108 protein-coding genes and 1 pseudogene (1 of these 109 running past the window's edge) are annotated in these 115343 nt (G+C 66.6%); 33 read left to right on the forward strand and 76 right to left on the reverse strand.

The annotated features are described in order from the left end of the window. Together ACYQ1Z_RS18085 and ACYQ1Z_RS18090 are read left to right on the forward strand one after the other, a co-directional pair. Window positions 1–1132, forward strand: a 1132-nt coding sequence (locus ACYQ1Z_RS18085; RefSeq protein WP_459793932.1) for an amidohydrolase family protein, incomplete at its 5' end; no start/stop codon positions are given. Window positions 1133–1231: 99 nt separating this feature from the next. Further along, window positions 1232–1969, forward strand: coding sequence for a polyprenol monophosphomannose synthase (locus ACYQ1Z_RS18090; protein WP_459793933.1), 738 nt, complete (start codon window positions 1232–1234; stop codon window positions 1967–1969). 75 nt (window positions 1970–2044) lie between these two features. On the opposite strand, the gene ACYQ1Z_RS18095 is transcribed toward ACYQ1Z_RS18090, so the two are convergent. The 5 genes from ACYQ1Z_RS18095 to ACYQ1Z_RS18115 form a co-directional block, all read right to left on the reverse strand. Further along, window positions 2045–2392, reverse strand: coding sequence for an RNA polymerase-binding protein RbpA (locus ACYQ1Z_RS18095; protein WP_459793934.1), 348 nt, complete (start codon window positions 2390–2392; stop codon window positions 2045–2047). A 244-nt stretch (window positions 2393–2636) separates the two neighbouring features. Then, the gene (locus tag ACYQ1Z_RS18100; RefSeq protein ID WP_459793935.1) at window positions 2637–3578 is read right to left on the reverse strand and encodes an SPFH domain-containing protein; all 942 of its coding nucleotides are present in this window, start codon (window positions 3576–3578) and stop codon (window positions 2637–2639) included. A 33-nt stretch (window positions 3579–3611) separates the two neighbouring features. Beyond that, complete coding sequence (locus ACYQ1Z_RS18105) at window positions 3612–4076, reverse strand: NfeD family protein (RefSeq protein ID WP_459794035.1); 465 nt, start codon at window positions 4074–4076, stop codon at window positions 3612–3614. Between the two features lie 124 nt (window positions 4077–4200). After that, the gene (locus ACYQ1Z_RS18110) at window positions 4201–5067 is read right to left on the reverse strand and encodes a putative RNA methyltransferase (RefSeq protein WP_459793936.1); all 867 of its coding nucleotides are present in this window, start codon (window positions 5065–5067) and stop codon (window positions 4201–4203) included. A gap of 59 nt (window positions 5068–5126) precedes the next feature. Next, entirely contained in the window at window positions 5127–5807 is a 681-nt protein-coding gene (locus tag ACYQ1Z_RS18115; protein WP_459793937.1) for a peptide deformylase, read from the reverse strand. 56 nt (window positions 5808–5863) lie between these two features. Here ACYQ1Z_RS18115 and ACYQ1Z_RS18120 point away from each other — a divergent pair, with 56 nt between their 5' ends. Continuing rightward, window positions 5864–6280 (forward strand): nuclear transport factor 2 family protein, encoded by a 417-nt coding sequence (locus ACYQ1Z_RS18120; protein ID WP_459793938.1) that lies wholly within the window; start codon window positions 5864–5866, stop codon window positions 6278–6280. A 14-nt stretch (window positions 6281–6294) separates the two neighbouring features. Here ACYQ1Z_RS18120 and ACYQ1Z_RS18125 read toward each other — a convergent pair whose 3' ends face one another. The 5 genes from ACYQ1Z_RS18125 to ACYQ1Z_RS18145 form a co-directional block, all read right to left on the reverse strand. Then, entirely contained in the window at window positions 6295–7443 is a 1149-nt protein-coding gene (locus ACYQ1Z_RS18125) for an FAD-dependent oxidoreductase (protein WP_459793939.1), read from the reverse strand. 4 nt (window positions 7444–7447) lie between these two features. Next, complete coding sequence (locus ACYQ1Z_RS18130) at window positions 7448–8194, reverse strand: class I SAM-dependent methyltransferase (protein ID WP_459793940.1); 747 nt, start codon at window positions 8192–8194, stop codon at window positions 7448–7450. Next, window positions 8142–9383, reverse strand: a complete 1242-nt coding sequence (locus ACYQ1Z_RS18135; RefSeq protein ID WP_459793941.1) for a type III polyketide synthase — start codon at window positions 9381–9383, stop codon at window positions 8142–8144. Before ACYQ1Z_RS18135 ends, ACYQ1Z_RS18130 begins: the two co-directional genes overlap by 53 nt. Window positions 9384–9551: 168 nt before the next feature. Beyond that, window positions 9552–10046 carry a hypothetical protein gene (locus ACYQ1Z_RS18140; protein WP_459793942.1) on the reverse strand — a complete coding sequence of 165 codons (495 nt, stop codon included), beginning with the start codon at window positions 10044–10046 and terminating at the stop codon, window positions 9552–9554. Window positions 10047–10507: 461 nt separating this feature from the next. Then, window positions 10508–10981, reverse strand: a complete 474-nt coding sequence (locus tag ACYQ1Z_RS18145) for a VOC family protein (protein WP_459793943.1) — start codon at window positions 10979–10981, stop codon at window positions 10508–10510. A gap of 71 nt (window positions 10982–11052) precedes the next feature. Between ACYQ1Z_RS18145 and ACYQ1Z_RS18150 the strand changes: the two genes are divergently transcribed. Then, entirely contained in the window at window positions 11053–11448 is a 396-nt protein-coding gene (locus ACYQ1Z_RS18150) for a DUF3054 domain-containing protein (protein WP_459793944.1), read from the forward strand. Window positions 11449–11564: 116 nt separating this feature from the next. Continuing rightward, entirely contained in the window at window positions 11565–11846 is a 282-nt protein-coding gene (locus ACYQ1Z_RS18155; RefSeq protein ID WP_459793945.1) for an Lrp/AsnC family transcriptional regulator, read from the forward strand. A 4-nt stretch (window positions 11847–11850) separates the two neighbouring features. On the opposite strand, the gene trpD is transcribed toward ACYQ1Z_RS18155, so the two are convergent. Then, complete coding sequence (trpD, locus tag ACYQ1Z_RS18160; RefSeq protein ID WP_459793946.1) at window positions 11851–12906, reverse strand: anthranilate phosphoribosyltransferase; 1056 nt, start codon at window positions 12904–12906, stop codon at window positions 11851–11853. 148 nt (window positions 12907–13054) lie between these two features. Here trpD and ctaE point away from each other — a divergent pair, with 148 nt between their 5' ends. The 4 genes from ctaE to qcrB all read left to right on the forward strand — a co-directional run bounded on the left by ctaE (window position 13055) and on the right by qcrB (window position 17391). Continuing rightward, entirely contained in the window at window positions 13055–13693 is a 639-nt protein-coding gene (ctaE, locus tag ACYQ1Z_RS18165; protein ID WP_459793947.1) for an aa3-type cytochrome oxidase subunit III, read from the forward strand. A gap of 86 nt (window positions 13694–13779) precedes the next feature. Next, a complete protein-coding gene (qcrC, locus tag ACYQ1Z_RS18170; protein ID WP_459793948.1) occupies window positions 13780–14568 on the forward strand; it encodes a cytochrome bc1 complex diheme cytochrome c subunit in 789 nt (262 codons plus the stop codon). A gap of 101 nt (window positions 14569–14669) precedes the next feature. Beyond that, window positions 14670–15743 carry a cytochrome bc1 complex Rieske iron-sulfur subunit gene (qcrA, locus tag ACYQ1Z_RS18175; RefSeq protein ID WP_459793949.1) on the forward strand — a complete coding sequence of 358 codons (1074 nt, stop codon included), beginning with the start codon at window positions 14670–14672 and terminating at the stop codon, window positions 15741–15743. After that, window positions 15721–17391 (forward strand): cytochrome bc1 complex cytochrome b subunit, encoded by a 1671-nt coding sequence (gene qcrB, locus ACYQ1Z_RS18180; protein ID WP_459793950.1) that lies wholly within the window; start codon window positions 15721–15723, stop codon window positions 17389–17391. The genes qcrA and qcrB overlap by 23 nt, the downstream gene beginning before the upstream one ends. 121 nt (window positions 17392–17512) lie before the next feature. Here qcrB and ACYQ1Z_RS18185 read toward each other — a convergent pair whose 3' ends face one another. Then, a complete protein-coding gene (locus tag ACYQ1Z_RS18185; protein ID WP_459793951.1) occupies window positions 17513–18283 on the reverse strand; it encodes a GntR family transcriptional regulator in 771 nt (256 codons plus the stop codon). A 162-nt stretch (window positions 18284–18445) separates the two neighbouring features. Here ACYQ1Z_RS18185 and ACYQ1Z_RS18190 point away from each other — a divergent pair, with 162 nt between their 5' ends. Then, window positions 18446–18739 (forward strand): HPr family phosphocarrier protein, encoded by a 294-nt coding sequence (locus tag ACYQ1Z_RS18190; RefSeq protein WP_459793952.1) that lies wholly within the window; start codon window positions 18446–18448, stop codon window positions 18737–18739. A gap of 135 nt (window positions 18740–18874) precedes the next feature. On the opposite strand, the gene ACYQ1Z_RS18195 is transcribed toward ACYQ1Z_RS18190, so the two are convergent. The 5 genes from ACYQ1Z_RS18195 to ACYQ1Z_RS18215 form a co-directional block, all read right to left on the reverse strand. After that, a complete protein-coding gene (locus ACYQ1Z_RS18195) occupies window positions 18875–19276 on the reverse strand; it encodes a cytochrome c oxidase subunit 4 (RefSeq protein WP_459793953.1) in 402 nt (133 codons plus the stop codon). Then, complete coding sequence (gene ctaD / locus ACYQ1Z_RS18200; protein ID WP_459793954.1) at window positions 19273–21000, reverse strand: aa3-type cytochrome oxidase subunit I; 1728 nt, start codon at window positions 20998–21000, stop codon at window positions 19273–19275. Before ctaD ends, ACYQ1Z_RS18195 begins: the two co-directional genes overlap by 4 nt. Before the next feature lie 10 nt (window positions 21001–21010). After that, window positions 21011–21883 (reverse strand): aa3-type cytochrome oxidase subunit II, encoded by an 873-nt coding sequence (gene ctaC / locus ACYQ1Z_RS18205; RefSeq protein ID WP_459793955.1) that lies wholly within the window; start codon window positions 21881–21883, stop codon window positions 21011–21013. Between the two features lie 187 nt (window positions 21884–22070). Continuing rightward, a complete protein-coding gene (locus tag ACYQ1Z_RS18210) occupies window positions 22071–22457 on the reverse strand; it encodes a HesB/IscA family protein (RefSeq protein ID WP_459793956.1) in 387 nt (128 codons plus the stop codon). Window positions 22458–22619: 162 nt separating this feature from the next. Beyond that, window positions 22620–24077: a M20/M25/M40 family metallo-hydrolase gene (locus ACYQ1Z_RS18215; protein WP_459793957.1), complete on the reverse strand. Its 1458-nt coding sequence runs from the start codon at window positions 24075–24077 to the stop codon at window positions 22620–22622. A gap of 104 nt (window positions 24078–24181) precedes the next feature. Between ACYQ1Z_RS18215 and ACYQ1Z_RS18220 the strand changes: the two genes are divergently transcribed. Then, window positions 24182–24781, forward strand: a complete 600-nt coding sequence (locus ACYQ1Z_RS18220; protein WP_459793958.1) for a DUF3043 domain-containing protein — start codon at window positions 24182–24184, stop codon at window positions 24779–24781. 90 nt (window positions 24782–24871) lie between these two features. On the opposite strand, the gene ACYQ1Z_RS18225 is transcribed toward ACYQ1Z_RS18220, so the two are convergent. After that, the gene (locus ACYQ1Z_RS18225; RefSeq protein ID WP_459793959.1) at window positions 24872–25945 is read right to left on the reverse strand and encodes a quinone-dependent dihydroorotate dehydrogenase; all 1074 of its coding nucleotides are present in this window, start codon (window positions 25943–25945) and stop codon (window positions 24872–24874) included. Window positions 25946–26020: 75 nt separating this feature from the next. Between ACYQ1Z_RS18225 and ACYQ1Z_RS18230 the strand changes: the two genes are divergently transcribed. Together ACYQ1Z_RS18230 and ACYQ1Z_RS18235 are read left to right on the forward strand one after the other, a co-directional pair. After that, window positions 26021–27016 carry an alpha/beta hydrolase gene (locus ACYQ1Z_RS18230; RefSeq protein ID WP_459793960.1) on the forward strand — a complete coding sequence of 332 codons (996 nt, stop codon included), beginning with the start codon at window positions 26021–26023 and terminating at the stop codon, window positions 27014–27016. Next, window positions 27013–28056: an alpha/beta hydrolase gene (locus tag ACYQ1Z_RS18235; RefSeq protein WP_459793961.1), complete on the forward strand. Its 1044-nt coding sequence runs from the start codon at window positions 27013–27015 to the stop codon at window positions 28054–28056. The genes ACYQ1Z_RS18230 and ACYQ1Z_RS18235 overlap by 4 nt, the downstream gene beginning before the upstream one ends. On the opposite strand, the gene ACYQ1Z_RS18240 is transcribed toward ACYQ1Z_RS18235, so the two are convergent. The 3 genes from ACYQ1Z_RS18240 to leuA form a co-directional block, all read right to left on the reverse strand. Beyond that, window positions 28053–28874: an isoprenyl transferase gene (locus ACYQ1Z_RS18240; protein WP_459793962.1), complete on the reverse strand. Its 822-nt coding sequence runs from the start codon at window positions 28872–28874 to the stop codon at window positions 28053–28055. The two genes, ACYQ1Z_RS18235 and ACYQ1Z_RS18240, sit on opposite strands and share 4 nt — an antisense overlap. A gap of 2 nt (window positions 28875–28876) precedes the next feature. Continuing rightward, window positions 28877–29629 (reverse strand): DNA repair protein RecO, encoded by a 753-nt coding sequence (recO, locus tag ACYQ1Z_RS18245; RefSeq protein WP_459793963.1) that lies wholly within the window; start codon window positions 29627–29629, stop codon window positions 28877–28879. Between the two features lie 86 nt (window positions 29630–29715). Further along, window positions 29716–31455 carry a 2-isopropylmalate synthase gene (gene leuA, locus ACYQ1Z_RS18250; RefSeq protein WP_459793964.1) on the reverse strand — a complete coding sequence of 580 codons (1740 nt, stop codon included), beginning with the start codon at window positions 31453–31455 and terminating at the stop codon, window positions 29716–29718. Window positions 31456–31708: 253 nt separating this feature from the next. On the opposite strand from leuA, the gene ACYQ1Z_RS18255 reads away from it, so the two are divergent. Further along, entirely contained in the window at window positions 31709–33661 is a 1953-nt protein-coding gene (locus ACYQ1Z_RS18255) for a M13 family metallopeptidase (protein ID WP_459793965.1), read from the forward strand. Between the two features lie 77 nt (window positions 33662–33738). Here ACYQ1Z_RS18255 and ACYQ1Z_RS18260 read toward each other — a convergent pair whose 3' ends face one another. The 5 genes from ACYQ1Z_RS18260 to ACYQ1Z_RS18280 all read right to left on the reverse strand — a co-directional run bounded on the left by ACYQ1Z_RS18260 (window position 33739) and on the right by ACYQ1Z_RS18280 (window position 39247). After that, window positions 33739–35304 (reverse strand): LCP family protein, encoded by a 1566-nt coding sequence (locus tag ACYQ1Z_RS18260; protein ID WP_459793966.1) that lies wholly within the window; start codon window positions 35302–35304, stop codon window positions 33739–33741. Between the two features lie 116 nt (window positions 35305–35420). After that, window positions 35421–36380 (reverse strand): GTPase Era, encoded by a 960-nt coding sequence (era, locus tag ACYQ1Z_RS18265; protein ID WP_459793967.1) that lies wholly within the window; start codon window positions 36378–36380, stop codon window positions 35421–35423. Further along, complete coding sequence (locus ACYQ1Z_RS18270; RefSeq protein ID WP_459793968.1) at window positions 36364–37695, reverse strand: hemolysin family protein; 1332 nt, start codon at window positions 37693–37695, stop codon at window positions 36364–36366. Before ACYQ1Z_RS18270 ends, era begins: the two co-directional genes overlap by 17 nt. After that, on the reverse strand, window positions 37692–38165 hold the full coding sequence (ybeY, locus tag ACYQ1Z_RS18275; protein ID WP_459793969.1) for an rRNA maturation RNase YbeY: 474 nt from the start codon (window positions 38163–38165) through the stop codon (window positions 37692–37694). The genes ACYQ1Z_RS18270 and ybeY overlap by 4 nt, the downstream gene beginning before the upstream one ends. Further along, entirely contained in the window at window positions 38162–39247 is a 1086-nt protein-coding gene (locus ACYQ1Z_RS18280; protein ID WP_459793970.1) for a PhoH family protein, read from the reverse strand. Before ACYQ1Z_RS18280 ends, ybeY begins: the two co-directional genes overlap by 4 nt. 304 nt (window positions 39248–39551) lie before the next feature. Between ACYQ1Z_RS18280 and ACYQ1Z_RS18285 the strand changes: the two genes are divergently transcribed. Beyond that, a complete protein-coding gene (locus ACYQ1Z_RS18285) occupies window positions 39552–40505 on the forward strand; it encodes a GerMN domain-containing protein (RefSeq protein WP_459793971.1) in 954 nt (317 codons plus the stop codon). On the opposite strand, the gene ACYQ1Z_RS18290 is transcribed toward ACYQ1Z_RS18285, so the two are convergent. The 3 genes from ACYQ1Z_RS18290 to hrcA form a co-directional block, all read right to left on the reverse strand. Beyond that, on the reverse strand, window positions 40498–41304 hold the full coding sequence (locus ACYQ1Z_RS18290; protein ID WP_459793972.1) for a 16S rRNA (uracil(1498)-N(3))-methyltransferase: 807 nt from the start codon (window positions 41302–41304) through the stop codon (window positions 40498–40500). The genes ACYQ1Z_RS18285 and ACYQ1Z_RS18290 overlap by 8 nt on opposite strands. A gap of 2 nt (window positions 41305–41306) precedes the next feature. After that, entirely contained in the window at window positions 41307–42434 is a 1128-nt protein-coding gene (gene dnaJ / locus ACYQ1Z_RS18295) for a molecular chaperone DnaJ (protein WP_459793973.1), read from the reverse strand. Between the two features lie 84 nt (window positions 42435–42518). Further along, window positions 42519–43532, reverse strand: a complete 1014-nt coding sequence (gene hrcA, locus ACYQ1Z_RS18300) for a heat-inducible transcriptional repressor HrcA (RefSeq protein WP_459793974.1) — start codon at window positions 43530–43532, stop codon at window positions 42519–42521. 186 nt (window positions 43533–43718) lie between these two features. Here hrcA and ACYQ1Z_RS18305 point away from each other — a divergent pair, with 186 nt between their 5' ends. Then, window positions 43719–44567: a DUF3097 domain-containing protein gene (locus tag ACYQ1Z_RS18305; RefSeq protein WP_459793975.1), complete on the forward strand. Its 849-nt coding sequence runs from the start codon at window positions 43719–43721 to the stop codon at window positions 44565–44567. Window positions 44568–44716: 149 nt separating this feature from the next. Beyond that, window positions 44717–45136, forward strand: coding sequence for a DUF4870 domain-containing protein (locus tag ACYQ1Z_RS18310; RefSeq protein ID WP_459793976.1), 420 nt, complete (start codon window positions 44717–44719; stop codon window positions 45134–45136). Between the two features lie 37 nt (window positions 45137–45173). On the opposite strand, the gene hemW is transcribed toward ACYQ1Z_RS18310, so the two are convergent. Together hemW and lepA are read right to left on the reverse strand one after the other, a co-directional pair. Further along, window positions 45174–46403 (reverse strand): radical SAM family heme chaperone HemW, encoded by a 1230-nt coding sequence (hemW, locus tag ACYQ1Z_RS18315; protein ID WP_459793977.1) that lies wholly within the window; start codon window positions 46401–46403, stop codon window positions 45174–45176. Between the two features lie 36 nt (window positions 46404–46439). Beyond that, entirely contained in the window at window positions 46440–48293 is a 1854-nt protein-coding gene (lepA, locus tag ACYQ1Z_RS18320) for a translation elongation factor 4 (RefSeq protein WP_459793978.1), read from the reverse strand. Window positions 48294–48507: 214 nt separating this feature from the next. Here lepA and ACYQ1Z_RS18325 point away from each other — a divergent pair. Beyond that, window positions 48508–48731, forward strand: a pseudogene (locus ACYQ1Z_RS18325) (type II toxin-antitoxin system PemK/MazF family toxin); the annotation flags it as partial. A gap of 170 nt (window positions 48732–48901) precedes the next feature. Beyond that, window positions 48902–49162: a 30S ribosomal protein S20 gene (rpsT, locus tag ACYQ1Z_RS18330; protein ID WP_138133777.1), complete on the forward strand. Its 261-nt coding sequence runs from the start codon at window positions 48902–48904 to the stop codon at window positions 49160–49162. Window positions 49163–49288: 126 nt separating this feature from the next. Here the strand turns inward: rpsT and holA are convergent, their stop codons facing one another. The 5 genes from holA to leuS all read right to left on the reverse strand — a co-directional run bounded on the left by holA (window position 49289) and on the right by leuS (window position 56814). Then, window positions 49289–50305 carry a DNA polymerase III subunit delta gene (gene holA, locus ACYQ1Z_RS18335; RefSeq protein WP_459793979.1) on the reverse strand — a complete coding sequence of 339 codons (1017 nt, stop codon included), beginning with the start codon at window positions 50303–50305 and terminating at the stop codon, window positions 49289–49291. Continuing rightward, window positions 50215–52068 carry a ComEC/Rec2 family competence protein gene (locus ACYQ1Z_RS18340; protein ID WP_459793980.1) on the reverse strand — a complete coding sequence of 618 codons (1854 nt, stop codon included), beginning with the start codon at window positions 52066–52068 and terminating at the stop codon, window positions 50215–50217. The genes holA and ACYQ1Z_RS18340 overlap by 91 nt, the downstream gene beginning before the upstream one ends. A gap of 187 nt (window positions 52069–52255) precedes the next feature. Further along, window positions 52256–53185 (reverse strand): helix-hairpin-helix domain-containing protein, encoded by a 930-nt coding sequence (locus ACYQ1Z_RS18345; RefSeq protein ID WP_459793981.1) that lies wholly within the window; start codon window positions 53183–53185, stop codon window positions 52256–52258. Between the two features lie 63 nt (window positions 53186–53248). Continuing rightward, complete coding sequence (locus tag ACYQ1Z_RS18350; protein WP_459793982.1) at window positions 53249–54229, reverse strand: DegV family protein; 981 nt, start codon at window positions 54227–54229, stop codon at window positions 53249–53251. Between the two features lie 62 nt (window positions 54230–54291). Further along, the gene (gene leuS / locus ACYQ1Z_RS18355) at window positions 54292–56814 is read right to left on the reverse strand and encodes a leucine--tRNA ligase (protein ID WP_459793983.1); all 2523 of its coding nucleotides are present in this window, start codon (window positions 56812–56814) and stop codon (window positions 54292–54294) included. A gap of 291 nt (window positions 56815–57105) precedes the next feature. Between leuS and ACYQ1Z_RS18360 the strand changes: the two genes are divergently transcribed. Further along, window positions 57106–59382 (forward strand): PEP/pyruvate-binding domain-containing protein, encoded by a 2277-nt coding sequence (locus ACYQ1Z_RS18360; RefSeq protein ID WP_459793984.1) that lies wholly within the window; start codon window positions 57106–57108, stop codon window positions 59380–59382. A 46-nt stretch (window positions 59383–59428) separates the two neighbouring features. On the opposite strand, the gene glpK is transcribed toward ACYQ1Z_RS18360, so the two are convergent. After that, entirely contained in the window at window positions 59429–60943 is a 1515-nt protein-coding gene (glpK, locus tag ACYQ1Z_RS18365; protein ID WP_459793985.1) for a glycerol kinase GlpK, read from the reverse strand. Between the two features lie 45 nt (window positions 60944–60988). After that, window positions 60989–62803 (reverse strand): glycerol-3-phosphate dehydrogenase/oxidase, encoded by a 1815-nt coding sequence (locus ACYQ1Z_RS18370; RefSeq protein WP_459793986.1) that lies wholly within the window; start codon window positions 62801–62803, stop codon window positions 60989–60991. A 123-nt stretch (window positions 62804–62926) separates the two neighbouring features. Between ACYQ1Z_RS18370 and ACYQ1Z_RS18375 the strand changes: the two genes are divergently transcribed. After that, on the forward strand, window positions 62927–63898 hold the full coding sequence (locus tag ACYQ1Z_RS18375) for a sugar-binding transcriptional regulator (protein ID WP_459793987.1): 972 nt from the start codon (window positions 62927–62929) through the stop codon (window positions 63896–63898). A 27-nt stretch (window positions 63899–63925) separates the two neighbouring features. On the opposite strand, the gene ACYQ1Z_RS18380 is transcribed toward ACYQ1Z_RS18375, so the two are convergent. After that, on the reverse strand, window positions 63926–64705 hold the full coding sequence (locus tag ACYQ1Z_RS18380) for a DeoR/GlpR family DNA-binding transcription regulator (protein WP_459793988.1): 780 nt from the start codon (window positions 64703–64705) through the stop codon (window positions 63926–63928). Window positions 64706–64770: 65 nt separating this feature from the next. Beyond that, entirely contained in the window at window positions 64771–65913 is a 1143-nt protein-coding gene (locus ACYQ1Z_RS18385) for a Gfo/Idh/MocA family protein (RefSeq protein WP_459793989.1), read from the reverse strand. Window positions 65914–66070: 157 nt separating this feature from the next. On the opposite strand from ACYQ1Z_RS18385, the gene ACYQ1Z_RS18390 reads away from it, so the two are divergent. The 11 genes from ACYQ1Z_RS18390 to ACYQ1Z_RS18440 all read left to right on the forward strand — a co-directional run bounded on the left by ACYQ1Z_RS18390 (window position 66071) and on the right by ACYQ1Z_RS18440 (window position 77537). After that, window positions 66071–66964, forward strand: coding sequence for a PfkB family carbohydrate kinase (locus ACYQ1Z_RS18390; RefSeq protein WP_459793990.1), 894 nt, complete (start codon window positions 66071–66073; stop codon window positions 66962–66964). A gap of 39 nt (window positions 66965–67003) precedes the next feature. Continuing rightward, complete coding sequence (locus ACYQ1Z_RS18395; protein WP_459793991.1) at window positions 67004–67888, forward strand: aldolase; 885 nt, start codon at window positions 67004–67006, stop codon at window positions 67886–67888. Window positions 67889–67973: 85 nt separating this feature from the next. Then, on the forward strand, window positions 67974–69260 hold the full coding sequence (locus ACYQ1Z_RS18400) for an ABC transporter substrate-binding protein (RefSeq protein WP_459793992.1): 1287 nt from the start codon (window positions 67974–67976) through the stop codon (window positions 69258–69260). Beyond that, on the forward strand, window positions 69257–70219 hold the full coding sequence (locus ACYQ1Z_RS18405) for a carbohydrate ABC transporter permease (RefSeq protein ID WP_459793993.1): 963 nt from the start codon (window positions 69257–69259) through the stop codon (window positions 70217–70219). Before ACYQ1Z_RS18400 ends, ACYQ1Z_RS18405 begins: the two co-directional genes overlap by 4 nt. 4 nt (window positions 70220–70223) lie before the next feature. Continuing rightward, on the forward strand, window positions 70224–71039 hold the full coding sequence (locus ACYQ1Z_RS18410; RefSeq protein WP_459793994.1) for a carbohydrate ABC transporter permease: 816 nt from the start codon (window positions 70224–70226) through the stop codon (window positions 71037–71039). 64 nt (window positions 71040–71103) lie between these two features. Continuing rightward, the gene (locus tag ACYQ1Z_RS18415; RefSeq protein WP_459793995.1) at window positions 71104–72543 is read left to right on the forward strand and encodes an NAD-dependent succinate-semialdehyde dehydrogenase; all 1440 of its coding nucleotides are present in this window, start codon (window positions 71104–71106) and stop codon (window positions 72541–72543) included. Next, window positions 72544–73290, forward strand: a complete 747-nt coding sequence (locus ACYQ1Z_RS18420; RefSeq protein WP_459793996.1) for a sulfite exporter TauE/SafE family protein — start codon at window positions 72544–72546, stop codon at window positions 73288–73290. A 37-nt stretch (window positions 73291–73327) separates the two neighbouring features. Next, window positions 73328–74587, forward strand: a complete 1260-nt coding sequence (locus ACYQ1Z_RS18425; protein ID WP_459793997.1) for an AGE family epimerase/isomerase — start codon at window positions 73328–73330, stop codon at window positions 74585–74587. 69 nt (window positions 74588–74656) lie between these two features. Further along, on the forward strand, window positions 74657–75526 hold the full coding sequence (locus ACYQ1Z_RS18430; RefSeq protein ID WP_459793998.1) for an aldo/keto reductase: 870 nt from the start codon (window positions 74657–74659) through the stop codon (window positions 75524–75526). A gap of 11 nt (window positions 75527–75537) precedes the next feature. Further along, entirely contained in the window at window positions 75538–76467 is a 930-nt protein-coding gene (locus tag ACYQ1Z_RS18435) for an alpha/beta fold hydrolase (protein WP_459793999.1), read from the forward strand. After that, on the forward strand, window positions 76464–77537 hold the full coding sequence (locus ACYQ1Z_RS18440; RefSeq protein ID WP_459794000.1) for a glycosyltransferase family 4 protein: 1074 nt from the start codon (window positions 76464–76466) through the stop codon (window positions 77535–77537). The genes ACYQ1Z_RS18435 and ACYQ1Z_RS18440 overlap by 4 nt, the downstream gene beginning before the upstream one ends. Before the next feature lie 12 nt (window positions 77538–77549). On the opposite strand, the gene ACYQ1Z_RS18445 is transcribed toward ACYQ1Z_RS18440, so the two are convergent. The 13 genes from ACYQ1Z_RS18445 to pyrR form a co-directional block, all read right to left on the reverse strand. Further along, window positions 77550–79652, reverse strand: a complete 2103-nt coding sequence (locus ACYQ1Z_RS18445; RefSeq protein WP_459794001.1) for a primosomal protein N' — start codon at window positions 79650–79652, stop codon at window positions 77550–77552. 89 nt (window positions 79653–79741) lie between these two features. After that, entirely contained in the window at window positions 79742–80977 is a 1236-nt protein-coding gene (gene metK / locus ACYQ1Z_RS18450; protein WP_459794002.1) for a methionine adenosyltransferase, read from the reverse strand. 76 nt (window positions 80978–81053) lie between these two features. Continuing rightward, on the reverse strand, window positions 81054–82292 hold the full coding sequence (gene coaBC / locus ACYQ1Z_RS18455) for a bifunctional phosphopantothenoylcysteine decarboxylase/phosphopantothenate--cysteine ligase CoaBC (RefSeq protein ID WP_459794003.1): 1239 nt from the start codon (window positions 82290–82292) through the stop codon (window positions 81054–81056). Window positions 82293–82330: 38 nt separating this feature from the next. Next, window positions 82331–82591: a DNA-directed RNA polymerase subunit omega gene (rpoZ, locus tag ACYQ1Z_RS18460; RefSeq protein ID WP_003800778.1), complete on the reverse strand. Its 261-nt coding sequence runs from the start codon at window positions 82589–82591 to the stop codon at window positions 82331–82333. Window positions 82592–82606: 15 nt separating this feature from the next. After that, window positions 82607–83200 (reverse strand): guanylate kinase, encoded by a 594-nt coding sequence (gmk, locus tag ACYQ1Z_RS18465; protein ID WP_459794004.1) that lies wholly within the window; start codon window positions 83198–83200, stop codon window positions 82607–82609. Window positions 83201–83245: 45 nt separating this feature from the next. Beyond that, on the reverse strand, window positions 83246–83563 hold the full coding sequence (gene mihF, locus ACYQ1Z_RS18470; protein ID WP_459794005.1) for an integration host factor, actinobacterial type: 318 nt from the start codon (window positions 83561–83563) through the stop codon (window positions 83246–83248). A gap of 110 nt (window positions 83564–83673) precedes the next feature. After that, complete coding sequence (pyrF, locus tag ACYQ1Z_RS18475; RefSeq protein WP_459794006.1) at window positions 83674–84534, reverse strand: orotidine-5'-phosphate decarboxylase; 861 nt, start codon at window positions 84532–84534, stop codon at window positions 83674–83676. Then, the gene (gene carB, locus ACYQ1Z_RS18480) at window positions 84527–87841 is read right to left on the reverse strand and encodes a carbamoyl-phosphate synthase large subunit (RefSeq protein WP_459794007.1); all 3315 of its coding nucleotides are present in this window, start codon (window positions 87839–87841) and stop codon (window positions 84527–84529) included. The genes pyrF and carB overlap by 8 nt, the downstream gene beginning before the upstream one ends. Continuing rightward, window positions 87841–89127, reverse strand: a complete 1287-nt coding sequence (carA, locus tag ACYQ1Z_RS18485) for a glutamine-hydrolyzing carbamoyl-phosphate synthase small subunit (protein ID WP_459794008.1) — start codon at window positions 89125–89127, stop codon at window positions 87841–87843. Before carA ends, carB begins: the two co-directional genes overlap by 1 nt. 11 nt (window positions 89128–89138) lie before the next feature. Then, window positions 89139–89645, reverse strand: a complete 507-nt coding sequence (locus ACYQ1Z_RS18490; RefSeq protein WP_459794009.1) for a PH-like domain-containing protein — start codon at window positions 89643–89645, stop codon at window positions 89139–89141. Continuing rightward, complete coding sequence (locus ACYQ1Z_RS18495) at window positions 89645–90982, reverse strand: dihydroorotase (RefSeq protein ID WP_459794010.1); 1338 nt, start codon at window positions 90980–90982, stop codon at window positions 89645–89647. Before ACYQ1Z_RS18495 ends, ACYQ1Z_RS18490 begins: the two co-directional genes overlap by 1 nt. Next, window positions 90982–92010, reverse strand: a complete 1029-nt coding sequence (locus ACYQ1Z_RS18500; RefSeq protein WP_459794011.1) for an aspartate carbamoyltransferase catalytic subunit — start codon at window positions 92008–92010, stop codon at window positions 90982–90984. Before ACYQ1Z_RS18500 ends, ACYQ1Z_RS18495 begins: the two co-directional genes overlap by 1 nt. After that, window positions 92007–92594: a bifunctional pyr operon transcriptional regulator/uracil phosphoribosyltransferase PyrR gene (pyrR, locus tag ACYQ1Z_RS18505; RefSeq protein WP_459794012.1), complete on the reverse strand. Its 588-nt coding sequence runs from the start codon at window positions 92592–92594 to the stop codon at window positions 92007–92009. The genes ACYQ1Z_RS18500 and pyrR overlap by 4 nt, the downstream gene beginning before the upstream one ends. A 171-nt stretch (window positions 92595–92765) precedes the next feature. Between pyrR and ACYQ1Z_RS18510 the strand changes: the two genes are divergently transcribed. Further along, on the forward strand, window positions 92766–94043 hold the full coding sequence (locus tag ACYQ1Z_RS18510) for a PrsW family intramembrane metalloprotease (protein WP_459794013.1): 1278 nt from the start codon (window positions 92766–92768) through the stop codon (window positions 94041–94043). A gap of 58 nt (window positions 94044–94101) precedes the next feature. On the opposite strand, the gene ACYQ1Z_RS18515 is transcribed toward ACYQ1Z_RS18510, so the two are convergent. From ACYQ1Z_RS18515 to ACYQ1Z_RS18625, 23 genes are all read right to left on the reverse strand, one after another. Then, complete coding sequence (locus ACYQ1Z_RS18515) at window positions 94102–94911, reverse strand: triose-phosphate isomerase family protein (RefSeq protein ID WP_459794014.1); 810 nt, start codon at window positions 94909–94911, stop codon at window positions 94102–94104. Window positions 94912–94951: 40 nt separating this feature from the next. Continuing rightward, a complete protein-coding gene (locus ACYQ1Z_RS18520; RefSeq protein ID WP_459794015.1) occupies window positions 94952–96304 on the reverse strand; it encodes an MFS transporter in 1353 nt (450 codons plus the stop codon). A gap of 54 nt (window positions 96305–96358) precedes the next feature. Further along, complete coding sequence (locus ACYQ1Z_RS18525) at window positions 96359–96529, reverse strand: hypothetical protein (RefSeq protein WP_459794016.1); 171 nt, start codon at window positions 96527–96529, stop codon at window positions 96359–96361. Between the two features lie 13 nt (window positions 96530–96542). Next, window positions 96543–97310: an SDR family NAD(P)-dependent oxidoreductase gene (locus ACYQ1Z_RS18530; RefSeq protein WP_459794017.1), complete on the reverse strand. Its 768-nt coding sequence runs from the start codon at window positions 97308–97310 to the stop codon at window positions 96543–96545. Between the two features lie 26 nt (window positions 97311–97336). Then, window positions 97337–98347, reverse strand: a complete 1011-nt coding sequence (locus tag ACYQ1Z_RS18535; RefSeq protein WP_459794018.1) for a 3-hydroxyacyl-CoA dehydrogenase family protein — start codon at window positions 98345–98347, stop codon at window positions 97337–97339. 2 nt (window positions 98348–98349) lie between these two features. Then, window positions 98350–98841, reverse strand: coding sequence for a ribose-5-phosphate isomerase (locus tag ACYQ1Z_RS18540; RefSeq protein ID WP_459794019.1), 492 nt, complete (start codon window positions 98839–98841; stop codon window positions 98350–98352). Then, window positions 98838–100604 carry a dihydroxyacetone kinase subunit DhaL gene (gene dhaL, locus ACYQ1Z_RS18545; protein WP_459794020.1) on the reverse strand — a complete coding sequence of 589 codons (1767 nt, stop codon included), beginning with the start codon at window positions 100602–100604 and terminating at the stop codon, window positions 98838–98840. Before dhaL ends, ACYQ1Z_RS18540 begins: the two co-directional genes overlap by 4 nt. A 57-nt stretch (window positions 100605–100661) precedes the next feature. Further along, on the reverse strand, window positions 100662–101666 hold the full coding sequence (locus tag ACYQ1Z_RS18550) for a sugar phosphate isomerase/epimerase family protein (RefSeq protein WP_459794021.1): 1005 nt from the start codon (window positions 101664–101666) through the stop codon (window positions 100662–100664). A 123-nt stretch (window positions 101667–101789) separates the two neighbouring features. After that, window positions 101790–102518: a GntR family transcriptional regulator gene (locus tag ACYQ1Z_RS18555; RefSeq protein ID WP_459794022.1), complete on the reverse strand. Its 729-nt coding sequence runs from the start codon at window positions 102516–102518 to the stop codon at window positions 101790–101792. 150 nt (window positions 102519–102668) lie between these two features. Beyond that, entirely contained in the window at window positions 102669–103079 is a 411-nt protein-coding gene (nusB, locus tag ACYQ1Z_RS18560; protein WP_459794023.1) for a transcription antitermination factor NusB, read from the reverse strand. After that, complete coding sequence (efp, locus tag ACYQ1Z_RS18565) at window positions 103079–103642, reverse strand: elongation factor P (RefSeq protein WP_043454411.1); 564 nt, start codon at window positions 103640–103642, stop codon at window positions 103079–103081. Before efp ends, nusB begins: the two co-directional genes overlap by 1 nt. A gap of 168 nt (window positions 103643–103810) precedes the next feature. Then, the gene (locus tag ACYQ1Z_RS18570) at window positions 103811–104329 is read right to left on the reverse strand and encodes a tetratricopeptide repeat protein (RefSeq protein WP_459794024.1); all 519 of its coding nucleotides are present in this window, start codon (window positions 104327–104329) and stop codon (window positions 103811–103813) included. After that, window positions 104329–105420, reverse strand: a complete 1092-nt coding sequence (aroB, locus tag ACYQ1Z_RS18575; RefSeq protein WP_459794025.1) for a 3-dehydroquinate synthase — start codon at window positions 105418–105420, stop codon at window positions 104329–104331. The genes ACYQ1Z_RS18570 and aroB overlap by 1 nt, the downstream gene beginning before the upstream one ends. Then, window positions 105417–105986: a shikimate kinase gene (locus ACYQ1Z_RS18580; RefSeq protein WP_459794026.1), complete on the reverse strand. Its 570-nt coding sequence runs from the start codon at window positions 105984–105986 to the stop codon at window positions 105417–105419. The genes aroB and ACYQ1Z_RS18580 overlap by 4 nt, the downstream gene beginning before the upstream one ends. Further along, a complete protein-coding gene (gene aroC, locus ACYQ1Z_RS18585) occupies window positions 105986–107185 on the reverse strand; it encodes a chorismate synthase (protein ID WP_459794027.1) in 1200 nt (399 codons plus the stop codon). Before aroC ends, ACYQ1Z_RS18580 begins: the two co-directional genes overlap by 1 nt. 26 nt (window positions 107186–107211) lie before the next feature. Beyond that, window positions 107212–108072: a shikimate dehydrogenase gene (locus ACYQ1Z_RS18590; RefSeq protein ID WP_459794028.1), complete on the reverse strand. Its 861-nt coding sequence runs from the start codon at window positions 108070–108072 to the stop codon at window positions 107212–107214. Continuing rightward, window positions 108069–109763 (reverse strand): endolytic transglycosylase MltG, encoded by a 1695-nt coding sequence (gene mltG / locus ACYQ1Z_RS18595; protein ID WP_459794029.1) that lies wholly within the window; start codon window positions 109761–109763, stop codon window positions 108069–108071. The genes ACYQ1Z_RS18590 and mltG overlap by 4 nt, the downstream gene beginning before the upstream one ends. Next, a complete protein-coding gene (gene ruvX / locus ACYQ1Z_RS18600) occupies window positions 109760–110359 on the reverse strand; it encodes a Holliday junction resolvase RuvX (protein ID WP_459794030.1) in 600 nt (199 codons plus the stop codon). Before ruvX ends, mltG begins: the two co-directional genes overlap by 4 nt. Before the next feature lie 7 nt (window positions 110360–110366). Further along, window positions 110367–113045 carry an alanine--tRNA ligase gene (gene alaS / locus ACYQ1Z_RS18605; protein ID WP_459794031.1) on the reverse strand — a complete coding sequence of 893 codons (2679 nt, stop codon included), beginning with the start codon at window positions 113043–113045 and terminating at the stop codon, window positions 110367–110369. 119 nt (window positions 113046–113164) lie between these two features. Then, window positions 113165–113395 (reverse strand): DUF6167 family protein, encoded by a 231-nt coding sequence (locus tag ACYQ1Z_RS18610; RefSeq protein ID WP_459794032.1) that lies wholly within the window; start codon window positions 113393–113395, stop codon window positions 113165–113167. Window positions 113396–113414: 19 nt separating this feature from the next. Then, entirely contained in the window at window positions 113415–113789 is a 375-nt protein-coding gene (locus tag ACYQ1Z_RS18615) for a DUF948 domain-containing protein (protein WP_459794033.1), read from the reverse strand. Window positions 113790–113934: 145 nt separating this feature from the next. After that, window positions 113935–114561 carry a 30S ribosomal protein S4 gene (gene rpsD / locus ACYQ1Z_RS18620; protein WP_066276228.1) on the reverse strand — a complete coding sequence of 209 codons (627 nt, stop codon included), beginning with the start codon at window positions 114559–114561 and terminating at the stop codon, window positions 113935–113937. Window positions 114562–114732: 171 nt separating this feature from the next. Beyond that, window positions 114733–115343, reverse strand: partial view of a replication-associated recombination protein A gene (locus ACYQ1Z_RS18625; RefSeq protein ID WP_459794034.1) — the 3' portion only. It continues 817 nt past the right edge of the window; the window shows 611 of its 1428 coding nt (coding positions 818–1428); its start codon lies beyond the right edge, outside the window; it ends in the stop codon at window positions 114733–114735.

Below are 115343 nucleotides of genomic sequence, written 5' to 3' on the forward strand. Positions count from 1 at the left end.
CGTCAGCCGGGCCGCACACACCGCGGCGCGCCGGGCCACGCGCAACATGCCGTCCGATGACCTTCGGCGGCACCAGGCGCGCGCCCTCACGGAGGCTGCGGCCAACGGATACGTGGCAGTGGCGGAAATGGGTGCACCGCACATCGGCGGCGCGGAGGACCTGCGCCTGGCGGCAGCCTGGGACGGCGGAGTTCCACAGGATGCTCCCTATCCCGAGGTCCTTCCGTACTGGGGTGAGCTGGCATCCTCGGAAGAGCACGCACGCGCCCTGGCAGGGCAATTCGGTTCCGGCCTGCGGGGCCTGGCGGGGGACCTGAACATTGACGGCTCGGTGGGATCACGGACCGCTGCCCTGCGGAGCGGCTACAGCGACGCTCCCGGCGAGCGGGGCGCCCTGTACCTCAGCGTCGAGGAGGCCGCGGGGCATCTGGCCGCCTGTTCCCTCGCCGGGATCCAGGGCGGCTTCCACATCATCGGCGACGCCGGCCTCGACGCAGCCTTGTCCGCGTTGGATCTCGCCGCGGCGGAGGTGGGGGAGCAGCGCGTCAAGGCAGCCGGGCACCGGTTCGAGCATGTGGAAATGATCGACGCCGGGGCCGTGGAACGACTCGCCCGGTATTCGGTGACAGTGAGTGCGCAGCCAGCGTTCGACGCCGCCTGGGGCGGCCCGGGTGGCCTGTACGAGCAGCGGCTCGGAGAGCGCAGCACCGCCATGAATCCCTTCGCCACGCTGTACGCAGCGGGTGTCCCTGTCTGCTTTGGCAGCGACAGCCCCGTGACCCCGCTTCGGCCGTGGTCCAGCGTTCGGGCCTGCCTCGAGCACCACAACGCCAATGAGCGGATCTCGGCCCGGGCAGCGTTCCTCGGCCACACCCGGGCGGGGTGGCGGGCAGCGAAGTACTCCAACCCCATGGCCGGGCAGCTTGTGCCCGGCGCGCCGGCCAGCTTCGCCGTGTGGGAGGTGGAGGAGCTGATGGTCCAGGTGGCTGACGGGCGCGTCCAGTCCTGGAGCACGGACCCCCGTGCCCGGACACCCCTGCTGCCGGCACTGGATACCGGGGCCGATCCGGTGTGCCTGCAGACGGTGCGGAACGGCGTCGAATTGTTCGCCAGTCCGGCACTGCGTTCCTGACCCTGCAGCCTGCCGCCCTATAATGGGTAGCTGTGCCTGCCTGCCGGCCGCTTGCCGGCCGCCGGGCCCACCGACCGCTCCTCCCAGGAAAGGCCCTTTGTGCGCGTCCTTACGATCATTCCCACCTACAACGAACTGGAATCGCTGCCCAAGACCCTCCAGCGGCTCAGGGCTGCCGTCCCGGCGTCGGACGTCCTGGTGGTGGATGACAACAGCCCTGACGGCACCGGCAAACTTGCCGACGACACCGCTGCCGCGGACTCCCAGGTCCATGTCCTGCACCGCAAGGGCAAGGAAGGCCTCGGAGCGGCCTACATCGCAGGTTTCAAATGGGGCCTCGAAGCCGGGTACGACGTGCTGGTCGAAATGGACGCGGACGGCTCCCACCAGCCCGAGCAGCTGCCCCAACTCCTTGAAGCAATCGACCAGGGTGCGGACCTGGCCATGGGCTCGCGCTGGGTGCCCGGCGGACGTGTCGTCAACTGGCCGCTCTACCGCCAGGCAATCTCCCGCGTAGGCAGCACCTACGCCCGCCTGATGCTGGGACTGAAGATCAAGGACGTCACCGGCGGTTACCGGGCCTTCCGCCGCACCACCCTGGAGAAGCTCAACCTGGACCAGGTGGACTCCGTGGGTTACGGCTTCCAAGTGGACCTTGCGTGGCGCGTGGCGCGCATGGGCCTGCGCATCGAGGAACGCCCCATCACATTCGTGGAGCGTGAACTTGGCGCCTCCAAGATGAGCGGCACCATTGTGGTCGAAGCCATGGTCAACGTGACCAAATGGGGGCTGCAGGCCCGGTGGAACACCCTGACCCGCAGGAAGGCCGGCAACTAGCCCGACCCGGTACGACAAAGGGGGCCGTTCCGCACATTCTGCGGAACGGCCCCCTTTTGCCTGGACGGCCGGGCGTCAGGCGGAGCGGCGCTCCCCGCGGCGCTCACGCAGGATATTCAGCCGGTCCTCAAGGATCTGCTCAAGTTCGGGCAGGGAACGGCGCTCCAGCAGCATGTCCCAGTGGGTACGGACTGCCTTGTCATTGCTGGTGTCGGGACGTTCACCGTCCACCAGGAGCGCTTCCTTGCCCGTCTTGGACACCCACACGGGGGGAATCTCCGCCTCGGAGGAGAAGGTGACAAAGACCTGCTCGCCATCCTCGCAACGGTACTCCACACGCTGGCGCGGAGCCGGCTCAACTCCGGACTCGGTCTCCATGCTCTGCGCACCAAGGCGCATACCCCGCAGGCTGCGATCGCTCATGATTTCTCCCTCTTATCGGTTCACGGGGCACAACCCCGCGCATGCCGGTGGCGACGAAGCCACCGCCGGACTACTGGTGCTTTGCGCCCATAGGATTCAACGCATCGCGAAGCTTGGTTGTTCCAGCGGACTGCTCCTGCCGGACAAATACCCAATTATACGGGCCTCATGCCGCACCGGCCAAAAAAGGGGAGGGGACCCGCAGGCGATGCGGATCCCCTCCCGTTGCCGGAAGTGGCAGGAACTACGGTTCGGACGGCTTGGCGGCCACCTCGTCGAAGAGGCCGGCGGCCGCCTCCGGATTGGTGCCGCCCAAAGCGTTGCCGATGCCCTTGAGGGCTTCGCCGACCTCGCTGGGAATGATCCACAGCTTGTTGGACGTCCCCTCGGCGAGCTTGGGCAGGGTCTGCAGGTACTGGTAGGCCAGCAGTTTCTGGTCGGGGTTGCCCCGGTGGATCGCGTCGAACACCTTCTGGATGGCCTGGGCCTCACCGTCGGCACGGAGGATCGCGGCTTTCGCGTCGCCTTCCGCAGCGAGGATGGAGGCCTGCCGCTTGCCTTCGGCGGTCAGGATGGCTGACTGCTTGGTTCCTTCGGCAGTCAGGATGGCTGCGCGGCGGTCACGCTCGGCGCGCATCTGCTTCTCCATCGAATCCTGGATCGAATGCGGCGGGTCGATGGCTTTGAGCTCCACCCTGGACACCCGGATACCCCAACGGCCCGTGGCCTCGTCCAGGACCCCCCGGAGCTGCCCGTTGATCTGGTCGCGGGAGGTCAGGGCCTCCTCCAGGTTCAGTCCGCCCACCACGTTCCGAAGTGTCGTGGTGGTGAGCTGCTCCACAGCCTGGATGTAGTTGGCGATCTCGTAGGTTGCGGCGCGGGGGTCGGTGACCTGGAAGTACACCACGGTGTCGATGGAGACCACCAGGTTGTCCTCGGTGATCACCGGTTGCGGCGGGAATGACACCACCTGCTCGCGAAGGTCAAGCAGCGGCAGGAGCCTGTCCACGAACGGGATAAGGATGGTCAGTCCCGGGTTCAGCGTGCGCTGGTACTTCCCGAGCCGTTCCACGACACCCGCCCGGGCCTGCGGGATGATCCGCACCGAACGCACCAGGACGATAATGACGAACACGATCAGGACAGCCAGCACAATGGCCAGGGCCGCTCCTCCTGCGCTTTCCATACAACTCCTTCTTCCCCAATTGATGTTGCTGTATCACGCCTGGCCCGTCACGGACGGGGGCGCGGAGACGACGGCTGTGGCGCCCTCGATGGCTGAGACCACGACCTTTTGCCCGGCGGAAAGGACTCCCGTCTCCGAGCGTGCGCTCCAGATGTCGCCGCCGATCTTCACCAGGCCGCCGTCGGCTGTGACGGCTTCCATGACAACCGCCTGTTCACCGATGAGCCGGTCGACATTCGTCCGCTGCTCGGCTGGACCCTTCTTCAGGTGGGACAGGGCCACCGGGCGGACAAAAGCGATCATCAGCAGGGACACGACGCAAAAGACAACGATCTGCAGCCAGCCGTCAGCTCCCGCGAAGTCGGCAGCAAGGGCGGCCAGCGCCCCGCCGCCGAGCATGATGAAAAACAGGTCAAGGGTGATCATCTCGACCACGGCAAACGCGAGGAAGGCTGTGAGCCACAGGGCCCACCAGTTCTCTCCCAACCATTCGAACACCGTTTCCCCCTTTGTTACGGGGGTCACGTCTGTGGACCCTCCAGCAACTGTATTTCCATCCTAGTCCGGGGGTGTGCCGTCCGGACCGGGGCAAGGAGGCGGGGCAGGGATAGTAGTCAAGTCGTTACGCGGGTGCGGTGTCCTTGGGACGGAACACCTGCACCCGGAATTTCGCTTCCGCCCGGACGGGCTCCGGGCGGCCGGCCAGCCGTTCAAGAATGACGTCGCGCGCCACGTGGTGTCCGGCCGGCCCCATAAAGGCCAGGTCAGCTGCCTCCTGGTGCGTCAGTGCCAGGGGGATGTCGACGTCGGTGCCTCCGGCGCCGTCAAAATGCCCGGACATGCCTTCGGCCAGGCGGGCGTCCTTGCCGTCCTCGATGGCCAGCATGCCTGTGATTGCAGCGATGCCTGCAAGGTGCCCCGGGCGGGGTGTGACCACAACGAGCCGCCCTCCGGGGCGCAGCACACGGGCAAACTCGGGGGCGTTGCGCGGGGCGAACACCACCGTGACAGCGTCAACGGAGTTGTCAGCCAAGGGCAGCCGCCGCCAGATGTCCCAGACGAGGTTGAGGGCTTCGGGGTTCAGCCGGGCTGCACGGCGCAGCGCGAATTTGGAGATGTCCATTCCCACCGCAGCCACAGGAATGTTGCCGGCGGCGGCGGTGTCGAGCAGATGCCGCAGGTAGTGGCCGGTTCCGGTGCCTGAGTCCAGCACCGCCGCGTGGGACGGGGACAGGCAAGGCACGACGGCGCCGGCCACCGCTTCGGCGAGCGGCAGGTAGTGCCCGCCGCTCAGGAAGTTGAAGCGGGATTCCACCATTGCAGCCGAATCAGCTTCGAACGGTGTGCCCTTGCCGACCAACAGATTGAAGTAGCCCTGCCGGGCCGCATCGAAGTGGTGCCGTGAGGCACACGCCAGCCGGTTGCCGCTCAGGATCAGCGGAGAAGGGCACAGCGGGCACAGCAGGGGAAGGTCGGATGCAGGGGGCATTGCACCATCTTAGGTGCGGAAGTACTGGCGGCGTTGGGACCGCGAGGCGCGACTGAATGTCAGCTCAGGCTGATCCCTGCGGGTCCGTCGTCGAACCCCAGGCCTTCCTGCGCCCTGCCGGTCCCTGCCTCGGCCCAGTGCGCGGCGTACTCGCTGTTGGTGCTCAACGACCTCAACTGGGCGCGGTCGACGTAGAGGATACCGTTGAGGTGGTCTGTCTCGTGCTGGACGATCCGGGCCTGCCAACCGGAAAATTCGCGCCGCGTTGCCGCTCCCGCAGGTGTTTCAAAGTCGAGGAGGACACGCTCGGGGCGGGCAACGACCGCCTGGAGGCCGTTCAGTGAGAGACAGCCTTCGTAGAAGGACGCGGTCCCGGCACCAATTGCCGTGTACCGCGGGTTGAGGACTGCGAGGAACTCCAGCGGGCTGCGGTGGCGGACCGCGGCAGCGTCCGGGTCGACGTCGTACTGGTCCTCGACAACGGCTATTTGAAGGGGGATGCCCAGCTGTGGCGCAGCCAGGCCAACTCCCGGCGCTTCGTGCATGACCTGGCGCATCAGCTCAACCAGCCGTGCGAGCTGGTCGTCCGGCAGTTGGCCGTCGTAGGGCGCCGCCTTCTGGCGCAGGGCGGGGTGGCCCGCCTGGACGATCGGCGGCAGAGTCCCGGCGGACAGGATGCGGTCCACCATGTCGCGGATCTGTTCTTGGTTCAGGACGGTGTCCGGCGCGGTTCGGGTCATGACGAAAGCCTACTGGCTGGTGTGGAGCCTTCCCGGGCTGGGCTACTGTCTACTGCATGGCTGTTACTTCCCACGCCGGCGGCTCGCCGCTGGACCTTGTGCTGGCGTTCCTTCGCCGAATGGAATCAGGCCGGGGAGCGGCGGCGATCAGACCCTGCCTCGCCGACGGGTTTGTGCTGGTGGAGGCTCCCCACCTGCTCGCTCCCGGAGGTGCCACCCGGACGCTCGACGACGTCCTGGCCGGAGCGGACCAGAGCTCACGGGTTGTGGGTGATCAGAAGTTCCTGGTACGGCGTACCACCTGTGAAGGCGGAAGGGTGGTGGAGGAAGCCGACTGGTCCGCCACCGCGCTGATGGACCTTCCGTACTGGGATACCGGTGAGACCATCCGGGCAAGGACCTCGTCGGTTTTCGAAGTCCGTGGCGGCAAAATCGTCAGCCAGGACAGTTACGACTGCTATATCCGCCCCTAGGAGCGCACCGGCTGCTACTGCATGGTGAAGCGCCTGGCCACCCAGCGGTTGACCGAAGGCACCGCCGCCGCGGCACCGATACCCGCGTTACGCAGTTGCAGCATGGGGGGCGGCAGCGGACGGCCCAGCAGCATGTTGATTTCCGCCTGGCGCCGCGCCAGTGACGCTGCCCGGCGGCGGTCTACCTCGAACTGCCGTAATTTGCGGTCCGCGGGACGCCCCTGCAGGGCATCGCAGAGAATCGGGACCAAGGCCTGCGCGTCCAGCCAGCCGAGGTTCATGCCCTGCCCGCCAATGGGGCTGATTTCGTGCGCGGCGTCCCCGATGAGGACGGTGCGCCCCGACACTGTGCGCCGTGCCTGGGATGAGCGGACGCTGAAGGCGCTGAGCATGGTGTTTGTTGCGGCGTCGGGCCGGATTCCCGTGCGGCCGTGCACGAGCCGGGCCAGGTCCTCCGGGTTCGCCGGCCCTGCGGGGGCGGCCAGGCGGACCACCCAGCGCCGGGTCCCGCCGGGAAGCGGGAAGGACTCCACGATGCCGTCCCGTTCCAGGAACAGGACCGCCATGTCCCCATGCAGGCCTGGATCCGCGAAGTCCCCCATCAGGTAGTGCTCGGCGTAGGTTTTTCTGTCCACAGCGATGCCCAGGGCGTCACGGAGCCGTGACCGGGAACCGTCGGCGCCCACAACCATGGAGGCCCTGACCGGCTCGGGCCGCGCCGCGCCCCCCGGCGCCGCTTGGACCGCAACAGCCAGGATGCCGCCGTCGTCCGTTACTCCGGTTGCTTCGACGCCGCGGACCAGGGCCCCGCCGTCGAGCTCGCGGACGCGTTTCTCCAGGATCTGTTCCGTCCGGAACTGGGGGAGGGCCAGCACGAAGGGGTAGGTGTCCGAAACCCCGTCGAACGACATCGTGCCCACGGTCCTGCCACGGCTGACCGCCATGCCCGTCCTGATCGGGACGCCGTCCCGCACCATGGCGGAGGCCGCGTGAACCGAGTCCAGCGCCGCCAGCGCCGGCGGATGGACGCCGATGGCGCGTGTGTGGCGGTCCCGGAGCCGCCGCCGTTCCAGGATGCGGACCCTGATGCCCCGCTGCAGCAATGACGCCGCCAGGTACAGTCCTACGGGGCCCGCACCGACGATCGCCACGTCCACATCCATGCCTTCAGTGCCGCCTGTACATCAGGACCTGGTGGAAGGCCGTGGTGCGCTGTACGGACCAGCCCGGGGGTGCAAACTCCTGCAGCTCGCCGGGTGTGTAGCTTCGCCGGATGGAGGTCAGCCCGTCGGCGCGGATGAATGAGCCCGGAAAGGGAAGGGCTGCCACGCTGAACAGTGTGAAAGCGACCGGGCTGCGGCGGAGGTCGTTGTGCAGGGCCTTCCCCGTGGCAAGGATTTCGGAATGCTTTAGCAGCTGCTGCAGGTCGTCTTCGCTGAGGTGGTGTAGGACGTGGTTTGAGATCACGATGTCATAGTTCCGGTCTTCTGCCACGAGGTCGGCACTGTGGGCCTGCCTGAAGGTAACCCCGCGCACCGGCGGGCGTTTCCGGGCAAAGGAGGTGGCACGGGGGTCCGGGTCGATGCCCGTGACCTCAAGGGTCAGTCCGTCGCGCAGGGCCCACCTCGCGAGCATGACGGCGAGATCACCGCCGCCTGAGCCGATGTCGAGCAGCGTGAGTGGCCTGGCTGCCAGCAGGGGCCGGATTTCGTGCCGGTAGAGCCGCCGCCAGCCGCTGATGGTCCTGTTGACCACGCCGAATTGCCGGTAGGTGTTGTCCAGCCGCCGGGGGTCGCAGTCCGGCAGGTCCATCAGTTCGACGGCGTCAGTGGCGCGGTCCCGCAGAAGTATCCCCACGCCGTCAGGAAACCGGCGCCTCTGCAGGTACCGGCTGGAGTTCTGCCCGTCCGGCATGCTGCTGTCCGGTATTGCCGGCGGGTGCCTGCCTCAGCTTGGTCATCAGGGCGGTCTCCACCGTGAGCCCGGGCCCGAACGCCATGGAGCAGATACGTCCGCTGCCGGCGCTGCCGTGCGTTTCCGGCGCGCTGTCCTGCTCGCCGCTGCCTTGTTCAAGGATGTGCTTGAGGACGAACAGCACCGTGGCGCTGCTCATGTTGCCGTAGTTCCGCAGCACTTCGCGGGCCGGAACGAGTTGGGCGCGGGTGAGGCCGAGGCGGGACTCGACCTTGTCCAGGATGCTCCGGCCGCCGGGATGGATGCCCCAGTGCTGGATGGACGCGTAGGGGAGTGCCGCCAGTTCCGGGTCGCGGTCCAGGAGTGGCTGCAACGCGCCGACGATGTGGTCGTCGATGATGTGCGGGACGTAGTTGCCCAGCACCATCTCGAACCCGTTGTCGCCGATGTTCCAGGCCATCGAGTCCTCACCGACGGGGGTGAGCACCGTTTCAAAGTGGTCAAGCTGCAGGAGCGCGTGTTCTTCGGACCCTGGCCGGGCGGTGACGACGGCAGCCGCGGCGCCGTCCGCGAAGAGTGCCGAGCCCATGATGGTGTCGGGGTCGTTGGAGGTGCGGACGTGCAGGGAGCAGAGTTCGGCGCAGACCACCAGGACAACGGCGTTGGGGTCGGCCTCGCAGAAGTGCTTGGCGGCGCGGAGCGCAGGGAAAGCCGCATAACAGCCCATGAAGCCGAGGTGGTAGCGCTGGACCGAGGGATCCAGGCCGAGTTCCCGCACGATTTTGTAGTCCGGCCCGGGGTTGAAGAAACCGGTGCAGGAGACGGTGACGAGATGAGTTATGTCAAGTAATTCCAGGTCCGGGCAGGCGGCAAGGGCAGCGCGGGCGGCGTCCACAAAGAGCTTTGTGGACTCGCGGGCGAAGATTTCATTGCGCACCTTCGTGCTGGGGTTCAGGAGAAGGCCTGAGGCGGGGTCGTAGAACTGCGGATTTTCGGTTCTGGATTCGTTGGTGAGTTCCTCGACGGCGGTGAACCGGGTGTCGATGGCGGCTGAGTCAAAGCAGGTGTTCACAAGCCTTGAACCCAGCCGCGTCAACCCGGGCTGCGCGGCGAAGACATCCCGGGCTTCCGCCTGGACCAGCATCGTTTTCGGAACTGCGGTTTCAAGGGATCTCACGTAGACCGTCATTGGTTCATTCTTAATGAGCCCCGGCATTAAGACAATGGCATTGCCGCCTGACCTGCGGATTCAGCGGCGCCCGGCGCCCCTTCCGGCCTCCGCAGCCAAAGCGCCGATAATCCACATTATGTCAAGTAGTACCCGCAACCGCTCCTGCAGGTGCGGCCGGCAGTATCCTCAGCTTTGCCGCCGCCCCTGCCGGGGCCGCTTCAGTGCGTCCCCGAAGCGCTCCCGGGCAGTCCGGGCGGACGTGCCCAGGGCGGCACCGATAACCTCCCACGAATCTCCCTTTGCCCGGGCGGCGCTGACGGCGGCATCCAGTTCGGCCTCGGCCTTCTCGGCCGCCACAAGGGCAGCCGAGATACGGCGGAGGTTGGGCGCGCGCCTGTCAACGGCAGGAGCAGGGCTGAGGCGAACGAGCGTGCCATGCACCCGCAACGGCGCGGCCAGGTGCTCGACGTGCAGGACGTAACCTTCCTCGGGCGCACGCTGGATATAGAGGGTGAGGACGGTCTTTCCCCCGCCGTCGTCAAAATCCACTTTCCCGTAGCTTTCACTCGGGCCAACAGGCCACGGGCGCGGCCTCAACCGCCCCATGGCTTCGTACCGTGCCGGCTCGTATACGACCTCTCCCACCCGGAAGTTGGGAGCTTGTCCTTCGCGGGAGCTCATGCCGGCCGCCCTCCTTCAGTCGGTTGCCCTATGCACTGGTCTTCAGCGTTCGCGCGCGGGAAGCGCCCTGTGCAGATATCAGTACAAGCTGTGGCGGGTTGAAACACACGAGTACTGTGTACTCGTTCTTCCCCGCCTCTCGGCAAAGGACCATACACGTGGTGAGGCAAACACGGCCTGGCCGCGTGGCAGCAGTCTTATGTCCGGCGCGTTCCGATGGAGGCGCCAACGACCGCGCCAAGGCCCAAGCCAAGAGCAGCACCGATCACAGGACTGTCAAAAACAGCGAGTCCGAGGGTGATACCGACAGCAGCGCCAACAAGGCAACAAATCCAGAGCGGCTTGTTCACGGGGCCTCCAATGCAGCACCCACAGCGGGAGCGGTCAGGGTCAGGCTACCTCCGCCTGCCCCCCCTCCCCCGCTGCCCGGGCAACCGACGGTGGAAAGGGGGGCATATTCTTCAGCCTTTGTACGCCTTTTCCAGTTCCGCGATGTCCAACTTCCGCATCCCAAGCATGGCCTGCATTGCCCGCTGCGAACCTTCAGGATCCGGACCTGCGATCAGGGACGGCAGCACGGAAGGGACAATTTGCCACGAGACGCCGTACCGGTCCCGCAGCCAACCGCACATGCTCTCGGTACCGCCGTCTGTGAGGGCCGCCCAGTAGCGGTCAACTGCGGCCTGGTCCTCGCAGTCCACAACAAAGGACACCGCTTCAGTGAAACTGGAGGTGCGCGCCCCGTTCAAAGCGGTGAAGGAACGGCCTTCCAGTTCGAAGTCAACCGCGATCGCTTCCCCCGCCGTCCCGGGACCACCCTCGCCGAACCGGGAGATGTTTACGATCTTCGAATCATCAAAGACGCCGGTGTAAAAAGTTGCCGCTTCTTCCGCCTGGTTCTCGAACCAGAGGCAGGTTCCAATGTGACGTGGCATTTTGTACTCCTTCCCGGCTTGAGCCTAGTGCGGATCGCGGCTCCCGTGAACGGGGGGCTAGGCTCGAAACCATGAGTCTTTTGAACGCAAAGCGGCCCAGGTCATCGGCTGCCTCGCTGGTGGCGGCCGCACTAACTGACGTCGTGCTGATTCTCGTGTTTGCCGCGGTGGGACGGGACGCCCACCAGCGCGGGGACGTCATTGCCGGTGTCTTGCTCACGGCCTGGCCATTTTTGGCCGGCGCGGCGATCGGCTGGCTCGTCACCCGGGCATGGCGGGACCCGCTTTCGCTCCGCCCGGCCGGCCTGGGCGTCTGGCTCGGGAGCCTGGCAGGCGGCATGCTGCTGCGTGCCGCCACCGGCCAGACCGTGGTCCTGCCCTTCATCATCGTGGCCCTGTTGAGCCTCGGCGTACTCCTGCTCGGCTACCGGCTGCTGCTCGCCATTGCCCGACGCCGCCGCTCCTGACAGCTGCGCGCGGCGCGGCCGGCGAGGGCCGGCGTCGGACGTTGATGTACTAGGCTGGCAGCACTGAAAAGCCTGCCCGGCACCGCCGCGGCGCAACAGATCCGGAAGGGTTCAACGTGATCACCGCATTCGTTCTGATCAAGACTGACGCTTCGCGCATCCCGGAGACTGCCGAGGAGATTTCCGCGATCGACGGGATCAGCGAGGTGTATTCCGTGACCGGCGAATGGGATTTGATAGCCGTGGCCCGGGTCCACCGCCACGAAGACCTGGCCGATGTGATCGCCGACAGGCTGTCCAAGGTTCCCGCGGTGGTCCACACCACCACGCACATCGCATTCCGCGCCTACTCCCAGCACGACCTGGACGCGGCATTCTCGCTGGGATTCGAGCAGTAAAGCCCTAGGAGCTGGTGAGGGAAACCCACTTCTCGAGCACGGCAGCGGCGGCGCCGGAATCAATCGATTCCGCCGCACGGCCATAGGCGGCCTTCATCCGCTCAAGGAACGGCCCCTCGGCGTAACGGTCAAAAGCGACCAGGCCGGCAGCCGCATTCAGCAGCACAGCATCCCGGGCGGGTCCCACCTTGCCAGCCAGGACTTCACGGACAACCGCCGCATTGGCCTGCGCGTCTCCCCCACGAAGCTGGTCCACGGTCGCCAGGCTGATTCCCAGATCGCGGGGAGAAAAGGTCATCTCCTCCACCGCACCGTCACGGATCTCCCACACGGTCGACGGGCCGGTGGTTGTCAGTTCATCGAGGCCGTCGTTGCCCCGGAACACAAGTCCCCTGCTCCCCCGCTTGGCCAGGACCCCGGCAACGAGCGGGGCCATCCGGGCGTTGGCAACACCGACGGCGGATGCCTGCACCTGCGCGGGGTTGGTCAGGGGCCCGAGGAAGTTGAAGGCTGTGGGTATTGCCAGCTCCCGCCTGGGAACGGCGGTGTGCCGGAATGAGGGATGGAAGACCTGCGCGAAGCAGAACGTGATGCCCGCTTCTTCGGCGTTACGGGCTACCTGGGCGATGCTGAGGTCCAGGCGCACCCCGAGCGCTTCCAGCACGTCAGCAGAACCCGACGACGACGACGCTGCCCGGTTGCCGTGCTTCACCACCTTCGCTCCGGCACCGGCCGCCACCAGGGCAGCCATCGTGGAAATATTGACGGTGTTAAGTTGGTCACCACCGGTGCCGACGATGTCGAGCTTCTCACCGGAGATTTCGACCGGGTTGGCATGCGCCAGCATGGCGTCAACAAGCCCCGACAGTTCGTCTACCGTCTCACCCTTGGCACTCAGTGCCACCAGGAAACCGGCAATCTGGGCAGGTGTGGCCTCGCCCGACATGATGGTGTCCATCGCCCAGGAAGTGTTCTCCGCAGTGAGATTCCTGCCGTTGATCAATGCCGAAATCAGCCGGGGCCAGGTGTTGGCGGATGCTGCGGAAGCCTGTGAAGTCACCTCCTGATGCTATCCACCGATGGCGGACGCTGACCAATGTGAACCGGCCCGGGCACTTTTCCGGGCGATTTCGCGTCTTTGTAGAAAAAGTCCTCCGAAAAGGCGGTTTGCGTTGGGCAGCACGGACTTTTGCAGACATAATGTCTATGTGACATCTGCGACCCATGCCCCCAGTACCCCGGCGCACCCCACGCTGAACCGCCCGAATATGGTTTCCGTTGGAACCGTTGTGTGGCTGTCCAGCGAGTTGATGTTCTTCGCCGGTCTCTTCGCCATGTACTTCACCCTGCGCTCCACCAGTGCACAGATGTGGGCGGACGAGACAGCCAAGCTCAACTTCCCCTTTGCGCTCGTTAACACGATCGTCCTCGTGGCAAGCTCCTTCACTTGCCAGATGGGCGTCTTCGCCGCCGAACGGCTCCAGCCGCGCCGGACCGGGGGTGCGTTCCAGTTCTCCCGCTGGGGAATGAACGAATGGTTCACCCTGACGTTCCTCATGGGCGCGTTCTTCGTCGCCGGCCAGGCCACCGAGTACGCCATGCTCGTTTCCGAGCACGTTTCGCTCTCATCCAACGCCTACGGCTCTGCCTTCTACATGACCACCGGCTTCCACGGCCTCCACGTCATTGGCGGCCTGGTTGCGTTCCTGCTCATCATGGGCCGGTCTTTCGCCGCGAAGAAGTTCGGGCACTTTGAGGCAACGTCCGCGATTGTCACGTCTTACTACTGGCACTTCGTTGACGTCGTCTGGATCGGCCTCTTCCTGGTCATCTACGTACTCAAGTAGCCAGCTTTGATTCTTTTTCTACAAGAGGCAGAATTTCAGGTAGCGGCTCCCGGAGCCGGCGCAGGAACGACTAAAGGAACCACCACGTGAAGGCACTCTCACAAAAGCGGCGTCACCCACTTGCAGCAATAGCGCTGCTCCTGATGGGGCTCCTCCTCACGGGTGGGCTGTACGCCGTTGCCACCACCGTCAACGAGGCCAAGGCCTCCACCACCAGCTACAGCGCAAATGACGTTGAGGAGGGCGGCAAGCTCTTCGACGCGAACTGCGCCACCTGCCACGGTTTTGGTGCGAGCGGAACGCAGGACGGTCCTTCCCTGGTGGGTGTCGGCGCCGCAGCAGTGGACTTCCAGGTTGGCACCGGCCGCATGCCGATGCAGATGAACGGCCCGCAGGCACTCAAGAAGCCTGCCCAGTTCAACGACGAACAGACCCAGCAGCTTTCAGCCTATGTCGCCTCCCTGGGAGCCGGCCCGGCAATTCCTGAAGAGCACCTGCTCGATGAGGGCGGCGACGCCGCAGAGGGCGGCGAACTCTTCCGCACCAACTGCGCCATGTGCCACAACGCTGCCGCTGCCGGTGGCGCCCTGACCCGTGGCAAGTTCGCTCCTGCGCTGGCCGACGTTTCCGGCAAGCACATCTACGAGGCAATGGCGACGGGCCCGCAGAACATGCCGGTCTTCAGTGACTCCAACATCACCCCCGAGGGCAAGCGCGACATCATCACCTTCCTGAAGCAGATCGAAACCACAGGGTCCCCCGGCGGCGCCGACCTCGGATCCCTCGGCCCTGTTGCTGAAGGCCTGTTCGTTTGGGTCGCCGGCCTGGGCGTGATCATCGCGTTCACCATCTGGCTCACGTCCCGTACGTCCTAAGGGACGCCGGAACGCCGCAAGAATTACTGCTGCACCAACAGCAGGTTGATATTAGAAACTAACCCGGCAACCGCCGGGACGAGAGAAGGATGAGGCGAATTATGGGCAACCATAGTGACGGCAGTCCGAACCACTCGGGCACCGTAGCTACGGCTGGTCAGAATGAGGTGGAGAAGTTCCAGGACCCTGGAATTCCTCCGCACCGTTTGCGCCTGGCTGACACGGACCCGAAGGCCGCAAAGCGGGCAGAACGGCAGGTCGCCTTACTGTTTGGCACTTCTGTTGTTGGCACCCTGATCTTCCTGGTGGCGTACTTCGCCATCGATCTGGGCGTTGACGACTCCACCATCGAAATCATCCGGCTGCAGAACATGCTGCTTGGTCTCGGCACCGCGTTCGCGATGCTGGGTATCGGTACCGGCATCGTCCACTGGGCCAAAGCCCTGATGCCCGACCATGAGGTCTCCGAGGAACGCCACGCGATCCGCTACGAGGAAGACCGCAAGGCAGCCGTCCGCATTGTCGATGACATCGTCGAGGAGACCGGCATCAAGCGCCGCCCGCTGATCCGCAACACCCTGCTGGGCGCTGTGGCACTGGCCCCGCTGCCCGCCGTCGCCATCTTCGGCGATCTCGGCCCGCGCCCAGACAACAAGCTGGCGCACACCATGTGGGCACCGCAGGACGGCAAGCTCAAGCGCCTTGCCCGTGACCCTGACGGTACCCCCATCAAGGCCTCTGATGTCACCATCGGCTCGGCGTTCCACGTCATCCCCGAAGGCCTGAACGAACTCCACGAGGGCAAGCTCAACGAAAAGGCCAAGGCCGTTGTGCTCCTCATGCGCCTGGATCCTGCATCACTCAACCCTTCCGAGGGACGCGAGGAGTGGGGCTACAACGGCATCGTTGCCTACTCCAAGATCTGCACCCACGTTGGCTGCCCCGTTGCTCTTTACGAGCAGCAGACGCACCACCTGCTGTGCCCGTGCCACCAGTCCACCTTCGACCTCACGCAGGAGTGCAAGGTGATCTTCGGCCCCGCCAGCCGGCCTCTCCCCCAGCTGCCCATCGCAGTTGATGACGAGGGCTACCTGGTCGCCACCAGCGACTTCAAAGAACCCGTAGGACCAAGTTACTGGGAGCGTGATATGCATGAGCGCAGCATCAACAGCTGAGCCGGCTTTCGTCGCCAAAACCAAGACCGGTCGGTTTACCGACTTCGTCGATTCACGTGTTGGCGGTTCCGGAATCCTTCGGGAGTTCGGCCGCAAGGTATTCCCGGACCACTGGTCCTTCATGTTCGGCGAGGTGGCGCTGTACTCCTTCGTCATCCTGCTGCTCTCGGGTACCTTCCTGACCTTCTTCTTCGATCCGTCCATGGCGGAAACGCACTACGAGGGGTCCTACGTCCCGCTCAAGGGCGTCGAGATGTCGGTCGCTTACAACTCCTCCCTGAACATCTCGTTCGATGTCCGCGGCGGTCTGTTCATGCGCCAGGTCCACCACTGGGCGGCTCTGCTGTTCGTGGCCTCCATTGCCGTGCACATGCTCCGCGTGTTCTTTACCGGCGCGTTCCGCCGGCCCCGTGAAATGAACTGGGTCGTCGGCGGTGTGCTGCTCATCCTGGCCATGGCGGCTGGCTTCACCGGCTACTCGCTCCCCGATGACCTGCTGTCCGGCAACGGCCTGCGCATCATCGACGGCGTTATCAAGTCCATCCCGGTGATCGGCACGTACATCTCGTTCTTCCTCTTCGGCGGCGAGTTCCCGGGCACGGCCGTTATCGGCCGCCTCTACATGCTCCACATCCTGCTGGTTCCGGCCCTCATCCTGCTGATGATCGTCCTGCACCTGTTCATGGTTGTCGTGCACAAGCACACCCAGTACCCCGGCCCGGGCCGTAACGACAACAACGTTGTCGGTTACCCCCTCGGCCCGGTGTATGCCGCAAAGGCCGGTGGATTCTTCTTCATCGTCTTCGGTGTCCTGGCCCTGATGGCAGGCTTCTTCACGATCAACCCGATCTGGAACTACGGCCCGTACGACCCCTCACCCGTCTCCGCAGGCACCCAGCCCGACTGGTACATCGGCTTTGTTGACGGTGCACTCCGCCTGATGCCGGGTACGTTCGGCGACTGGCAGGTTGAGCAGGTCTGGTTCGGCCAGGTCTTCACCTTCAACGTCCTGCTGCCCGCCCTTGTCCCGGCCGGCATCCTGTTCACCGTGATGTTCATGTACCCGTGGATCGAGCGGTGGATCACCAAGGACGACCGTGAGCACCACGTCCTGGACCGCCCGCGCAACGCCCCGACCCGCACCGCCATCGGCATGGCAGGCTTCGTCTGGTACTGCGTCATGTGGGCAGCTGCAGGCTCCGACCTCATCGCGACGCACTTCGGTGTCTCGCTGAACGACGTCACCTACTGGCTGCGCGCCCTCTTCTTCATCGGCCCGATCATCGCCTTCGTCGTGACCAAGCGTGTGGCCCTGGCCCTTCAGCGCAAGGACCGCGAAATCGCACTGCACGGCCGCGAAACCGGACGTATCGTGCGCCTCCCGCACGGTGAGTTCATCGAGGTCCACGCACCGCTGGATGAGTACAAGCGCTACAAGCTGGTTGGCTTCGAGTCCCCGCAGGTTCTGCCTGCCGTCCCGAACGAGCACGGCGTTGTGACCCGCAAGGAGAAGCGCCGCGCGTTCCTCTCCAAGTGGTTCTTCGAAGACCGCGTTGCCCCGGCAACGCCCGCAGAGCTGGAAGCCGCCCACGGCCACGGCCACGCGGCTGTCGAAGCTCCCGAAGAAGCAAAGAGCCTTTCCCACTAGGCTCGACGTTCCATGCACATGAGGCCCGGTCCAACAGGACCGGGCCTCATTGCTGCTTAAGTTGCGGCAGGACGCAGCATCGGTAACGAAGCGCCGTCCGTCGCAGCGCCGCAACGCCCGCCTAGTGGTTGCGGGCCCTCCGGGCCCCGGGCCGCTGGAGGGGTACCCAGAGCTTGTACCGGTCAGCCCGGTAATAGGAGACGGAGTAGTCCACCATGGCACGGGCCACGAAGGCATGCCGCTGGATTTTCAGCAGGGGCGACCCGACCTCCACGTTGAGGAGCCTCGCAGTGGATGGTGAGGCGGCGGTGGCCTCGATCATGTCCTCGCCCCACTCCATCACGAGGCCAAACTGCTCGCTGAGCACGTTGTAGAGCGAGGTGGGTGGCTCGCCGTCAAGGAGCCCCGGCACCCGGTGGGCCGGAATGAAGTTCTCGTCCACGCTCATGGGCTCCCCATCCGCCAGGAGCAGCCTGCGGAACCGCACGAGCGGGGTACCCTCGTCCAGCTGCAGCTCCCGTGCCAGGAAGGCGCTGGCACCGATCTGCTCGAAGCTGAGCACTTTGGCTGCCGGAACCATGCCGCGCCGCTGCATCTCTTCGCTGTAGGACGTCAGTTTCACCTGAAGGTCCAGCTTGGGCCGCCGGACGAAGGTGCCCAAGCCCACCACCCGCTCGATCACTTCCTCACCTACCAGCGCGTCGATCGCCTGCCGGACAGTCATCCGGGCGAGCCCGAACCGTTCGGCAAGGTCCCGTTCGGACGGAAGCGCACTGCCGGGGCGGCACGACTCGGCGATGTAGGTACGGAGGATTTCCCGCAACTGGATATAGATGGCAACGCCGCTGGAGCGGTCGATGTCGCCTTTGATTCCGTTCGCCCCGGCCGCCATGGATCCCTCTCCTGCCGTTTATGTCACCACCAATTTTAGGGCAGGTCTAGACCAGCTGCGCACGCCGGGGGGACGTTTGGCGGGCCGAGTTCCTCGGCGGCTATATTTGGTCTGGAAATTTTTTATCGACGGATGGGGGCCGTCATGACGAAGGAGTCCCCTTTGCCAACACAAAAGGCCGTGGTTACGGCATCCGTCGGGCTGCATGCGCGCCCGGCGGCTGCTTTTGTCCGGGCAGTGACCGACACCGGGCTTCCCGTGACGATAGCCAAGACCGGCATCGTTGGTGTGGACGCCCGTTCGCTGCTGCAGGTCATGACGGCAGATTTCCACCACGGCTGCGAGGTCGAGCTGGAGATCAGCGACGCTGCCGTGGGAGCCGATATAAGCCGCGAACACGCTGAGGAGGCACTGGCAGGCCTGGCGGAACTCCTGCAGTCGCAGGGCGGCGCCTGAGCTTCTTTCCGGGCCTCTCAGCCGAAGGATTCGACCCCTGCGGCCCGCAGAAGTTGTGCATGGCACTTTGAAACCACATAACGACGTCGGGCCCCACCTGAAGGTGGGGCCCGACGTCGTTATTCGTGTAGGTGCCTAGTGGGCGTGGTCGCCCCGGCTGTACTCATATACCCAGCCGATGAGGGCTACCAGTGCCAGGCCTGCGGCGATGAACAGGATCCACCAGCCGACGGCCAGGCCGAGGAAACCGCCTGCGCACGCAAGGCCGAGAACCAGGGGCCACCAGCTCCAGGGGCTGAAGTGCCCCTGCTCGCCGGCGCCTTCGTGGATTTCGGCGTCACTGCGGTCCTCGGGGCGGAGCCCAACGCGCTTGCCGGTGTATCCGAGGTAGCCGCCGATCATGCCGGCGAGGCCGCCGACCAGCAGGATGCCCAGGATTCCGACCCATTCGCCCCAGTTGGTCAGGAAGCCGTAAACCAGGGCTACGGGGACGAAGAAGAAGACGCCGGAGCCAAAGATCCAGGATTCGATTTTCACTGTGCGGTGTCCTTCTGGTCAGCGTTACCCAGCGCCTGCGCTGCGGGAGCGGGTGACTCAACGGTGTGGACCTGGCGGAGTTCCGGGTGGTGCAGGTCCAGGGCGGGACGCTCCGAACGGATCCGGGGCAGGGACGTGAAGTTGTGGCGCGGCGGCGGGCAGGACGTTGCCCACTCGAGCGAGGCGCCGAAGCCCCACGGGTCGTCCACCTGCACCTTTTCGGCGCTGCGCCAGGTGATGTACACGTTCCAGAAGAACGGGATCAGGGAAGCACCCAGGACGAAGGACGCCACGGTGGAGAACTGGTTCATCCAGGTGAAGTTGTCCTCCACGAGGTAGTCGGCGTAGCGGCGGGGCATGCCTTCAACCCCGAGCCAGTGCTGGATGAGGAACGTGCCGTGGAAGCCGAGGAACAGGAGCCAGAAATGGATCTTGCCCAGGCGCTCGTTGAGCATCTTCCCGGTCCACTTGGGCCACCAGAAGTAGAAGCCCGCGAACATCGCGAACACCACCGTGCCGAACACCACGTAGTGGAAGTGCGCCACCACGAAGTAGGAGTCGGAGACGTGGAAGTCCAGCGGCGGGGAAGCCAGGATGATGCCGGTCAGGCCGCCGAAGAGGAAGGTGATGAGGAACCCGATGCTCCACAGCATGGGCGTCTCGAACGTCAGCGAGCCGCGCCACATGGTGCCGATCCAGTTGAAGAACTTCACGCCGGTGGGCACTGCGATGAGCATGGTCATGAAGGCGAAGAACGGCAGCAGCACCGATCCGGTGACGTACATGTGGTGCGCCCACACGGTCACGGACAGCGCGGCGATGGCGATCGTCGCGTACACCAGGCCCTTGTAACCGAAGATCGGCTTGCGGCTGAAGACCGGGAAGATCTCCGAGACGATGCCGAAGAACGGCAGCGCGATGATGTACACCTCGGGGTGGCCGAAGAACCAGAACAGGTGCTGCCACAGGACGGCACCGCCGTTCTCCGGGTCGAAGATGTGGGCACCGAAGCGGCGGTCGGCGCCGAGCGCGAACAGTGCAGCTGCCAGCGGCGGGAACGCCATCAGGACCAGGATGGCCGTGACGAGGGTGTTCCAGGTGAAGATGGGCATCCGCCACATGGTCATGCCCGGGGCGCGCATGCAGATGATGGTGGTGATGAAGTTGACCGCACCCAGGATGGTGCCAAAGCCGGACAGCGCCAGGCCAAAGACCCACAGGTCGCCACCGATGCCGGGGCTGAAGGTGGTGTTGGACAGCGGCGCGTACGCGAACCAGCCGAAGGACGCGGCACCCTGCGGGGTGATGAAGCCCGAAACGGCGATGGTGGAACCGAACAGGAAGAACCAGAATGCCAGCGCGTTCAGGCGCGGGAAGGCGACGTCGGGGGCGCCGATCTGCAGCGGCATGATGACGTTGGCGAACCCGGCGAACAGCGGGGTGGCGAACATCAGCAGCATGACGGTGCCGTGCATGGTGAACAGCTGGTTGTACTGTTCCTTGGTCTGCAGGATCTGCATGCCCGGCTCAAAGAGTTCGGCGCGGATCAGCAGCGCCATGACGCCGCCCAGGCAGAAGAACACGAAGGACGCGATCAGGTACATGTACCCGATGGTCTTGTGGTCGGTGGAGGTGATCCAGTTGACGACGATGCGCCCCTTGGATTTGGGAACCACGGGAGCGGTCAGCGCTCCGGTGGGTGCGGATTGAGTGTACGTAGCCACGTCGCTCCCCTTACTTAATTTCGTTCAGGTTCGGGTTGCGGTCGTACTCCACACCGAGGAGGCCAGTGTTGCCCGCTGCCTTCAGGTCGTCCATGTGTGCCTGGAATTCAGCTTCGGACACCACCTTGACGCGGAACAGCATTTCGGAGTGGTACTCGCCGCAAAGTTCGGCGCACTTGCCGTCAAAGGTGCCCTCTTTAGTGGGGGTAAACCGGATGTAGTTGGTCTTGCCCGGGATCATGTCGCGCTTCTGCAGGAAGGCGGGTACCCAGAAGGAGTGGATGACGTCGCGTGCGTTGAGTTCCAGGTCCACGGACTTGTTCACCGGCAGGTAAAGGGTGGGGAGCTTTTCCTTGTCGATGGTGTTTCCGGTGAGGTGTGCCTGGACGCCGGCCTCGTGCACGTCTTCTTCGATGACGTCGCCGGCCTTGTAGTTGAAGTCCCATGCCCACTGCTTGCCGCGGACGTCAACAACGACGTCGGCGGGCTGGGAGCGGTCATCAATGGCCTGCTGGTCGCGGTCCGTGAAGTAGAAGAACACGACAACCATGAACAGCGGGATCGTCAGGTAGAAGACTTCGAGGGGAAGGTTGAAGCTGGTCTGCCGCGGGAACCCGACGGTGCCCTTGCGGCGGCGGTAGGCCACCAGGCACCAGACGATCAGGCCCCAGGTAATGATGCCCACAACAAGGGCGGCAATCCATGAGTTGACCCAGAGGTCCATGATGCGGTCGGTGTTGCTGGTGGTGCCGCGTTCAGTGGGCAGCCACCCCTTCTCTACCTCTGGCGAACATCCGGTCAAAACCAACGCGCCGGCAATAGCCAAGCCAGTGATCGTTGTGATCGTTTTGCGTCGGCTGCCGGTTCGGTTCTGCGAACTCACAGACGGCCCTTCCTACTTGTTGCTGTTGTCCGGGCAGCCATCGGCGGCCCCGGGCACACTAAAAGTTTTACTACTCGGTGTAGAGCTTACCGCTCCGCCGGGCGTTTCGCCCACATGTCGGCGCCGTGCCCCCCGGCCAATATATGTGGCAGGGGACACGGCGCAGGCATCGGGCGAAATAACCGGCCTAGTGGAAGGAATCTCCACAGGCGCAGGAGCCACCGGCGTTGGGGTTGTCGATGGTGAAGCCCTGCTTGGAAATGGTGTCCTCAAAGTCGATGCTGGCTCCGCTCAGGTACGGAACGCTCATCTTGTCCACCACGACCTCCACGCCGTCGAAGTCGCGGACGGCGTCGCCGTCGAGCAACCGCTCGTCGAAGTAGAGCTGGTAGATCAGGCCGGAGCAGCCGCCGGGCTGCACGGCAACCCGAAGGCGCAGGTCGGTGCGGCCTTCCTGTTCGAGAAGGCTGCGGACCTTGCCGGCGGCGACGTCGGTCAGGTTGACCTCGTGGACCGGCAGTTCGCCGGTGTCGCTGGTGGTTTCGGTGCTGTTCTCATTGGTTGCGGTGCTCATTGGCCTACCTTCTTGGGACGGGTCCTGGCGGCGCCGCTCTCACGGTGCCTGCCCCTACGGATTGGGTATGGGCTATAGCTACATGCTACGTCGGACAGCCCTGTAGCTCTAACTCCTTCCGTAACCATGGACAGTTGCGGATTGTTCCCCGGACCCCCGGTTTCAGGCTGATTGGCCTGCCAGCCCTTCCCGGTTGAGGCGCGCCAGCATCAACGCTTCGGCCAGGATGGCCTTGCGGAAGTCGCCCAGGTGCAGGGACTCGTTGGCGCTGTGGGCGCGGGAATCGGGATCCTCCACGCCGGTGACCAGGATCTGCACCTCCGGATACAGCTCCATCAGGTCGGCGATGAAGGGGATGGAGCCGCCGATTCCGGTCTCCACCGCCGGAACGCCCCATGCCTGTCCCAGGGCCCACATGGCTACGGTGGCAGCCGCTGATGACGTGTCGGTCCGGAACGGGTCGCCGCTCTCCCCCGGCGTGAAGACGACCTGGGCGCCGAAGGGGGCGTTGGCCTCCACGTGGCCGCGGACTGCGGCCATGACTTCCTCCGGGTCCTGGCCGGGGGCAAGCCGCAGGCTGAACTTGGCACGGGCGCTGGGAATAAGCGTGTTGGAGGCGACGTCGACGCCCGGTGCATCAAACCCGATGATGGAAAGCGCCGGCTTTGTCCAGAGCCGCGATGCGATGCTCCCCGTCCCGGCCAGGCGCACGCCATCGAGTACGGAGGCGTCGGCACGGTAGTCCGCCTCCGGAATGTCCACGGCGGTGTGGTCCGTGGCGACCAGTCCCGGGATGGCGACGTTGCCGTCGTCGTCATGCAACGTGGCGATGAGCCGCGACAGGAGTGTGGGCGCATCGAGGACCGGACCGCCGTACATACCCGAGTGCACCGCATGCTCGAGGACGCGGACCTCGATGGTGCCGTCGACGAGCCCGCGCAGGCTGGTGGTGAGGGCCGGAACGCCCACCTTCCAGTTGCTCGAGTCCGCAACGACAATGACATCCGCCCGGAGCAGTTCCCGGTTCGCTTCCAGGAAAGGGCGGAAGGTGGGCGAGCCGGCTTCTTCCTCGCCTTCGATGAAGAAAGTCACGCCCAGGCCCAAAGCACCGCCCAGGACCTCCGAGACGGCGGCGTAGGCTGCCACATGGGCCATGATGCCGGCCTTGTCGTCGGCGGCTCCGCGGCCATACAGCCGGCCGTCCTTTTCCACGGCCTCGAAGGGGCTGGTCTCCCACAGCGTTTCGTCCCCGGCGGGCTGCACGTCGTGGTGCGCGTACAGCAGGATGGTGGGTTTGCCGGCAGCAGCGGGGCGCCGGGCCACGACGGCGGGGCCTCCCGGGGTGCCGTCCGGCTTGTTGCAGGCGAGGACCTGCACCTCGCCCAGGCCGGCCGCGCGGAGCAGGTCCTCGACGGCGGCGGCGCTGCGGTCAAGCGGGGACCGGTCGAAACTGGGCCAGGCGATGCCCGGGATGGCTACAAGTTCCTTGAGCTTGGCCAGGGTGTTGTCGAAGGAGCGGTCTACGGACGCGCGGAGGTCTTCCGTCCAGTCCTGGCCGGCCGGGTCCGGCGTTGCCGAACCGCTCGGGTGGGACGGAGGTGCCGTCGGTGATGAAGTCATGGCGAAAACATTACCCCCGTCACATCTTCCCCCCGGGGAAGTGTCAGGGCGAAGTGCCCGGGCGGGGAACGGCCCGCAGCGGCGTGCAAGGGTATTCTGTTTTGGTGTTCGGACGTAAAAAGGAAGCGCCCTCGGCGCAGGAAATAGTAGACCAGCAGGCGGCAGACGCGGCGGCGCGGGCAACCGGCGTGGGCAAGGGCGCACCAACCCCCACCCGCAAGGCCCAGGAGGCAGCGCGGAAGCGTCCGCTGGTGCCGGAGGACCGCAAGGCGTCCAAGGCCGCGGAGCGCCAGGCCATCCAGGACCAGCGCCAGAAGATGCGCCAGGCGCTGGATACCGGCGACGAAAGGTTCCTGCCGCTGCGCGACAAGGGCCCCCAGAAGCGGTTCGCCCGGGATTACGTTGACGCCCGCTTCAGCCTCGGCGAGTACCTGATGTTCGGCGCGCTGGTCTTTGTCCTGGTGTCGCTGGTTGTACCGGCCTCCAGCGACATGATGATCTACGTCCTGGGCGGGTTCTGGGTCATGTTCCTGGCCGTGTTCATCGACGTGTTCGTCTTGTCCCGCAAACTACGGAAGCGGCTCGCAGAGAAGTTCGGAGAGGTGGAGCGCGGTACCGTCTGGTACGGCTCCATGCGGTCGCTTCAATTCCGGAAGCTGCGGCTGCCCAAGCCCCAGGTCAAGCGCGGCCAGTACCCTGCCTGACCCCCAACTCCTGCAAGGACTGAACCCCCGGCGGACTGCCCGCCGGGGTTCAGTTCTTTAAGGGCTGCAAGTCCTTAAGGGCTGCAGGGCTTAGGCAGCCCGGCGGTTCCTGGCCAGCTGCCTGTTGATCCGGGCCGCCCAGAACGGACCCTCGTAGAGGAACGCCGTGTAGCCCTGGACAAGGGTGGCCCCGGCGTCGAGCCGGTCCTGGACGTCCTGGGCTGTTTCCACGCCGCCCACCGCGACCAGGGTGAGTGCGCCGCCCGTGGCGTCCCTCAGCCGCCGCAGCACTTCCAGGGACCTCTTTTTCAAGGGTGCGCCGGAGAGGCCGCCGGCCCCGTACCGTTCCACCTGGTCTGCCGGCGACGCCAGTCCGGTCCTGGCGATGGTGGTATTCGTGGCGATGATGCCGTCCAGCTTCAGGTCCAGCGCGAGGCGGGCGACGTCGTCGATGTCCTCGTCGCTGAGGTCCGGCGCAATCTTGACCAGCAGGGGAACGTGCCTGCCGGCGGCGCGGTCCGCCTCCTCCCCCACGGCGGTCAGCAGCGGCCGGAGTGTTTCAACGTCCTGCAGCAGACGCAGGCCGGGGGTGTTCGGCGAACTGACGTTGACCACCAGGTAGTCGGCGGCGGGCGCAAGGCTGCGTGCACTGATGAGGTAGTCGTCGACGGCATCGGCGAGCTCCACCACTTTGGTCTTGCCGATGTTGACGCCGATGACGGGACGCACGCCCGGGTATGCCCGGATGAGGGCAGCCCGCGCGGCCTTCAACCGTGGAGCGACGGCGGCAGCGCCGTCGTTGTTGAAACCCATGCGGTTGATGACAGCGCGGTCCTCGATTAGCCGGAAGAGCCGGGGCTTGTCGTTGCCGGGCTGCGCCTGGCCGGTGATGGTTCCCACTTCCACGTGGCCGAAGCCGAGTTCGGTCAGGGCTTCGATCCCGTGGCCTTCCTTGTCGAATCCCGCGGCCAGCCCGAACGGTGAGGGGAAAGTGACGCCGAACGCAGTGGTCTGGAGGGACGGCGCGGGTGCGGCAAGTTTCCGCAGGATTTTCCCGGCACCGGTGCTGTGCGCGAGCCTGATGCCCTTGAATCCGATCTTGTGGGCGCGCTCGGCGTCCATCCATGAAAAGGCAAGCCTGAAGAAAGTGGGGTAAACGCGCATGACTCCAGTCTTCCGTCTCCTGCTGCCAGGACCAAAATGGACTTTCATGCTGCTCCGCGGGATTAGCATGAACCCATGGATTGGCAGCAGGACATCCTGGGCGCGGAGTTCGAATCCCTTACCTTCTCCGCTGCCGGCCGTGACGGTGTTGAACGCACCGCAACGCTGGTCCGGCTGCGGCCGGACCCGGCGCGTCCGGCGTCCGGGAACCGCAGGGCCGTCCTGTTCCTGCACGGCTGGAGCGACTACTTCTTCAACGTTGACCTGGCACACTTCTGGTCCGCCGCCGGCTACGACTTCTACGCACTCGACATGCACAACCATGGCCGAAGCCTGCGCCCGGACTTTCCCGGCGGGTACGTCGCCGACCTGGCGGACTATGACGCGGAAATCGATGTTGCCCGTGGGCTGATCAGCGTGGAGTCCGGACCGTCGCCGTTGACGCTGATGGGCCATTCAACAGGCGGCCTGGTGGCGGTGCTGTGGGCCAGCAGGAATCCTGCCGCCGTGTCCCACCTGGTCCTGAACAGCCCGTGGCTGGAGATGCACGGCAGCAGCCTCGTCCGTCGGGCAGCGTCCGGCGTGGTGGCCCCGGTAGCCAGGTTCCGGCCCGAAGCCGTGCTGCGGCTCCCTGAGCGGGGTTTCTACTGGCGCACCATCAGCAGTACCGCGGACGGCGAGTGGCTGCTGGATGAACGGTACCGCCCGCCGATGGCGTTCCCGGTCCGGGCCGGCTGGCTGAGCGCCGTCCTTGCCGGACACGCGAAGGTGGCCCGCGGACTGGACATCAATGTGCCGATCCTGGTGCTGCTCTCCCGGGGCAGCGCGAACGGGCTGTTTTGGACGGAGGAGATGCGCCGTACTGATGCCGTACTTGACGTCAACATCATCAGTGCCCGCGCACTCACCCTGGGCCGGACGGTCACGGTGGAACGGATTGACGGCGCCCTGCACGATGTCTTCCTCTCCCCCGCCGCAGTCCGCGCCGACGCTTATGCACGGCTGGCCCGCTGGTTGCGGGCTTACGGCGAGCCGGACCCGGAGCCCCCTGCAGGCGGGGAGGGTCCATGAGTGGCGGACGCCCCGACGTCGGTAGCAGGCCTGGGCTCTGGGCACCTGACTTCCTGGGTTCCAGCTTCCAGCAGCGTGAACTGGCCCTGCAACCTGACAACGAGGGGGCGGTTGTGGCCACCCTGGTGCGCTGCCTCGTGCCCGGGCCCACGGCGCCGGATCCCCGGGGACAGCGGGAAGGTGGGGCCGGGCCTGTCGACGTCGTCCTGTACCTGCACGGCTGGGCGGACTACTTCCTTCAGGCGGAGCTTGCCGGATACCTCTGCGGTGAAGGTTTCCCGTTCTATGCCCTGGACCTGCGGAAGTTCGGCCGGAGCTTGCGGCCATGGCAAACGCCGGGCTACACCGATGACCTGGCTGTTTATGACGAGGACCTCGCCGCTGCCATGGAGGCGATCGGGGCGGACATCACTGAGGCGCGGGGCCCCGACGCAAATGTGCGGGTACACCTGCTGGGCCATTCCCTGGGCGGGCTGATCGCCGCGTTATGGGCTGACCGGAACCCGGAGGCACTGGGGACCCTGATCCTGAACGCGCCATGGCTGGAACTTCAGGGCAGCAGCATCATCCGCACGATTGCCATGCACCTGGTGGATCCGATTTCCAGGGGCGATCCCCTGCGCGCGTTCTGGCTTCCCGAGATGCCCGGATACTGGCAGAGCGTCAGTAAGGACGCCCACGGCGAGTGGCACCTTGATCCGGTGTGGCGGCCGCGGGCGTCCTTCCCCATCAGGGCGGGCTGGGCGAAGGCTGTGATGGCCGGGCACGCGGACGTGGAAAAACGGCTTCATGTCGCCGCCCCGACACTGGTCCTGCTCTCCGAGCGGACGCGGATCCAAATGGACTGGTCGGCGGAAATGATGGAGGCGGACGCGGTCATCAATGTGGAGGAGACAGCAAACCGCGCCCTCCGCCTGGGGCGTCGGGTGGCAGTCTTCCGCTATCCGGGAGCCCTGCATGACGTCTTCCTCTCGCGCCGCATGGTGCGCGAAGAGGCCTATCGGGACCTCGCGGCCTGGCTTCGGGGATACCCCGCCTAGGACGGTTGGGCGGCGTCGACGGCGCCGCCATAGCGGCGGTCCCGCCGGGCGTACTCTTCGACGGCGGCCCACAGCGTGCGGCGGTCGACGTCCGGCCAGAGGGTGTCCATAAAAACGAATTCCGCGTAGGCCGACTGCCAGAGCAGGAAGTTCGAGAGCCGCTGCTCGCCGGAACTGCGGAGGAACAGGTCAACGTCCGGAAGGTCGGGCTCATCAAGGTATTTCTGGATGGTCCGCTCGGTGATGGCACCGGGTTTGAGCTTGCCGTCGGCGACGTCGGCGGCGATGGCGGACACGGCGTCGGTGATCTCGGCGCGGCCGCCGTAATTAACACACATGGTCAACGTGCAGGTGCTGTTGCCCGCCGTGTATTCCTCTGCCTCCTCAAGTTCCCGGATGACGGAACCCCAAAGCTTTGGCCGGCGGCCGGACCAGCGGACCCGCACACCCCACTCGTCCAGCTGGTTCCGTTGGCGCCGCAGCACATCCTTGTTAAATCCCATCAGGAAGCGGACCTCTTCCGGTGAGCGTCGCCAGTTCTCGGTGGAGAAAGCGTAGACACTCACGTACTCGATGCCGAGTTCGATGGCGCCGGCCATTACGTCCAGCAGCGCCGGTTCACCGGCTTTGTGGCCCTCAATGCGCGGCAGTCCCCGCTGGTTGGCCCAGCGCCCGTTGCCGTCCATGACGATGGCCACGTGGCGGGGTATGAATTCCGCGGGGATGGCCGGTGCCGTCGCCCCGGAGGGATGCGGGTACGGGGCCACCACGGGATGGGTCCGTTTGCGGGAGGCGGTGTTCTTCTTGCCCAGGGCCACTGTCAGGTACGCTCCACATGCTTGAGGGATTTGAGGACTCGTTCAAGGTGCCACTGCAGGTAGGCAGCCACCAGGCCGGCGGCTTCCTTGCGGTGCAGGGGCAGGGACTGGTCGGCCGTGGCCCAGTCGCCCGTGAGGAGGGCAGCGAGCAGGACCACGGTCTCCGGGGCCGGCGCGGGTGATCCGGGAGGCCGGCATCCGCTGCACACCATGCCGCCCAGCGCGGCCGCGAACGCGGTGTGCGGGCCCGGCAGGCCGCAGCGGGCGCAGTCCGTGAAGCTGGGGGCCCAGCCTCCGGTGGCCAGGGCCCGCAGGAGGTATGAATCCAGGATCAGGCCTGCGGCGTGTTCATTGCGGCTGAGGGCGGCCAGTGCGCCCACCAGCAGGTTGTACTGTGCTGTCCCCGATTCGCCGTCCACATCCGTGAGCTTCTCGGCGGTCTCGGTCATGGCTGCGGCTACCGTGTACCGCGTGTAATCCGCCGCGATACTTCCGCCATAAGCGCCCTTGGCTACAGCCTGGGTGACGATGTCCAGGGTGCGGCCGGAGACCAACTGGAGGTCCGCCACCATAAACGGTTCAAGCCGGGCACCAAAACGGCTGCTGGTCCGCCTGACGCCCTTGGCGACGGCACGGACCTGGCCGTGGTGCTTGGTGAGGAGTGTGATGATGCGGTCGGCCTCACCCAGCTTATGGGTACGGAGGACGACGGCGTCGTCGCGGTACGCGCGGGACGCGAAGGAGTGTTGGGCCACGCTTTATCTTCCCATCCCAAGCAGGCACCTTCCGCCGGAGACGGGTGTGCCGCCGGGGTGTCCGGCGGCACACCCGTCCCAGGGCGTCAGACCTGTGCGTCCCGGATGGCGCGGTTCACGGCCGAGATGACGGCCTTCAGGGCGGACATGCCCGTGTTGGCATCAATCCCGACGCCCCACAGGACCCGCTCCCCCACGGCGCATTCCACATAGGCGGCGGCAAGCGCGTTGCCACCCTCGGACAGGGCATGCTCGCTGTAGTCCAGGACGCGGACGTCCACGCCGTCCTCGTGCAGGATGCTCAGCAGCGCTGCGATCGGGCCGTTGCCGGTGCCCGTCCGGCTCACCTGGGTCCCGTCCACGGTGAGGGACGCGTGCAGCGTCATGCCGCCGTCGTCGTCCGTCTCAGTCTTGACGGCACCCAGTGCGTAGCGGCCCCACTGCCTGTCCGCGCTGCCGGACGGCAGGTACTCGTCCTGGAAGATCTGCCAGAGCTGGGCGCCGCTGACCTCGCCGCCCACAGTGTCGGTGCGCCGCTGGATGACTCCGGAGAACTCGATCTGGGCACGGCGCGGCAGGTCCAGGCTGTGCTCGTTCTTGAGCAGGTACGCCACGCCGCCCTTGCCGGACTGGGAGTTCACCCGGATCACGGCCTCGTAGCTGCGGCCCAGGTCCTTGGGATCAACCGGCAGGTAGGGCACCTGCCAGGTGAAGTCGGCCACGTCCTTGCCGGCCGCGGCGGCATCCCGCTCGAGGGCCTCGAAGCCCTTCTTGATGGCGTCCTGGTGGGAGCCGGAGAACGCCGTGAACACCAGGTCACCGCCGTACGGGGAACGCTCCGGGACGGGCAGCTGGTTGCAGTATTCAACGGTCCGGCGGATCTCGTCGATGTTCGAGAAGTCGATCATCGGGTCGATGCCCTGGACAAACAGGTTGAGGCCCAGTGTGACCAGGTCGACGTTGCCGGTCCGTTCGCCATTGCCGAACAGGCAGCCTTCAATCCGGTCCGCACCAGCCATGTAGCCGAGCTCCGCGGCGGCGACGCCGGTTCCGCGGTCGTTGTGCGGGTGCAGGGAGAGGATGATCCCTTCGCGGGGGTGCAGGTGCCGGCTCATCCACTCGATGGAGTCGGCGTACACGTTGGGGGTGGCCATTTCCACGGTGGCGGGCAGGTTGATGATGACCTGCCGGTCGGCGGAGGCCTCAAAGACGTCGGCGACGGCGTTGCACACCCGGACCGCGTATTCCAGCTCCGTTCCGGTGAAGGACTCCGGGGAGTATTCGTAGGTGACCTGGGTGTCCACCAGGGTTTCCTCGTACTTCTTGCACAGCCGGGCACCCTGCAGTGCAATATCGAGGATGCCGTCCTCGTCCTGGTTGAAGACCACGCGGCGCTGCAGGACGGACGTTGAGTTGTACAGGTGGACAATGGCCTGCTTGGCGCCAACCAGGGACTCGTAGGTCCGCTCGATCAGGTGTTCACGTGCCTGCGTGAGGACCTGGATGGTGACGTCGTCCGGAATATGGTTTCCCTCGATGAGCTGGCGGACAAAGTCAAAGTCCGTCTGGGATGCCGAGGGGAACCCAACCTCGATCTCCTTGTAGCCCATGCGTACCAGCAGGTCGAACATCTTCATCTTGCGGGCCGGGCTCATCGGGTCGATCAGCGCCTGGTTCCCGTCCCGCAGGTCCACCGCGCACCAACGGGGAGCCTTGGTGATGACTTTGTCCGGCCACGTGCGGTCCGGCAGCTCGACCTTGATCTGGTCCTGGAACGGCGTGTACCGGTGGAAGGGCATTCCTGAGGGCTTCTGTGCGTTTCGCATTACTTGGGGCCTTTTCTAAAGATCTTCATTGAAAGGGTGGCCGGGCAACACAAACTCCGCAGCGAGGGTGGGCCTTGCGCTAGATCGCGTCTGTGGCCTCGCCGCGGCAGCTAAGGAGAAGGAGCTCTGCACGCACCTTTTGAGGGTAGCACGCGTGCGTAAGATGAAAGGGCACTACCGTCCGTAAAGTCCACCATGCAGACCTTTCCGGTGCCGCGGCCCTGCGGAAGGTCCTCCAGCAAGAGGAGTTACAGTGCCCATTTCGGGGATCGACCTGTCTACCTTTGACCACACCGTTCGGCCGCAGGACGACCTCTACCAGCACGTTAACGGTGCATGGCTGAAGGCAACGGAAATTCCCGACGACCGGCCCTTGGAAGGCACGTTCACTGCGTTGCGGGACGGGTCTGAAATTGCAGTCCGCGACATCATCGAGGAAGCAGCGGCGAAGGCCGACGCCGCCACCGGCATTGAGCGCAAGATCGGCGGACTCTACAGCAGCTTCATGGACGAGGCAGCCGTGGAAGCCAAAGGCATGGAACCGATCCGTGGCCGCCTCGCCGAGGTCTTCGCCACGGGTTCCGTACCGGAACTGATCGCGCTCGCCGGCCGGTTGTTCCGCTCTGATGTCAGCGGGCTTTTCTACATCTACCCCGCGCCGGACGCCGGCAATCCCGACCGGGTCCTGCTGTATGCGGGCCAGGGCGGGCTGGGCCTGCCCGACGAGTCGTACTACCGGGAAGAAAAGTTCGCGCCGATCGTGTCCGCGTACCGGCAGCACGTCGAAACCATGTTCGGCTTGGCGGAGGTGGCCGACGCCGGGGCCGCCGCCGGGCGCGTAGTGGACCTCGAAACGAAACTGGCGTCCCATCACTGGGACAACGTGACGCTGCGCGACCCGCAGAAGACCTACAACCTCAAGACCGCGGAGGAAGCCGGCGCGCTCTTCCCCCATCTGTCCACCTGGTTCGAGGCCGCCGGCGTTGATGATGCCAAACGGCAGGAGCTGGTGGTCAGCACACCGCCGTTCTTCGAGGGCGCCGCCGGCCTCCTGGAGTCCGAACCCCTGTCCGCGTGGCAGGAATGGCTTGCGATGCGGGTCATCAGCGCCGCCGCGCCCTACCTGTCGTCCGCTTTCGTCGACGCCAATTTCGCCTTCTATGGCACCACCATCAGCGGGACGCCCCGGAACAAAGACCGCTGGAAGCGCGGTGTCGCCGTTGTGGAGGCGGGACTGGGTGAGGCCGTCGGCCAGATCTATGTCGCCCGGCATTTCCCTGAGTCGCACAAGGCCCGGATGCAGGCGCTGGTCGGCAACCTCATCGAGGCGTACCGCCGCAGTATCACGGCGGTGGACTGGATGGGAGAGGGCACGAAGGCGGAGGCCCTGCGGAAGCTTGAAGGCTTCCGGGCGAAGATCGGGTACCCGGACGAGTGGATCGACTACTCCGCGGTGGAGATCGATCCCGACGACCTCCTGGGCAATGTGGAGCGCGCCCACAATGCCGACGTCGACCGGCACCTGGACGAGGTGGGCAAACCGGTGGACCGCAACAAATGGCTGATGACGCCCCAGACCGTCAACGCCTACTACCACCCGATGATGAACGAGATCGTATTCCCGGCGGCCATCCTGCAGCCCCCGTTCTTCACGGCCGACGCGGACGACGCCGTCAACTACGGCGGTATCGGTGCGGTGATCGGCCACGAGATCGGCCACGGCTTCGACGACCAGGGTTCGCAGTTCGACGGCAATGGAGCCCTGAGGAACTGGTGGACGGACGAGGACCGGCAGGCCTTCGAGCAGCTCACTGCCCGCCTGGTTGCCCAGTACGACGCTCTCTCGCCCTCCGCGGCCCCGGGACATAACGTCAACGGGCGGCTCACGCTGGGCGAGAACATCGGGGACCTCGCCGGCCTGGCCATCTCCTACAAGGCGTACCTCATCAGCCTGGACGGCAAGGAACCGGAGGTTCTGGACGGGCTGACGGGGCAGCAGCGGTTCTTCGCCTCATGGGCTGCCGGCTGGCGGCAGGTGATCCGCCAGGAGGAGGCCGTGCGCAGGCTCGCAACGGACCCCCACTCTCCCAACGAGTTCCGCACAAATGCGATCGCCAGGAACCTGGACGCTTTCCATGAGGCTTTCGACGTCACCGGCCAGGACGGCATGTGGATGCCGCCCGCGGAGCGCGTCAGCATCTGGTAGCAGCGCCAGGCTGCAGGACCACAGCGGGGCTCGCCACCTTATACAGGTGGCGGGCCCCGCTGCGTGTCCGGTCCCGGCTAGCCCTGGACGATGAGGTAGGGATTGGCCTGCTGGCAGACGGTGTCCCCCGCTGTCTGGTTGACGATGTCCTCCGGCAGGGCGGCACCTGCGCCCGTCCCGTAGGTTGTGCCCGTGGTGAAGTCCGTGCCCAGGTAGACCTGGACACCGGTGACACCGGTGGTGGGCACCAGCTGGCCTGCCGGGATCCCCAGCAACGCGGCGACGTCCGCGGCGACGTCCGCGAAGTCTGCCCCGTAGTAGACGACGGATTGTTCCACCGCGGCGCTTTCAAACTGGGCGGCCTGCGTGAAGCCGCCCGACACCAGCGCCTGGACAATTTCCTGGGCACGGCCGGGAATACCCGTACCGTTCGCCACCGTGACGGGCTGGAGGGCTTTGTCGTACGGCGGCTGGGCGGGAGCGGTTTCGGTTGGCGCTTCCGACGGCGGTGCGGACTCCGCGGGCGCCGGCGTGGTCGGCGCGGTGGGATCCGTCAGATCGACGTCCTGCCGGAGCGCAGCGAACAGCTGGGATCCGGCCGGCTCGGCGATTTCAAGCCGGTTGGGATCTGCGACTGCGGGGGTGGTCGGGACGGAAACGAAGGCCACCTTGCTGATGTCGATGTCCTTGAGCCGATTGCCGATGGTCAGCAGGGTGGGCACGGAGGCGAGGCCTTCGTCAACGGTCAGGTTCTGGGTGACGACGTCGGCGATCTTCAGCATCCTGCCGGGGTCGGACAACGTGCCTTCGTCCTTGATCTTGCGGGTCAAGGACGAAAGAAAGCCCTGCTGGGCCTTGATCCGCCCCAGGTCGCCGCCGTCGGCGAACGCATGCCGGGTGCGGAGGTAGGCCAGGGCCATCTCGCCCTGCACCATGGAGTTTCCGGCGGGGAGCCGGAGGCGGGAGTCGGGATCGTAGACGGCGTCACTAATGCAGACTTCCACGCCGCCCACCGCATTCGAGAGTTCCTTCACGGCGTTGAAGTCGGCCATCATGAAGTGGTCGATTTCCAGGCCGGTGATCTTGTTGACGGTGTCCACGGCGCAGCCGATGCCGGCTTCGTTCATGGCCTCATTGATCATGACGCCGCTGCGGGCCGGGTATTCCTGCCCGGACTCCTCGTCCTTGCACTTGGGGATGTCCACGAGCAGGTCGCGGGGGAAGCTGATGACGCTGACGCGCTTGTTGTCCTCCGAAATGTCCATCAGCATCATGACGTCCGACTTGCCATAGCCCTTGGAGTCATCGGCGGTGCCGTATTCGGCGTTCTTGCCGTCGCGGGTGTCGGAGCCCAGGATGAGGATCTGCATCCTGCCCGTTGCATCATTGACCGCGCCCTCGGTGGTGTTGCCGCCAGCATTCAGCGGTGCCTTGGAGATGTTGTTCTGGAGACGCAGGAACCAAAACCCGGCGAAGGCGAGGCCGCCGATGATCGCCAGGGACAGGATGCCGGTGACCACCTTGAGCCACACGGGCATGCGGCGCATGGGTCCAAGGTGACGGGCTGCCCCGAGGGCCTCGTCCTGGGCGTGGCGGGACACTGGTCCCGTCCCGGCTGCCAAGTCAGCTCCGTCGTCGCGCATGTCGCGGCCTCGCCCCACGTGGTGAACCTTCCTCGAAAAAACAAAATCCGGTCCATTTTAGTGGCCCAGTCTGTGAAAACGCCGGACGGCCGTCGCGGGCCGTCCGGCGGTACTGCTCAGAAACCGAGTTTGACCAGCTGCTTCGGGTCCCGCTGCCAGTCCTTTGCGACCTTGACGTGGAGGTCCAGGTAGATGCGCGTGCCCAGGAGGGCTTCGATTCCCTTGCGCGCGTTGCTGCCGACTTCGCGGAGCCTGCTGCCTCCCTTTCCGATGATGATGGCTTTCTGGGAAGGGCGTTCAACGTACAGGTTCACCCGGACATCCAGGAGCGGGTTGTCTTCAGGCCGGTCTTCCCGGGGGACGATCTCTTCGACCACCACGGCCAGGGAGTGGGGCAGCTCGTCCCGGACACCCTCCAGCGCGGCTTCACGGATGAGTTCTGCAACCATCACCGCTTCCGGTTCGTCCGTCAGCTCGCCATCCGGATACAACGGGGGCGACGGCGGCATGTGGCTGATCAGCACGTCCGCGACGGTTTCCACCTGGAATCCGTCGGCGGCGGAAACCGGCACGATGTCCTTCCAACCGTCGTCCCCCATGACTTCCCGGCCGAGTTCCGCCACGGCCAGCAGCTGTTCGGTGAGCGCCTGCCGGTCCACCAGGTCCGCCTTGGTCACAATGGCGATGACGGGTTTGCGCCCGACGGCGGCAAGCTGGCTTGCGATGAATTTGTCACCGGGGCCGATTTTCTCGTTGGCGGGCAGGCAGAACCCGATTGCGTCAACCTCGGCAAGGGTGTCGGCGACGAGGTCGTTCAGCCGCTTGCCCAGCAGTGTGCGTGGACGGTGCAGGCCGGGGGTGTCCACGAGGATCAGCTGAGCGTCGTCCCTGTGCACGATGCCGCGGATGGTGTGCCTGGTGGTCTGCGGCTTGGCCGACGTGATGGCCACTTTCTTACCCACGAGGGCGTTCGTGAGGGTGGATTTGCCCGCGTTGGGCCGGCCCACCAGGACGGAGAAACCGGCGTGGAAGCCGCCGAAGTCTTCCTCTGCTGCGGGTTTATTTTTCTTGCTCACGTGGGACTCCCTGCTGGGTTGCTTCCGCCTCTTCGAAGAGGTCTTCAAGGTCAGTGTCTACTTTTGGCACGGCTGCCGCAATGATGTGGCTGACGCGGTTCCGGCGTCCTTCCAGCCGGTCGGCCCGCAGGGATACGCCCTGGACCTCCACGTGGCTGCCCACGATGGGGACCCGGCCGAGGGCCTTGGCCAGCAGGCCGCCCACGGTGTCCACCTCGTCGTCGTCGAGCTCGATGTCAAAAAGCTCGCCGAGGTCGTCGATGCTCATCCTCGCGCTCACCCGGTAGGAACCGTCACCAAGTTCAACGGCTTCAGCGCTTTCGGTGTCGTATTCATCCACGATCTCGCCGACGATCTCTTCGATCAGGTCTTCCAATGTGACGAGGCCGGCCGTGCCGCCGTATTCGTCGATCACGATGGCGACATGGGTCGATTCCTTCTGCAGCTCACGCAGCAGGTCGCTCACCGGTTTGGACTCGGGCACGTACCGGACTTCGCGGGCCAGCGAGTCCACCAGCGGCGGTTCCTCGTTTGCGGGAAGTCCGTGCACCACCGCGGCCACGTCCTTCAGGTAGATGATGCCAAGGATGTGGTCGGCGTCATCACCGATAACCGGGATCCTGGAATACCCGGACCGCAGGAACAGGGACATGGCCTGGTGCAGGCTGGAGCCGCTTTCGATGCTGACAATGTCCGTCCTCGGCACCATGACGGCCCGGACCAGGGTGTCGCCGAAATCGAACACCGACTGGATCATCTCGGCTTCCGTGTCCTCGATCATGTCGGATTCGCTGGCGCGCTCCACCAGTTCACGGAATTCCTGCTCACTGAAGAAGGCTTCGTCGCCGCGGGGAGCACCCGGCGCCACCGCACTCCCTACAGCGACAAGCCAGCCGGGGATCGGGCCGAGCACCCAGGTGAGGAAGCGGATCATCGGGGCGCTGAAACGGACCACTGCCGCGGAGTGCAGCCTGCCGAGCTGGCGGGGTGAAACACCGACGATGACGAAGCCAAGCAGTGCCATGATGCCCGTGGCCGCGAGGCCGGCCAGCCAGATGTTGGCCAGGAGGCTGTACAGCAGGACGGCAACGGCCACGGCGGAGGCCATTTCGAACCAGATACGCCAGAACCTCAGGGCACGGATGTGGGCGACCGGCTGGGCCAGGATGCGGCGCATCGCCGTCCCGCGGCTCCTGAGGAGCGCTTCCTCGGCGTCGTGGCGCGGAAGGAAGTTAAAGGCGGCCTCGGCGGCAGTCAGCACCGCTGCGATGCCCAGGAAAACCAGGGCCATCGCAACCAGGAGCAGTGGCGTCACTGGGTTGTCTCGGCCGGTGCTTCTTTGCCGGTGAAGCCGGACAGCAGTTCCCGCTGCAGGCCGAACATCTCGGCCTTCTCCTCAGGTTCGGCATGGTCATAACCCAGCAGGTGCAGGATGCCATGGGTTGTCAGCAGCAGCATCTCGTCCTGGAGTCCGTGGCCAGCGTTCTTTGCCTGGACCTTGGCCACCTGCGGGCAGATGGCGATGTCGCCCAGCATGCCCTGGGGAGTGGGCCGGTCGGGTGTGCCGGGCGTGAGTTCGTCCATCGGTACGGACAGGACGTCGGTGGCTCCGGGCTCATCCATCAGTTCGATGTGCAGCTTTTCCATGGCGGGTTCGTCCACCAGGAGGATGGAGAGCTCGGCCTGCGGATGGATGTACAGCTGTTCGAAAATGTACCGGGACAAGGCCACGAGTTCGGCTTCGTCCACCTGGACGCCGGACTCGTTGTTTACCTCGATGCTCACGCGTGTTCCCCCCGCTTTTCCTTTGCTGCCGAATGCTTGACGCGTGCCCGCTGCGCGTCATCCCAGATGCTGTAGGCGTTGACGATGTCCCCGACCAGGCGGTGGCGGACGACGTCTGCCGCTTCCAGGACGGAGAAGTTCACTCCCTCGATGCCCTGCAGGATTTCCTCCACGATCCGCAGCCCCGACCGCGTGCCAAAGGGCAGGTCGACCTGGGTGACGTCGCCGGTGACAACCATCTTCGAGCCGAAGCCCAGGCGGGTGAGGAACATCTTCATTTGCTCGGGCGTGGTGTTTTGGGCCTCGTCCAGGATGATGAAGGCGTCGTTGAGGGTCCGGCCGCGCATGTAGGCCAGGGGTGCCACTTCGATGGTTCCAGCGGCCATAAGCCGCGGGATGGATTCGGGGTCCATCATGTCGTGCAGTGCGTCGTACAGGGGACGCAGGTAGGGATCGATCTTGTCGCTGAGGGTTCCCGGCAGGAAGCCCAGCCGTTCCCCTGCCTCCACGGCGGGGCGGGTCAGGATGATCCGGTTGACCTCTTTTTGCTGCAGCGCCTGGACGGCTTTGGCCATGGCAAGGTAGGTCTTGCCCGTACCGGCCGGCCCGATGCCGAAGATCACGGTGTTGTCGTCGATGGCGTCAACGTAGTTCTTCTGGTTCAGGGTCTTGGGCCGGATGGTCCGGCCGCGGCTGGAGAGGATGTCGTGGGTAAGCACGTCCACGGGATTCTGCAGGGACTGGGTACGCAGCAGGGCCACGAGTTGCTGGAGAACGGTGGGGCTGATGACAGTGCCGCGGGCCACGAGTCCCCGGACCTCGTGGAGCAGCCGCATGATCCTGGGCACGTCATGCGTGGGTCCGCTGATGGAAAGCTCATTGCCGCGGACGTGGAAGTTGACGTCCGGGAACTGTTCCTCGATGTACCGCAACGCCTCGTCATGGCTGCCCAGCGACTGGACCATCTGATCGGAGTTGTCGAAAAGAACCACCTCGGTCCGGATGCCGGGGAGGGAGTGGGGAAATTCCCCGGTGGTGCCCTCGCCGGTGGACCGGCGCTTTCCGTTCGCTGATTCAGTCATGGTGCTGGCCCGCAGGCCTGTGGTCCCCTCAAGGTCGGTGATGCTGGTCTTTCCATATTACGCCAGCACGATGCCGCGCCGGGCACCCGGAGCCGGGCGGGGCCGGGTGCCCGGTGACAGTGTTCCGTCATTAGGTATCAACTTCATATCGGCCTCATATCGTTCCCGTTGCAGTTCCGCCGCGGACCCGGGAAGGCACCGGATTGCCCCGGCCGTGTGTGCCATGCTGGGAATTCAGCTGCAGCTGGAAGACCAGGCCGCCCGGGGATCGGCCCTTCATGCCACGAAAGGACAGGCAACCACAGTGCCGGAAACCGCTGCGCCCGCAAGGGCAGGCCGTGCCCCGCGCCACGCCCGCGCCCTGGTGCTGGCCGGGATCCTGGCGGCAGCGCCGGCCATGGCGGGCTGCATCGCAGAAGCCGGCCCCTCACCCACCGGCACCCTCGTGACCAGCCCTGTCGCCACCGGCACGGCCGAGGCCCCGACCACGAGCGCCCCGCTGGAAACCACGCAGTCCTCCAGCAAGGCCCCGGTGTACTGGATCGGCCGCAGCGGCGAACATGTCTTCCTCTACCGCGAATTCCGGGACGTTCCCGAACAGGAGAACCCTGTGACCAGGGCGCTGCGTTCCATGATGTCGGACAAGCCCCTGGACCCTGACTTCTTCACGCCCTGGCAGAACCCCGGCAAACTGGCCACGTCGATTTCCGGCAAGGACACGATCACGGTGGATGTGTCGGAGGACGCCTTCAACAGCAACCTCGACGCCGACATGGCGGCCCGGGCGGTCCAGCAGCTGGTCTACACGGCCACCGCGGCCGCTGCCAGTTCAGGCCTGATCGATTCCGGCCAGCAGATCCGGGTGCGGATCCTGGTCGACGGGCACACAGACTATGTGGCCTTCGACCACATCCAGCTGGGTGCCTTGATGACCCGGACGGCCGGGCTTGTGGCGCCGGTCTGGATCATCGACCCGCAGGAGAACGTGGAAGTGGCGGGCGGCAGCGTGAAGATCACCGGCCGCAGCACGACGCCGGGCGGCAAGCTTCGCTGGCAGATACTCCGCGCCGGGAACGATGGAAACACCGAGCCGTTCCTCACGGGAGAGACGACGGCCTCCGCGGAACAGGGGCAGGCGGGTGTTTTCACTCTTGCCCTGAACCTTCCTGCAGGCAGCTACGAGCTCCGGGCCGCGCAGGCAGGGTCCGGAGGCGGCCCCGACCAGTACGAGGACACCCGGAGCTTTAAGGTCAGGTAGCGGCCCAGCGGCCGAGGATGTCGCTGGCGAGCACGACGGCGGCCGGTCCGGCCGTGGACGAGCGCAGGACGTGGTGCCCCAGCAGTGCGGTCACGGCGCCCTGGTCGCACAGCCTGGTCACCTCGCGGGGGCTGATGCCGCCTTCCGGGCCCACAATCAGCAGCACCTCCCGGTCCGCCGCTTCCCCGTCGCCGCCCGGGGAGCCCGTCCCGTTCCACGCCTCGAGGACCCAGGCCTCAAGGACTTTGCGCAGCGGGCGTACTGCGTCCTCGTGCAGGATTACCGCCAGGTCAGCGGTCTTGACCACGGCAGACAGGCCGGCGGTGTCGACGGCGGGCCGTACCTCCGGAATCCAGGCCCGCCTCGCCTGCTTGGCCGCGGCCGTTACTACTGACTGCCACTTGGCGTGGGCTTTGGCCGCCCGGTCGCCCTTCCACCGGACGATGGACCGTTCCGACTGCCACGGGACCACGGCATCGATTCCCAGTTCCGTGGCTGTCTCGATGGCCAGCTCGTCCCGGTCGCCCTTGGCAAGTGCCTGGACCAGCACCAGCCGGATGGCGGGCCTGTCTTCAACCGCAACGGACGTGCACTCAACCTCCAGCCGGGACGGCGTGGCGGACGTGACGCGGCCGGTGACCCGGGTGCCCGCGCCGTCCACCAGGTCAACGGCTTCACCGGGGGTGAGGCGTTTGACTGTCACGGCATGACGGGCTTCAGCACCGTCGAGGGCAAAATGCCCTCCAGGGGTTACGGCGTCGAGGGCTCCGGCCGGTGTGAAGAAGACGGGATTGCTCACCTTTACAGGTTCCCGAGGCGGTCCCGCCATTTGGCGAACATACCGCCGCTGGCGGCAAGCTTGCCCTCGGTGATCTGTTCACCCCGCAGCTTTGCCAGCTGCCGGAGCAGGTCTTCCTGGGTGGCGTCCAGCTTCGCCGGCGTCTCCACTTGGAGGTGAACCTTGAGGTCGCCGCGGCCATACCCGCGCAGGTGGGTGACGCCCAGGCCGCGGAGCGTGATGATTTCGCCGGACTGGGTTCCGGGCTTGACGTCGATCTCCTGGGTTCCGTCGAAGGTTTCCAGGCTGACGTCGGTGCCCAGGGCGGCCGCCGTCATGGGGATGTTCAGCGTGGCATGGAGGTCGTCGCCGTCGCGGACGTAGGTGGGGTCGTTGTTGACGCGGATTTCGACGTACAGGTCACCGGTGGGTCCGCCGGCGGGGCCCGCTTCGCCCTGGCCGGCGAGCTGGATGCGGGTGCCTGTGGCGACACCGGCCGGCACCTTGATGGTGAGGGACCGGCGGCTGCGGATGCGTCCCTGGCCGCTGCATTCGTTGCAGGGGTCCTTGATGACCGTGCCGAAGCCTTCGCAGGTGCCGCAGGGTGCAGCGGTCATAACCTGGCCCAGGATGGAGCGGACAGCCCGCTGGACCTGGCCGCTGCCGCCGCAGATGTCGCAGCGTTCCGGATGCGTGCCGGGGCGGCAGCATGAGCCCTCGCAGGTGGGGCAGGTCACTGCCGTGTCCACCTCGAGCTTCTTGTTGACGCCGAAGACGGCGTCGCGCAGTTCGATCCGGACGCTGATGAGGGCGTCCTGGCCACGGCGCACCCGGGAGGCCGGGCCCGTTGAACCGCCGGCGCCGAAGAACGTGTCGAAGATGTCCTGGAAGGCGAAACCCTGGCCGGCGTAGCTGCCGCCGCCGAACCCGTTGTCGGTACCGTTTTCATTGCCGGTGGTGTCGTACACCCGCCGCTTCTGCGGGTCCGAGAGCACCTCGTAGGCGTGGGTCACGGCCTTGAACCGGTCTGCTGCCTCTTCACCCGGGTTGACGTCCGGGTGCAGGGTGCGGGCCAGCTTGCGGTAGGCCTTTTTGATTTCTTCCCCGGTAGCCTCCGGTGAAACTCCAAGGACTTCGTAGTGGCTGCTCAAAGTTCGTATCTCTTCCTTGTTGTACTGCGTGCAGTGGGGTGCCCTGGTTGCGGCCGCGGGCGCCGTGGCGTCCGTGCGGGCCGGTCAGGGACCCAGGATCCGGGAAAGGTAGCGGGCAACGGCCCTGACGGCGGCCATGGTGGTGGGATAGTCCATGCGGGTTGGCCCCAGCACGCCGATTTTCGCCGCGCTGTCCGGGCCATAGCCGGTGGCCACCACGGAGGCTTCGGCGAGACCGTCGTAGGGGTTCTCCCGCCCGATGCTGACGGCGACGCCGCGGTGGTCCTGCGCCATTTCGCTGAGCAGGCGCAGCATCACCACCTGCTCCTCCAGTGCTTCCAGCACAGGCCCGATGCTGAGCGGGAAGTCCACGTTGGAACGGGCGAGGTTCGCTGTACCTGCCATCACCATGCGGTCCTCGCGGCTGCTGTGCGCCAGCAGTTCCAGGCCGTGGGCAAGTGCCTGCGCCGCCTGGCGCTGTGCCGGGCCTACGGCGGAGACGACGGCGGGAAGGGACTGGCTGAGCTGGCCCAGCGGGGTGCCGGCGAGCGACCCGAGGAACCGGGTCCGCAGCGAGGAGATGGCGTCGTCCCCGAGGTCCTGCCCGACGTCGATGACGCGCTGCTCCACCTTGCCGCTGTTGGCGATCAGCACCACAAGCACCTTACGCGGCGCCAGCAGGACAAACTCGATGTGGCGGACCAGGGCCCGGCTCAGGTGCGGGTACTGGACCACTGCCACCTGGTTGGTGAGCTGGGAGAGCAGCCGGACCGTGCGCTCAAGGACATCGTCGAGGTCGTCGGAGCCTTCGAGCAGGGACTGGATGGCACGGCGTTCGGCCTGCGACAGCGGCTTCACGGCGGAGATCTGGTCCACGAACAACCGGTAGCCCTTGTCGGTCGGGATCCGGCCCGCGCTCGTGTGGGGTGCGGTGATCAGGCCTTCGTCCTCGAGCGCAGCCATGTCGTTGCGGATTGTGGCACTGGAAACGCCCAGCTGGTGCCTCTCCACCAGCGCTTTGGAACCCACCGGTTCCCGGGAGTGGACGTAGTCCTCCACAATGGCCCGCAATACTTCCAGTTTGCGTGGCTCGCTCACACTCCACCTCCATCCAGGGTCAGGGCGGCCGCAGCGCCCGTACAACCATCAGAATCGAACCAACATGGTTAGCACTCGACATGCCTAAGTGCTAACAGTCTATTATGCCTCGCGCCGTTGTTAGCATTGGTACCGCTCCGGGCGACATTCCGGCGGCACTGATCTAGAACCAGGCGGAGTCGATCCATGGATTACCAGAACTGGGGGGCCCGGGACATGTCCGCTCCCGTCCGCACCCAATTGCCGGAAGTGCCCGTTGAACGCGGCATGGTGCTCGAGGATGTCCAGTCCGGGTGGGTCGGCGCTGTGACCCGGGTGGAAAAGTCCGGCGGCATGCACGTTGTGGCCCTGGAGGACCGGCGGGGAAAGTCCCGCACGTTCCGGCTGGGTTTCGGCTTCCTCCTGGAGGGCCGCGCCATCCGGCTGATGCCGCCGGCACCAAAGCAGGCAGCCGGAGCGACGGCTGGACGCACCGCGTCAGGGTCGGTACGCGTCGCGAACCAGCGCGCCCAGGTGGCGAAGGCGAGCCGGATCTGGGTCGAGGGCAAGCACGACGCCGAACTTGTGGAGAAAGTCTGGGGAGACGACCTGCGGGTCGAAGGCATCGTCGTCGAACCCCTGCACGGCATCGACGACCTCGCCGGCGCGGTGGCCGATTTCCGTCCCGGGCCTGGACGGCGGCTGGGCGTGCTTGTGGACCACCTGGTGCCGGATTCCAAGGAGTCCCGGATCGCCGATGCCGTCATGGCATCCCCCGGCGCCGCCGGCAACGTGCTCATCGTGGGCCACCCATATGTGGATGTGTGGCAGGCGATCCGCCCGGCCGTCCTTGGGATTGAGCAGTGGCCGGTGGTGCCGCGCGGCCAGGACTGGAAGACCGGAGTCCTCGCGGCGTTCGGCTGGCCGCACGCAACCAAGGAAGACATCGGCCTCGGCTGGCAGAAACTGCTGGGCGCGGTCCGCACCTACGCCGACCTCGAAGCCTCGCTGCTGGGCCGGGTCGAAGAAGTGATCGACTTCCTCACCGTCCCCTAACTTGAACGCCGACCGGAACGCCGAGCGGACCGGACCGCCGGAACGCTGTAACCCAGTATTCTTGGTACTGCAGGTCTCGGGGAACTGTCGCACGCGCAACAGGAAACCACCGGCATTCCGCACCATTTGCACTCTCGAAGGAACAGACTGTGGCAGAAAACGCACGTGATCACAGGGACAGCCAGGGCGGCGCAGGCCGTTCCGAATACCATGGCGTCCCGGCGAACGCGCTGCCTTTGACGGCAAACGAGGACCGGCAGTGGGCCACGTTGTCGCACTTCGGCGGAATCCTCGGCTGCGTCCCGGCCCTGCTCATTTTCCTGATCTTCCGCGACCGCGGTCCGTTCACGGCGCAGGAGTCCAAAGAGGCACTGAACTTCAGCCTGCCGCCCACCATTGCTGCGGTGGTAGCCAACATCCTGGTGTTCATTCCAGTGATCGGCAACATCTTCGCCGTGATCGCCACGCTGATCTGGATCGCCCTGACCTGCTTCTCCGTCTCCGCGGGCATCCACGTGAACAAGGGCCAGCCGCACCGGTACCCGTTCAACCTGCGCTGGATAAAGTAGTCCCCGCCGGCGTGGGCCTAGCAGGGCGTTATTCCGGCTAGTCCGGCAGGACCCTGCGGACCACAGCGTCAGCCAGCAGGCGGCCCTTCAGGGTGAGGACCAGCCTCCCTTGGAACGCCGCGGCGGGGTCCACGAGCCCGTCGGCGATGAGGCCTGCGATCTGGTGTCGCCCGCCGGGACCAAGCGCCGCAACCTCGAGCCCGCTGCGCAGCCGCGCTTCGAGCATCACCCGCTCGACACCCCGGGTTTCGTGGTCCAGGGTTTCCCGGCCCGCTGCGGGCGACACGCCCTGGGAAAGGCGCCCGGCGTAGGCGGTGGGGTGCTTGACGTTCCACCAGCGGACCCCGCCCACGTGCGAGTGTGCGCCCGGGCCTATCCCCCACCAGTCGTCGCCGCGCCAGTAGGCGAGGTTGTGGCGGCACTCCTGCCCGGGGGTGCGTGCCCAGTTGCTGACCTCGTACCAGCCGAGCCCGGCTTCGGTGATCAGCTGGTCGGCGAGTTCGTACTTGTCGGCGTGGTCGTCGTCGTCAATCCCCGGGACCTCGCCGCGGCGCATCTGCGCCGCCAGCTTGGTGCCTTCCTCGACTATCAGCGCGTAGGCGCTGATATGGTCCGGCTGGTAGGACAGCGCGGTCTCGAGGGAATGCCGCCAGTCCTCCAGGGATTCGCCAGGTGTGCCGTAGATCAGGTCCAGGCTCACCGCGAGTCCGGCCTCGCGCGCCCACTGCACCACTTGCGGCACCCGGGCGGGGCTGTGGGTCCGGTCCAAAACTTTCAGGACGTGCGGAACCGCCGACTGCATACCAAAAGAAACGCGTGTGAACCCGGCCGCCTTGAGGACGGCAAGGGACTCCGGCGTGACCGAGTCAGGGTTGGCTTCGGTGGTCACTTCCGCGCCGTCCTCGATCCCCCACTCGTCGACTGCCGCGCGCAGGATCACCGCGAGGTCCTCAGCGGGAAGCAACGTGGGGGTTCCGCCGCCGAAGAACACGGTGCTGAGCTTCCGGGCCTGCACCCCGGACCCGGCCAGCGCCCGGGCAGCGAACGAAACCTCGGACACGGCCGTCTGTGCGTAGGCGTCCTGCGAGGCACCTCCGCCCAGTTCGGTGGCCGTGTAGGTGTTGAAGTCGCAGTACCCGCAGCGCACCGCGCAGAAGGGGATGTGGACGTACAGCCCGAACGCCCGTGCCGCCGCACCGTCCGCTGCCTGCGGGGGCAGCAGACCGTCCGACGGGGCGGGGTCGCCGAGGGGAAGAACGCTAGGCATTGCTGCGGCCTTTGGTGCATACGGCCACTGTCATCACTACTTCTTTGCCTTGTCCTTGGACTCGTCGGTGGTCAGGGCGGCGATGAACGCTTCCTGGGGGACCTCCACACGGCCCACCATCTTCATGCGCTTCTTGCCTTCCTTCTGCTTTTCCAGCAGCTTGCGCTTACGGGAGATGTCGCCGCCGTAGCACTTGGCCAGCACGTCCTTGCGGATGGCGCGGATGCTTTCCCGGGCGATGATGCGGGAGCCGATGGCTGCCTGGATGGGCACCTCGAACTGCTGCCTCGGGATGAGCTCGCGGAGCTTGCTGGTCATCATCACGCCGTACGCGTACGCCTTGTCCTTGTGGGTGATGGCACTGAAGGCGTCCACCTGTTCGCCCTGGAGCAGGATGTCCACCTTGACCAGGTCGGCTACCTGTTCGCCGTCGGCCTTCCAGTCCAGCGAGGCGTAGCCGCGCGTCTTGGACTTGAGGATGTCGAAGAAGTCGAAGACGATTTCGGCCAACGGGATCCAGTAACGGAGCTCCACGCGGTCCTCGGAGAGGTAATCCATCCCCTTCATCTGGCCGCGGCGGCCCTGGCAGAGCTCCATGATGGCGCCAACGAACTCATTCGGGGCAAGGATGGTGGCCGACACCATCGGTTCCCGGACTTCCTTGATCTTTCCGGCCGGGAATTCGCTGGGGTTGGTGACGGTGAGGACGTTCTTGTCCTCCAGGGTGACCTCGTAGACCACGTTCGGCGCGGTGGAGATCAGGTCCAGGTTGAACTCCCGTTCCAGGCGTTCGCGGACGATTTCGAGGTGGAGCAGGCCCAGGAAACCGACGCGGAAGCCGAAGCCCAGTGCCGCCGACGTTTCGGGTTCGTAGATCAGCGCGGCGTCGTTGAGCTTGAGCTTGTCCAGCGCGTCACGCAGGACCGGGTAGTCGGTGCCGTCCAGCGGGTAGAGCCCGGAGAACACCATTGGCTTGGGGTCGGCGTAGCCGCTGAGGGATTCCGACGCCGGCTTGGCCAGGTTGGTGACAGTGTCACCAACCTTGGACTGGCGGACGTCCTTAACGCCGGTGATGAGGTAGCCCACCTCCCCGACGCCGAGGCCCTTCGATGGGGTGGGCTCGGGCGAGCTGACGCCGATTTCGAGGAGCTCGTGCGAGGCCTTGGTGGACATCATCTGGATGCGCTCACGCGGGTGCAGCATGCCGTCCACCACCCGGACGTACGTGACCACGCCGCGGTAGGTGTCGTAGACGGAGTCGAAAATCATGGCACGGGCGGGAGCGTCGGCGTTACCTACCGGCGCCGGAAGGTCCGTGACGATCTTGTCGAGCAGCGCTTCAACACCAACGCCGGTCTTGCCGGACACCAGGAGCACGTCCTCGGGGTCCCCGCCGATCAGGTTGGCCAGCTCCGCCGCGTACTTCTCCGGCTGCGCCGCCGGCAGGTCAATCTTGTTGAGCACCGGGATGATGGTGAGGTCGTTTTCCATCGCCAAATAGAGGTTGGCGAGCGTCTGCGCCTCAATGCCCTGGGCGGCGTCGACGAGCAGCACGGCGCCTTCGCAGGCTGCCAGGGACCGTGACACCTCGTAGGTGAAGTCCACGTGCCCGGGGGTGTCGATCATGTTCAGCGCGTAGCTGACGCCGTCCACTTCCCAGGGCATGCGGACGGCCTGCGACTTGATGGTGATGCCGCGCTCACGCTCGATGTCCATCCGGTCCAGGTACTGGGCCTTCATGTCGCGCGCCTGCACCACGCCCGTGGACTGCAGCATCCGGTCGGCCAGGGTGGACTTACCGTGGTCAATGTGCGCGATGATGCAGAAATTCCGGATGATGGCCGGATCTGTCGCGGCGGGCACCGGGGCGGTGCGGGCCATGGGAGACACGCAGGGTCCTTACTGTTGGCATTATTCGCGGCAACCCCGCCAGGCACACCCTCGAAAGGGCCCTGCGGTTCGGCCGCACATCGTCAACCTCCAGTGTCCCACGTCCGGGCCCGTGGCACCGCATCCCGCAACGACGGAGGCTGCCTCACGCCAAGGAGTGCAGGCCGCGGATAGTGTGGCGGGATGGTGATCAATCTTCGTTCGCTGGGAAATGCCGGACGGGGAACCGGACCCCGGCGAGGTGGTGTGGACCTGGGTGCCCTACCAGGAGGACCATGGCCGCGGGAAGGACCGGCCCCGGCAGGGCCGGCCCAGCGAGGCGCGGCTGGACCGGATCCTGCACATCAGGCCCCAGGTCATCCGGCGGGAAGGCGCCGTCCTGGACCGGAAAGTGTTTGAGCGTGTCGCGGCCGGGCGCAGCGACACGGCTGGTCATAGCCGCAGGAAATGGCCAACCGGGCCGCTGACCTGCTAATATTTTTAGCTGTGTGTCCGTGCAGGTCGACGGCCACTGATGGTTGGCCGCCATAGGTATCCCCACGCCGCTCAGTCAATGGCCAATCTGACAGCCCTCTAGACCATTTCCGCATTATAAAGAGAGTTCACACGTGGCGAATATCAAGTCCCAGAAGAAGCGCATCCTCACCAACGAGAAGGCCCGCCTGCGCAACAACGCAGTCAAGTCCGAGCTGAAGACGGCCATCCGCGCCGTCAACACCGCCGTTGAGTCCACGGACAAGGATGCAGCTGCTGCTGCCCTGAAGGTTGCCAGCCGTAAGCTGGACAAGGCTGTCAGCAAGGGTGTTCTGCACAAGAACAACGCAGCGAACCGCAAGTCGGCGATCTCCAAGAAGGTCAACGCACTGTAAGGTTTCCAGTTCTCTCGAACTGATGTTTGTGGCCGGTACCCTCGGGTGCCGGCCACACGCCTTTAAGCTGCCGGCCACATGCTTTTGGAGAGTCTGCCGGCGCCCACTGCAACCGGCACCGGCCGTCTACCGGTTCCGGACGGAAGTGGCGATGACCCGCACGGCATTCTCCACCGCGTAAACGGGGTCGCGGGACAGCCCTTTGACTTGGGCGTCCGCCTCGGCGGTTGCCTGGATGGAACGCACCAGTCCCTCAGGAGTCCAGCGGCGGACCTCACGCTGGGCCTGTTCCACCAGCCAGGGCTGCATGCCAAGTTCAGCGGCAAGCTGCGCAGCGGAACCTGAGGCGCCCGCGACCCGCGCCACCGTCCGAAGCTTCGCTGCCAGCGCTGCCACCAGGGGAACAGGGTCAGCTCCTGTTGCCAGGGCGTGCCGGAGCGTGGACAGGGCAAGCGGCCCGTTGCCTGCCATGGCCGCGTCCGCGACCTTGAACGCGGTAGCTTCGATCCTGCCGCCGTAGTACCGGTCCACGATCTCTGACGTCACGGTGGTCCCTGCATCCGCGATCAGCTGGCTGCAGGCGGCTGCCAGTTCGGACAGGTTGGCTCCGACTGCATTGACGAGCGCCAGGACGGCTTCCTGTTCGATGCGCCGGCCGGCCGCTTTGAATTCGGCCGAGACGAAGGCCATCTTGTCCGCGTCCTTTTTGAGCGGCTGGCAGTCGATGACGGGCCAGCCGCCCTTCTTGATCGCGTCGAGGAGTTTCTTGCCCCGCGCTCCCCCGCCGTGCCGGAGGACCACGACGGCGTCCTGCCCGGGCTGCCCCAAGTAGGCGAGGGCGTCGGCGAGGAAGGCGTCGTTCATTGACTCGACGCTTTCGACCTCGATGAGCTTGCTTTCGCCGAACAGGGACGGGCTGACCTGCATCAGCAACGTTCCCGCCTCATAAGCTGCCGCGTTGAGCCGGCTGACTTCGACGTCCGGATCCGCCGCGCGCACCTTCGAACGGATGCTGTCCATCGCCCTGATGCCCAGGTACTCTTCCGGTCCGCTCACCAGGACGACGGCGGCCGGGGCGGCGTCGCGCCAGGCGGCGGGATCCGGCGCCGTCGAACGGGGTGCTCGCTTTTGCGCAGCGGCCATCGGGGGTTCCTTCCGGAAAGCGTTGTGGAGTATTCCAGCCTGCCACGTCCCGGGCCGCGGACAAAGCCGTAGCGGTAGCGGAATGCACGCTCCCGGCCTTCCAGCCACACCAGCAGCGCAACCGTGCGCCCGTGGGCCGCAACAGCAAGTTGCACAACCCCGCGGGGCCGGGCAGCCGCCACCACTGCAGCGAACGTGACCACGGAGAGAAGCAGCATCGACAGCAGCCCGGAAACGCCTTCCGGCCAGGGCAGGGATGCGCCGGGCAGCTGCGCGGCGAACCGTGCCGTTCCCGCGACGCCGGCGGTGAACGTACCGGCGCCGGCAATGAGGACCGTGGCGGGCCACGGTGCCAGCGCGACGAGCGGAACGGCTGCTGTCCCCAGCAGCGTCACCGGAGCCACCAGGGGTGCGGCAACAACATTGGCCGCGAGTGAATACGTTGAAAACTGCGGCTGCAGCAGCACAATGACAGGCCCGCACAGCAGCTGCGCGGACAACGGCACGGCCACGGCGGCGGCCGCCCAGCGGGGAACGGTGGCAGGTGTCCAGTCGATCATCCGCCTGCCCAGGACGATGATTCCCAGTGTCGCCAGGACAGAGAGCAGGAACCCAAAGCTGCCGCCCAGTCCGGGGTCCAGCAGGAGGAGCCCGATCACCGCCGTGCACAGAAAACTCAACCCGCGCCCGGTGCGGCCGCCGGCCAGTGCGGCCACGGCAACCGCCCCCATCAGGGCGGCCCGCAGGACGCTTGCGTCCGGGCCGACAAGGACCACAAACAGGCCCAGCCCGCAGAGGGCTGCGACGGCGGCCGGGGCCCGCGGCAGCCGGAACTTCCGGCAGGCCAGCAGCAGCGCGCCGAGGACCAGGCTGCAGTTCGCCCCGCTGACCGCTGTCAGGTGCGTCATACCCACCGTCTTCATGGCGTTTTCCAGTTCCTCGTCCAGGGCACTGGTATCGCCCGTGACCATCCCGGGCAGCAGGCCGGCGGCATCAGGAGCAAGAAAGGCAGTTGCGGCCACGAAGCGTGTCCGCAGGTCCTTCGCGGCCTGCTCCAGCCCGGACCCGCCCGTTATCCTGCCCGGTGGGGATGAGGCGGCGAGGGCACCTGCCTCCACTCTTCCGGGGTCGGCGGCACGAAGTTTTCCCGTAGCCCGCAGTCTCTGGCCGGGGACCACGCTGCCCCACGCGCCACTGCCTGTCACGACCAACTGCGCGCGCGTCCGGATCAGCGCACCGCCGGTGGCCACCTCCTGCGTCCAGACCGGCACGGACCAGCGAGCCGGTGGACCAGCCTGCCCGGGCGTGCCGAGCGCACGCGGGCCGGCTGCCACCTCGACGACGGCCACCGCGGTTTTGCCCGACGCTATGGCTTCGGCCAGGGGACCGTCGAACCGCTGGCTCGAGGACCCGGCGGAGTGCGCAGCAGCCACGGCTGCCAGGAGGAGGGCAACGGCAGCGGTTGCCGCGAAGCTGCGCCCGGGTGTCCGCCCGCTGCGCCGCGCCACCCCCGCAAGGTGCACCAGCAGGGCGGACGCAACGCCAGCCATGCTTAGGCACAGCATGGCCAGAACTGACGGCGGCAGCCACAGCCCGGCCAGGCACGCGCCCCACACGAAGACCGCGGGGAAACCGAGCCGCACATCCGTGCGCCGCCGCGGCGACTCCCTGCCAGCGTCGTTCCCGCCCCCGGCACCCCGGCCGGCGGTCCGCTGCTGCGCAAACCGGGTGATTCTTTCCCGGTACCCCCGCGGGGTTGTCATGGATGTCCCGGTGCGCCGGGCCCTGCCCCCGGACCGCTGGTCCGTTTCGCTGCGGTATTCAGGGCCTTCCCCGTGCGCGACTGCCGCACCGGCGTTTACGGCGGACTCAACATACCGGCTCCACGGGCTGACCCTGCGCCGCCGTGCTCCCCCGCCTATGGGGTGTCCCTTCCATTCGCCACCCATGTCACACCGTCACGAGCGGCAGCAGGGCTTCGAGCATCTTGGGTCCCACACCGTCCACCGCGTCCAACTCCTCGACGCTTTTGAATGCCCCGTGTTCCCGGCGCCAGTCCACGATCCGCTGGGCCAGCACCGGGCCCACCCTGGGCAGGGCATCAAGCTCCGCGACGTCCGCAGTGTTGAGGTTGATTTTGGTGCCCGGCGCACCCGCACCCGCGTCTCCCCCGCCGGCACCAGCTGCGGCCCCGTCAGCTGCCTCGGCTGACATGGATTCACCGTGCCTGGGGACGTGGATCTTCTGTGCGTCCTGGACTACCTGGGCAAGATTAAGCCGGTTTACGTCCGCGTCTGCTGTTGCGCCCCCGGCGGCGGAGAGGGCGTCGTTGACGCGGCTTCCGGCCGGCAGGCGCACTACGCCCGGGGCCGTCACGGCCCCGGCAACATGGACAAGGACCACGCCGGGTGCCGCATCCCCTGGCAGGCCTGTCCCTGCGGGATCCCCGGCTTCCGGATCCTCGTCCTGTCCGGCGTCATCCTGCCCGGCGTCATCCTGTCCAAAACCGTCCGCCCCGGCCGCTTCGGAACTGCCGGAGCCTGGACCGCCCAGCGGCAGGACCTCGGGCCGGCTGGAGGCCATCTGCCACCAGAACAATGCGGCGGCAAGCAAGGCGGCGATACCCAGCAGGGCGGCGACCCGTACACCAAGCCGCCAGCGCACGGCGGGCCCCGGCCCGGCATCACCAGCCCGTGCCGCATCGGCGCTGTCCACGCCGCCGGGGTGGCCGGTGCCGGATTCCTCCGCCGCCCTGTAGACGAAGTCCCGCTCCCCGGCGCCGGCCTGCAGCAAACCCGGCGGGCTGCCGAGCGTGGCCTGCAGCCGGGACTTCACATGGCGCGCGGAAATGCCTGCTGCTCCAGCGTCCCGGCGTGACATGGTTTCAACGTTAGGAACATGACGCAGCCGGGTGACAGGCCCGGACCCTGCTATGTGGACAGGCTACGGCGACTGCGGTGCCGGGGCGGCCGGCAGCTCGTGGCCCACGATCACGGCCAGCACGCCCAGTCCCGCGTGCGCTGCCAGCACAGCCGGCAGGGAGCTGATCTGGGCAGGCGGGCAGTTGGGCAAAGCTGCCGAAAGCCTGGCGGCAAGGCTTTCGGCTTCCTGGGGGTTGCCGAAATGGTGGACGGCGAGCCGCACGGACGGACCCGCCGCAGCCTCGGCCGCAACGATTTCCTCCAGCCGCGCCACCGCCCTCGCCGCTGACCTCACCTTCTCCAGCGGAACGATCCTGCCGCCGTCGACCGCGAGGATAGGCTTGATGGCCAGCATGGTGCCGAGCAGGGAAGCCGCTGCACCGATCCGTCCGCCGCGGCGGAGTTGCTCGAGGCTGGGGACATAGAAATACACCTTTGTTCCTGCCGCCTGGCCTGCCGCTGCCGCCGCGACGGCGGCGGTGTCGCCCCCGGCCGCGGCAACGGCCACCGCGGACTGGACGGCCATGCCCAGCGCCATGCCGACAGTCCGCGAATCCACGACCTCAACGGGAAAGTCCACGCGGGCGGCGGCCAGCCGGGCCGCGTCCGCCGTCCCGGACAGTTCGCCGGAGATGTGGATCGACACTACCGACTCGTAACCCTGCCCCTGGGCGGCACGGTAAGCCTGTTCGAACTGTCCCGGGGAAGGCCTGGAGGTTTTGACCGGCTTCCCCGTGGCCAGCGCCAGGGCGATGGTTTCGAGGATGTCATCTTCACCCTCGCCGTAGATGTCCGGCCCTACCATGACCGGCATCGGGATGACCGTCAGCAGTCCCTTGCCGCCCACGCCGGCGATCCAGTCCGCGGGCAGGGCGGCAGCCGAGTCTGTCACCACCGCGGTGCGTACGGCGGCGGGCCCGCCTTCGCGTTGTTTGGGAACGAAGCGGAGGCCCGCCAGCCGGGCGCGGAACCAGGGCCAGGCAGCGGCGTGACTCTCGGGCAAGGGGCCTCCTGGTGTCGGTGGCCGGCCGCCGGAAGTTCCGGCGGCCGGTGCCGCGCCGGCTGCTAGGCCGGGACGATGTTGACCAGTTTAGGTGCCCGGACAATGACGGTGCGGATGCCGCGGCCGTCCAGTGCCCGCTGGACGTTCTCCGAGGCCAGCGCCAGCTCGCGCAGCTCATCCTCGGAAACGTCCGGGGAAACCTCCAGGCGGTCCCGCACCTTGCCCTGCACCTGGACGACGGCGGTCACCGTGTCCTGGACCAGCAGGGAAGGATCGTGCGCGGGCCAACCCGCATTGGCCACGGACGCCGGGTGCCCCAGCACGCTCCACATGTCCTCCGCCGTGTACGGCGCGAAGAGGCTGAGGATGATCGCAACGGCCTCGGCTGCTTCCCGGACGGCCGGATCGGCGCCACCGGCACCGGAGTCGATGGCCTTGCGGGTGGCGTTGACCAGTTCCATCAGCTTGGCCACCACAACGTTGAACTTGTTGGCGTCCAGCAGTTCCGCCGCGTCGGCGATGGTGCGGTGCGTCACGGAGCGCAGTGCGCGGTCACCGGTGCCGGCGTCGGCTCCGGGGGCGCTGGTGACGTCCTGGGCCAGGCGCCAGGCGCGGGCGAGGAACTTCGCCGAACCGGACGGGGAAACATCGGCCCAGTCCACGTCATCTTCGGGCGGGGAGGCGAAGATCATGGTGAGCCGGACGGCGTCGACGCCGTACTTGTCCAGCTGCTCGCCGAGGTCCACGCCATTGCCCAGCGACTTGCTCATCGCCTTGCCGCCGTTGAGCACCTGGCCCTGGTTGAGGAGGGCGCTGAACGGCTCGCTGGCGTCAATCATGCCAAGGTCGTGGATGACCTTGGTGAAGAAGCGGGCGTACAGCAGGTGCAGGATGGCATGCTCCACGCCGCCGACGTACTGCCCGACCGGCATCCAGTCGTTGATCTTCTGCGGGTCGAAGGGACCCTCGGTGTACTGCGGCGAAACGAACCGCAGGAAGTACCAGGACGAGTCCACGAAGGTATCCATGGTATCGGTGTCGCGCTTGGCCGGGCCATGGCAGGACGGGCATTCGACGTTGACCCAGGCCTCGGCCGCGGCCAGGGGCGAGGTGCCTTTGGGGGCCAGGTCCTCGCCGCGCAGATCGGAGGGCAGGGTGACGGGCAGCTGCTCGTCGGGGACGGGCACCTCGCCGCAGGACGGGCAGTGGATGATGGGGATGGGTGTGCCCCAGAACCGCTGGCGGCTGAGCAGCCAGTCGCGGAGCCGGAAGTTCACGAACTTTTCGCCCGTGCCCTGGCGCTCCAGGATGGCGATGGCGGCGGGGATGGCTTCGGCCTTTGGCAGGCCGTCCAGCTCGCCGGAGTTGATGAGGGTACCCTCGCCGGCCGTGGCGGTGCCCGAAACGGCGGGGTCTTCCTCACCGGTGTCGAGGACGGCGCGGACGGGCAGGTCGAAGGTGCGGGCGAAGTCGAGGTCGCGCTGGTCGTGGGCGGGGACGGCCATGATGGCGCCCGTGCCGTAGTCCGCCAGCACGTAGTCGGCGGCCCAGACGGGCAGCTTCTCGCCGTTGAGCGGGTTGATGGCGTACCGGCCGGTGAAAACACCGGTCTTTTCCCGTTCGGTGGACTGCCGCTCAATCTCGGACAGTGCCTTGACCTTCTCGCGGTACTCGTCCAGCGCGGCGGCGTGTTCGCCGGTGACCAGTTCGACAGCGAGGGGGGCGTCCGCGGCGACGACGAAGAACGTGGCGCCGTACAGCGTGTCGGGGCGGGTGGTAAAGACCGTGACATCCTTGGCGGGCTTGCCGCCGTCGGCCTCGATCATGAAGTTGACGTGCGCGCCCTCCGAGCGGCCGATCCAGTTTTTCTGCATCGCCAGGACCCGCTCGGGCCAGTGGCCGCGGAGCTGCTCCATGTCGTCCAGCAGCCGGTCGGCGTAGTCGGTGATCTTGAAGTACCACTGGTTGAGCGACTTCTTGGTGACGGTGGTGCCGCAGCGTTCGCAGGCGCCGTTGACTACCTGTTCGTTGGCCAGGACGGTCTGGTCCTTCGGGCACCAGTTGACCGGCGAGTCCTTGCGGTAGGCCAGCCCGCGTTCATAGAACCGCTTGAACAGCCACTGGGTCCAGCGGTAGTACTCGGGATCGGAGGTGTGCAGCCGGCGGGACCAGTCAGCCGAGATGGCGTAGCGCTTGAAGGACGCCGCCTGGGTGTCGATGTTGGCGTAGGTCCACTCGCTGGGGTGGGCGTTGCGCTTGATGGCCGCGTTTTCCGCCGGCAGGCCGAAGGAATCCCAGCCGATCGGGTGCAGCACGTCATAACCCTGCTGGCGGAGGTAGCGGGCCACCACGTCGCCCATGGCGAACGCCTCGGCGTGCCCCATGTGCAGGTCGCCGGAGGGGTACGGGAACATATCCAGCACGTAGCGGCGTTCCCGCGATCCGTCGTCGACGGGGGTGAAGACCTTGAGGTCTTCCCACACCTGCGGCCACTTGGCCTCCATCGCCGTGAAGCTGTACGTACCCTCCCCGGGTGCTTCCGCTGCCACTGCTGCTCCGGTCTCTGTTTCCGGCTGAACGCCCACTGCTGCCCTCTTCTGTTCTGTTACGGCATCTGTGCTGCCATAACGGCCTGATCCTCCTGCTGCCGGCCGGGAAAACGTCCCGGACACACAAAAGCCCCTCACCATGGAGGGGCGGCCGCTCAGCTGTCCGTCGTTTCGGACACCCGGCGGCTAGCTAAGCAGAAGGATTGCACGCATGGAACTACTTTAGCGCACCCGCGGCTGCCCCCGCAGGCGGCAGGCCTGTTGCCGGGTGGACGGCAAAACTAGACTTGTGCCGACGGTCCAGCCTACGGCCAGGCAGGTGACGCGATGGACGATGCAGGAGTACCCGGCGCAAGCCCGGAGCACCGCTTTCCCCGGCTCGGTGATCCGGCCGCAGCCGAACGGGCGCTCGTCGGCGGGAAGGCTGCTGCCCTGTCCAGGCTGCGGGCCGAAGGGTTCCCGGTGCCGGCCGGTTTTGTGGTGACATCCGCGGCCCTGGCCGCCGGCGTCGCCGGGCCCGGCTGGGACAAACGGCTCCGGGAGGCTGCCCGCGCCGCGGGGCCCGGACCTTACGCCGTCCGGTCCTCCGCCGCGGCAGAGGACCTCCCGGACGCCTCCTACGCGGGCCAGTACGAAAGTTACCTGGGAGTGGACGCCGCCGGCCTGGCTTCCGCGGTCGCCCGCTGTTTCGAGTCAGCTGAAACCAACCGGGTGCGCAGCTACCAGGCGTCCCGCGGCGGGCAGGACGGCCACACCATGGCCGTCCTGGTCCAGCAGATGGTGGACGCAGCCGCCGCCGGGGTTGCCTTCTCGGCCGACCCGCTGACCGGCGCCCGGGACCAGGTGGTGGTCTCGGCCGTGCCGGGGCTCGCCGAACGCCTCGTCTCCGGTTCAGCAGGCGGGGAAGACTGGACGGTCCGCGGCGGCCGGGCGATCCGCACCGGCGGCACCGGGGTGCTCACGGAGCAAAGCGCGACGGCGGTGGCGGCAGCCGTGCGGAAGGTCGCCGCATTGTTCGGGGTTCCGCAGGATGTTGAGTGGGCCCTGGACAGGTCCGGCCATTTGCAACTGGTGCAGGCCCGGCCCATGACGGCGCTGCCGCAGCCTGTTGTGTGGCAGCCGCCCGGAAAGGGCGTCTGGCTTCGAAACTTCCGGCTCGGCGAATGGCTGCCCGAACCGGTGACACCGCTGTTCATGGACTGGCTGGTTCCGCGGCTGGATGCCGCCTACAACCGGGCGGTGTTCCGCTCTGCCGGGATCAGCGTGACCATGGGCCATGCCGCGGTCAACGGCTGGTACTACGTCGCACCGCCGACCCCCAGGGCGCTCCCGCACCTCCTGTTCGGCGGGTCGCGGCGCTCGCTGCCGTACATCTTCAACTCGGTGGTCCGTCCCATGCTGGACCCCGCCGGCGCCGACCGGGCAGTCTTGCATGACCTCGAACGGGAGTGGCGCGACGATTGCCTGCCCCGGTACCGGAAGCTGGCGGCCACCGACGTTGCCGAAGCCGCGTCCCTTCCCGTCCTCATCGGGCTTGTCGAGGAGGTAGCCCGTGCCGCCGGGGAATTCCTCTGGTACCTGTCCGCCGCGGGCGGCGCCGCCTGGAAGATGGAAGTGGTACTGGCGCGCTTTTGGCGGCGGCATATCGCCCGGAACCTGCCCGCCCTGGCGCCGGCCGCACCCGACGGCGGGGGCTACCAGGTCCTGTTGGGCGGGCTGCTCCCCTCTCCCCCGCCGGTTCCGCCGCACGCGGTATACAGCCTGGACTGGTACCACCCCACCCTCGGCGAGGAAGCAGCGGCACGTACGGACCAGGGCACCGGGCCGGTTGAGCGTCCCGGTGCGCCACAGCTGGCGGCCGGCGCTGTTCAACGGCGAAAGGAAGCCGAAGCGGCGTGCAGGAGCGCCCTCAGCGGGACCCGGCACCTCCGCCGTTTTGACAGCCTGCTGGCCGTCGCCCGGCACTACGCCCTCCTCCGTGAGGAACAGGCGCGCGAATTCACCCTGGGCTGGCCCCTGCTGCGCCGGTGCGCAGCCCTGATCGGCGTCCGGTTGCAGCAAGCGGGTGTCATCGCCAGCCCCGGCGACGTCTTCTTCCTGACCCGGCAGGAACTGCGCACCGACGCCCCGTCCCGGGACGAGGAAGTGGCACGGCGCCGCGGGGACTGGCTCCAGCAACGGAAGCTTGATGCCCCGCTGATACTGGGCGGCGCTCCCCTGCTCGGCAACACCTTCGACAGGATCGCCAACGGAGCCCGGAGCAGCCGCCAACTTCCCGAGGGTGCCATAACGGGCCATCCTGCCAGCCCGGGACGCGCCCGTGGACGGGTGCGGCTGGTTGACGGTCCGGATGACTTCGCCTTGTTCAGGCCGGGTGAGGTCCTGGTGGCCAAGGCCACGGCGCCGGCCTGGACCCCGCTCTTCGCGGACGCGGCGGCAGTGGTGACGGACACCGGCAACCTCGCAGCCCACGCCTCGCTCGTGGCCCGGGAGTACGGCATCCCGGCAGTGGTCGGTACCGGAAACGCCACCCACCTGCTGCACACCGGCCAACGCGTAACAGTGGACGGCAGCAAGGGCATCATCGAAACCCACGAGGGCTAAGGGGCCGCCTTCATCGCCGCTGCGGCGTCAGCAGATGGGCTGCGGGTTACCGCACGTCCTCGTCCACCCAGTCCATGGCCTTGGTGACGGCTTTTTTCCACAGGCGCAGCTGGCGCTCCTGTTCAGCCTTGTCCAGCTGTGGCTCCCAGCGCTTGTCCTCGGACCAGTTGGCCGAGAGCTCGCCAAGGTCCTGCCAGAACCCGACGGCCAACCCGGCGGCGTAGGCGGCACCCAGTGCGGTGGTTTCGATGACTTTGGGCCGGATCACGGGGACGCCGAGGATGTCCGCCTGGAACTGCATCAGGGCATCATTGGCGACCATCCCGCCGTCGACCTTCAGCTCATGAAGCGGGACGCCGGAGTCAGCATTGACGGCGTCAAGCACCTCGCGGGTCTGGAAAGCGGTGGCTTCCAGGGCGGCGCGGGCGATGTGGCTTTTGGTTACGAACCGGGTCAGGCCGACGATCGCGCCGCGGGCATCGGAACGCCAGTACGGGGCAAAAAGGCCCGAGAAGGCGGGGACGATGTATACCCCGCCGTTGTCCTTCACGGATGCCGCAAGGGTTTCCACCTCGGGGGCGCTGCTGATCATGCCCAGGTTGTCGCGGAGCCACTGGATAAGCGAGCCTGTGACAGCAATGGACCCTTCGAGCGCGTAGTGCGGGGCGGCGTCGCCGAGCTTGTAGCCAACCGTGGTGAGCAGCCCGTTCTTCGAGTGGACAATCTCCTCGCCGGTGTTGAAGATCAGGAAGCAGCCGGTGCCGTACGTGTTTTTGGCTTCCCCTGCCCCGAAGGCCGCCTGGCCGAACGTGGCAGCCTGCTGGTCGCCCAGGATGCCCGCCACGGGTGTTTCGCGCAGCAGCTGGGAAGTGTGGACGGTGCCGTAGACCTCGGAAGAGGACTTGATTTCCGGCATCATGCTGCGCGGGACACCGAAAATTCCCAGGATTTCGTCGTCCCACTGCAGCGTTTCAAGGTCCATGAACAGCGTGCGGGAGGCGTTGGTGACGTCGGTGACGTGCACGCCGCCGTCCACCCCGCCTGTCAGGTTCCACAGCACCCAAGCGTCCGTGTTGCCGAACACCAGGTCGCCGGCTTCGGCCTTGGCCCGGGCGCCGTCCACGTTGTCCAGGATCCATTTGATCTTGGTGCCGGAGAAGTAGGTGGCCAGCGGCAGGCCAACTTTCTGTTTGAAGCGGTCGCCGCCGCCGTCCCCGGCCAGTTCATCCACGATGTCCTGCGTGCGGGTGTCCTGCCAGACGATGGCGTTGTACACGGCCTTGCCGGTGGTCCTGTCCCAGACCACGGCGGTTTCGCGCTGGTTGGTAATTCCGACGGCGGCAATATCGTGCCGCGTCAGGTTCGCCTTGGACAGGGCCGAGGCGATGACCTCGCGGGTGTTGTCCCAGATCTCGGCGGGGTTGTGCTCCACCCAGCCGGGCTGCGGAAAAATTTGCTCGTGCTCCATCTGGCCGGAGGAGACGATGCCGCCACTGTGGTCGAAGACGATGGCGCGCGTGCTGGTGGTGCCCTGGTCGATGGCGACTACGTACTGGTTCATGGTGACGTCCTTGTCGTTTTGTTGGAAGCGGGATGGGCGCTTGGGCTACTCGACCAGGCTGTGCGTTTCCACCCGGTGGTGGCGTGCCAGAACGTCCTGCGCATGCCGCACCTCTGCCCTCCGGGCTGCTGCATCCCATCCAAGCGGAACAGCGAGCACTTCCGCCACCTCATTGAGCAGTTCGCCGGTGACGAGGCCGCGGAAGGCGAGGGAGGTGCGCCGGATGAGGACGTCCACGAGGTGTCCCACCTGCTCGTGCGCGGCCATGTACCCGAGCTCACGCACACTCAGTTCGCGGGTGGAATGCAGGAGCCGGTCAGGACCGGCGTCGAGGTACGCCATGACCGCGCCGGCGCGCGTGCCGTAGCGGGTGAGGAGACCGGCGGTCCGGTCAGCGTCCCGCCCTGGTCCCATGTGCGCCTTGATCCATGCCTGCACCCCGGCCTCGTCCCCGGGGAAGCCGGCACCGCCGCCAATGGGGAGCTGCGCCGTCGAGACCTTCCGGGGTGCGCCGAGCTCCGCCAGCACGTCATTGGCCAGGTGTTCGGCCAGTGCCCGGAAGGTGGTCCATTTGCCGCCCACCAGGCTCAGCACGACGGCGCCCGTTGCGTTGTGTGCCGGACCGCGCCGTTCGATCCGGTAGTCGCGGGAGACGAAGCCTGGCTGGGTGGCGTCATGCCGGGGCAGGGGCCGTACGCCGGAGAAGGTGTAAACGATGTGGTCCCGTGTCACGGCGATGCCCGGGAAGACGTGCCCGATCAGGTCGAAGAAGTATGCGATTTCCTCGTCGGTGCAGACGGCGTCCTCAGCCATGTCGGCGTCCACGTCGGTAGTGCCGACCAGGACCCGGTCACCCATCGGGTAGATGAGGACGATCCGTCCGTCGCTGTGTTCAAAGAAGATTTCCCTTCCCCGGCAGGCCTTCAGCAGTGCGGGGTTGTCCAGGACGATGTGCGAGCCCTTGGTGCCGCCCATGAAGGAAGACATGCTTCCCATCGCCTGGTTGGTGAGGTCCACCCAGGCGCCGGTGGTGTTCACGATGATGTCGGCGGTGAAGTCGAACTCATCGCCCGTCAATTCGTCGCGAAGGCGGACTGTGCTGCCCCGGCCGGTGCCGGGATTGGGCCGGCCGGTCATCGACTGCAGCGAGACGTAGTTGCTGGCACGGGCGGTATCACCCTGGCCGGCTCCTGCCCCGGTTCGTCCCGCTTTTTCGCCGTCCTGGAGCACGTCGAGGGTGAGCCGCTCCGGGTTGTGCACGGACGCGTCGAAGTAGGTGGCGGCGTATTTGACGTCCGGACGCAGGTCGGGAAGCTCCGCCAGGGCGCCTTTGCGGCCCCGGAACTGGTGCCGGGGCACGCTGCCGCCATCCCTGGAGAACGAGTCGTACAGGCTGAGGCCCAGTTTGATGAGGAACGCGCCGCGCTCCTTCGGCTTGCCCTGCTGCTTGTGCGTCAGGAACCTCAGCGGCGCCGCCAGTACACCGGAAAACGTGCTGAAGATGGGGATGGTGGTCTGCAGCGGCTTGACGTAGTGGGGGGCGATCCTCAGCAGCCGGTTGCGTTCCACCACCGACTCGCGGACCAGGCGGAACTCACCGTTTTCGAGGTACCTGATGCCGCCGTGGATCATGTGCGACGACGCACCGCTGGCGCCCTGGCAGTAGTCCCCGCGCTCCACCAGTGCCACGTCCACCCCTTGGAGCGCGAGGTCCCGGAATGTTCCGACGCCGTTGATGCCTCCGCCGACGATCAGCACTTTCGCATGCGGGCGCAGCCGCAGATTGTGCACGGAACGGCGTTCCCCTGCCGCGGTGGGCGATGCAACGGACGGGCGGGCGGGCGAATCTTTGGGTCCCAACTGTTTCTCCTGGGCTTTAGCGGTGTGGTCAAGGGTTGGACGTGAACCCTGTTTCCCACCATTCTTCGGAGTGGTGGAAAATAGAGTCAAGGACAATGCACGAATGTGCAGAACGGATCGGGAATGGCTGCCAAAGATGCGAATGCCCTGCGCGCTGCACAGATGTACTACCTGCAGGACCTCACCATGGACGCCATCGCGCGAGAACTGCGGACCTCCCGGTCCACGGTGTCACGGCTCCTTTCGGCGGCCCGGCAATCAGGCCTGGTGCAGGTCCAGATCCGCAACCCGCTGGAAACCGGGCCCGAACTCGAAGGCCTGATCCGCCGTCGATATGGTGTGGACGCCCACGTTGTCCCGGTGCTGGAGACGCTGAATGAGGCGGAGACCCTCGAACGGGTGGCGATCCAAGGGGCGCGCACAATCGGGCCGCTGGTGACGTCCAACGCCATCATCGGCGTCGCCTGGGGCTCAACCATCAGCGCCGTCAGCCGCCACTTGACCCGGAAGATCACCCACGACAGCGTCATAGTGCAGCTGAACGGCGCGGGCAACATGCATACCACCGGCATCACGTACGCAAGCGACATCATGCGCCGCTTCGGGGCGGCGTACGGCGCCAGGGTGGAGCAATTTCCCGTTCCGGCCTTCTTTGACCATGCGTCCACGAAGAAGGCCATGTGGCAGGAACGCAGCGTGCAGCGGATCCTGGCCCTGCAGGCACGGATGAGCACTGCGATCTTCGGTATCGGCTCGGTGGATGCGGACTACCCCAGCCACGTGTACGCCGGCGGCTACCTTGACGAGGATGACTTGCACATCCTTGCCACCTCCGACGTCGTCGGCGATGTCGCCACGGTCTTTTTCCGGGGCGACGGATCCTCCAACGGGATCGTCCTGAACGAACGCTCCACCGGCCCCGACCTTGCCCAGCTCCGCCAGGTACGCCGGAGGATCTGCGTGGTTTCCGGGGCCTCGAAGATCGACGGGCTGCGTGGAGCGCTCGCCGCCGGCCTCGCCACGGACCTGATCCTGGACGAAGGCACCGCCCGCCGCCTGGTCGACTTTGAGCCGGACGCCCCCGGTGGCGCCTGATTCAGCCTGCAGGGACAGCCCGGCCTTTCAGGCTGCTACCACCACTTTGACGTTCGCTGCCTGCAGCCCGGCCTCGATCCCGGGCGGCGGCGGGGCGTCCGTCACCAGGATGTCGGCCGCCGCAAAACCTTCCAGCCGGGCGAGCGCGTACCGCAGCATCTTCTGGTGGGTAGCCACCACCACCACCTGTTCCGCCGAATTCATCAGCGCGATCTTCGTGGCCCGTTCCACATCGCGTTCGATGTAGAACGCCTCGTCGTGGATGCCGCTGACGCCAATGAAGGCGGTCCTGGCACGGAGCCCGGAGACGGCACTGACCGTCATCGGACCATTGAACGCCTGGCTGTCAAGCAGCAGTTCCCCGCCCAGTCCGATGGTCCTTGCAGACGTCAGCTGAAGGCAGCGCTGGATAGCCGGGGCGGAGTGCGTGATGATCGTGCCCGTAAAGGACGACGGCAACTCCTGCGCGATCTGGTAGGTGGTTGTTCCGGCATCCAGGATGATCGCATCCCGTTCCCCGATCATGGACACACAGGCCCTGGCCACCCGCAGCTTGGCCTCGGCATCCTCGCGCACCCGGGCCGCGAAGTCCGCGTTCTGTCCGTGCCCGTGGGTCGCGCTGACCCCGCCGTGGACCACCCGGACCAGTCCCAGTTTGGACAGCACCCGGGTGTCCCGCCGCGCCGTCATGTCCGAGACTGCGAACATCCCCGCGAGGTCGGTGGTGGAGATGAACCCCCGCCTGCCCAGCTCGTCCAGGATGGTCCGCTGGCGGGCTGTCAGCGCCTCTTTTCGTGCTGTGGCCATATCCCCTTCTTTCCCCCACGTCGGACGGCGCCCGGCGGAGTGTTGCTATTCCAACACCAATGTACTTAGGAACGTACCCCGGCACCGGCCTTCGTAAGCTCCACGGGCCTGCCTTCTGCAATTGACCGCTCGGCGGCCAGGCCCATCCGCACCGACTGCAGCCCGTCAGCCACCGTCACTTCAACCGGCCCCTCACCAAGGATGGCCTTCCGGAAGCCCAGGTGCTCGTAATAGGTGGAGCCGTGGTGCGCACCGGCGGCCAGGACCGCCTCGTCAACCGGAACCTCATGCTTTTCCGGTCCGAGCGGTGAGCGCGGGCTGAACTCCACCGTCGCCTCCGCTTCGTCGCCTGGAATCCAGTGGCTGGCTGCCACCGGGATGAGGGTTTCGATCTTTGCGGCATCACCCACGATGGAGATGCGTTCCTGGAACTTGGACCCCTCGGCAAACATGGACAGTTCCAGCATCGCCCGCCGTCCGCCCTTGAAGTCGACGATCACATACGCGTTGTCCACCATGTCGGAAATGCGGCCGTCGTACACCTCATCCATGTGGTTTACGTCGTGCCCGCCGCTGGCGTACACACGCGTGGGCTCGTCCTGCAGGATCAGGCGCATCAGGTCGAAGAAGTGGCAGCATTTTTCCACCAGGGTTCCGCCGGTCCGCTCAGCAAAGCGGTTCCAGGCGTCCACCTTGTGCAGGAACGGGAAGCGGTGCTCGACGATGGACAACATGTAGATGTTGCCGAGCCTGCCGTTGTGTGCGGCCTGGATGACCTCCTGCACCGGCGGCATGTAGCGGTATTCCATGGCGACCCAGACAGGTGCGGGGTAGCCGGCGGCGAGCCGTTCGAGTTCGTCCGCCTGTTCGGCGCTGGTGCAGACGGGCTTCTCGACGAGCACGGGCAGGTTGGTGCCGCTGGCAAAGATGTCCCTCAGGATCACCACGTGCGTGTCGTTGGGGCTGGCAATCACCAGCGCGTCCACCAGCCCGGAGGCCAGCAGGTCCTGGTGGGAAGCGAACGTCCGGACTTCGTAGCCAATCTCCTTCGCCGTCTCTTCCAGTGAGGACGGCGTGGGGTCGGACACCACGGTGATCCGGCTTCCCGGAATCAGGGCGAGGTTCCGCACGTGTTCCCGGGCCATGTGGCCGGCCCCGATAAGGCCGTAACGGATGGTCCGGACCGATTCCGCAGAAGGCAATGACATGAGCTGCTCCGTTTCTCTACGTTGAGTGTGGGGACCGCGGCGTTGCATCCCAAACAGAACTATACCGAAAGTGTTGTTATTCCAACATAGCGTGTGTATATTTCTTCAGTAATAGACCTGCATCACACCACAGCCCGGAACTACAACGAGGTGGAACGTGCCCCAACCAACCGGAACCCTGCTCTTCGTAGGCTGCGCCACACTGGACTCAATCGCCCTGGTGGAGGACTATCCGGCCGCCGACAGCCGTACCGTTGCCACGGATTTTGCGACGGCGGGCGGCGGTCCGGCTGCGACGGCGGCAGTCGCGGCAGCCCGGGCTGGCGCCAAGACCGCCTTCGCCGGTGTACTCGGTACGGACGAGGAGGGCGACCGCATCATTGCCGGCCTCGAGGCTGAAGGTGTTGACACCTCGGCCGTGGTCCGGGACGCCGGGGTCAAGACCGGCGCCAGTGTGATCGTGGTCAGCAGGGCCACCGAAAGCCGGGCCATCGTCACCCGCCCCGTCCCGCCGGTCAGCTTCCCCGCCGGCAGCCGCTTCTTCGACCTGCTGTCCGCCGCGGCCTGGGTCCATGTGGACCACCTGGGCTGGAACGCGGTGGCCGGCAGCTCCGGCCTTCCCGCGGACCTGGCAGTCAGCGTGGACGCCGGCAACCCGATCCCCTCCTTCTCCCCCCGCGCCGTCGCACTGTACGTCCCCACCATCGAACGCCTGCGTGCCGAATACGGCGAGGGCGACTCTCCCGCGGCCCTGCTGGCGAAGGCGGTCGACGGCGGCGCATCCGCCGTCGTCGCCACCGCCGGATCCGACGGTGCCTGGGTTCTGGAACGGGGCGGCACGCCGGTCCATGTGCCGGCAACACCGGCCAACATCGTGTCCACCCTCGGCGCCGGCGACGTGTACCACGGTGCCCTGCTGGCCGCCGTCGCAGCCGGCCTTCCCCTCGTGGAAGCCGCTGCGTTCGCCGGCCGCACCGCCTCCGCATCCTGCGCCGGACTGGACGGACGTTCCGCCATCCCGCATCAGGCCGTCACCCCCATTCCTGCCTGACCGACCTGCCACCACTCGCCCGACTGAAAGAAGCAATCCATGAGCCCCACAGACCTTTCCCCCCTGCAGCGCCCGTCCGGCGCGTTCGCAATGCTCGCCGTGGACCAGCGCGAAGCGATGCGCAACATGTTCGCCGAGCACACTGACCAGCCCGTCACAGACGATGACCTCCGCCACTTCAAGCTCGAGGCCGCCCGCATCCTCAGCCCCTACGCCTCCGGCATCCTGATTGACCGGCAGTTCGCCCTCGACCAGGCCATCGAAGCAGGTGTGGTGGACCCACACTGCGGGCTGATCGCTTCCGCCGACCACTTCGAATCCGCACACGGCGAACTGGTGGGCGAGGTGACAATCGACCCGCTGGTCGATCCGCACAAGTACGCGGCCCTGGGCGCGAAGGCGCTGAAGCTGCTGGTCCTCTACCGCCCCGACGAGCCCGCCGAGGGCCGCGTGGCGATGGTTCGCGAATTCGTGGAGAACTGCCGGTCGGCCGGGCTGATCAGCATCATCGAGCCGGTCTCCCGCAAACCGCTGGCCGGCGGCGACTTCGACTGGAACGCCGGCATCCTGGCGGCGGCAAAGGAGCTCGGCAGCCTGGGCGCAGACCTGTACAAGGCAGAAGTCCCCTTCAAGGGCCAGGCCCCCGAGGCCGATGTCCGGTCCGCCTGCGCAGAACTCACCAAGGCCATTGACGGGCCGTGGGTTGTCCTGTCCTCCGGCGTCCCCGAGGACGTCTTCCCGGATGCCGTTCGGTGGGCCTGCCTGGAAGGCGCCAGCGGCTTCCTCTCCGGACGCGCCGTCTGGGCGTCCTGCATCGGCGCGCCCGACGTCGTCGAGTCCCTGTCCACCGACGCCGTCCGCCGGCTGCAGCGCCTGTGCGCCGTGGTTGACGACGTCGTCTCGGCCCAAAGGACCCACGCATAAGAGCCCGAGCGCCAACACCCCGTCGCAACCACTCTTTTCCGCAGCCAAGCAACACGGCACAGCAAAACTCAACGAGGAGATTATTGTGAGTCAGATTTCACGCAGGCAGGCCATTGCACTTCTCGGAGCCCTGGGCTTCGGCGCCACTGCGGCAGCGTGCGCCGGACCCGGCGGGTCCACCGCTCCCGGAGGCGCCACCGGCCCGGCCGCGCCCGCCACGGGTGACATCACCGGCAAGGTGTCCTTCGCCCACTGGCGGGGCGAGGACAAGGCAGTGTTCGACGAGCTCATCAAGCGGTTCGCGGCCCTGCACGACGGCGTGGAGGTGGCGCAGGACATTTCCACCTCCAACGACTACAACGCGCAGGCCCTGCAGAAGCTGCGCGGCGGCTCCATTGGCGACGCCTTCGCCACCTTCCGCGGCGCCCAGTTCAAGAACTTCACCGAAGCCGGTATCTACACCGAACTCAAGGACAGCAAAGCATCGTCCAACTACGAACCAAGCCTGCTTTCCGCAGGGAAGTCCGGCGACAGCGTGCTCGGCCTGCCCTACCAGGTGGTCTTCCCCATGCCCATGGCCAACGTGGACCTGTTCGACAAAGCCGGCGCCGAGATCGCACCCAAGGACTGGGACTCCTTCCTGGGCATGTGCGAGAAGCTCCTGGCTTCCGGGGTCGTTCCCATCTCCTGGCCCGGCGGCGACGTCGGAAACGGCGGGCAGCTGTTCAACTGCATGATCGCCAACAACGCGCCGGTGGACGACATGTGCGCCCAGATCGAACAGGGCAAGCTGAAGGTCACCGACGACTGGTTCATCAAGATGCTCAACCAGTACAAGGACCTGGTCCCGTACCTGCAGCCGAACGCCACCGGCACCGCCGTTGAACCTGCGCAGAACCTGTTCTCGCAGGGCAAGGCCGCGATGCTCGCCACCGGCTCTTACCACATCGCAGCCGTCCGCGGCCTCGGTGCGCAGTTCCCGATTGAGCTGGTGTTCCCCAACACCTCGGCCGGCAACGCCAAGTACGAGGGCGTCTACAACGCCACGTTCATCCTCGGCGTCAACTCGGCCAGCAAGAACCAGGCGGCCGCGGCGGCCTGGATCGATTTCCTGTCCGAGAAGGAGAACGCCGCGTACTACGCCAACGAGACGGCCCAGCACGTTTCCGTGAAGGACGTGGAGTACACCAACCCCGACCTGAAGCGCCTCAGCCCGTGGCTGGAGAAGAAGACGGCCCTGGCGGCCCGGTTCCAGTTCATGAACCTGGACGTCCGCAACGCCGTGGAAGCCAGCGCCACCGCCGTCATCTCCGGCACCAGCCCGGAGCAGGCTGCGGAGGCCGCCCAGAAGATTGTTGATGAACGGCTATGAGCATCCATCCCGGCACGGCTGCCGAGCACAAGGCACCCGACAGCCGCCCAGAAACTGACACCGCACGGAAGCGCCGCCGTTCACCCACCCGGGTGAACCCGGCCCTGTACCTCTTCCCGCTGCCCGCCGTCGCGGTCATCGCCTTCTTCCTGGTGATGCCCACGCTGCAGGCGTTCCAGTACGCCATTACGGACTGGAACGGCTTCTCGGCATCGTTCAACTACGTGGGCCTGGACAACTTCATCCGCGCGTTCACCAAGGACTCGCTGTTCACCAACGCCCTGACGAACAACCTCAAGTTCGTGCTGCTGGTGGTGATCGCGCAGACGGTGTTCTCCCTGATCCTGGCGCTGCTGCTGACGAAGAACTCGAGGGGCAGCGTCCTGCTCCGCGCGCTGTTCTTCTTTCCCACCATCCTGTCCTCAGTGTCCGTGGCGTTCATCTGGAAGTTCATCTACGACCCCAACTTCGGCCTGGCCAACTCGGTCCTGGACACCGTTGGCCTGGATGCCCTCCAGGGCTCGTACCTGGGCGACAACGCGCAGGCACTGTACTGGGTGGCCGTGACCCAGGTCTGGTTCCATGCCGGGCAGATGATGGTGGTCTACATCGCCGGCCTGCAGGCCATCCCGAAGGAACTCTACGAGGCAGCGGAAATGGACGGCGCCAACAAGTGGCAGCAGTTCAAGTCCATTACCTGGCCGTTCGTGGCCCCGGCAACGTCCATTGTGGTGGCCTACACCACGGTGCAGTCCTTCAAGGCCTTCGACCTGATCCTGGGCATCGCGGGCAACCCGCCAAAACAGTCCCTGGACATCCTTTCCACCCGTATCTACAGCACCTTTGCCAACTCGGAGTTCGGCTACGCCGCCGCCCAGTCGATCATCTTCATGGCCATGATCGCCCTGGTTACGTGGCTCCAGCGCCGGTTGCTCCGGCTGACTCCGAAGGGGGAGTAACAGCATGCTCGCCTCCATAAGCCGCCGCGCCATCCTCGGCATCTACGCGGTCATCATCATCATTCCGCTGACCGTCGTGGGGTTCGGCAGCTTCAAGTCCACGCAGGAACTTTTCGCCGGGCCGTTCAGCCTGCCGCAGTCCCTCTCCCCCGCCAACTACGCCGAGGTCATCGGCGGCCAGGACCTGGGTTCGTCATTCTGGAACAGCGTCATCGTCACCGCCATCTCGGTGCCGCTGACCCTGTTCCTGGCCAGCCTTGCCGGCTACGCCGTCTCCCGGCTGCGCGGGTTCATGTCCTGGGCCATCTTCGGCTTCCTGGTGCTGGGCATGGCCATCCCCGCCCAGGCGAACATGGTGCCGCTCTACGTCCTGTTCGGCCGGCTGGGCCTGCTGGACAGCCTCACCGGCCTGGTCCTGGCGAACCTGGTGTCCACCCTGCCGATCGCCGTCTTCATCCTGGGCGGGTTCATGCGGACCCTGCCGAAGGAACTCTACGAGGCATCCTCGATCGACGGCACCGGCCCGTGGCGCACCTACGTCTCCATCGCCCTGCCCCTGTCAGCCCCCTCAATCGCTGCGGCCGCCATCTTCCTGTTCGTGATCCACTGGAACGAGCTGCTGTACCCGCTGCTGTTCATCCAGTCCCCCGGCAACCGCACCCTGCCGCTGGCGCTTCTGAGCTTCCAGGGCGAATTCCAGACCAACTACCCGCTGCTTTTCGCCGGCGTCATCCTGGCTTCGCTGCCCGTGGTGGTTGCGTACATCTTCCTGCAGCGCTACTTCGTAGCCGGCATCACCGCAGGCGCCAGCAAGGGATGAGCACGACGGCGGCGGGCATCTCCCGCGGCGCCGGGCCCCTTCCAGCCAACGAAAGGCACCATCCATGAACCTCAAATCAGCCCGTCACCTCGTGAACGGCACCTGGCACAGCGCAGGAAGCGCAAAAGACGTGACGGACCCCGGCAACGGCAGTACCGTAGGCGAAGTGGCCTGGGGCACCGCCGGGGACGCCACCACAGCGGCGGACTCCGCGGCCGAAGCCTTCAGTTCCTGGTCGCGCACCACCGTCAGGCAAAGGGCGGACCTGCTCCGCAACGCCGCCGACCTCCTGGCCGAACGCCGCGATGAACTCGCCCACACCCTGGCCCTCGAAGCGGGCAAGCGGCTCCCCGAAGCCCAGGGCGAGGTGGACTTCTCCGTGGAGTACTTCCGCTGGTTCGCCGAGGAAACCCGCCGCGCCACCGGGACCATCAGCCCGCCCGAACTCCAGGGCCGCCGCCACCTCAGCAGCCGCAAGCCCATCGGCGTCGCACTGAGCCTCACGCCCTGGAACTTCCCGGTGTCCATCCAGGCCCGCAAGCTCGCGGCCATGCTGGCCGCCGGCTGCACCGTGGTGGGCCGGGTCTCCGAAAAGGCGCCCCTTGCCGCCACCGGATTGTTCGAAGTCCTGCACGATGCCGGGTTCCCCGCCGGCGTCGTCAACCTGGTCCACGGCCCCTCCCGCGAGGTCACCGGTGCGCTCATGGCCCACCCGGCGGTGCGGGCGGTCAGCTTCACCGGCTCCACCGGCGTCGGCCGCCAGATCATGGCTTCCGCCGCTGAGCGCGTGGTGCGGCCCCTGCTGGAGCTGGGCGGCAACGCCCCCTTCATCGTGTTCGAGGACGCCGACCTGGACGCCGCCGTCGAGGGTGCCGTGCTGGGCAGGCTGCGCAACACCGGCCAGTCCTGCGTTGCCGCCAACCGCTTCCTGGTCCAGGACAGCGTCGCGGACGAGTTCGCCCGGAAGCTGGGTGCACGGTTCGACGCGATGAGCATCGGGCACGGCGTTCCCGACGGCGGCACGCCGGTCCCGGATCTCGGCCCGGTGATCGACGCCGACCGGGTGTCCGCCGTGCAGTCATTGGTGGACGACGCGCTGGAACGCGGGGCGCGCCGCGTCACGCAGCGCATCGACGTTCCCGCCCGGGGTTCCTTCCTCGCGCCCACCCTGCTGGCCGACGTCCCCGACGACGCGCCCCTGGTGACCGAGGAAGTGTTCGGCCCGGCGGCCGGCGTCGTGACCTTCTCCTCGGAGGAGGAAGCAATCCGGAAGGCGAACGCCACCGAGATGGGCCTGGCCGCCTACGTCTGGAGCGGCAGCCCCAGGCGCGGCTGGGAGGTCCCGGAGCGGCTTGAAGCCGGCATCGTGGGCGTCAACGACCCGCTGCCGTCCGTTGCTTTCGCACCGATGGGCGGCGCCAAGCAGTCGGGCCTGGGCCGTGAAGGATCGAGCCTGGGCCTGGAGGAATTCGAGGAGGTCCAGTACGTGGCCTGGAGGCCGTAGATGCTGACCACCGGGCTGGTACTGGGCGCCGTGGTGATGGGTGCCGGAATGCAGCGCATCACGGGGATGGGTTTCGCCCTGGTGGCCGCCCCGTTCCTGGTCCTGCTCCTGGGCCCGGTGGAGGGCGTGGTGCTGGTCAACCTCTGTGGTGCCGTCACGGCCGGGGCCATCATCTTCCGGGTGGTGCGGGACGTCGACTGGAAGCGCTACCTGTTGCTCGCCGCTTCGGCCCTGCTCGGCATCATCCCCGCAGCGCTGCTCATCAGGTTCATCCCGGCGGCTGTCCTGGAAATCTCCATCGGGGTGCTCCTCGCCGCCGGGCTGACCGTGCTGCTGGTCCTCAAGTCCGCCGTCCTGCCGGCCCGCCGCCGGTACCTGCTGACCGCCGGCGGGCTGAGCGGGTTCATGAACACGGCAGCCGGCGTGGGAGGACCCGCCGTCAGCATGTACTCCATCGCCACCCGGTGGCACCACAAGTCCTTCGCAGCCACCATGCAGCCGTACTTTTTCACCATCGGCGCCTTCTCGCTGCTCTCCAAGGCGATCACTGCCCCCGCAACGTTCCCCGTGATGCCGCCGGCGATGTGGGTGTCGGTTGCCGCCGCCTGCCTGGCCGGGCTGGTGCTGGGCGACGTCGCATCGAAGTTCGTCCCCGCCCGCGCCGCGCAGGTACTCCTGGTCATCCTGGCCTACCTGGGAGCAGCGGCCACCATCATCCGCGGCGTGCTCGACGCCGTGGCCCCCTGAACCGCACTTCCACCTTCAACGCTGAAAGGAAACAAACATGACGTGGCTGAACAGTGCCGCTCACGCACGATGGCTCGAGGCAGAAACCGACCGGCTCCTGGACTTCGCCGCCAATTCAAAGGTCCCCACCGGTTTTGGCTGGCTCGACAACTACGGCAAGGTGTACGCCGACAAGCCGACCCACCTGTGGATCACCGCGCGGATGACGCACAGCTTCGCGGTGGCCGCCCTGATGGGCCGGCCCGGCGCTGCGCTCCTCGTTGACCACGGCATTGCGGCACTGAACGGGGTCCTGCACGATGACGAGTTCGGTGGGTGGTACGCCGAAGTGGACGGGAACGGCCCGGTAAACGACACCAAATCCGGCTACCAGCACTCCTTTGTGCTCCTGGCAGCTGCCAGCGCCGTTGCGGCCGGACGTCCCGGAGCCCGGGAATTGCTCGATGAGGCGCTGCGGATTGCCGACACGAAATTCTGGGACCACGAAGCCAACATGTGCTTCGACTCCTGGAACCGGGAATTCACCGAAACGGAAGCCTACCGCGGCGGGAACGCCAGCATGCACTCCGTGGAGGCATACCTCATCGTGGCCGACGTGACCGGGGAGAACCGGTGGCTGGAACGGGCCCTGCATATCGCCGAAATCCTGATCCACAAGTTCGCCCGCAACAACAACTACCGGGTTTTTGAGCACTTCGACCCGGAGTGGAACCCGATGCCGGAGTACAACACCGACGACCGGGCCAGCCAGTTCCGCGCCTACGGGGGCACACCGGGCCACTGGGTCGAGTGGGCCCGCCTGCTCCTCCATCTCCGCGCCGGGCTCGAGGCGCGCGGGCTGGACGTCCCGGCCTGGCTGCTCGAGGACGCGCGGGGACTGTTTGACGCCGCCATCCGGGACGCCTGGGAACCGGACGGCCATCCGGGATTCGTCTACTCTGTCGACTGGGACGGCAAGCCCGTTGTCACCACCCGCATCCGGTGGGTTCCGGCCGAGGCGATCGGCGGCGCGGCGGCCCTCTACATCGCCACCGGCGAGCAGAAATACGCGGACTGGTATGAGCGGATCTGGGACCACGCCCGCGACTGGTTCATGGACTACGAGCACGGCTCCTGGAAGCAGGAACTGGACGAGAACGGCAACGTCACTTCCACCGTGTGGTCCGGGAAGGCTGATGTGTACCACCTGTGGCACTGCCTGGTGGTCCCGCGGCTTCCGCTGGCCCCGGGGCTGGCCCCGGCCCTCGCGGCAGGCCTGCTGGACGCCCGGCTGGGTCCGGCCGGGCAAGGCCGGTAACAGGCCAGCCGCTGACGGCCGGCAGCGCGCAACGCTGCCGGCGCCGGATGAGTGGGTAGAGTCGATGCCATGAGAACTTCACCCCGGCTCAGCCTGAACAACGGCGTGCTGATCGACCAGCTTGGCTACGGGCTGTACAAGGTGCCATCGGCCGACGCCGCAGGGCTGGTCGCCACGGCCCTCGCCGCCGGCTACCGGCACTTCGACACCGCCGCGATGTACGGCAACGAGCTGGGCGTGGCCCGCGGCATCAGCTCCCAGCTCGGTGCCGGCACCGGCAGCGGAGGATCCGGGGAGTTCTTTCCGAACCTGTCCCGTGAGGACATCTTCGTCACCACCAAGGTATGGAACGACCACCACGGCTACGACGCCACGCTCCGTGCCTTTGATGAGTCCATGGTCAACCTGGGCCTGGACTACCTCGACATGTACCTCATCCACTGGCCGTGCCCGAAGCAGGGCCTGTTTCCGGAAACCTACCGGGCCCTGGAGACGCTGTACCGCGAGGGAAGGGTCCGGGCCATCGGCGTCAGCAACTTCCAGCCCGCCCACCTGGACCGGCTGCTCCAGACGGCCGAAGTGGTGCCCGCCGTCAACCAGGTCGAACTGCACCCGTGGCTGCAGCAGGAGGAACTCCGCGGCAAGCACCGGGAACTCGGCATTATGACCGAAGCATGGAGCCCCCTGGGCCGCGGCCAGGTGCTGGCCGATCCCGTTGTCCAGGCCTGCGCGGCCGAACACCGGCGGACCCCGGCGCAGATCATCCTGCGCTGGCACGTGCAGCTTGGCCACGTGGCCATTCCAAAGGCCAGCTCGGAAGCGCGCATCCGGGAAAACCTGGACGTGTTCGGCTTCGAACTCTCCGCGCGGGACATGGCAGCGCTCGCAGCACTGGGCCGGGGACACCGCACCGGGTCCCATCCGGACAACGTCAACTAGGGGCCGGGACCATGAGGACAACAACACCGGAGCAGTCACCGGCGCCCGAGTACCTTAGCCCCGGACTTGCAGCGCGCACCACCGCCGCGACTGTCGAGCTTGACGGTGCCACCGTGGCCTGCTGGACCTGCGAGCCGCAGCAGGCCACACCCGACACCCGCACCATCCTGGTGATCCACGGTTTCCGCGGCGACCATCACGGACTGCTGCGCGTCGCCGACCAGTTGCCGGAGATGCGCCTCATCATGCCGGACCTGCCGGGCTTTGGCAGCTCGGGTGCGTTCCGCACCGGGCCGCATTCGGTGGAGCGGTACGGCCGGTTCATCGAGGATTTCATGGCGGCCCTTGGGCTGGGCCCGGACACGGTGCTGCTGGGCCACTCGTTCGGGTCCATCATCGCGGCGCATTTTGTCGCGGACCATCCCGGCGCCGTCACCCCGCTGGTCCTGGTCAACCCTATCGCCGCACCCGCGCTTGAGGGACCCAAAGGCATCATGACCCGGCTTGCGGTGTTGTATTACCGGCTCTCGGCCCGCCTCCCCCGGCCCCTGGGGCTGGCCCTGCTGCGGAGCCCGCTGATTGTCCGGGTCATGAGCGAGGCCATGGCCAAAACAGCGGACCGCAACCTGCGGCGCTTTATCCACGGCCAGCACCACGCCTACTTCTCCGCGTTCGCCAGCCGGGACAGCCTCCTGGAGTCTTTCACCGCCTCGGTCAGCAGCCACGTCGCAGAGGTGGCAGCCAGGCTGGACCTGCCCGTGCTGCTCGTCGCCGGCGAAAAGGACGAAATCGCCACCCTGCCGGACCAGCACCGACTTGCCGCGCTGCTCCCCGACGGCGAACTCAAGGTGATTGCCGGCGTCGGGCATCTGATCCACTACGAAACCCCGGCCCCGGCCGCCGGCCACATCCGCAGCTTCCTGAAGGACCATCCCGCGTGAAGATCCTCATCGACGCCCGTTTCACCAGGACCGACCACCACGACGGCATCAGCCGCTACGGTGCCAGCCTGATCGCCGCCACGGCGAAAATCGCCGACGTCTCCATGCTGGTCTCGGATCGGCGGCAGCTCGCCCTGCTGCCGGACGTTCCCTACCACCTGGTCCGCAGCCCGCTCTCTCCCATGGAGCTGTTCGTGGCGCGGAAGGTGAACACCCTGGGCGCCGACGTCGTGGTGTGCCCCATGCAGACCATGGGAACCTGGGGCCGGAAGTACGGGCTGGTCCTGACGCTGCACGACCTCATCTACTACGAGCACCCCGAACCGCCGGGATTCCTGCCCGCCCCGGTCCGCATCCTGTGGCGGCTCTACCACAAGGCGTTCTGGCCGCAGCGCCTGCTGCTCAACCGGGCGGACACCGTGGCCACCATCAGCCGGACCACCGAAGCGCTGATCGCCAAGTACCACCTCACCAGCCGGCCGGTGCGGATCATCAGCAACGCACCGCAGCCGGAGCAGGATCCTCGCCCGGCCGGTGCCGGAGCGGAAAAATCGATCGTCTACATGGGCTCGTTCATGCCCTACAAGAACGTTGAAACAATGGTGAAGGGCATGGCGGACCTGCCGGGGTACACCCTCCACCTCCTCAGCCGGATCACACCGCAGCGGCGTGCCGAACTGGAGGCCCTTGTCCCGGAAGACGCCGCGGTTGTCTTCCACAACGGCGTAACTGACGAGGAGTACCACGGGCTCCTCCGGACCGCCACCGCGCTGGTGAGCCTCTCACGTGCCGAGGGGTACGGCCTTCCGCTTGTGGAGGCGATGGCTTTGGGCACGCCCGTCATCGCCAGCGACATTCCCATCTTCCGTGAAGTGGGCGGGGACGCGGCACTGTATGTGGATCCGTCCTCCCCCGAACAGTTCGCCGGGGCGGTGCACACCCTGCAGGACGAAGGCCGCTGGCAGGACGCGTCACGCAGGTCGGTGGCGCAGGCCAACAGGTTCAGCTGGGATGAGTCGGCCCGGCAGCTGGTGGATGTTGCCGCCGAAGTGATGAAACGGCGGCGCTAGATCGCGGTAAAACTAGAGCACGTCCACACCGTCGAGCCGGAGCTGCACCGGCTCTGTAGTGCGCTTTGCCGCCGCTGCCGAGCGTGTGGCCCGCAGCAGCCGGACGACGGCGGCCGCCTGGCTGTAGGGGAAAAACAACAGCGTGCGCATGTCCTCGGCCGTGCGGCGGGCTGAGGTCTGGCCCCCAAACAACAGCGGCGCGGGGCCGGCGGTGCGGATCGTGATGCCGGCCTCCGCCAGCCCGCTTTGTACCGCACCGGTGAACTGTTCGACGGCGGTCCTTGGCCCGGTGACGGAAGCAATGCGCACTGCGGGCGGCAGCTGCAGTTCTTCCCTCAGTGACAGCTCGCGGTGGGCGAAACCGGCGGGGTCCCAGCGGAGCAGGGCCCCTACGGCGGCGGTGTCCGAGGCAGTGACCACAACGACTCCGCCATCAGCTGCCGGCTGAACCAGCGAGGCGGCGTTGAACCAGCGCCTGACCGTATCTTCGCCGGCGCGCAGGGTTTCGCGGCGCAGGAGGGAGTCGCCGTCCAGCAACAGGGCGGCGGCGTACCCGCCTTCAGCCACAGGCTCGGCGCCAACGGTGGCCACGACCAGCGCCTTGCCCCCGCCAACGCCGGCTTTGACCTGGTCACCGGAGGAGGTGATGACGGCCTTACCGGGGAAAGCCCTGCCCAGTTCCTCAGCCGTCCGCAGGACCCCGGTGGCTCCTTTGCGGAGCCGGCGGCCGCCACAGTGCGGGCAGTGCCAGTCCGGTGCAGGTGTGGAGCACCACCGGCACTGCGGCATCGCGGAGCTTCCGGCAAGCGCCAGGGGGCCCTGGCAGGCGCCGCAACGTGCAGCTTCCCGGCAGGTCCCGCAGGCCAGGGACGGCGCGTAACCGGCCCGCGCAACCTGGACCAGCACGGGACCGCGCTCCAGGCCTTCCTTGGCGGCACGCCAGGCCGCACCGGGCAGGCGTGCCACGCGGGCCAGCGGATCGCGTTCCTGCTCGAAGCTGTCGGCGGTGTTGACCACCCGCGGCACGGTGCGGCGTGTGGCTGGCCGGTCCGCTTCGACCGGCTGGGCCCAGCCGGCATCGAGCAGCCGCTGGACCTCGGTGCTGCGCGCATGCCCGGCGAGCAGGCAGGCCGCGCCTTCACGGGACGCGCGCAGGAGCAATACCTCCCGGGCGTGGACGTAGGGTGCGCGCTGCTCGATGTGGAGGTCGTCGCCGTCGTCCCAGCAGACCACCAGCCCGAGGTTGGCGACGGGGGCGAACGCGGCCGACCTGGTGCCGATGGCCACTGTGGCCTGCCCGGCGAGGAGGCGCAGGAAGTTGCGGTAACGGGGGGTGGGTCCGTCATCGGCGGTCAGCCGGGCCACCGCATCTTCGGGCAGGACAGCGCACAGCGCCTGTTCCAGCCGGTCCAGGTCGCGGTAGTCGGGAACCACGACGACGGCGCCCCTGCCGGAGGCGCGGACGGCGGCCACCGCCTCCGCGATCAGGTGCGGCCAGCCCGCCGGTCCGTAGCCCTGGAGCGGGTTGAGGACGGCGCGGGGGGCTCCGCCGTCGGACAGGTGCCGGAGGAAGGCGGCTCCGTTGCGGTAGGCGTCCCAGGCGGAGTCAACGGCGCGGGCAGGGTTTTCGACGCGGCCCTGGGCGCCCGGTTCAGTGGGTGCAGGGTCCGCGAATCCGTCTTCGAGGAACTGTTTTTCCAGCCGCGCCACCCGGGGCGGCACGGCCAGGCGGAGGACGTCGCTGACGGTACCTGCATAGCGGGCGGCCACAGCGGCGGCGAGGTCCCGAACGGCCGGGGCCAGGACAGGGACCGGGGATACCACCTTGGACAACGGCACAAGCGCCGTTCCGGCGTCGGATTCGGCCACGCGTTCGAGCAGGAAACCGGCCAGGTCCTGGCCGTTGAAGGTGACTTTGACCCGGACCCCTGGCTGCGCTGCGTCATCAAGGGTTGCCGGCACTGTGTAGTCGAACGGCCGGTCCAGGTGCGGCAACGCCGAATCGACCAGGACCCTGGCCACCGGAAGGTATCCGGCCAGGGCGACGCCGGCTGACTGCTTGTGCGGGGGGAAGCCCTGGAGCAGGGACGGCTGGACGGCTTTATCAGCAACCACGGGCGGCTACCTCCGTTCAGCTCCCCGGGGCGGACACGACCAGCCAAGCATGGGGCTATGACAAACGCCCCTGCCCGGCCGGAGCGCGGCTAGGCGTTAAAGAAGGCCTTTAGTTCGTCCACGCGGTCCAGGCGCTCCCAGGTAAAGTCCGGCTCGTCGCGGCCGAAGTGGCCGTGGGCGGCGGTTTTGGCGTAGATGGGGCGTTTCAGGTCGAGTGCATCGATGATGGCGCGCGGCCGAAGGTCGAAGATCTCGGCGATCGCGGCGCTGATCCGCTGGGGGTCGACGGTCTCGGTGCCGAAGGTCTCAACGTACGTGCCCACCGGGCGGGCCTGGCCGATGGCGTAGGCGATCTGGATTTCCGCCCGCTTTGCCAGTCCTGCAGCCACCACGTTTTTCGCAACCCAGCGCATGGCGTACGCGGCGGAGCGGTCCACTTTGGACGGGTCCTTGCCCGAGAAGGCACCGCCGCCGTGGCGGGCCATGCCACCGTACGTGTCGACGATGATCTTGCGGCCCGTCAGGCCGGCGTCGCCCACGGGTCCGCCGATCACGAACTCGCCGGCGGGGTTGAGGATGTTCCGCACCCGCGACACATCGAGGTTGGCCCCTGCCAGCACCGGTTCGATGACCACGGACGCAAGGTCCGCGCGGAGCTGGTCGAGGCTGGCGCCCTCGGCGTGCTGGCTGGAGATCACGACGGTTTCCACCGAGACAGGGATGTCCTTGTCGTAGCCCACCGTGACCTGGGTCTTGCCGTCCGGCCGCAGGTAGGGCAGTTCGCCCGACTTGCGGACCTCCGTGAGCCGCTCGGACAGGCGGTGAGCGACCCAGATGGGCAGCGGCATGTAGGACGGGGTCTCGTCACTGGCGTAACCGAACATCAGGCCCTGGTCTCCGGCGCCCTGGAGGTCGTAGTCGTCCTCCTGGCGGCCTTCGCGGGCTTCAAGGGAGTTGAAGACACCGCCGGCGATGTCGTTGGACTGCTGGCCAATAGAGACGGAGACGCCGCAGCGTGCACCGTCGAAACCGTTGGCGGAAGAGTCGTAGCCGATGCCCAGGATGGTCTCGCGGACGATCTGCGGGATCTCGACATAGGCGTCGGTGGTGACTTCGCCTGCCACGTGGACCAGGCCCGTGGTGGCCATGGTCTCCACGGCAACCCGGGATTCCGGATCGGCGGCCAGGAGCGCGTCCAGGATGGCGTCACTGATCTGGTCGCAGATCTTGTCCGGGTGGCCTTCGGTGACCGACTCGGACGTGAAGAGCCGGAGCGCGGAAGGCGCGGCCGCGGAGTTCTGGGGCAGGTGCAGGGGTAAAGTCACTCAACTACCTTACTGGTTTGAATTCATGCTTCCGCCAGCAGATGTCACTGTGCGAAGCGAACGTGGCCTGGAACACTCAGGCGCGGGGCGATACGTGGTTCAGTTCGTATCCGATCCGGCTGATGATGGCGGCGGAAACCTCTGTCTTGGTTCCGGCCGCCTCCTGCGGTTCGGAGCCGGAGCGGGCCAGGATGACCACGGAGTTGGTGTCCTGGCCAAAGACCTTGTCCGAACCGACATGGTTCACCACCAGCAGGTCGCAGCCCTTGCGCTGGAGTTTCGCCTCGGCGTAGGCCAGGACGTCACCGTGGCTGTCGCCTGTTTCGGCCGCGAACCCGACAATCAGCTGGTCCTGCCTGCCACCGGCGCTGTTCCGCAGTTCAACCAGTTCGTGCAGGATGTCGGGGTTGCGGACCAGGGTGATGACGGGGTCGTCGCGGTCGTCGCGTTTTTTGATCTTGGTGTCCGAAACCACGGCCGGGCGGAAGTCAGCGACGGCGGCGGACATGATGAACACGTCCGAGGCGGGGGCCGCGGCGAGGGCGGCCTCGCGGAGCTGCAGGGCGGTTTCCACCGGGATCACGTCGACGCCGGGCGGCGGCGGAACTTCCATGTGTGCGGCGATCAGGCGCACCGTCGCGCCGGCGTTCCGGGCGGCGACAGCCAGCGCCACGCCCTGCTTGCCGGATGACCGGTTGCCGAGGAAGCGAACGGGGTCGAGGGGTTCCCGGGTGCCGCCGGCGCTGATGGTGACGGTGCGGCCGGCCAGGGGAAGCTGGAAGTCGGCCTGCCCTTCCACCAGGGCCATGGCGGCGTCGAAAATCACCTGCGGTTCCGGCAGCCGGCCCGGCCCGGAGTCGGCTCCCGTCAGCCGGCCGGTGGCGGGTTCCAGGACAGCTGCGCCGCGCGCACGCAGGGTGTCCACATTGGCGCGGGTGGCCGCATGCTGCCACATCTCGGTGTGCATGGCGGGCGCGAACAGCACCGGCCCATGGGCCATGAGCAGGGTGTTGGTGAGGAGGTCGCCGGCCTGCCCGGTGGCTGCCTTGGCCAGGAGGTCGGCTGTGGCCGGGGCAACCACCACAAGGTCCGCCTCGTGGCCCAGCCGGACGTGGTTGACCTGGTGGACGTCGTCGAAGACGCTGTTGCTGACCGGGTTGCCGGACAGCGCCTCCCAGGTGGCCGTGCCGATGAAGCGGGTGGACGCCTCGGTGGGGATGACGGTCACGTTGTGGCCGGCTTCAGTAAAAAGCCGGAGGAGCGACGCCACCTTGTAGGCGGCAATCCCTCCCCCGACTCCGAGGACTATGCGCACGTGACCTCCGTCAACAGCAAGTCAGATTTTGCGGCAGGTTACTCTGCGGCTTCGATCGGCGTGGAAACCAGCTTGCCTTCGTTGATCTCGCGCAGGGCGATGGACAGCGACTTTTCGTTCAGCTTGGTGTCAACCAGCGGGCCGACGTACTCGAAGAGGCCCTCATGCAGCTGTGCGTAGTACGCGTTGATCTGACGAGCACGCTTGGCACCAAAGATCACCAGGCCGTACTTGGAGTCGGCTGCCTCAAGCAGCGAGTCGATCGGCGGGTTGATGATGCCTTCAAGGTTCGTGGACACGAATTCTCCAAATTCCTAACGGGCTGACGGTTCCGGCAGGTGTGGGTGCGGGGTCAGCCCCATGAGTGAAACAAGCTCGTCCGCTGCCCGGCGGACGTCGTCGTTGATGACGGTGAAGTCGAACTCCGGTTCAGCAGCAAGTTCCAGTTTAGCGGTTTCCAACCGCCGCTGCTGTTCCTCCGGGGTTTCGGTGCCGCGGCCCACCAGGCGCCGGACCATTTCGTCCCAGCTGGGCGGGGCGAGGAAGACGAACTGGGCGTCCGGGACGGCTGCCTTGACCTGCCGCGCACCCTGCAAATCGATCTCCAGCAGGACAGAGCGGCCCTCGGCGATGGCCTGGTTCACGGTGCTCTTCAGCGTGCCGTAGGTGTTCTGGCCGTGGACCACAGCCCATTCCAGGAGTTCACCATCGGCGATCAGCTGTTCGAACTCGTCCTTGGACTTGAAGAAGTAGTGGACGCCGTCCACCTCTCCCGGCCGCGGAGCCCGGGTGGTGGCCGAAACGGACAGCCAGACTTCGGGATAGTTGTCCCGGATGTAGGTGGACACGGTGCCTTTGCCAACAGCCGTCGGACCAGCGAGGACTGTCAGTCCAGGTTTCTTGCTCACGTATTCCTTTTCCGGGGTTCGGGGACGGGCCGGTGGAAACCCGCCCTAATGCTCGTCTATAAAATCTACCAGCGCCCGCCGCTGGTGGACGCCCAGTCCGCGGACCCTGCGGGAGGTGGCGATGCCCAGCTGCTCCATGATGGCCGCCGCCCGGACCTTGCCTATTCCCGGCAGCGCCTCAAGCAGTTCCGAGACGCGCATCCGGGCGAGGGCGTCGTCCTCCATCGCCGAGTTGATGATGTCCGCCGCTGACCTCTTGCCGTTCTTCAGGCTCTCCTTGGCCGCCGCGCGGGTGGCCCTGGCCGCGGCTGCCTTGTTCAGGGCATCAGCCCGTTCCGACGCGGACAACGGACGCAGCACCATGGCGGACACCCCCGGTTTCGGCGGATTCGTTCAGGGGCGGCCGCCCTTGAACCTGTCCTGAAACTACCCTCTGCCGTGGCCTGAATCAATGCATGCGCACAAACCCGCGGTTATGCGCCCCGCAGCCCGTCCAGGGTCCGCAGGGCCGCTTCGCGCAGCCCGCGCGGCCCGGGGCCGGCACTGAGGATGTCCCGGCTGGAGGTGCCCAGGACCTGCGGGAATGCCGGGCCGAACGTGGACCTGAGGTCCGCCGGGGTCGCCCCCTGGGCGCCGAGGCCCGGAGCGAGGATCGGTCCGCGCATGGCGGCGAGGTCAATATCGAGGTCCTGAAGCGCGGTGCCCACGGTTGCACCAACCACCAGGCCAACGGAACCGAGGCTGCCTGCGTAGCGGGTGTTTTCCGCTGCCGCCGCGGCCGTGATCCGGCGGGCCACGGAGTCCGCTCCCCCGACGTGCTGGACGGAGGACCCCTCGGGGTTTGAAGTCAGCGCCAGAACAAAGACCCCGCGCCCGGTTCCTGCGGCCAGGTCCAGGGCCGGACGCAGCGATTCGAAGCCAAGGTAGGGGCTGAGGGTGACGGAGTCGGCGGCCAGCGGGGAACCGTCCCGGAGCCAGGCGTCGGCGTAGGCGGCCATGGTTGAGCCGATATCGCCCCGCTTGGCGTCGGCGATGGTGAGCACCGATTCGTCCCGTGCGGCGGCGAGGAGTTCCTCGAGGACGGCCATGCCCGCCGAGCCGTGGCGTTCGTAAAGCGCCACCTGCGGCTTGATCGCGGCAGCGGACGTGGCAACCGCCTCCAGGGCTGTCAGTGAAAAGCGCCGCAGGCCGGCGGCGTCGTCGTCCAGCCCCCAGCCTTTCAGCAGCGCCGGGTGCGGGTCGATGCCGACGCACAGGGGGCCGTGCGCGGCCATGGCGGCGCCGAGCCGGGAGCCGAAGGACTCCCGGCCGGCACCTGCTTCCTGGTCAGGCATTCTGCAGGGCCGCCTTCTGCGATTCAGCGAGGGCGGAAGCGTGCTCCTGCAGGCTGGTGACAGACCACTCGTAGGTGCGCATTGCCTCGATCGCCTGGACCGCGGCGTTGAACTCGGCGACGGTGGTGATGCAGGGGATGCCGATGGAGGTTGCGGCTGCGCGGAGTTCGTAGCCGTCGCTGCGGGCCTCGCCGCCGGACGGGGTGTTGAACACCATGTCGATCTCGCCGGCGACGACGAGGTCGGCGATGGTGCCTTCACCCTCGGCGCTGCTGCCTTCGGCGACCTTGCGGACCGGGGTGGCCTGGATGCCGTTGCGGCGCAGGACGTCGGCGGTGCCGCCGGTGGAGACGATCTCGAAGCCGAGGTCGGAGAGCCGCTTCACGCCCATGATCACCGAGCGCTTGTCCCGGTTGGCCACGGACACAAACACCTTGCCTTCGGTGGGCAGTGCGTTGTTGGCCCCGGCCTGGCTCTTGGCAAACGCCGTGTCGAAGTGCTTGTCGATGCCCATGACCTCGCCGGTGGACCGCATCTCCGGGCCGAGCAGGGAGTCGACCACCTTGCCCGCGGGGGTGCGGAACCGGCTGAACGGAAGGACGGCTTCCTTGACGGCCACGGGGGCGTCCAGCGGAAGGCTGGATCCGTCGCCGGTTTCAGGCAGCATCTTGTAGGCAGTGCGGAGCTGGTTGATGGTGACGCCGGTGCCGATCAGGGCGGCGGCCTTGGCCATCTGCACACCGGTCGCCTTGGACACGAACGGCACGGTCCGGGACGCGCGGGGGTTGGCTTCGAGGACGTACAGGACGTCAGAGGCCAGCGCGAACTGGATGTTGATCAGGCCGCGCACGCCGACACCTTCGGCGATGGCACGGGTTGCGGTGCGCACGCGTTCGACGACGTTGCTCCCCAGGGTGATCGGCGGCAGGACGCAGGCGGAGTCGCCGGAGTGGATGCCGGCTTCCTCGATGTGCTCCATGATGCCGCCGAGGTACAGGTCGGTGCCGTCGAAGAGCGCGTCGACGTCGATTTCGACCGCGTCCTCAAGGAACCGGTCGATCAGCACCGGGTGGTCCGGGGTGATCTCGGTGGCGTTGGCGATGTAGCGGGACAGGTTGGCCTCGTCGTAGACGATTTCCATGCCGCGGCCGCCCAGGACATAGGACGGGCGGACCAGCACGGGGTAGCCGATTTCGTCGGCGATCTTCTTGGCGTCCTCGAAGGACACGGCCGTGCCGTTCTTCGGGGACACCAGGCCGGCCTGGTCCAGGACCCGTGCGAAGGCGCCGCGGTGCTCTGCGAGGTCGATGGCTTCCGGGGACGTGCCGAGGATGGGCACACCGGCGTCGGCGAGCTGCTGGGCGAGCTTCAGCGGGGTCTGGCCGCCGAGCTGGACGAAAACGCCCATCACGCCGCCGGTGCGTTCCTCGGCTGCGATGACCTCCAGGACGTCTTCGAGGGTCAGCGGCTCGAAGTAAAGGCGGGTGGAGATGTCGTAGTCGGTGGAGACGGTTTCCGGGTTGCAGTTGACCATGACGGTCTCGTAGCCGGCCTTGCGCAGTGCCATGGAGGCGTGGACGCAGGAGTAGTCGAACTCGATGCCCTGGCCGATGCGGTTGGGGCCGGAGCCCAGGATCAGGATGGACGGCTTGGAGTGCAGCGCCACCTCATCCTCTTCGTCGTACGCGGAGTAGTGGTACGGGGTGTAGGCGGCGAACTCGGCGGCGCAGGTGTCCACGGTCTTGTAGACAGGGCGGATGCCCAGTGCCTGCCGGACACCCCGGACCACAGCCTCGGAGTTGTGCGTGAGGGCGCCGATCTGTTCGTCGGAGAAGCCGTGGCGCTTGGCGCGCTGCAGCATGTCCTTGGTGAGCGAACCGGCCTGGCGGATCTCCCGGGAGACCTCGTTCAGGAGCTGGAGCTGGTCGAGGAACCAGGGGTCGATCTTCGTGGCGTCGAAGAGCTGTTCCACGGTGGCCCCGCCCAGGAGGGCGCGCTGGACCTGGTACAGGCGTTCGGTGGTGGGCCGCTTGGCCTTTTCGATGAGCTCCGCGACTTCCCATTCCGGGACGCTGCTGAAGTCCAGCTGCGAGCCCTTCTGCTCGAGGGAGCGCAGGGCCTTCTGCAGCGCCTCGGTGAAGTTGCGGCCCATGGCCATCGCTTCGCCCACGGACTTCATGGTGGTGGTCAGCGTATTGTCGGCTGCAGGGAACTTCTCGAACGCGAACCGCGGGACCTTGACCACGACGTAGTCGAGCGTGGGCTCGAAGGACGCCGGAGTCTTCTGGGTGATGTCGTTGGGGATCTCGTCCAGGGTGTAGCCAAGGGACAGCTTGGTGGCGATCTTGGCGATCGCAAACCCGGTGGCCTTCGATGCCAGGGCCGAGGACCGGGACACGCGTGGGTTCATTTCGATGACAACCACGCGGCCGGTCCTGGGGTCGATGGCGAACTGGATGTTGCAGCCGCCGGTGTCCACGCCCACTTCGCGGATGACGGCGATCGCGACGTCGCGCAGCTTCTGGTACTCGCGGTCCGTCAGGGTGAGCGCCGGGGCGACGGTGATGGAGTCGCCGGTGTGGACGCCCACGGGGTCGAAGTTTTCGATGGAGCAGACAACAACGACGTTGTCGTTCTTGTCCCGCATCATCTCCAGCTCGTATTCCTTCCAGCCGAGGATGCTCTCTTCGAGCAGCACCTCGGTGGTGGGGCTGTACTGCAGGCCCTGGCCAACGATCCGGCGCAGGTCGTCCTCGTTGTAGGCCAGGCCGGAGCCGAGTCCGCCCATCGTGAAGGACGGGCGGACCACCATGGGGTAGCCGAGATCCTCGGCGGCCTTGAAGGCTTCCTCCATGGTGTGGATGATGTGGCTGCGGGCGGATTCGGCGCCGCAGCGTTCCACCACACCCTTGAACTTCTCGCGGTCCTCGCCGAGCTCGATGGCGGCGATGTTGGCGCCGATGAGCTCCACGTTGTACTTCTCAAGCACGCCGTTCTTGTCCAGCGCGATGGCGGTGTTCAGCGCGGTCTGGCCACCCAGGGTGGGCAGGACGGCGTCGGGACGCTCCTTGGCGATGATCTTCTCCACCACCTCGGGGGTGATGGGTTCGATGTAGGTGGCGTCGGCGAACTCGGGATCGGTCATGATGGTGGCCGGGTTGGAGTTCACGAGGATGACGCGCAGGCCTTCCTCCTTGAGGACGCGCAGCGCCTGGGTGCCGGAGTAGTCGAATTCGGCGGCCTGGCCGATGACGATCGGGCCGGAACCGATGACCAGGACGCTCTTCAGGTCAGTTCTCTTGGGCATTACTTCTTGTCCTCAGTCTTGGTGTCGGAGTTGTTCGTCGCTGCGGAGGCTGCGGTGTCCGCTGCTTCGTTGTCCGCTTCTGCGGGGTGTGCGGAGTCCACCGGCTCCTTGGAAAGGTTGGCCGTCCGGCCGTCCCGGGTGCCCTCCATCAGCTCGATGAAGCGGTCAAAGAGGTAGGCGGCGTCGTGCGGGCCGGCCGCGGCTTCGGGGTGGTACTGCACCGAGAAGGCGGGAATGTCCAGGCAGGCGAGGCCTTCCACGACGTCGTCGTTGAGGCTGACGTGGCTGACTTCCACCCGCCCGTAGCGTGCCTCCGGGGCCTGGGTGGCGCCGTCGAGCGGTGCGTCCACGGCGAAGCCATGGTTCTGCGAGGTGATTTCCACCTTTCCGGTGCGGCGGTCCATCACGGGCTGGTTGATGCCGCGGTGGCCGTAGCGGAGCTTGTAGGTGCCAAAGCCGAGTGCGCGGCCGAGGATCTGGTTGCCGAAGCAGATGCCGAAGTAGGGCAGCTTCTCGTCCAGGACGGAGCGGAGCAGCTTGACCTGGGTTTCGGCGGTGGCGGGGTCGCCGGGGCCGTTGGACATAAAGAAGCCGTCCGGGTTCACGGCCTTGACGTCCTCGAGGGTGGCGGTGGCGGGGAGGACGTGCACGCGCACGCCGCGCTCGGCGAAGCGGACAGGGGTCATGGCCTTGATGCCGAGGTCGATCGCGGCGATGGTGAAGCGCGGTTCCTTGTCCCAGCCGTGGTCCTTGGGCTCCACCACGTAGGCTTCATCCACGCTGACTTCCTCCGCCAGGCGGGCGCCTTCCATGGGGGCGCTGGCCAGGACGGCGTCGAGGAGTTCCTTGTCCGGGGCCTGCGCTGCGTCGCCTGAGAAGATGCCGGCGCGCATGGTCTTGTGTTCGCGCAGGTGGCGGGTGATGGCGCGGGTGTCCACGCCCTGGATCCCCACGATCCCCTGCTCCACGAGTTCCTCGTCGAGGGAGCGCTCCGAGCGCCAGTTGGACGGACGGCGGGCGGCGTCCCGGACGATGTAGCCGGCAACCCAGATGCGGCGGGATTCGGCGTCCTCGCTGTTGACGCCGGTGTTGCCGATGTGCGGCGCTGTCTGGACCACCAGCTGGCGGGCGTAGGACGGATCCGTGATGGTCTCCTGGTAACCGGTCATGCCTGTGGCGAAGACGGCTTCGCCCAAGGCCGTTCCGGTGGCGCCGTAGCTGGTCCCGCGGAAGAAGCGGCCGTCTTCGAGGACGAGTACTGCCGGAGCGGAGGTAGTTGCTGTCACTGTATTCGCTTTCACTGCTGGGTCTGTGGGGCTGGGGAGATCAATTGCTGAAGGGCCGTGTAGAGCACTTCCTTGTCCGCGGCGCGTCGGGTGCGGAAACCGGTGTCCAGTTCGTGGGACCCGTGGGTCCACGTCAGTACCAGCAGGCCGTCCTTCTCCACGAACTTTCCGGCCATGCCGCTGTCCTGCCGGACGCCGGCCAGGGCGGCAGCGGGGATGTAGAGGGCCGGGGCGCCGGACCGGTCGAAGAGGACGCCGTGCGGGTACACGGCAAGGTCCGAGTTGGTGCGGATGCCGAGGCCGTGGACGGCGATTCGGTCCAGCCAGTCCCCGCCGGTGGTGGTGGCGACGTACTGGCCCTCGGCGCTGGTGAGCGGCTCGCCGGGAGCCGCGGGCACCTGGGGCAGCTGTTCGACGTCGGCCTGGCGCTTCAGGCGGTTGCGCCAGCCGATGGCGAGGAGGACGAAGACGACGGCGACTACCGCCAGCATCGCCAGTCCGGGAAGGATTTTGTCCATCAGGCGGCGCCTGCCGGAGAGGCCGCGTACCGGTACGGCGTGTTGAGCCTGCCGTCAAGGACGGTGGGGTGGCCCTTGAAGAAGGTGGCCACCACCTTGCCCGGGAGTTCGCGGCCCTTGAACGGTGAGTTCCGCCCCATCGTGGCCATCTGATACGGGTCGACCGTCCAGCGGGCGGCCGGGTCCACAAGGATGACGTTGGCCGGTTCGCCGGCCTCCAGCGGCCGGCCCTGGTCCTCGAGCCGGCCGATTTTTGCCGCCGCGGTTGAGGTGACGCGGGCGAAGTCCGCCCAGGTCATGAGGCCGGTTTCGATCATGGTGTGCTGCACCACGGACAGGGCGGTTTCGAGCCCGGTCATGCCCATGGCCGCCTGCGCCCATTCGCATTCCTTGTGCTCGCTGGGGTGCGGGGCGTGGTCCGTTCCGACCACGTCGATAGTCCCGTCAGCCAACCCTGCGCGCAACGCCTGCACGTCGGCGTCGGTACGGAGCGGCGGGTTGACCTTGTAGACGGGGTCGTAGCTGCGCACCAGATCGTCGGTGAGGAGCAGGTGGTGCGGGGTGACCTCGGCGGTGACGTTGATGCCGCGTTCCTTGGCCCAGCGGATGATTTCGACGGAACCGGCCGTGGAGACGTGGCAGACGTGCAGGCGGGAGCCAACGTGCTGGGCGAGCAGGACGTCGCGGGCGATGATGCTTTCCTCTGCCACCGCAGGCCAGCCCGTGAGGCCCAGGACCGCGGACACTTCGCCCTCGTTCATCTGGGCGCCGGCGGTCAGGCGGGGTTCCTGCGCGTGCTGGGCCACGACGCCGTCGAACGCCTTGACGTATTCCAGCGCCCGGCGCATGAGGACGGGGTCGTGGACGCAGATGCCGTCGTCGGAGAACATGCGCACGCGGGCACGGGAATCGGCCATGGCGCCCAGTTCGGCCAGCTGCTCCCCCGCCAGGCCCACGGTGACAGCACCGACGGGCCGTACATCAACCCAGCCGGCCGCCCGGCCCAGGGAGTGGACCTGCTCCACCACGCCGGCGGTATCAGCCACGGGGGTGCTGTTGGCCATGGCGTGGACGGCGGTAAATCCACCGAGGGCTGCTGCACGGGTGCCGGTTTCCACGGTTTCGGCGTCCTCACGGCCGGGTTCGCGGAGGTGGGTGTGGACGTCGACCATGCCGGGGAGGGCCACGAGGCCGGCGGCGTCGATGACTGTGGCGTCGTCGTCGGAAAGCCCGGCGCCCTTTTCGGCGATGATGCCGTCACGGATGAGCAGGTCCGCAGGTTCGCCGCCCAGGATCGAGGCGCCGCGGATCAGGTAGGTTCCGGTGTTGCCTGCCATCAGTTGCTCTCCTTGGTGGGGTGGGCGGTGCCGGCAGAGGCCAGGACCGGTTCGGCGGCTGGTTCACGGGTGTCCCCGGAGAGCAGCAGGTACAGTGCGGCCATCCGGACGGACACGCCGTTGCGGACTTGGGCCAGGACGGTGGAGCGGGGCGAGTCGGCGGCTGCGGCCGAGATTTCCAGGCCGCGGTTCATGGGGCCGGGGTGCATGATGATCGTGTCCTTCATGCCGAGCCGGTCCAGGGCGCGCAGCCGGTTGTCGTCGAAGCCCCAGCGCCGTGAGTATTCACGGGTGGTGGGGAAGAAGGACGCGTTCATCCGTTCGCCCTGGACGCGGAGCATCATGACGGCGTCCACGCCCTGCGCCAGGGTTTCGTCGAGGTTGTAGCTGACTTTGCACGGCCATTTTTCGACGCCGATGGGCAGCAGAGTTGGCGGCGCCACCAGGGTGACGTCGGCTCCGAGGGTGCGCAGGAGCCACACGTTGGAACGGGCGACCCGGGAATGCAGGACGTCGCCGGCGATCGCGACGCGCATTCCCTTCAGATCGGCGCCTTCGGACCCGGTACCGGACAGCTTCGCCCAGTGCCGGCGCATGGTGAACGCATCCAGCAGCGCCTGGGTGGGGTGCTCGTGCGTACCGTCACCGGCGTTGATGACGGCGGCGTCGATCCAGTCGGTGGCGGCCAGGCGGTGGGGTGCCCCGGAGGCCCAGTGGCGGATGACGACGGCGTCGGCGCCCATGGCGGACAGGGTTTGGGCCGTGTCCTTGAGGGACTCGCCCTTGGACACCGAGGATCCCTTCGCGGCAAAGTTGATGACGTCCGCGGAGAGGCGCTTGGCTGCGGCTTCGAAGGAGATGCGGGTGCGCGTGGAGTCTTCGAAGAAAAGGTTGACCACGGTGCGGCCACGCAGGGCGGGCAGTTTCTTGACCTCGCGGTCCCCGACGGCCGCCATTTCCTCGGCGGTGTCCAGGATGCTGATGGCGTTCGGCCGGCTGAGGTCCTGGGTGGAGAGCAGGTGCTTCACGAGCCGCCTTCGATCACTACTTCGTTGACAGGGGTGCCGCCGGGGGGCGTGTCGGTTTCTTCGATCCGGACCCGGACCTTCTCGGCGGAGGAAGTGGGAAGGTTCTTGCCCACGTGGTCGGCGCGGATGGGAAGTTCGCGGTGGCCGCGGTCGATCAGGACCGCCAGGCGGACGATGCGGGGGCGGCCCAGGTCGACGAGGGCGTCGAGTGCGGCGCGGATGGTGCGGCCGGAGTAGAGCACGTCATCGATGAGGACGACGACTTTGTTGTCGATGCCGGTCTTCGGGAGCCTGGTGGGATAGGGAGGGCGCGTCCCTTGGCGCGAGAGGTCGTCGCGGAACATGGTGACGTCAAGCTGCCCGACGATGGCGGCAGCGTCCACGGTGTTGTCTGCGGCGGCAATTTTTTGGGCCAGCCGGACTGCCAGCGGGTAGCCGCGGCGGGGGATGCCCAGAAGGACGAGGTCCTGGGATCCCTTGTTGGCCTCGAGGATCTCATGGGCGATACGAGTGAGGGCCCGGTCAATATCAGCCTGGTTCAGGACTGTCCTGGCTGGAACCGGTGCGCTGGTGACAGAAGTCAACGCTCGTCTCCCCTTTCCCCGCCTCACAGGACGGAATTAAAAAAGGATCATGTGCGGTACCAAAATTACCACACCGGCCCTCTCCTGCCGGTGCCGCGGGAAGGCGGCGCTGGTCACATTCGAGGCACCGCATCCTTGGTGGCAACCCCGGCCACACCTAGGCTGTCGGTTATGTCGATCAATCCCCGCCGGCCGTCACCCGGACACCCCGAAGATCCGTATTCAAGGCAGGCGGCGCCACTTCCCCGCCAGGCCAATCCCAGCTGGATGGGCCACGTCCAGCCGGAAAACTACCGGCCCGCGCCCGGCCATCAGGGCGGACCCGTGGCCTCTGTGGTCCCGCCGCAGGCAGAGGGAACTGCGCTCCGTGCCGCGCGCACCCGGGGCGGCCTGGCAGGGCTGACAGTTGCGGGCGGGACGCTGGCATTCCTGAGCCTCTTCCTGGTGGTGCCGTTCCTGCTCTCCAACACCGGCACCACCGGGTTTGTCATGGGTTTCCTGGCATCCCTGCTGCCGCTGTCGGCCGTGCTGCTGGCCGTTTACGTCATCGACAAATGGGAACCTGAGCCGAAGCGCCTGCTTTTCTTCGCCTTTACGTGGGGGGCCGCAGTGTCCATTGCGGTCACGCTCCTGATCCAGCCCTTCTTCGTGCTTGGCTTCCAGTTCTCGGACCTCCCGGACCTCCAGACCTACATGGCGACGGTACAGGCACCCATTGTGGAGGAATTCGCCAAATCCCTCGGTTTGCTCCTTCTCCTGCTCCTGGCCAGGCGGCATTTCGACGGCCCGGTGGACGGCGTGGTGTTCGCGTTCACCATTGCCGGCGGGTTCGCGTTCACCGAGAACATCCTGTACTTCGGCAGGGCCATCGCCGAATCGGCCAGCCCTGCCAGCGATTTCGCCCAGGTCTTCTTCCTCCGCGGCGTCATGTCGCCCTTCGCCCACGCCATCTTTACCGGCACCACCGGCCTGATCATGGGCTACGCGGCCCGCCGGTGGCATACCGGCGCCTCGGTTGCAGCATTCTTTGTGGGGCTCCTGCCCGCCATGTTCCTGCACAACCGGTGGAACAGCATGGGCCAGGGGTTCCTGCTGGACTACATCGTTGTCCAGGTGCCCATCTTCCTCGTCGCGGTGGCAGGCATCGTCTCGCTGCGGGTTGCCGAGAAGCGCCTCACCCGCCAGCGCCTGCTGGAATACTCGGCGGCCGGCTGGTTCACCCCCGCGGAAGTCGAACTCCTGGCAACACTGGGCGGCCGCCGGACAGCGCTGAACTGGGCAGGCGGATACGGCAGGAAACGGCAAATGAAGGAGTTCGTGAAAGCCGCAACCCACCTGGCGAACACGCGGCAGCGGATCCTCAGCGGACGGGATGTCCAGCTGCACCAGGCCGAGGAACGGCAGCAACTGCAGCGGGTCCTCGCTCTGCGCGCGGCCGTCGCCGGCTGAGTCTTCAGGCCCGGATTGGCGCTTCGCCGGGAGCTGGACCGCGATGGCGGCAGCGGGACTAGGGGCAGCTTGGTACCAGGCGCGTCAAGGCAAGGGCTTCGTCCAGAACTTTGCCGAAGTTGCCGGCATCGTGGGCGAAACGGCCCAGGAAGAGCCCGGAGGTGCCGTCCAGCACCGGAAGAAGCCCTGGTTTTGCCGAACCTCCGTAAATGATGGGAAGGTCCCGCAGCGTTGTCACGCCCGCCTCCCTTCCGTGCGTGTGCAGGAGCCCGCGGAGTGCCTGGACAACGGCGGAGACGTATGTGGCCCTGGCTGGTTCAGCTGCCCCGATGGCCCAGACGGGCTCGTAGGCGATAATGAGCCGGGAAGCCAGTGCCCAGTCGCCGTTCACGGCGTCGGCGATCTGCCGGTGGACGAACCCGGCGGCGGCCTCAGCGCCTGCCCGGGTTCCGTCGTCGGGGGTTTCCTCACCGACGCAGAGCAGGGGCCGGACGCCCGCGGCATCTGCGGCCCTGACCTTGCGTGCGATCTGTTCGCCGTCTTCGCCGAAGTGACGGCGACGCTCGGCATGCCCGATCTCTACGAGTCCGGCCCCGAGCTCTGCCAGGAGTGACGGCGATACCTCACCGGTCCACGGTCCATCCGCCCAAGCGCAATTTTGCGCACCCAGGAGGACGGGTGATCCGGCCAGGACTGTACCGGCAGCAGGAAGCATCGGGGCAGAAGGGATCACAAACGGGACTACCCGCCCGGCCGCCAGGGCCGGACGGGAGTCCACTTCGTTCCGGATCTGTCCGAGCCAACTTATGGTGTCCCGGTACCCCATGTACATCTTCGTGCTGACTCCGATGTACATGGTGCCGGTCATGGCTGGTTCCTTTCCGGTGTTGCATTCAGGCATTGCAGTCTTACTTGGCATCAAGCAGGTCGTCGGCCTTGTTGCGGAACCGCTTCGTGGCGTACATCATGGCCGCGGCCAGGAACGGGAGAACACCAAGGGCAACGACCCCGGCGGAGCCGGTGGAGTCACCAGCAATTCCGTTCACGGTGGTGCGCAGGATCGGTGCAACGAAGCCGCCGAGGTTGCCCAGCGAGTTGATCAGGCCGATTCCCGCTGCTGCCGCCGTTCCGGTCAGGAACGCCGTCGGGTAGGACCACGCGATGGGACCGATGGCGAGGAAGCTGCACACAGCCAGGGTGATGAAGACGATGCCAAGGGCCGGCAGGTGGTTGATGCCCGCCCACGCGGAGCCGAAGATGCACAGGCCGGTGGAGATGAACAGGCCGGTGCCCCAGACCCTGCGGCGGACCAGGGTGTTGGCGGCTTTGCCGATGAGGTAGCAGGCAAAAATGCCGAAGAACCACGGGATGGCTGCCATGAGGCCGACGGCGAGGCCAACCTTTTGGCCGGTCAGCTGGGACACCTGCTGCGGCAGATAGAAGGTCACGCCGTAAACAGCGATCTGCAGGCAGAAGTAGATGACGGTGAAGTACCAGACCTTGCCGTTTTTCATCGCCGCGAGCACGCCTCGGGGGCCTGTTTCTTCCTTCACGGTGTCTTCGAGCGCCATGACGTCCAGCAGCGCCTTCTTTTCGCCCTGGTTCAGGAACTTCGCATCCTGGGGGCTGTTGATCAGGAAGAAGTATGCCGCAACGCCTGCGAGAACAGCGAGCATGCCTTCGACGAAGAACATGACCTGCCAGCCTGCGACGCCCGGAACCTGGTCTCCGATGTTGATCAGCCAGCCGGACAGCGGCGCGCCCATCATCTGTGAGAACGGCTGGGCCAGGTAGAAGATGGCAAACATCTTGACGCGGACCTTGTTGGGGAACCAGGCAGCCAGGAACATAATGACGCCCGGGAACAGGCCGGCCTCAGTCACACCCAGCAGGAAACGCAGGATGATGAAGGACGCCTCGCCCTGGACGAAGGCGAAGCATGCCGACACGATGCCCCACGTAATGGCGATGCGGGCCAGCCACACCTTCGCTCCGAACCTGTTCAGAAGCAGGTTGCTGGGGATTTCGAACAGGGCGTAGCCGATGAAGAAGATCCCGGCACCGAGCGCGTACGCGCCGGCGGTGATGCCCCTGTCCACTTCCAGCGCAGCTTCAGCGAAGCCCACGTTGGTGCGGTCAAGGAACGCCACGATGTACAGGATGACCAGCATCGGCATAAGCCGGAGGGAGGCCTTGGAAATCGCCGATTTCAGGACCGGCGAGTCCAGGAGCTCCTTGGTGGATGTTGCTGCTAAAGACACTAAAACTCCTCTTTGAGTGAATCAGTTGCGCACGTTGGGTGTGCTTCGGAGGCCCTAGAGGGAAAACGCGATCATCATGGCCCCTGTGATGCAGGCGAGGATGCCCACGGCAAGGTAGATCCGTCGTGCGCGGCTCCAGGTCGCGGGACCGCTGGTAAGGGCTGTTGTTGCGGGTGCGGGCCGTGCTGGTGAAGGCGCCGCTGCCTGTTTGCTGTTGCGTGCCAAGGGAAGGCCCTCTCTAGTGCATGTAGAGCCCGCCGTCCACATTCAGCGTCTGCCCGGAGATGAAACCGGCGTCCTCGCTGATGAGGAAGGCGATGGCTGCTGCGATGTCCCGTGTGGACCCGATGCGGTTGACCACCAGGTCCCTGGACAGTTCGTCCTTGCGTTCCTGGCTCAGGGTGCCGCCCATGATGTCCGTATCAATCGGGCCCGGGGCAACGGCGTTGACCGTGATGTCGTACTCCCCCAGTTCCCTGGCGGTGGAACGGGTCAGGCCAATAACGCCGGCCTTCGCAACCGAGTACGGCGTCTTGGAGTACGTTCCGCCGCCCCGCTGGGCTGAGATCGAGGATATGTTGACAATCCGGCCGATCCGGTTCCTGACCATGGATTCAGCCACCCGGCGGGTGGCGTAGTGGACGCCGTTGAGGTTGATGCTGAGGACGCGGTCCCATTCGGCTGCGTCCAGCTCCAGGTATGGAACGGGTGAACTGACGCCGGCAACGTTGGCAAGCGCGACGATCTGGGGCAGCTCCGCCTCGATGGAGTCGATGGCGGAGCGGACGGATGCTTCGTCCGCCACGTTGGCGCCCACGCCGTGGGCGCGGATGCCATACTGCGACGACAGTTCCTTGGCCGTGACCTCGCAGAGGGCGTCATCGAGGTCGATGATGCCGATATTCCAGCCCTGGCCTGCGAGGTAGTTGACGGTGGCCCGGCCGATGCCCCGTTCTGACACCGCTCCGGTGACTATGGCGGTGCGCTCGATGGGAAAACTGCTCATGCGTGCTCCTGGTTAGGGCAGTCGGGTTAGTTGATGGGGGCAGGGCCGAGGTCTTCGAGCAGTTTCTGCATGGCGACGTAGGCCTTGTTGCGGTAGGCGATCAGCTCGGGCGTCCGCTCGGCCGGGACGTTGAGGAAACCGGCGCCGGTCTTCGTGCCCAGCTTTCCTGCGTCCACCAGGTCGCTCAGGATCTTTGGGGTTGCGAACCGTTCCGGGAAGTCGGTCTGCAGGGACTTGTAGCAGAAGGCATACACGTCCAGCCCGGCCATGTCGGCGATGGCGAACGGTCCGAAGAACGGCAGCCTGAAGCCGAATGTGGTGCGGACCAGCGTATCCACGTCGTCCGCCGTCGCTATGCCCTGCTCCACCAGCTGCGCAGCTTCATGGAACAGGGCGTACTGCAGGCGGTTCAACACGAAGCCGGTGACGTCCTTGACCACCGCTGTCTGCTTGCCGGCCGCATGGACCAGCTCGCGGGCCGCCGCCACCGTGGCTGAGGAGGTGCCGGCGTGCGGGATGATTTCCACGCCGGGGATGAACGGCGACGGGTTGGAAAAGTGCACGCCCAGGAACCGTTCCGGGTTGGTGACCGGCCCGGAAAGCTCCGCGATGGAGATGGTGGAGGTGTTGGAGCCGATGATGGCGTCCGGCCTGGCGGCGGCGCTGACGCGGGCCAGGGTCTGGTGCTTGATGGCGATGACTTCGGGTACGGCTTCCTCAATGAAGTCGGCGTCCGCCACGGCCTCCTCGATGTCCTTGGCAGCCCAGAGGTTCTGCTTCAGGATTTCCGTGGAGCCCGCCGGGAACAGGCCGTCGGCCACGAACTGGTCCGACTCCACCAGGAGGCGTTCGTAATTGCTTTGCGCCACCTCGGCGGACACATCCGCCAGCGCCACGCGTGCCCCGCCAAGGGCCAGGACCTGCGCGATTCCCCCGCCCATGTAGCCGGAGCCGACTACGGCGATCTTCCGGGCGGGCTGGACGTCCGCCGATGCCGTGTTCTCCGGATTTGATGCCGTGTTTGCTGTTTCGGTCATGATCAGACTGCCTTTGTGTAATCGGGTTCGTAGGAGCAGATGGCGTCCACCTTTGCGGCGGAGGCTGACGTTTCATCGAAGCGGTAGTCGAGCCATTCGCCCACCAGCTTCTTTGCCAGTTCAAGGCCGATGACGCGCTGGCCCAGCGTGAGCACCTGGGCGTTGTTGCTCAGGACGGAGCGCTCCACCGAGTAGCTGTCGTGGGCGGTCACGGCCCGGATGCCGGGAACCTTGTTGGCCGCGATGGCCACGCCCAGCCCGGTGCCGCAGATCAGCAGGGCACGGTCGGCCTCGCCTTCGGCGACTTTGCGGGCGGCATCCACCGCCACATGCGGGTACGCGGTGGAGTCCTCGGCACCGACACCGATGTCCCTGACGGATGCCACGCGGCTGTCCGCTTCGAGCAGCGCCTTCAACGCCTGTTTGTATTCGACGCCGGCTTCGTCGTTTCCGATGACAATGCGCCATCCTGCTGCTGCGCCCTGTGCGCTCATGCTTCTGCTCCGTTTCCGGCCGCGGAGGCGGCCAGGGGTGAATAGTCGGTCAGTTCAGAATTGAAGTAGTCGGAGATGCGTCGGGCGATCAGCCCGAAGGAAACCGCCCCGGGGTCCGGATGGCCCAGGCTCTTCTCGGCCAGGGGCCGTGCCCTCCCCTTGAGCGGCCGGAGGGATGCCGTACCTTCAGCGGCTTCCTGCGCCGCTGCTGCCCCCGCGGCCAGGGCTTCGGCTGCCGGCGACCCGCCGTCGAACACGGCCTGGAAGATGTCCCTGAAGGGAAGCAGCGCGTCCACCATGGTCTTATCCCCTGGCTGGGCCTTGCCGAGGGCGGTAATGGCGTCCACGAAGGCGTTCACCGCGGCGGCCGCATCCCCGGCAACGTAGGAGGTCTTGTTGCCGAGGCTCAAGCCGGCAGCCATCACGGCCGTTCCCCACAGCGCACCCGAGGTCCCCCCGGCACGTTCGCTCCAGGCTTCCCCCGCCGCGGTGAGCACGCTTTGCACGGAAGCCCCGGCGGCCGCAGCTTGCTGCGCTGCTGCCGCTGCCGCGTCAACACCGCGCCGCATGCCGATGCCATGATCGCCGTCACCGGCAACCGCATCGAGCCGGCCCAGTTCCTCCTCATGTTCGACGACGGCGTCCTGCACCTGGGCGAGCACGGCGGCTGCCAGCCGGCCCAGCCCAGCTGCTGCCGGCGTCGTATCTTCCCCTTCGCCTGCCACAGCGTCTTCCTGTCCGGACAGTTCCCGGCGTGCCCGCGGGACCAGGTTGCCCTTGCGGAAGGCAGGGGTGTCGGCCGGGGCCGCCCAGTAGCGCTCCAGTTCTTCATCCAGCCACAGCAGGGTGAGGGAGAGTCCGGACATGTCCAGGCTGGTGACCAGCTCGCCGCACTCGGGCTCGACAACGGTCAGGCCGGCTGCGGAAAGGAGCTTTTCGATCTTGCCGAAGAGCAGGAACAGCTCGTCGTATTTGACCGTTCCCAAGCCATTGACGATGGGCACCACGCGGTTTCCGGCGTCCTCCGGCTTGTCCTCGAGGAGCCTGGAGACCAGGAGGTCGGCAAGTTCGGAGGCTGTGGGCATGGGATGCTCGGAAATGCCCGGCTCGCCGTGGATGCCCAGGCCCAGCGACATTTGGCCGGCTGGGACATGGAACAGCGGAGCATCCGCCCCCGGGAGCGTGCACCCGTCAAATGCAACACCCAGGGAGCGGGTGCGGTAGTTTGCGCGGCGTGCCAGCCGCTCGACTGCGTCCAGGTCCAGTCCGGCTTCTGCGGCTGCCCCTGCAATCTTGAAGACAGTCAGGTCGCCCGCAATACCGCGGCGTTTCTCGATCTGGTCCAGTGGAGCACTGGCGATGTCATCGGTTACGAGGACGGTGCGGGTGTCAATACCTTCCGCCTTAAGCCGCAGCTGGGCCTGGCCGAAGTGGAGCACGTCCCCGGCGTAGTTGCCGTAGCTCAGCAGCACGCCGCCGCCGGCGTTTGCCGCCTTGGCCACCCGGTACACTTGGCCGGCCGCCGGAGAGGCGAACATGTTGCCGCAGGCGGAGCCGGCGGCGAGGCCCGGTCCCACCAGCCCGGCGAAGGCGGGGTAGTGGCCCGAGCCGCCGCCCACCACCAGGGCCACCTGGCCGGCGGGTACTTCCGTGGACCGGACGACGCCGCCGTCGACCCGGGCGACGTAGCCGCGGTTGGCAGCAACAAAGCCGTCCAGTGCCTCATCCGCGAAGTCAGCAGGGTTGTCATAAATCTGGGTCATGGTTCCTCGTTGAATCCTTTGTTGGTGATTGCGTCCGGATTGCTGGTCCGGCCGCAGTCAGACGCTGCTGAGCTGGGCGGCCGTGGGCTGCTGCCGCCCCTGGGCCACCTGACTCTTGCCGAGCGCGTAGCCGTCAGTCTTGGGCAGGACGTGGCGGCGGAGGTATTCCTGGTTGCTGGCGGTGACACTCAGGCCGTCTCCGCCGTAGTGCTCGGTGCAGAGGATTCCCTGGAAACCTGCGGAAAGTGCCAGTTTGAAGGCTTCGCGGTAGTTGATGAGGCCGCTTTCCATCGGCGCCGGCATGGTGACGTAAACGTCGCGGGCCACATCCTCGTCGCGCATGTAGTTCTTCATGTGCCAGTAGTTGGAGTACGGCAGGGTCTTGGCCACCATGTCCCGCCAGTCCTCGATGGGGCGGTGGAGACGGATCAGGTTGCCGAGGTCAGGGTTGAGGCCGACATTTGGCAAGCCGATGTCCTGGACCAGCTGCACGGAGGAATCCGCAGTGCCAAGGAACGTGTCCTCGTACATCTCGAGGGAGAGCAGGATACCGACTTCGGCCGCGTGGCGGCCGAGTTCACGGAGGCGGGTCACAGCGTTGTTCCACGCTTCCCTGTCCCCCGCCGGGTCCTTGTACCCTTCGACCGTCCAGAACCACAGCTGCTTCTGCTGCGCCGGGGTGATGGCCTGGTGCAAGCCGAAGGACACAACCTCGCAGCCCAGTTCGGCAGCGGCGTCGATGGTGCGGTGGCTGTAGGCAAGGTTGGCTTCCCAGTTGCCTTGTTCGATGACGCTGCGGCGGATGGCGGAAATAACGGGAAGGCCAACGCCCACCTCTTCGGCGGTCTGCTTGAACTCGGCGAGGCGCTCCTTGTCGAGGTCACCGGGGCGCACCCAGCTGTCGGTGAGGTCAGCGTTGGCGAAGCCCGCCTCCTTTACCTCTGTGAAGACTTCCGCCCAGGCGGACGCATCGGCGTTGTTGATATGGGTCCCGGAGGCGTCGGTTGCCTGAAACTGCAGCAGCGCTGCGGTAATCGGCCAGTTCTGTGCTGTATAAGCCAAGGTTCCGCTCTTTCGTAGATCGTGTTTCCTATAGGATCTACTATTGAACGAAGTGTTGTCAAGGTCACTTATACCCTGGCCGGCTGCTACCCCCGGGGCTGGTTCAGGGGGCTTAGGAGACCCCTAGCTTTCGGGCGCGTCCGCAATCGCCCTTGCCCGGACCTGCTGGATATGTGCAGCCATTGCTGCTTCCGCTGCCGCCGGAACACCTGAAGACATAGCGTCCAGGACAGCCTGGTGCTCGGCAATGGCGCACTCCGCGTCAGTGATTCCCACTCCCTTGAAGAGCCGGAACCGCTGAATCTGGCCGCCGAGGGCCGAGTAGGCGGCCTCCATGAACTGGTTTCGGGTCTGCTTCGCAATGATCTGGTGGAAGCGTTCGTCTGCCTCCAGGTAGTCCTTGAACTCGGCGAAGGCCGGTCCCCGGGGAGCTGCCTTGAGGTCTTCAACCGCCTGCCTAAGCTCCGTCAGGCCCCGTTCGTCCATGCGTTCACAAGCAAGCATGGCGTTGACGGGCTCGATGGCCAGCCGTGCCTCCATCAGTTCAGCGAAATCCTCGCGGGTGAAGACCGGCGCCACCCGGTAACCCTTCAGGGCGACCCTGCGCACCATTCCTGTGTGCTCCAGCCGCGCCAGGGCTTCGCGGACGGGAGTTGGAGAAACGTCGAGGTCCCTGGCGGTTCCGTCGATGCTCACCACGGATCCCGGCGCCAGGCGGCCGTCCATAAGGGACGCCAGCAGCTCGGAGTAGACATGGTCGGCGAGCACCTGGCGGTTGACTGCGCGGCGGGAACTTTGGGCACCGGCGCGGTCCACTGGCAGGGTATCGGCGGTATCGGAGGCTTTCTTCATGCTCAAATCCTATAGGAATGCCTTTGGACCGTACGTGGACGTTGCGTTTTCGGCGGGCTTTAGCATGACTAAGCAAAAGAGCCCCGGCCAGGTGGACCTGGCCGGGGCTCTGGGGAGCTGGAGCTGTGTGGAATATTCGGGCAGTGACGGCTACGCGAGCAGTGACGGCTTCAACTGCTGCAGCCGTCCCAGCAGCCCATTGATGAACTGGGGCGATTCGTCGGTGGACAGCGTCTTGGCCAGCGCCACCGCCTCGCTCACCGCAACACCGTCCGGAACGTCGTCGTTGTAAAGCAGCTCCCAGGTGCCGATCCGCAGGATGATCCGGTCCACGGAGGGCATACGCTCGAGGCTCCAGCCCTGGGAGTAGGTTTCCAGGAACTCGTCGATCGCGGCCTGCCGGGAGAGAACGCCCTCAACAATGTCCACGGTGTAGGGATTGACAATCTGGTCAGTCTTTTCCCGGCGTGCACGTAGGACGTCGAAGGGGGAAGCGGAGCGCTGCTCAGCTTCGAAAAGAATGTCCAGGGCCCTGCTGCGGGCTTTACCGCGGGCGCTCACTACTCGGTGACCCGGCCCAGGTAGCTGCCGTCGCGGGTGTCTACCTTGACCTTGGTGTTGTTCTCGATGAAGAGCGGCACCTGGATCTCGTAGCCGGTTTCCAGGGTAGCGGGCTTGGTGCCCGCGGATGAGCGGTCGCCCTGCAGGCCCGGCTCGGTGTAGGTGATTTCCAGCACGACGCTCGGGGGCAGTTCAATGTACAGCGGGGTGCCGTCGTGGATGGCGATGTTCACCATCTGGTTTTCGAGCATGAAGTTGGTGGCGTCGCCCACCGTGGCACCGGAGACGGTGATCTGGTCGTAGTCGGAGGTGTCCATGAACACGAAGTCCGCGCCGTCCTGGTAGAGGTACTGGTAGTCGCGGCGGTCCACGGTGGCGGTCTCGATCTTCAGGCCGGCGTTGAACGTCTTGTCAACGACCTTGCCGGACATCACGTTGCGCATCTTGGTGCGGACGAAGGCGCCGCCCTTGCCGGGCTTGACGTGCTGGAATTCGATGACGTTCCAGAGCTGGCCCTCAAGCTTCAGGACCGTTCCGTTCTTGATGTCGTTAGTGGTTGCCACTGGTTTCCTCTGGTTTCTCTGTCTGGCTGGTCAGACGTTCTATGCCGGCCGGTCCGATCAGCGGTTTGCCGGCGCGTGTTTGTCAAAAATCGCGTGGTTTGGGAAAAATCCAAGAACCATTCTACCGGTAAATGGACTGCGCCTTTCCGGCTGCGGGTTACGGCAGGGTCAGCAGGCGAGGTCCAGGACGTCCCGCGCCCGCTGCAGGGCCACTGTCGAGGAGTAGATCAACGCCGCGTCGGCGGACTCCGCAACGCGCAAATCCAGGGCGCGGGCGAAGGACTCCACGGCCGCGGAGGTCTGGCCCGCGGTGTACTGGGTCTTTCCCAGGAACTGCAGAACGAGGGCTTCGCGGGGCGTTCCCTGCACTTCGGTAAGGAGCTGCCTGAAGAGTTCAACCGCGCGGTCCAGCCGGTTGGAGACGCGCAGTACCTCGGCTTCGAAGGCGCGCAGCCGGAAGGACTCGGGGTCCTTGAAGCGCGCTTCGGCGAGAAGTTCGGCGGCCTCGGCGGCGTGCCCTTCAACCAGCAGCACAAAGATGTGGTCCGCCGGATCGGTGGATGCGGCCAGCGCTTCCCGGCAGGCGTCCCCGTTCACGACCTCGGGCAGGAGCGTCTCCGGGTTGATCCGGATGCCGGGGAAGCCTGCTTCGGGCCAGTCTGCTGTTCCCGTGATGTCGCCCTGCATCAGGAAGCAATTTCCTGGTAGGCGGCGAACAGGAGCGACGTGTCCGGCACGTCGAGGATCCCGGGCCTGGCGACGCCGTCGAGCACCACGAACCGCAGGAGGTCCCCGCGGGACTTCTTGTCGCGGCGCATCCCGTCGAGGAGGCCCTGCCACCGGTCCTTGCGGTAGGTGACCGGGAGGCCGAGGGACTCGAGGATGCTGCGGTGCCGGTCGGCGTCGGCGTCGCTCAGGCGTCCCACGCTGCGGGCGAGTTCCGCGGCGAACATCATGCCCACGGAGACTGCCGCCCCGTGGCGCCAGGAGTAGCGTTCCACCAGTTCGATGGCGTGGCCCAGGGTATGCCCGTAGTTGAGGATTTCGCGCAGCCCGGACTCTTTGAGGTCCTCGGACACCACCTTTGCCTTGACGGCGATGGCGCGTTCGATGAGTTCGCGGATGGTCTCCGAACGGGGATCCGCGACGGCGTCGGTGTCCTTTTCCACAAGGTCGAGGATGGCGGGATCGGCGATGAAGCCGCACTTGATGACCTCGGCCATGCCCGAGATGATCTCGTTTTTCGGCAGGGTGTCCAGGGTGTCCAGGTCTGCCAGGACCGCGGCGGGCGGGTGGAAGGCACCTACGAGGTTCTTGCCTTCGGCAGTGTTGATGCCGGTTTTCCCGCCGACGGCGGCGTCCACCATGCCCAGCAGGCTGGTGGGCATGTGGATGACCTTGACCCCGCGCAGCCAGGTGGCGGCGACGAAGCCGGCGAGGTCGGTGACAGCGCCGCCGCCGACGGCGACGATGGCGTCGGAGCGGGTGAAGTCGTTCTGTCCCAGGACCTGCCAGCAGAAGGCTGCCACCTGGATGTGCTTGCCTTCTTCAGCGTCCGGAATTTCGGCCGTCAATGCGGTGAAGCCGGCGGCGGCCAGCTCGTCACGCACCGTGTCGCCGGTGAGCCGGAGGGCACGGGGGTGGATCACCAGGACCCGCTGCACCCGCTCCCCCAGCCGTCCCGGGAGTTCACCGAGCAGGCCGCGTCCCACGACGACGTCGTAGTTGTTGGCGGCGGATTCGCCGGTGACCTTGATCACTGTTGATGAGGTGTTCACTGTTCAACTTCCTGTTTGGCAGCTGCATGGGTGCGCAGTGCTGCTTCGAGCTGCCCGCCGAGCTCGGCAACCGAGCCGTGGCGGACGTCCAGGGTGATATCTGCCAGCCGTTCGTAGACTGGCTTGCGGGTGGCGAACATGGCAATCCAGCGGCCCATGGCGTCGCCCGCCAGGAGGGGCCGGCCTGAGTTGCGGGCGATGCGGCCGGCTACCGTTTCGGCGTCGCATTCGAGGTACACCACGGTGCAGCGGCTGATGAGCTGCTGGGTGCCCGAGTCCAGGACGGCGCCGCCACCGAGGGAAATCACGGTGGCTGTGCCTTCAGCCGCTTCGACGGCGCTGGCGACGGTCCGTGCCTCGATCTCCCGGAACGCGTGCTCGCCGCGCCCGGCGAAGATGTCGGCGATGGAGCCGTGGGCGGCAACGATGACAGCGTCCGTGTCGACGAACGGCGCGTTCAGCTGCTGGGCGAGCTGCTGGCCGATGGCGGATTTGCCGACGGCCATGGGACCGATCAGGACGATCGGCCGGTCGCCGACGGGACCAGTATTGCTGCGGTGCGGCACTACTTGCCGATCGAGTCCAGGGACGCCGGGATGTTGTCCAGGTAACCCTTGATGTTCCGGGCGGTCTCGGCCACGGAGTCGCCGCCGAACTTTTCGGTCACTGCTTCGGCAAGGACCAGTGCCACCATGGCTTCGGCCACGACACCCGCGGCCGGGACGGCGCAGACGTCGGAGCGCTGGTGGTGGGCCTTGGCGGGCTCGCCGGTGCTGACGTCGATCGTCTTCAGTGCACGGGGAACCGTGGCGATGGGCTTCATGGCTGCCCGGACGCGCAGGACGTCACCGATGCTCATGCCGCCTTCGATGCCGCCTGCACGGTTGCTGGCGCGGACGATCCGGCCGTCGGCGTCGCGGACGATTTCGTCGTGGGCTGCCGAGCCGCGGCGCGCAGCGGTCTTGAAGCCGTCGCCGACTTCCACGCCCTTGATGGCCTGGATGCCCATGAGGGCAGCCGCCAGCCGGGAGTCCAGGCGGCGGTCCCAGTGCACGTAGCTGCCGAGACCCGGCGGCAGTCCGTAGGCCAGCACTTCCACGACACCGCCCAGGGTTTCGCCTTCCTTGTGCGCGGCGTCCACTTCGGCCACCATGGCATCCGACGTTTCCCGGTCGAAGCAGCGCAGCGGATCCGAGTCCAGGGCAATCACATCGGCAGGTACAGGCAGCGGCCGCCCCTCGGGGACGGCGACGCTGGCGATGGAGACGGTGTGGCTGACCAGCTCGATCCCGAGCTGGTTGAGGAACCGGGCAGCAACAGTGCCCATGGCGACCCGGGTGGCGGTTTCGCGGGCACTGGCGCGTTCCAGGACGGGGCGGGCCTCGTCGAACCCGTACTTCTGCATGCCGGTGAAGTCAGCGTGGCCGGGCCGGGGCCGGGTCAGCGGGGCGTTCCGGGCCTGGTCGGCCAGCAGTTCGGCGTCAACGGGGTCGGCAGACATGATCTGCTCCCACTTGGGCCACTCCGTATTGCCGACCTGGACGGCAACGGGGCCGCCCTGGGTCACGCCGTGCCGCACGCCGCCGAGGATGGTGACGACGTCCTGCTCGAACTTCATCCGGGCGCCGCGTCCGTAGCCGAGCCGGCGGCGCGCCAAGGAGTCTGCGATGTGCCCGCTGGTGATTTCAACACCGGCGGGGACGCCTTCAATAATTCCCATCAGAGCCGGACCATGGGATTCACCGGCAGTCAACCAACGCAACATATCTTCCATCCTGCCACGGAGGGCGGTTACAAAGCCCGTCGGGGAAGGCCGACTGAGGCGCACATCACATCTATGACGGCCGCGTCGACATCATCTCCGCGGCGCGTGAAAAGCCGCACCTGTTCCACGGCCTGGTACAGCAGCATCTCCAGCCCGGGGACGACGGTGCCGCCGCCCGCCTGCCACACGGAGGCGGCCAGGCTGGGCCAGGGGTCGTACGCCACGTCCAGCAGGACGCCGGGCGTCCGGGTCTTCAGCGCGGCGATCCCGGCGGCAATGCCATCAGCCGCGCGCGGCGGCAGCGTGGAGATCACGACGTCGGCGGCCGCCGTGGGGCGGGCGGCTTCAGTCAGGGGGCGGACATCCAGTCGCACGCCGAAGTTGTCGGCAGCGGCGCGTACGTCCGCGGTCCGGGCCGGATCGCGGACGTAGACCCGCACGCTGGCCGCCCCGAGTTCCTTCAGTGCAGCCACGGCGGACGCGGCCGTGCCGCCGCCGCCGAGGATGACGGCGGTCGGCGCAGTCCCGGTCCCCGCGTGGCGGAGCGCGTTGACGATGCCTGCCACGTCAGTGTTGGAGCCCACGGTCCTTGCCGTGCCGTTGTGCTCCTCGAAAGACACGGTGTTGACCACGCCGAGGACCCCGGCCACGCCGCGTACTTCATCCACCTGGTCCAGCATGGCGGTCTTCAGCGGCATGGTGACGGAGAGGCCCCGCCAGCCGGGCTGGTCCCGTATTTGGCCCATCAGGGACGGCAGCAGCTCTTCTGTGACGTCGATGGCCGTGTAGCTGATGCCGATCCCCAGCTGATCGTAGGCCGCCGTGTGCAGTGCCGGGGACTTCGAGTGGCTGATGGGGTGGCCCAGGACGGCTGCCCGAAGGCTCATGCGCAGCGGCCCACGTTGGCGGTGCACCACGCGTTGTACTGCTCCACGTAGACGTTGTGCTCTGCCAGCGTGCGGGAGAACTTGGTCTCCTTGGTGTCCAGGTTGACGGTCACCCAGTAGAGGTAGTCGTTGGTCTTGGGGCGGGCGGCAGCATCGATGGCTGTCTTCCCCGGGGATCCGATGGGGCCCGGCGGCAGTCCGGGGTTCGCGTAGGTGTTGTATGGGTTCGACTTGTCCTGGCGCTGTTCATCGGTGAAGTTGTAGCTCTTGGTGCCCAGGCCGTAGGTCACGGCCGAGTCGACCTGCAGGAAACCGCCGGTCTGGTCGTTGGGCTTGAGCCGGTTGTAGATGGCTCCGGCAACATCCCCGTATTCCGCCTGGCCGCCTTCCGCCTGGACAATGCTGGCCACGATCACGGCCTCGTACTGCTTGGCGGGGTCCGTGATCCCCTGCGACACGAGCTCGTCGACGGTGATCTGGACGAGGGACTGCAGGATGTCCTTGGCCGGAGTGCCCAGCGGGAACCGGTGTTCACCGGGGGCGAGGTAGCCTTCCAGGTTCTTGGCGTTCGCCGGCAGCCCGAACTGGGCCGGCTGGTTGCTGAGCTCCTGCAGCTGCTGGACGGAGACTCCGGAGCCCGCAGAGATAGCCTGGAGGGATTCGCCGATCCGCAGGCCGGCGCTCAGGGCAAAGTAGATGACTTTGGTCTTGTCCTGGCCCAAAAGGACGCTGACGGCGTCGCTGTTCTTCATCTCCGATTTGAAGACGTAGTCGCCGGGTGAGAGGGTTCCGCCCGATGCGCTGAAGGCCTGCAGGAACGTGTCGGCGTTGGCCACCACGCCCTTGTTTTCGAGGTCCATGGCCACGGACCGGGCGCCTTCGCCGTTGTCCACGGTCACCTGGACCTCGCCGGTGCCCGGACCGGGGAAATCGCTGGGCTTGCCTCCGCCCAGGAGCGGTTTGAGGAACTGCGCTCCGACGGCGACGGCCGTGACGAAGACGGCGAGGGTGAGGAAGAGCGCCAGGAGCCTGCGCCGCCGCCGGACCTTCTTGGAGGGGCGGGCCACTACCTGCGCCGCCGAAGAGCCGGCCAGGAGCCCGTGATGGCCGTGGTCGTCGTGAGGGGCGTCGTCGTGGCCGTCGTGGTAATGCGCACCGTGGGCGTGGACGTCCTGGTGGTGCATGCCGTCGTGCGCGGCATGGTGGGGCGCGTCGTAGTGGACGTCATTGTGGTAATCCTCGTCGTGGTACACCGGCGCCTGGTGCACTGTGTCGTCCAGCCCAGTCTCCTGGTGCACGGTGTCCTGGTGCACGGTGCCGTGGTGGCCCTGCCCGGCCTGCCCGACCCGGTCGATGTGCTGCGTCGCGGGGCTGTGGCTTGCAGCCATGGCCGGCTCAACCGGAAGTTCGTCCTGGATGGACGGGGGCGTGTCCGGTGCTGCGGGAACGGCGGGCGCTGCCGCCGGGACGTCCGGAGCGGCGGGGACGGGCGCAGGAGGGGCTGCAGCAACGACGGGCGGTTCGGCGGGCAGCGGCGGAACCTCATGTTCCGTCTCGTAGGCCTGCTCGGGAACAGTGCCATGGCCGCCGGTGTTCAGGCTCTTTTCCCGGGCCCGCATCTCCTTGCGGGTCAGCGGCCTCGCCGGCCCGTCCAGGGGGGCGGAAGCGTCGTCAATGTTGGCAGGGCTCACTGTTGCCTTCCATTATCTGAAGATCGGGCCGTATCCCCCGGGGTCACGGGGACTGGCGCGTCCTCTTCGGTGACCCCCAGGTCCACGGTCGGGGACGGCGCTGTCACGCGTGAGCCGACATCCGCTCCCCTGGCTTTCTGCATGTCGATGGCGTGCTGAAGGATACCTGCCGCCGCGACCTGATCAACTACTTTACGGTGATTGCGGCTGCTCATGCCAGCTTCGTGAAGGTTGCGGTGCGCCGTCACGCTGCTCAGCCGCTCATCCACGAGGTTCACCGGCACGTCCAGGCCCCGGGCGGCGAGCTCGGCGGCGAGCAGCACGGCGTAGTCGGTGGCCATCCTGGCGGAGGAGTGTTCCTCGCCCTTCATGGTCCGTGGCAGTCCGACAATGACCTGGACAGCGCCGCGTTCCTCCGCCAGCCTCGCGATGAGCTTGACGTCGGAGTTCTTCTTCGCGTTCCGGTCCAGGGTCTTGAACGGTGTCGCCAGGATCCCGTCCCGGTCGCAGACGGCAAGGCCGACCCGGACGGTGCCGACGTCCACCCCCAGTTTCACGCCCTGGGGATAGCCGCCGGCAGCTTCAGGATTGGTCATGGCAGGGTTAGCGCCGTTCGATGGCGTCAACGACGGCGGCGAGGGCTGCGCCCACCTTGCCGGCGTCGGTTCCGCCGCCCTGGGCGACGTCGTCCTTGCCGCCGCCGCCACCGCCAAGGACACCGGCGGCGAGGCGGACCAGCGCACCGGCCTTCACGCCGGCGCTGCGGGCTGCCTCGTTGGTGGCCACCAGGATCATGGGCCGGTCGTTGGCGACGCCGGCCACCGCGACGGTGGCTGCTGCGGAGCCGAGCCTGTTGCGCAGGTCCAGTGCCAGGCCGCGGAGATCGTCCGCGCCGCTGACGGTGCCGGCGTCGTGGGCGATGACGCTGACCCCGGCGGCGTCCCGCGCGCTGTTGACCAGCTGGGCGGCGGCGGCTGCCAGCTGTTCCTTGCGCAGGCGGTCGAGTTCCTTCTCGGTGGCCTTGAGCTTGGCCAGGGTCGCGGCGATCCTGTCGGCCAGCTGGCCCGAGGGGACCTTCAGCATGTCCGTCAGTTCGGTCACCAGGGCACGTTCGGCGGCGAGGTGCCGGAACGCGTCCATGCCCACGAAGGCTTCCACGCGCCGGTTGCCTGAACCTACCGACTGTTCACCCAGGAGCGACAGGCTGCCGATCAGCGAGGTGTTGGCCACGTGGGTGCCGCCGCAGAGCTCACGGGACCAGGCGCCGTCGATCTCCACCACGCGGACTTCGCTGCCGTAGTTCTCGCCGAAGAGTGCCATGGCACCCAGGGCCTTGGCCTCGGCCAGTCCCATCACCTTGGTTTCCACGGTGAAGTTGTTCCGGATGGCGAGGTTGGACACCTCTTCGATTTCGGAGCGGGTAGCGGTGCTCAGGCCTTCGCCCCAGGCGAAGTCGAACCGCAGGTACCCGGCCTTGTTGAAGGAGCCGCGCTGGGTTGCCTCGGGCCCGAGGATCTGGTGCAGGGCGGCGTGCACGATGTGGGTGCCTGTGTGCGCCTGTTCGGCAGCATGCCGGCGTTCACGGTCGACGGCGGCGCGCACCAGGGAGTCGGCGCCGATCTCGCCTTCCCGGACAATGGCCTTGTGCACGCTCAGGCCCTTCAGCGGGCGCTGCACGTCGAGGACCTCCACCACGAAGCCGTCCCCGGTGATCAGGCCGGTGTCGGCGGCCTGGCCGCCGGCTTCGGCGTAGAAGGGGGTTTCGGCCAGGACGAGTTCGATTTCGTCGCCCGTGGAGGCCTGTCCGACGGGGCGGCCGCCGGCGAGGAGGCCGCGAACGCGGGATTCGCCGTCGAGGTCGGTGTAGCCGGTGAAGACCGTCTCGCCCTGGGCGAGGATCTCCTGGAAGGCGCTGAGGTCGGCGTGGCCGCCCTTCTTTCCCTTGGCGTCCGCCTGGGCGCGCTGGCGCTGTTCCTGCATCAGGCTGCGGAAGGCGGCTTCGTCCACCTTCAGGCCGGCTTCCTCGGCCATCTCAAGGGTGAGGTCGATCGGGAAGCCGTAGGTGTCATGCAGGGTGAAGGCGTCCGCGCCGGAGAGCGGCTTGTTGGCGGCCTTGGATTCCCGGACGGCGTCTTCCAGGCGGGCGGTGCCGGACGCGATGGTCCGCAGGAAGGCCTTCTCCTCGGCATAGGCGATCCGGCTGATCCGGGCGAAGTCGGTCTCCACCACCGGGTAGACGCCTTTCATGGCGTCGCGGGAAGCCGGCAGCAGTTCCGGCAGGCAGGCCTGTTCGACGCCCAGCAGGCGCATGGAGCGCACGGCACGGCGGATCAGGCGGCGCAGGACGTAGCCGCGTCCTTCGTTGGACGGAGTGACGCCGTCCGAAATCAGCATCAGGGCGGAGCGGATGTGGTCGGCGACCACGCGCATCCGCACATCGTCCGCGTGGTGCGGATCGTCGTCGGATTCGGCGGAGGTGTATTCCTTGCCGGACAGTTCGGCCGCCTTGTCGATGACGGGCCGGACCTGGTCAGTCTCGTACATGTTCTCGACGCCCTGCAGGATCATTGCCAGGCGTTCCATGCCCAGGCCGGTGTCGATGTTCTTCTTGGGCAGCTCACCGACGATGTCGAAGTCGACCTTTGAGCGGACGTTGTCGATCTGGTACTGCATGAACACCAGGTTCCAGATCTCGATGTAGCGGGTCTCGTCGGCCAGCGGGCCGCCTTCCACACCGTACGCCGGGCCGCGGTCGTAGTAGATCTCCGAGCAGGGGCCGGCGGGGCCGGGCTGGCCGGTGGACCAGTAGTTGTCCGATTTGCCCATCCGCTGGATGCGTTCGGCCGGGACACCGGTGTTCTTGAGCCACAGCGCTTCGGCTTCGTCGTCCTCTTCGTAGACGGTCACCCACAGGCGTTCCTCGGGAAGGCCGTAGCCGCCGTCGTCAACGCTCTTGGTGAGCAGCTCCCAGGCGAACTTGATGGCGTCTTCCTTGAAGTAGTCGCCGAAGGAGAAGTTGCCGCACATCTGGAAGAAGGTGCCGTGCCGGGCCGTCTTGCCCACTTCCTCGATGTCGCCGGTGCGGATGCACTTCTGCACGCTGGTGGCGCGCGTGTAGGGCGGCTCCTCGCGGGCCGTCAGGTAGGGAATAAACGGCACCATGCCGGCAACCGTGAACAGCAGCGAGGGGTCGCTGGAGACCAGCGATGCGGAGGGAACCGCCGTGTGGCCCTTGCTGACAAAAAAGTCCACCCAGCGCTTTGTGATCTCCTGCGACTTCATGAGCTGTTTTCTTACCCTTCTTGGTCCGCGCGCCTGCGCGGTTGTTCGTTCATGTGGCAGGACCTTGGGGACGGGTCCTGCCGGTTTGCTTCCGGCCGGCCAGGCTGGCGGCCAGGCGGTCAGCGGCCGGTGGAGTCCGCTGCCTCGACGCCGAGGGCGGCCCGAAGGTCGGTTTCCCGTTCGCGCATGCCGTCCCGGACCGCGTCCGCGAACTCGTACACGCCGTCGGCCAGGCGGCCGACGGCCCGGTTGAGGCCTTCCGGCCCGAGGCTGGACTGTGCTTCGGTGACCTTGCGGAAAGCGATGATGCCGATGGCGACGCCGATTCCCATCCAGACAAGTCGTTTCATTTTCCCGTTCTTTCGGAACTCAGCGGCTGCGGCGGCCGGCCGCGGGTTTCTTGCGGTTGGCCAGCGCGGTGCGCACACCGTAGCTGAACGCCGCGACCTTGATCAGCGGCGAGCCCACCGTGGCCGCCACCAGGGAGGACAGGGCGGAGAGGTTCGCTGAGGCGTCGGAGACGTTGGACGAAATGCCGTCCACCTTCTTCAGCTGCTGGTTGGTGGTGGAGACGGTGGCGGTGACCTCGTCCATCAGGGGTGTTGCGCCGTCGCTAAGGGACCTGATGGCCGTCCGGACCTCGTCGAACACCTTGCCCAGTTTCAGGATGGGCACGGCGAGCAGCAGCACCAGGAGCGCAAACACCCCGGCAGCGATCAGGCCGGCGATATCGCCACCAGACATAGACGTTCATCTCCTCGAAGTTTTTGTATTCGGGCCATCCTGCGGGCGCCCGGAAAAGCGGTGTTCCGCAGATGTCCCCCAAGTACCTTACATACAAAGAAGCCCGCGGCGCTTGCCACGGGCTTCTTTGGATACGCTGCTGGGATTAGCGTGCGTAGAATTCGACGACGAGCTGCTCTTCGCAGGTCACCGGAACTTCGGAGCGCTTGGGGCGGCGGACCAGGCGGGCCTGCAGTGCCTCGAGCTTGACGTCCAGGTAGGCCGGAACGGCGGGCAGGACGTCGCGGTGGGCGCCGGCTGCTGCAACCTGGAGCGGAACCATGGTTTCGCTGCGGCTGTGGACGTGGACCAGCTGGCCCTCGCCGACGCGGAACGACGGACGGTCCACGCGGACGCCGTCAACCATGATGTGGCGGTGCACAACCAGCTGGCGGGCCTGGGCAATGGTGCGGGCGAAACCGGCACGCAGGACCAGGGCGTCGAGGCGCATTTCGAGCAGTTCGATGAGGTTCTCACCGGTCAGGCCCTTGGTGCGGCGGGCTTCCTCGAAGGCACGGGTCATCTGTGCTTCGCGGATGCCGTACTGGGCGCGCAGGCGCTGCTTTTCACGCAGACGAACGGCGTAGTCGGAGTCCTGCTTCTTACGGGCGCGGCCATGCTCACCGGGGCCGTACGGACGGCGCTCCATGTACTTGGCGGCCTTGGGGGTCAGGGCGATGCCGAGGGACCGCGAGAGGCGGGCCTGACGGCGAGCACGAGTGTTGTTAGCCACTTGTGTCCTTCCAATATCTGCGGTGTGTCAGTGTTACTGGCCTCCACGATGGAGAGCATCGGCCAACCGCTGCCTTTTGCTACTGGGCGCAGGGCATAACCATCTCGAAGAAAATTCGGGGGGATTGTGCGTCCGCGCCTTGCCAGACAAACATCCATCCTAGCACGGCGGTCACTTGCCCCTGACAATCTTCCGCAGGCGTTCAAGGCGGACGGCGATGTCGCGCTCCGCACCGTTCCCGGTGGGCTGGTAGTAGTCGCGGCCCACAAGGTCGTCCGGCGGGTACTGCTGGGTTGCCACCGCGTGCGGTGCGTCGTGGGCGTACTTGTAGCCGAGGCCGTGGCCGAGCTGCTTCGATCCCGGGTAGTGCGAATCGCGGAGGTGGGCGGGGATGCCGTTGCCCAGCCCTGCCCGGACATCGGCGATGGCCTTGTTGATGCCCATGTAGGCGGCGTTCGATTTCGGAGCCGTGGCGAGGTGGACCACCGCCTCGGCGAGGATGATCCGGCCTTCCGGCATGCCGATCAGCTGGACCGCCTGGGCGGCGGCCACCGCAGTCTGCAGTGCGGTGGGATCGGCCATGCCCACGTCCTCCGCCGCGGAAATGACGATCCTGCGGGCGACGAACCTCGGGTCCTCCCCCGCTTCGAGCATGCGCGCCAGGTAATGCAGTGCGGCGTCGACGTCGGAGCCGCGGATGGATTTGATGAACGCGCTGGCGACGTCGTAGTGCTGGTCCCCAGCGCGGTCGTACCGGACAGCCGCGACGTCGAGGGCGCGTT

The sequence above is a fragment of the Arthrobacter sp. AD-310 genome (genome assembly GCF_054656615.1).

Bases quoted from the DNA above. Each gene is read 5' to 3' on its own strand.
- ACYQ1Z_RS18590 (WP_459794028.1), bottom strand. From the start codon at position 108,072: ATGAGCCTTCGGGCAGCCGTCCTGGGCCACCCCATCAGCCACTCGAAG.
- ACYQ1Z_RS18140 (WP_459793942.1), bottom strand. From the start codon at position 10,046: ATGAGCTCCCGCGAAGGACAAGCTCCCAACTTCCGGGTGGGAGAGGTC.
- ruvX (WP_459794030.1), bottom strand. From the start codon at position 110,359: ATGACCAATCCTGAAGCTGCCGGCGGCTATCCCCAGGGCGTGAAACTG.
- qcrB (WP_459793950.1), top strand. From the start codon at position 15,721: ATGAGCGCAGCATCAACAGCTGAGCCGGCTTTCGTCGCCAAAACCAAG.
- ACYQ1Z_RS18515 (WP_459794014.1), bottom strand. From the start codon at position 94,911: ATGACCGGCACCATGTACATCGGAGTCAGCACGAAGATGTACATGGGG.
- ACYQ1Z_RS18260 (WP_459793966.1), bottom strand. From the start codon at position 35,304: ATGCGCGACGACGGAGCTGACTTGGCAGCCGGGACGGGACCAGTGTCC.
- ACYQ1Z_RS18420 (WP_459793996.1), top strand. From the start codon at position 72,544: ATGCTGACCACCGGGCTGGTACTGGGCGCCGTGGTGATGGGTGCCGGA.
- glpK (WP_459793985.1), bottom strand. From the start codon at position 60,943: ATGAACCAGTACGTAGTCGCCATCGACCAGGGCACCACCAGCACGCGC.
- ACYQ1Z_RS18135 (WP_459793941.1), bottom strand. From the start codon at position 9,383: ATGACGGTCTACGTGAGATCCCTTGAAACCGCAGTTCCGAAAACGATG.
- ACYQ1Z_RS18305 (WP_459793975.1), top strand. From the start codon at position 43,719: ATGGATTACCAGAACTGGGGGGCCCGGGACATGTCCGCTCCCGTCCGC.
- ACYQ1Z_RS18510 (WP_459794013.1), top strand. From the start codon at position 92,766: ATGTCGATCAATCCCCGCCGGCCGTCACCCGGACACCCCGAAGATCCG.
- ACYQ1Z_RS18415 (WP_459793995.1), top strand. From the start codon at position 71,104: ATGAACCTCAAATCAGCCCGTCACCTCGTGAACGGCACCTGGCACAGC.
- ACYQ1Z_RS18535 (WP_459794018.1), bottom strand. From the start codon at position 98,347: ATGACCGAAACAGCAAACACGGCATCAAATCCGGAGAACACGGCATCG.
- ACYQ1Z_RS18425 (WP_459793997.1), top strand. From the start codon at position 73,328: ATGACGTGGCTGAACAGTGCCGCTCACGCACGATGGCTCGAGGCAGAA.
- pyrF (WP_459794006.1), bottom strand. From the start codon at position 84,534: ATGCCTGACCAGGAAGCAGGTGCCGGCCGGGAGTCCTTCGGCTCCCGG.
- ACYQ1Z_RS18410 (WP_459793994.1), top strand. From the start codon at position 70,224: ATGCTCGCCTCCATAAGCCGCCGCGCCATCCTCGGCATCTACGCGGTC.
- hemW (WP_459793977.1), bottom strand. From the start codon at position 46,403: ATGCCTAGCGTTCTTCCCCTCGGCGACCCCGCCCCGTCGGACGGTCTG.
- ACYQ1Z_RS18385 (WP_459793989.1), bottom strand. From the start codon at position 65,913: ATGTCATTGCCTTCTGCGGAATCGGTCCGGACCATCCGTTACGGCCTT.
- ACYQ1Z_RS18530 (WP_459794017.1), bottom strand. From the start codon at position 97,310: ATGAGCAGTTTTCCCATCGAGCGCACCGCCATAGTCACCGGAGCGGTG.
- ACYQ1Z_RS18215 (WP_459793957.1), bottom strand. From the start codon at position 24,077: ATGACTTCATCACCGACGGCACCTCCGTCCCACCCGAGCGGTTCGGCA.
- ACYQ1Z_RS18570 (WP_459794024.1), bottom strand. From the start codon at position 104,329: ATGCAGGGCGACATCACGGGAACAGCAGACTGGCCCGAAGCAGGCTTC.
- ACYQ1Z_RS18395 (WP_459793991.1), top strand. From the start codon at position 67,004: ATGAGCCCCACAGACCTTTCCCCCCTGCAGCGCCCGTCCGGCGCGTTC.
- ACYQ1Z_RS18435 (WP_459793999.1), top strand. From the start codon at position 75,538: ATGAGGACAACAACACCGGAGCAGTCACCGGCGCCCGAGTACCTTAGC.
- ACYQ1Z_RS18130 (WP_459793940.1), bottom strand. From the start codon at position 8,194: ATGCCGGACGGGCAGAACTCCAGCCGGTACCTGCAGAGGCGCCGGTTT.
- ACYQ1Z_RS18145 (WP_459793943.1), bottom strand. From the start codon at position 10,981: ATGCCACGTCACATTGGAACCTGCCTCTGGTTCGAGAACCAGGCGGAA.
- holA (WP_459793979.1), bottom strand. From the start codon at position 50,305: ATGGCCGCTGCGCAAAAGCGAGCACCCCGTTCGACGGCGCCGGATCCC.
- ACYQ1Z_RS18230 (WP_459793960.1), top strand. From the start codon at position 26,021: ATGGATTGGCAGCAGGACATCCTGGGCGCGGAGTTCGAATCCCTTACC.
- ACYQ1Z_RS18280 (WP_459793970.1), bottom strand. From the start codon at position 39,247: ATGACTGAATCAGCGAACGGAAAGCGCCGGTCCACCGGCGAGGGCACC.
- ACYQ1Z_RS18555 (WP_459794022.1), bottom strand. From the start codon at position 102,518: ATGAAGAAAGCCTCCGATACCGCCGATACCCTGCCAGTGGACCGCGCC.
- ACYQ1Z_RS18225 (WP_459793959.1), bottom strand. From the start codon at position 25,945: ATGCGCGTTTACCCCACTTTCTTCAGGCTTGCCTTTTCATGGATGGAC.
- ACYQ1Z_RS18125 (WP_459793939.1), bottom strand. From the start codon at position 7,443: ATGGATGTGGACGTGGCGATCGTCGGTGCGGGCCCCGTAGGACTGTAC.
- ACYQ1Z_RS18405 (WP_459793993.1), top strand. From the start codon at position 69,257: ATGAGCATCCATCCCGGCACGGCTGCCGAGCACAAGGCACCCGACAGC.
- qcrA (WP_459793949.1), top strand. From the start codon at position 14,670: ATGGGCAACCATAGTGACGGCAGTCCGAACCACTCGGGCACCGTAGCT.
- ACYQ1Z_RS18610 (WP_459794032.1), bottom strand. From the start codon at position 113,395: ATGAAACGACTTGTCTGGATGGGAATCGGCGTCGCCATCGGCATCATC.
- dhaL (WP_459794020.1), bottom strand. From the start codon at position 100,604: ATGACCCAGATTTATGACAACCCTGCTGACTTCGCGGATGAGGCACTG.
- ACYQ1Z_RS18375 (WP_459793987.1), top strand. From the start codon at position 62,927: ATGGCTGCCAAAGATGCGAATGCCCTGCGCGCTGCACAGATGTACTAC.
- aroC (WP_459794027.1), bottom strand. From the start codon at position 107,185: ATGTTGCGTTGGTTGACTGCCGGTGAATCCCATGGTCCGGCTCTGATG.
- ACYQ1Z_RS18150 (WP_459793944.1), top strand. From the start codon at position 11,053: ATGAGTCTTTTGAACGCAAAGCGGCCCAGGTCATCGGCTGCCTCGCTG.
- ACYQ1Z_RS18120 (WP_459793938.1), top strand. From the start codon at position 5,864: ATGGCTGTTACTTCCCACGCCGGCGGCTCGCCGCTGGACCTTGTGCTG.
- ACYQ1Z_RS18495 (WP_459794010.1), bottom strand. From the start codon at position 90,982: ATGGCAGGCAACACCGGAACCTACCTGATCCGCGGCGCCTCGATCCTG.
- ACYQ1Z_RS18185 (WP_459793951.1), bottom strand. From the start codon at position 18,283: ATGGCGGCCGGGGCGAACGGAATCAAAGGCGACATCGACCGCTCCAGC.
- ACYQ1Z_RS18430 (WP_459793998.1), top strand. From the start codon at position 74,657: ATGAGAACTTCACCCCGGCTCAGCCTGAACAACGGCGTGCTGATCGAC.
- mihF (WP_459794005.1), bottom strand. From the start codon at position 83,563: ATGGTGCTGCGTCCGTTGTCCGCGTCGGAACGGGCTGATGCCCTGAAC.
- ACYQ1Z_RS18100 (WP_459793935.1), bottom strand. From the start codon at position 3,578: ATGGAAAGCGCAGGAGGAGCGGCCCTGGCCATTGTGCTGGCTGTCCTG.
- ACYQ1Z_RS18360 (WP_459793984.1), top strand. From the start codon at position 57,106: ATGGACGATGCAGGAGTACCCGGCGCAAGCCCGGAGCACCGCTTTCCC.
- ACYQ1Z_RS18490 (WP_459794009.1), bottom strand. From the start codon at position 89,645: ATGGACAAAATCCTTCCCGGACTGGCGATGCTGGCGGTAGTCGCCGTC.
- ACYQ1Z_RS18345 (WP_459793981.1), bottom strand. From the start codon at position 53,185: ATGTCACGCCGGGACGCTGGAGCAGCAGGCATTTCCGCGCGCCATGTG.
- ACYQ1Z_RS18115 (WP_459793937.1), bottom strand. From the start codon at position 5,807: ATGACCCGAACCGCGCCGGACACCGTCCTGAACCAAGAACAGATCCGC.
- ACYQ1Z_RS18095 (WP_459793934.1), bottom strand. From the start codon at position 2,392: ATGAGCGATCGCAGCCTGCGGGGTATGCGCCTTGGTGCGCAGAGCATG.
- leuA (WP_459793964.1), bottom strand. From the start codon at position 31,455: ATGCGAAACGCACAGAAGCCCTCAGGAATGCCCTTCCACCGGTACACG.
- ACYQ1Z_RS18340 (WP_459793980.1), bottom strand. From the start codon at position 52,068: ATGACAACCCCGCGGGGGTACCGGGAAAGAATCACCCGGTTTGCGCAG.
- ACYQ1Z_RS18210 (WP_459793956.1), bottom strand. From the start codon at position 22,457: ATGAGCACCGCAACCAATGAGAACAGCACCGAAACCACCAGCGACACC.
- ACYQ1Z_RS18380 (WP_459793988.1), bottom strand. From the start codon at position 64,705: ATGGCCACAGCACGAAAAGAGGCGCTGACAGCCCGCCAGCGGACCATC.
- ACYQ1Z_RS18235 (WP_459793961.1), top strand. From the start codon at position 27,013: ATGAGTGGCGGACGCCCCGACGTCGGTAGCAGGCCTGGGCTCTGGGCA.
- ACYQ1Z_RS18615 (WP_459794033.1), bottom strand. From the start codon at position 113,789: ATGTCTGGTGGCGATATCGCCGGCCTGATCGCTGCCGGGGTGTTTGCG.
- ACYQ1Z_RS18540 (WP_459794019.1), bottom strand. From the start codon at position 98,841: ATGAGCGCACAGGGCGCAGCAGCAGGATGGCGCATTGTCATCGGAAAC.
- carB (WP_459794007.1), bottom strand. From the start codon at position 87,841: ATGCCCAAGAGAACTGACCTGAAGAGCGTCCTGGTCATCGGTTCCGGC.
- alaS (WP_459794031.1), bottom strand. From the start codon at position 113,045: ATGAAGTCGCAGGAGATCACAAAGCGCTGGGTGGACTTTTTTGTCAGC.
- ACYQ1Z_RS18110 (WP_459793936.1), bottom strand. From the start codon at position 5,067: ATGCCCCCTGCATCCGACCTTCCCCTGCTGTGCCCGCTGTGCCCTTCT.